92 protein-coding genes, 4 tRNA genes and 1 pseudogene are annotated in these 102380 nt (G+C 40.6%); 12 read left to right on the top strand and 85 right to left on the bottom strand.

The genetic code is table 11. The features are described 5' to 3' along the window. Nucleotides 1-8 precede the first annotated feature (8 nt). Nucleotides 9-188 (top strand): annotated as a pseudogene (locus BLR11_RS05365) (transposase); the annotation flags it as partial. Nucleotides 189-387: 199 nt separating this feature from the next. Here BLR11_RS05365 and BLR11_RS05360 read toward each other — a convergent pair. The 16 genes from BLR11_RS05360 to BLR11_RS05285 all read right to left on the bottom strand — a co-directional run bounded on the left by BLR11_RS05360 (nucleotide 388) and on the right by BLR11_RS05285 (nucleotide 19808). After that, nucleotides 388-2100, bottom strand: coding sequence for an adenine deaminase C-terminal domain-containing protein (locus BLR11_RS05360; protein WP_091649050.1), 1713 nt, complete (start codon nucleotides 2098-2100; stop codon nucleotides 388-390). An 18-nt stretch (nucleotides 2101-2118) separates the two neighbouring features. Next, on the bottom strand, nucleotides 2119-3447 hold the full coding sequence (locus BLR11_RS05355) for an NCS2 family permease (RefSeq protein WP_091649046.1): 1329 nt from the start codon (nucleotides 3445-3447) through the stop codon (nucleotides 2119-2121). Between the two features lie 151 nt (nucleotides 3448-3598). Beyond that, complete coding sequence (gene htpX, locus BLR11_RS05350) at nucleotides 3599-4453, bottom strand: zinc metalloprotease HtpX (protein ID WP_091649070.1); 855 nt, start codon at nucleotides 4451-4453, stop codon at nucleotides 3599-3601. Nucleotides 4454-4593: 140 nt separating this feature from the next. After that, nucleotides 4594-5148, bottom strand: a complete 555-nt coding sequence (locus BLR11_RS05345; RefSeq protein WP_143006403.1) for a hypothetical protein — start codon at nucleotides 5146-5148, stop codon at nucleotides 4594-4596. Between the two features lie 138 nt (nucleotides 5149-5286). Beyond that, a complete protein-coding gene (locus tag BLR11_RS05340) occupies nucleotides 5287-6999 on the bottom strand; it encodes a GGDEF domain-containing protein (protein WP_143006402.1) in 1713 nt (570 codons plus the stop codon). Nucleotides 7000-7385: 386 nt separating this feature from the next. Further along, nucleotides 7386-8018, bottom strand: coding sequence for a site-2 protease family protein (locus BLR11_RS05335; protein WP_091649029.1), 633 nt, complete (start codon nucleotides 8016-8018; stop codon nucleotides 7386-7388). 188 nt (nucleotides 8019-8206) lie between these two features. After that, on the bottom strand, nucleotides 8207-9022 hold the full coding sequence (locus BLR11_RS05330; RefSeq protein WP_091649028.1) for an amidohydrolase family protein: 816 nt from the start codon (nucleotides 9020-9022) through the stop codon (nucleotides 8207-8209). A gap of 68 nt (nucleotides 9023-9090) precedes the next feature. Further along, complete coding sequence (locus BLR11_RS05325; protein ID WP_091649025.1) at nucleotides 9091-9675, bottom strand: tetratricopeptide repeat protein; 585 nt, start codon at nucleotides 9673-9675, stop codon at nucleotides 9091-9093. 257 nt (nucleotides 9676-9932) lie between these two features. After that, on the bottom strand, nucleotides 9933-12248 hold the full coding sequence (locus BLR11_RS05320; RefSeq protein ID WP_091649022.1) for an autotransporter outer membrane beta-barrel domain-containing protein: 2316 nt from the start codon (nucleotides 12246-12248) through the stop codon (nucleotides 9933-9935). 536 nt (nucleotides 12249-12784) lie between these two features. Beyond that, complete coding sequence (locus BLR11_RS05315) at nucleotides 12785-13330, bottom strand: glutathione peroxidase (RefSeq protein ID WP_091649020.1); 546 nt, start codon at nucleotides 13328-13330, stop codon at nucleotides 12785-12787. Between the two features lie 30 nt (nucleotides 13331-13360). Next, nucleotides 13361-13873 (bottom strand): ferritin, encoded by a 513-nt coding sequence (locus tag BLR11_RS05310; protein ID WP_091649017.1) that lies wholly within the window; start codon nucleotides 13871-13873, stop codon nucleotides 13361-13363. Nucleotides 13874-13924: 51 nt separating this feature from the next. Beyond that, the gene (locus tag BLR11_RS05305) at nucleotides 13925-15406 is read right to left on the bottom strand and encodes an aldehyde dehydrogenase family protein (RefSeq protein WP_091649014.1); all 1482 of its coding nucleotides are present in this window, start codon (nucleotides 15404-15406) and stop codon (nucleotides 13925-13927) included. Nucleotides 15407-15615: 209 nt separating this feature from the next. Next, nucleotides 15616-16110, bottom strand: coding sequence for a pyridoxamine 5'-phosphate oxidase family protein (locus tag BLR11_RS05300; RefSeq protein WP_176762884.1), 495 nt, complete (start codon nucleotides 16108-16110; stop codon nucleotides 15616-15618). An 82-nt stretch (nucleotides 16111-16192) separates the two neighbouring features. Beyond that, complete coding sequence (locus BLR11_RS05295) at nucleotides 16193-16789, bottom strand: nitroreductase family protein (RefSeq protein WP_091649009.1); 597 nt, start codon at nucleotides 16787-16789, stop codon at nucleotides 16193-16195. Between the two features lie 259 nt (nucleotides 16790-17048). Further along, the gene (locus tag BLR11_RS05290) at nucleotides 17049-19511 is read right to left on the bottom strand and encodes an FAD-dependent oxidoreductase (RefSeq protein ID WP_091649007.1); all 2463 of its coding nucleotides are present in this window, start codon (nucleotides 19509-19511) and stop codon (nucleotides 17049-17051) included. 9 nt (nucleotides 19512-19520) lie between these two features. Continuing rightward, nucleotides 19521-19808 (bottom strand): ArsR/SmtB family transcription factor, encoded by a 288-nt coding sequence (locus BLR11_RS05285; RefSeq protein ID WP_091649004.1) that lies wholly within the window; start codon nucleotides 19806-19808, stop codon nucleotides 19521-19523. A 210-nt stretch (nucleotides 19809-20018) separates the two neighbouring features. On the opposite strand from BLR11_RS05285, the gene nfsB reads away from it, so the two are divergent. From nfsB to BLR11_RS05260, 5 genes are all read left to right on the top strand, one after another. Continuing rightward, nucleotides 20019-20678 (top strand): oxygen-insensitive NAD(P)H nitroreductase, encoded by a 660-nt coding sequence (nfsB, locus tag BLR11_RS05280; RefSeq protein ID WP_091649001.1) that lies wholly within the window; start codon nucleotides 20019-20021, stop codon nucleotides 20676-20678. A gap of 149 nt (nucleotides 20679-20827) precedes the next feature. Next, entirely contained in the window at nucleotides 20828-21247 is a 420-nt protein-coding gene (locus tag BLR11_RS05275) for an RrF2 family transcriptional regulator (protein ID WP_091648998.1), read from the top strand. 95 nt (nucleotides 21248-21342) lie between these two features. Then, nucleotides 21343-23247, top strand: a complete 1905-nt coding sequence (locus BLR11_RS14725) for an acyl-CoA dehydrogenase family protein (protein WP_091648995.1) — start codon at nucleotides 21343-21345, stop codon at nucleotides 23245-23247. Between the two features lie 83 nt (nucleotides 23248-23330). Next, complete coding sequence (locus tag BLR11_RS05265) at nucleotides 23331-24533, top strand: FprA family A-type flavoprotein (protein WP_091648993.1); 1203 nt, start codon at nucleotides 23331-23333, stop codon at nucleotides 24531-24533. 255 nt (nucleotides 24534-24788) lie between these two features. Further along, nucleotides 24789-25232 carry a desulfoferrodoxin family protein gene (locus BLR11_RS05260; RefSeq protein ID WP_091648989.1) on the top strand — a complete coding sequence of 148 codons (444 nt, stop codon included), beginning with the start codon at nucleotides 24789-24791 and terminating at the stop codon, nucleotides 25230-25232. 291 nt (nucleotides 25233-25523) lie between these two features. Here the strand turns inward: BLR11_RS05260 and BLR11_RS05255 are convergent, their stop codons facing one another. The 37 genes from BLR11_RS05255 to mfd form a co-directional block, all read right to left on the bottom strand. Continuing rightward, complete coding sequence (locus tag BLR11_RS05255) at nucleotides 25524-26243, bottom strand: GGDEF domain-containing protein (RefSeq protein WP_091648986.1); 720 nt, start codon at nucleotides 26241-26243, stop codon at nucleotides 25524-25526. Nucleotides 26244-26255: 12 nt separating this feature from the next. Beyond that, nucleotides 26256-26633, bottom strand: coding sequence for a DUF1987 domain-containing protein (locus BLR11_RS05250; protein ID WP_091648984.1), 378 nt, complete (start codon nucleotides 26631-26633; stop codon nucleotides 26256-26258). 3 nt (nucleotides 26634-26636) lie between these two features. Next, nucleotides 26637-27194 carry a SiaB family protein kinase gene (locus BLR11_RS05245; protein ID WP_091648982.1) on the bottom strand — a complete coding sequence of 186 codons (558 nt, stop codon included), beginning with the start codon at nucleotides 27192-27194 and terminating at the stop codon, nucleotides 26637-26639. 25 nt (nucleotides 27195-27219) lie between these two features. Beyond that, complete coding sequence (locus BLR11_RS05240; protein WP_176762883.1) at nucleotides 27220-29073, bottom strand: SpoIIE family protein phosphatase; 1854 nt, start codon at nucleotides 29071-29073, stop codon at nucleotides 27220-27222. A gap of 127 nt (nucleotides 29074-29200) precedes the next feature. Continuing rightward, on the bottom strand, nucleotides 29201-31450 hold the full coding sequence (locus BLR11_RS05235; RefSeq protein WP_091648977.1) for a bifunctional diguanylate cyclase/phosphodiesterase: 2250 nt from the start codon (nucleotides 31448-31450) through the stop codon (nucleotides 29201-29203). 380 nt (nucleotides 31451-31830) lie between these two features. After that, nucleotides 31831-33066 (bottom strand): multidrug efflux MFS transporter, encoded by a 1236-nt coding sequence (locus BLR11_RS05230; protein ID WP_091648975.1) that lies wholly within the window; start codon nucleotides 33064-33066, stop codon nucleotides 31831-31833. After that, nucleotides 33066-33656, bottom strand: coding sequence for a TetR-like C-terminal domain-containing protein (locus tag BLR11_RS05225; RefSeq protein WP_091648972.1), 591 nt, complete (start codon nucleotides 33654-33656; stop codon nucleotides 33066-33068). Before BLR11_RS05225 ends, BLR11_RS05230 begins: the two co-directional genes overlap by 1 nt. Before the next feature lie 215 nt (nucleotides 33657-33871). Continuing rightward, the gene (gene pepT, locus BLR11_RS05220; protein ID WP_091648969.1) at nucleotides 33872-35131 is read right to left on the bottom strand and encodes a peptidase T; all 1260 of its coding nucleotides are present in this window, start codon (nucleotides 35129-35131) and stop codon (nucleotides 33872-33874) included. Between the two features lie 493 nt (nucleotides 35132-35624). Next, a complete protein-coding gene (gene citF, locus BLR11_RS05215; protein WP_091648967.1) occupies nucleotides 35625-37184 on the bottom strand; it encodes a citrate lyase subunit alpha in 1560 nt (519 codons plus the stop codon). 1 nt (nucleotide 37185) lies between these two features. Next, nucleotides 37186-38097 (bottom strand): aldolase/citrate lyase family protein, encoded by a 912-nt coding sequence (locus BLR11_RS05210; RefSeq protein WP_091648965.1) that lies wholly within the window; start codon nucleotides 38095-38097, stop codon nucleotides 37186-37188. Then, nucleotides 38087-38371, bottom strand: a complete 285-nt coding sequence (gene citD, locus BLR11_RS05205; RefSeq protein ID WP_091648962.1) for a citrate lyase acyl carrier protein — start codon at nucleotides 38369-38371, stop codon at nucleotides 38087-38089. Before citD ends, BLR11_RS05210 begins: the two co-directional genes overlap by 11 nt. Nucleotides 38372-38386: 15 nt before the next feature. After that, nucleotides 38387-40024, bottom strand: coding sequence for a phosphoenolpyruvate carboxykinase (ATP) (gene pckA / locus BLR11_RS05200; RefSeq protein ID WP_091648959.1), 1638 nt, complete (start codon nucleotides 40022-40024; stop codon nucleotides 38387-38389). 206 nt (nucleotides 40025-40230) lie between these two features. Further along, the gene (locus BLR11_RS05195) at nucleotides 40231-41091 is read right to left on the bottom strand and encodes a LysR family transcriptional regulator (RefSeq protein ID WP_091648957.1); all 861 of its coding nucleotides are present in this window, start codon (nucleotides 41089-41091) and stop codon (nucleotides 40231-40233) included. Between the two features lie 305 nt (nucleotides 41092-41396). Beyond that, nucleotides 41397-42743, bottom strand: coding sequence for a 2-hydroxycarboxylate transporter family protein (locus BLR11_RS05190; RefSeq protein ID WP_091648954.1), 1347 nt, complete (start codon nucleotides 42741-42743; stop codon nucleotides 41397-41399). Between the two features lie 361 nt (nucleotides 42744-43104). Continuing rightward, nucleotides 43105-44469, bottom strand: a complete 1365-nt coding sequence (locus BLR11_RS05185) for a PTS galactitol transporter subunit IIC (protein ID WP_091648951.1) — start codon at nucleotides 44467-44469, stop codon at nucleotides 43105-43107. Nucleotides 44470-44701: 232 nt separating this feature from the next. After that, on the bottom strand, nucleotides 44702-45985 hold the full coding sequence (gene larA, locus BLR11_RS05180; protein WP_091648949.1) for a nickel-dependent lactate racemase: 1284 nt from the start codon (nucleotides 45983-45985) through the stop codon (nucleotides 44702-44704). 112 nt (nucleotides 45986-46097) lie between these two features. Further along, nucleotides 46098-47843, bottom strand: a complete 1746-nt coding sequence (locus tag BLR11_RS05175; RefSeq protein WP_091648946.1) for an L-lactate permease — start codon at nucleotides 47841-47843, stop codon at nucleotides 46098-46100. A gap of 511 nt (nucleotides 47844-48354) precedes the next feature. Further along, a tRNA-Arg gene (locus BLR11_RS05170) sits at nucleotides 48355-48431 on the bottom strand. A gap of 10 nt (nucleotides 48432-48441) precedes the next feature. Beyond that, nucleotides 48442-48515: transfer RNA gene (locus BLR11_RS05165), tRNA-Gly, on the bottom strand. A 6-nt stretch (nucleotides 48516-48521) separates the two neighbouring features. After that, nucleotides 48522-48598: transfer RNA gene (locus tag BLR11_RS05160), tRNA-Pro, on the bottom strand. Nucleotides 48599-48653: 55 nt separating this feature from the next. Continuing rightward, the gene (gene speD / locus BLR11_RS05155; protein WP_091648943.1) at nucleotides 48654-49433 is read right to left on the bottom strand and encodes an adenosylmethionine decarboxylase; all 780 of its coding nucleotides are present in this window, start codon (nucleotides 49431-49433) and stop codon (nucleotides 48654-48656) included. A 59-nt stretch (nucleotides 49434-49492) separates the two neighbouring features. Further along, on the bottom strand, nucleotides 49493-49978 hold the full coding sequence (locus BLR11_RS05150) for a metallophosphoesterase family protein (RefSeq protein ID WP_091648940.1): 486 nt from the start codon (nucleotides 49976-49978) through the stop codon (nucleotides 49493-49495). Then, entirely contained in the window at nucleotides 49975-50565 is a 591-nt protein-coding gene (locus tag BLR11_RS05145) for an XTP/dITP diphosphatase (protein ID WP_091648936.1), read from the bottom strand. The genes BLR11_RS05150 and BLR11_RS05145 overlap by 4 nt, the downstream gene beginning before the upstream one ends. Before the next feature lie 12 nt (nucleotides 50566-50577). Beyond that, the gene (locus tag BLR11_RS05140; RefSeq protein ID WP_091648933.1) at nucleotides 50578-51279 is read right to left on the bottom strand and encodes a coenzyme F420-0:L-glutamate ligase; all 702 of its coding nucleotides are present in this window, start codon (nucleotides 51277-51279) and stop codon (nucleotides 50578-50580) included. A 15-nt stretch (nucleotides 51280-51294) separates the two neighbouring features. Beyond that, nucleotides 51295-51837: a hypothetical protein gene (locus tag BLR11_RS05135; RefSeq protein ID WP_091648931.1), complete on the bottom strand. Its 543-nt coding sequence runs from the start codon at nucleotides 51835-51837 to the stop codon at nucleotides 51295-51297. 31 nt (nucleotides 51838-51868) lie between these two features. After that, on the bottom strand, nucleotides 51869-52672 hold the full coding sequence (gene murI / locus BLR11_RS05130; protein ID WP_091648928.1) for a glutamate racemase: 804 nt from the start codon (nucleotides 52670-52672) through the stop codon (nucleotides 51869-51871). Nucleotides 52673-52685: 13 nt separating this feature from the next. After that, nucleotides 52686-53111 (bottom strand): acyl-CoA thioesterase, encoded by a 426-nt coding sequence (locus BLR11_RS05125; protein ID WP_091648926.1) that lies wholly within the window; start codon nucleotides 53109-53111, stop codon nucleotides 52686-52688. 128 nt (nucleotides 53112-53239) lie between these two features. Next, on the bottom strand, nucleotides 53240-53584 hold the full coding sequence (locus tag BLR11_RS05120) for a YkvA family protein (protein ID WP_091648923.1): 345 nt from the start codon (nucleotides 53582-53584) through the stop codon (nucleotides 53240-53242). 14 nt (nucleotides 53585-53598) lie between these two features. Beyond that, nucleotides 53599-54459 (bottom strand): hypothetical protein, encoded by an 861-nt coding sequence (locus BLR11_RS05115; protein WP_342707182.1) that lies wholly within the window; start codon nucleotides 54457-54459, stop codon nucleotides 53599-53601. Between the two features lie 111 nt (nucleotides 54460-54570). Further along, entirely contained in the window at nucleotides 54571-55317 is a 747-nt protein-coding gene (locus tag BLR11_RS05110; RefSeq protein WP_091648917.1) for an SDR family NAD(P)-dependent oxidoreductase, read from the bottom strand. 13 nt (nucleotides 55318-55330) lie between these two features. Next, complete coding sequence (locus BLR11_RS05105) at nucleotides 55331-56113, bottom strand: TSUP family transporter (RefSeq protein WP_245675090.1); 783 nt, start codon at nucleotides 56111-56113, stop codon at nucleotides 55331-55333. Nucleotides 56114-56125: 12 nt separating this feature from the next. Further along, the gene (locus tag BLR11_RS05100) at nucleotides 56126-57478 is read right to left on the bottom strand and encodes a divergent polysaccharide deacetylase family protein (protein WP_091648914.1); all 1353 of its coding nucleotides are present in this window, start codon (nucleotides 57476-57478) and stop codon (nucleotides 56126-56128) included. 76 nt (nucleotides 57479-57554) lie between these two features. Continuing rightward, complete coding sequence (locus tag BLR11_RS05095) at nucleotides 57555-58718, bottom strand: MGDG synthase family glycosyltransferase (RefSeq protein ID WP_091648911.1); 1164 nt, start codon at nucleotides 58716-58718, stop codon at nucleotides 57555-57557. A 117-nt stretch (nucleotides 58719-58835) separates the two neighbouring features. Next, complete coding sequence (locus BLR11_RS05090; RefSeq protein ID WP_091648908.1) at nucleotides 58836-59114, bottom strand: HU family DNA-binding protein; 279 nt, start codon at nucleotides 59112-59114, stop codon at nucleotides 58836-58838. A 58-nt stretch (nucleotides 59115-59172) separates the two neighbouring features. After that, entirely contained in the window at nucleotides 59173-60009 is an 837-nt protein-coding gene (gene mazG / locus BLR11_RS05085) for a nucleoside triphosphate pyrophosphohydrolase (RefSeq protein WP_245675092.1), read from the bottom strand. A gap of 349 nt (nucleotides 60010-60358) precedes the next feature. Further along, on the bottom strand, nucleotides 60359-61942 hold the full coding sequence (locus tag BLR11_RS05080) for a putative polysaccharide biosynthesis protein (protein WP_091648906.1): 1584 nt from the start codon (nucleotides 61940-61942) through the stop codon (nucleotides 60359-60361). Beyond that, complete coding sequence (mfd, locus tag BLR11_RS05075; RefSeq protein ID WP_245675089.1) at nucleotides 61935-65234, bottom strand: transcription-repair coupling factor; 3300 nt, start codon at nucleotides 65232-65234, stop codon at nucleotides 61935-61937. Before mfd ends, BLR11_RS05080 begins: the two co-directional genes overlap by 8 nt. 206 nt (nucleotides 65235-65440) lie before the next feature. On the opposite strand from mfd, the gene BLR11_RS05070 reads away from it, so the two are divergent. Then, nucleotides 65441-67048, top strand: coding sequence for a peptide chain release factor 3 (locus tag BLR11_RS05070; RefSeq protein ID WP_091648903.1), 1608 nt, complete (start codon nucleotides 65441-65443; stop codon nucleotides 67046-67048). Nucleotides 67049-67104: 56 nt separating this feature from the next. Here the strand turns inward: BLR11_RS05070 and BLR11_RS05065 are convergent, their stop codons facing one another. The 24 genes from BLR11_RS05065 to BLR11_RS04950 form a co-directional block, all read right to left on the bottom strand. After that, nucleotides 67105-67854: a TVP38/TMEM64 family protein gene (locus BLR11_RS05065; RefSeq protein ID WP_091648900.1), complete on the bottom strand. Its 750-nt coding sequence runs from the start codon at nucleotides 67852-67854 to the stop codon at nucleotides 67105-67107. A 30-nt stretch (nucleotides 67855-67884) separates the two neighbouring features. Then, nucleotides 67885-68760 (bottom strand): DMT family transporter, encoded by an 876-nt coding sequence (locus BLR11_RS05060; RefSeq protein ID WP_091648898.1) that lies wholly within the window; start codon nucleotides 68758-68760, stop codon nucleotides 67885-67887. 29 nt (nucleotides 68761-68789) lie between these two features. After that, on the bottom strand, nucleotides 68790-70292 hold the full coding sequence (thrC, locus tag BLR11_RS05055) for a threonine synthase (protein ID WP_091648895.1): 1503 nt from the start codon (nucleotides 70290-70292) through the stop codon (nucleotides 68790-68792). 215 nt (nucleotides 70293-70507) lie between these two features. Then, nucleotides 70508-71866 carry an APC family permease gene (locus BLR11_RS05050; RefSeq protein WP_091648893.1) on the bottom strand — a complete coding sequence of 453 codons (1359 nt, stop codon included), beginning with the start codon at nucleotides 71864-71866 and terminating at the stop codon, nucleotides 70508-70510. A gap of 185 nt (nucleotides 71867-72051) precedes the next feature. After that, the gene (locus BLR11_RS05045; RefSeq protein WP_091648891.1) at nucleotides 72052-73275 is read right to left on the bottom strand and encodes a class I SAM-dependent rRNA methyltransferase; all 1224 of its coding nucleotides are present in this window, start codon (nucleotides 73273-73275) and stop codon (nucleotides 72052-72054) included. A gap of 38 nt (nucleotides 73276-73313) precedes the next feature. Beyond that, entirely contained in the window at nucleotides 73314-74729 is a 1416-nt protein-coding gene (hslU, locus tag BLR11_RS05040; RefSeq protein ID WP_091648890.1) for an ATP-dependent protease ATPase subunit HslU, read from the bottom strand. Nucleotides 74730-74746: 17 nt separating this feature from the next. Continuing rightward, complete coding sequence (hslV, locus tag BLR11_RS05035) at nucleotides 74747-75286, bottom strand: ATP-dependent protease subunit HslV (RefSeq protein WP_091648886.1); 540 nt, start codon at nucleotides 75284-75286, stop codon at nucleotides 74747-74749. Beyond that, complete coding sequence (gene trmFO, locus BLR11_RS05030) at nucleotides 75287-76600, bottom strand: methylenetetrahydrofolate--tRNA-(uracil(54)-C(5))-methyltransferase (FADH(2)-oxidizing) TrmFO (RefSeq protein ID WP_091648884.1); 1314 nt, start codon at nucleotides 76598-76600, stop codon at nucleotides 75287-75289. Beyond that, the gene (gene topA / locus BLR11_RS05025; protein ID WP_091648881.1) at nucleotides 76590-78878 is read right to left on the bottom strand and encodes a type I DNA topoisomerase; all 2289 of its coding nucleotides are present in this window, start codon (nucleotides 78876-78878) and stop codon (nucleotides 76590-76592) included. Before topA ends, trmFO begins: the two co-directional genes overlap by 11 nt. Before the next feature lie 159 nt (nucleotides 78879-79037). Then, nucleotides 79038-79466 (bottom strand): F0F1 ATP synthase subunit epsilon, encoded by a 429-nt coding sequence (locus BLR11_RS05020; protein ID WP_091648878.1) that lies wholly within the window; start codon nucleotides 79464-79466, stop codon nucleotides 79038-79040. 4 nt (nucleotides 79467-79470) lie between these two features. Next, nucleotides 79471-80889 (bottom strand): F0F1 ATP synthase subunit beta, encoded by a 1419-nt coding sequence (atpD, locus tag BLR11_RS05015; RefSeq protein WP_091648874.1) that lies wholly within the window; start codon nucleotides 80887-80889, stop codon nucleotides 79471-79473. A gap of 36 nt (nucleotides 80890-80925) precedes the next feature. Then, nucleotides 80926-81786, bottom strand: a complete 861-nt coding sequence (atpG, locus tag BLR11_RS05010) for an ATP synthase F1 subunit gamma (protein WP_091648870.1) — start codon at nucleotides 81784-81786, stop codon at nucleotides 80926-80928. A 3-nt stretch (nucleotides 81787-81789) separates the two neighbouring features. Continuing rightward, nucleotides 81790-83325: a F0F1 ATP synthase subunit alpha gene (atpA, locus tag BLR11_RS05005; protein WP_091648867.1), complete on the bottom strand. Its 1536-nt coding sequence runs from the start codon at nucleotides 83323-83325 to the stop codon at nucleotides 81790-81792. Next, nucleotides 83322-83891 (bottom strand): F0F1 ATP synthase subunit delta, encoded by a 570-nt coding sequence (locus BLR11_RS05000; RefSeq protein ID WP_091648864.1) that lies wholly within the window; start codon nucleotides 83889-83891, stop codon nucleotides 83322-83324. The genes atpA and BLR11_RS05000 overlap by 4 nt, the downstream gene beginning before the upstream one ends. A gap of 2 nt (nucleotides 83892-83893) precedes the next feature. Continuing rightward, nucleotides 83894-84391 (bottom strand): F0F1 ATP synthase subunit B, encoded by a 498-nt coding sequence (gene atpF / locus BLR11_RS04995; protein WP_091648862.1) that lies wholly within the window; start codon nucleotides 84389-84391, stop codon nucleotides 83894-83896. A gap of 49 nt (nucleotides 84392-84440) precedes the next feature. Further along, nucleotides 84441-84698, bottom strand: coding sequence for a F0F1 ATP synthase subunit C (gene atpE, locus BLR11_RS04990; RefSeq protein WP_091648860.1), 258 nt, complete (start codon nucleotides 84696-84698; stop codon nucleotides 84441-84443). Nucleotides 84699-84750: 52 nt separating this feature from the next. Beyond that, nucleotides 84751-85422 (bottom strand): F0F1 ATP synthase subunit A, encoded by a 672-nt coding sequence (gene atpB / locus BLR11_RS04985; protein WP_091648857.1) that lies wholly within the window; start codon nucleotides 85420-85422, stop codon nucleotides 84751-84753. 4 nt (nucleotides 85423-85426) lie between these two features. After that, complete coding sequence (locus BLR11_RS04980) at nucleotides 85427-85810, bottom strand: ATP synthase subunit I (protein ID WP_091648854.1); 384 nt, start codon at nucleotides 85808-85810, stop codon at nucleotides 85427-85429. Further along, nucleotides 85807-86106 (bottom strand): AtpZ/AtpI family protein, encoded by a 300-nt coding sequence (locus tag BLR11_RS04975; protein WP_091648851.1) that lies wholly within the window; start codon nucleotides 86104-86106, stop codon nucleotides 85807-85809. Before BLR11_RS04975 ends, BLR11_RS04980 begins: the two co-directional genes overlap by 4 nt. A gap of 273 nt (nucleotides 86107-86379) precedes the next feature. Then, nucleotides 86380-87525 (bottom strand): non-hydrolyzing UDP-N-acetylglucosamine 2-epimerase, encoded by a 1146-nt coding sequence (wecB, locus tag BLR11_RS04970; RefSeq protein WP_091648849.1) that lies wholly within the window; start codon nucleotides 87523-87525, stop codon nucleotides 86380-86382. A gap of 34 nt (nucleotides 87526-87559) precedes the next feature. Then, nucleotides 87560-88594, bottom strand: coding sequence for a glycosyltransferase family 4 protein (locus BLR11_RS04965; RefSeq protein WP_091648847.1), 1035 nt, complete (start codon nucleotides 88592-88594; stop codon nucleotides 87560-87562). Between the two features lie 47 nt (nucleotides 88595-88641). Then, complete coding sequence (locus tag BLR11_RS04960; protein WP_091648844.1) at nucleotides 88642-90000, bottom strand: PFL family protein; 1359 nt, start codon at nucleotides 89998-90000, stop codon at nucleotides 88642-88644. Nucleotides 90001-90012: 12 nt separating this feature from the next. Further along, the gene (locus BLR11_RS04955) at nucleotides 90013-90285 is read right to left on the bottom strand and encodes an ACT domain-containing protein (RefSeq protein WP_091648842.1); all 273 of its coding nucleotides are present in this window, start codon (nucleotides 90283-90285) and stop codon (nucleotides 90013-90015) included. A 116-nt stretch (nucleotides 90286-90401) separates the two neighbouring features. Then, nucleotides 90402-92087: a phosphoglucomutase gene (locus tag BLR11_RS04950; RefSeq protein WP_245675088.1), complete on the bottom strand. Its 1686-nt coding sequence runs from the start codon at nucleotides 92085-92087 to the stop codon at nucleotides 90402-90404. Nucleotides 92088-92224: 137 nt separating this feature from the next. On the opposite strand from BLR11_RS04950, the gene BLR11_RS04945 reads away from it, so the two are divergent. Together BLR11_RS04945 and BLR11_RS04940 are read left to right on the top strand one after the other, a co-directional pair. Further along, nucleotides 92225-92977 carry an exodeoxyribonuclease III gene (locus BLR11_RS04945; RefSeq protein WP_091648839.1) on the top strand — a complete coding sequence of 251 codons (753 nt, stop codon included), beginning with the start codon at nucleotides 92225-92227 and terminating at the stop codon, nucleotides 92975-92977. A gap of 49 nt (nucleotides 92978-93026) precedes the next feature. Further along, nucleotides 93027-93111 (top strand) — tRNA-Leu (locus BLR11_RS04940). 398 nt (nucleotides 93112-93509) lie between these two features. Here the strand turns inward: BLR11_RS04940 and BLR11_RS04930 are convergent. Next, nucleotides 93510-94163 carry a class I SAM-dependent methyltransferase gene (locus BLR11_RS04930; protein ID WP_218118730.1) on the bottom strand — a complete coding sequence of 218 codons (654 nt, stop codon included), beginning with the start codon at nucleotides 94161-94163 and terminating at the stop codon, nucleotides 93510-93512. A gap of 313 nt (nucleotides 94164-94476) precedes the next feature. Beyond that, nucleotides 94477-94848, bottom strand: coding sequence for a hypothetical protein (locus tag BLR11_RS04925; RefSeq protein ID WP_245675087.1), 372 nt, complete (start codon nucleotides 94846-94848; stop codon nucleotides 94477-94479). A 493-nt stretch (nucleotides 94849-95341) separates the two neighbouring features. On the opposite strand from BLR11_RS04925, the gene BLR11_RS04915 reads away from it, so the two are divergent. From BLR11_RS04915 to BLR11_RS04905, 3 genes are all read left to right on the top strand, one after another. Continuing rightward, nucleotides 95342-95674: a hypothetical protein gene (locus BLR11_RS04915; protein WP_143006401.1), complete on the top strand. Its 333-nt coding sequence runs from the start codon at nucleotides 95342-95344 to the stop codon at nucleotides 95672-95674. Nucleotides 95675-95775: 101 nt separating this feature from the next. After that, entirely contained in the window at nucleotides 95776-96141 is a 366-nt protein-coding gene (locus BLR11_RS04910) for a potassium channel family protein (protein WP_176762882.1), read from the top strand. 82 nt (nucleotides 96142-96223) lie between these two features. Then, the gene (locus tag BLR11_RS04905) at nucleotides 96224-96421 is read left to right on the top strand and encodes a hypothetical protein (RefSeq protein WP_091648827.1); all 198 of its coding nucleotides are present in this window, start codon (nucleotides 96224-96226) and stop codon (nucleotides 96419-96421) included. A 238-nt stretch (nucleotides 96422-96659) separates the two neighbouring features. Here BLR11_RS04905 and tnpA read toward each other — a convergent pair whose 3' ends face one another. From tnpA to BLR11_RS04875, 6 genes are all read right to left on the bottom strand, one after another. Continuing rightward, nucleotides 96660-97118: an IS200/IS605 family transposase gene (gene tnpA / locus BLR11_RS04900; RefSeq protein WP_143006400.1), complete on the bottom strand. Its 459-nt coding sequence runs from the start codon at nucleotides 97116-97118 to the stop codon at nucleotides 96660-96662. 211 nt (nucleotides 97119-97329) lie between these two features. Continuing rightward, on the bottom strand, nucleotides 97330-97806 hold the full coding sequence (locus BLR11_RS04895) for a hypothetical protein (RefSeq protein ID WP_091648823.1): 477 nt from the start codon (nucleotides 97804-97806) through the stop codon (nucleotides 97330-97332). A gap of 178 nt (nucleotides 97807-97984) precedes the next feature. Continuing rightward, on the bottom strand, nucleotides 97985-100138 hold the full coding sequence (locus BLR11_RS04890) for a putative bifunctional diguanylate cyclase/phosphodiesterase (RefSeq protein WP_176762881.1): 2154 nt from the start codon (nucleotides 100136-100138) through the stop codon (nucleotides 97985-97987). A gap of 110 nt (nucleotides 100139-100248) precedes the next feature. Next, complete coding sequence (locus BLR11_RS04885) at nucleotides 100249-100677, bottom strand: pyridoxamine 5'-phosphate oxidase family protein (protein WP_176762880.1); 429 nt, start codon at nucleotides 100675-100677, stop codon at nucleotides 100249-100251. Between the two features lie 199 nt (nucleotides 100678-100876). After that, complete coding sequence (locus tag BLR11_RS04880) at nucleotides 100877-101770, bottom strand: IS3 family transposase (RefSeq protein ID WP_245675091.1); 894 nt, start codon at nucleotides 101768-101770, stop codon at nucleotides 100877-100879. Nucleotides 101771-101781: 11 nt separating this feature from the next. Continuing rightward, nucleotides 101782-102120: a transposase gene (locus tag BLR11_RS04875; RefSeq protein ID WP_245675085.1), complete on the bottom strand. Its 339-nt coding sequence runs from the start codon at nucleotides 102118-102120 to the stop codon at nucleotides 101782-101784. Nucleotides 102121-102380 lie beyond the last annotated feature (260 nt).

Raw genomic sequence — 102380 nt, 5'->3', positions numbered from 1 at the left:
ATGGGTAATTAAAATATCGATACGGAAACAGAAAATTTTGGTGTAAAGGATACTACGTTGATACAGTGGGAAGAAATCAGAAGGTAATAGCACAATATATCCGAGAACAGTTACAGGAAGATATGGTGTGTGACCAAATGACACTGAAAGAACTGGTAGATCCATTCACGGGGAACCCCTATAAATAAGAAGCGCCCCTCGGAGAGGGGCAGCAGGTAAGTGTAGTGCGGTTGGTGGATTTTCCATAGGCCCTTGCGGCCTAGGCAGGTAATAAGGCTTCTAGCCGCAGAGCAAACTACCTGTTATACAGGTAGTTTTGATTGTGTTTTCTGCATATAAGGGACATACTATATACATACTTACCGGAGTACTTCATCCCCTTGTCATTCAGTCTAGGATCATGGGAAGAATTTTTTGCTTACTTACATCTATAATACCTTTATCCGTTACTTTTATATCTGGACTGACAGGCAAAGATAATGTACTCAAGGACATAATAATATTAGGATGATCATAGCCCCATTCCTGCAACGACTGCGTCACGCCTTGTATTTGTTTCCCTAATACATCTAACGGCTGATCTGATAAGATTCCTGCAATAGGAAGTGCTGCAAACGCCGTCACCGTGTTATTAATAGCAGCTGCATATCCTCCTTGATTTTCAATAACTGTATTAGCTGCCAGCATCATGTCCGCTTTAGTTTGCCCTATAACAAGCAAATTATGATGATCATGAGCATACGTAGTGGCAGCAGCCCCTTTTTTCATAGCAGCACCCCCGACCAATGCATACCCGCAACCGCCATTTTTCCCATGACGTTCAAAAACAACAGCCAAATTATATGGACTATCTTCCCAGCAGATTTCATGATTTTTCACAGGAAGTACGGCTGTTTCTTCCTGAACAAATGTAGTTTTATTACTAACACACAAAATTCGGCAGCATACACTTCCCGTTTCTTGTTCAACGTGAAGTGTAAAATTATCTTCCGTGCGTGGAGTCACATGAACACTGTGATAAAAATGCGAAGGAAATGAAGTATCCCGTTCTTCCGGTTCCTGAACAGCATTCCTCCGGTAAACTTCTCGGCCGCTGCAATACGTAGCAAGAACATGAAACTGTCTTGGATCATCCAAAACAACAAAATCAGCAATTTTCCCTGGGGCAATACTGCCCTTATCAGACAATCCCATTCGTCTGGCCGGAGTATATGTAGCCGCATATATTGCCTGTTCGGGTGTAAGACCTGCTTTCATGGCTTTTTTTACAAGATAATTCAAATGGCCTCGTTTCATAAAAGAATCCGGCATAGTATCATCTGTTACAATCGCAAAGTGTTCAAACAGATTATGTTCTACAAGATACTGAATGAATTCCGGTTTAATCGTTTTTTCCTGAAGTTGCAGAAAACAACCACCGGCAATTCGCTGGCGAATCGTTTCCAATGTCTGGTCCGTATGATCAGAGTTTACTCCGTTATACAAAATTTGTGCCAGATCCCAATCAAGAAATCGTGGTAAATGGCCTTCCAGTGGAAATTTCGGAGCATTTTCTTTTACCTGTCGAACAAGACGGCTGGTTTTAGTGTCCGGGCCAGCAATGATATCGTGTCCGTTCATCACTTCTCCTAAACAAATCACCTTATCCATATGCAGCATAGCTGCAACACTGTCACTTCCTATTTCCGCACCTGTTGTTTCTAAGCAGGCATTCGTAGATGGTACAGAACTGGGAATTGCAATATAAATATCTGCCGGTCCGTCCTTCATAGATTGCGCCATAGCTGTAATACCTTCGAGTCCAAAAACATTTGCAATCTCATGTGGTTCCGCAATCAATGTCGTAACACCGTTCTTAACAACCCAATTGGAAAATGTACGCGGTGCACACATCGTACTTTCAATATGCATGTGGCAATCTACAAGCCCGGGAATTATATATCTTCCTGACAAATCAATAACCTTTTTAGGTATGACAGGAGGTTTTTTTATTCCAATATAAAGAAATTTATCTCCGGAAATTGCAATATTGCCTACTATAAATTTTTTAAAATACACATTAAAAACATATGCATTTTTTAACAATAAATCGATTTGCATGTAAAAGTTCCTCTCTGGTTATTTTACACCGGCCATGGAATAAAAATAATATAGCAGCAATAATGCCAGCAAATAATGCCCCCAAGTCATTTCCCTATACCGGCGAGATGCTAGTTTAATAATAACATAAGCCAGAAATGCTAAAGAAATACCATTGGCAATATTAAAAGTAAATGCAGTAAAAGCAATGCACAAAAATGCCGGAACATATTCTGCCATATCCGAATAATCCAAATTACGCATACCCGCCATCATGCTTACACCTACATATAACAGCACAGGCGCGGTCGCCGCTGCCGGTATCATCAATGCTGCCGGAGTAATTGCCAATACAAGAAGAAACATTACTGCCGTTGTCACCGCCGTAAGACCTGTGCGTCCGCCGGCTTCAACCCCAGCTCCCGATTCCAGATACGTAATCAATACGGGAATCGTAAAAAAAGATCCCAGCGTAGCAGCAATCGAATCTACTTGGAAAATTTTATTCAAATCCGGCAAATCGCCATTTTTGTCAAGAAATCCAGCTTTTCCGCCAATGCCAATAGCCGTTCCGAAACTGGAAAAAAAATCAGGCAGAAAAAAAACAAATAAATAAGGTATATATCGAACGTCAAGAGCTCCCATTAGATCAAAATTAAAAAAAACTTCATTAATCCCTGAAGGAACGGCAAAAATTGCAGCCGGAATTTTTGTAACACCCAAAGGAATGCCTATAATCGTTGCAATAACTATACTAATTAAAGCGGCTCCCCGTACCTTACGTGCTTCCAAGGCTAAAAGAACAAACAGTCCCATAGCCGCTAAAACAACAACAGGTTGAGAAATATCGCCTAATGAAAGTGCTACTTTACTCGCGTTTGCCGCCAATACCTTCGCATTGCGCAATCCAATAACAGCAAGAAACATTCCCACACCCGCACTGATGGAAATTTTAATTCCTTTGGGAATCACCATTACAATGGCTTCACGTATTCCCAACACCGTCACAATAAGAAACAGGCATCCGCTTAAAAACACGATAGCACTGGCAATGCCTACAGAGACATGCTGCAACTGTACAAGCGTAATCGAAAAAATAGCTACTCCGCCCATGCCGGGTGCCAAAGCAAACGGTCTATTCGTATACAACCCCATTGCCAATGTAGTAAAAAAAATCATCATGACCATAGCCGTTAAAATCTCTCCGGCAGGCAATCCTGCTTCTCCCATCATTTTTGGCACTACCGCTAATACATACGCCATCGTTGCAAACGTTGTCATCCCAGCGATAATTTCCGTACTTACGGATGTTCCCCATGCTTTAAGTTGAAACTGCTGTTCACAAATACGTTGAATATATGAATACATCAACGTTCCCCCTTCCATATTCTAATACTGTGTTGCTTTAAACTATTATAGTACTATTACCGACTGTATACCATAAATTAATTCAAAAAAAATCCCCACACCATAGGTGCAGGGATACCATATTATAATCAAAAAATTAAAGACACATCGTCTAATGGTGAAGTTTACGATCCAGCTCCTGCAATCTTTGAATCCGTTTTTCTGTAGGAGGATGTGTACTGAACAAATTAACTAATCCACCGGAAACACCACTGAAAGGATTTATAATACACATATGAGCGGTAGCGTTTGTAGCTCCCGGCATAACACGATAATGCGCATAATTATCAATTTTACCCAATGCTCTGGCTAAAGACAGGGGATCATCAATCATACGGCCACCTTCTTCATCAGCCATATATTCACGAGTTCGAGAAATAGCCATTTGAATAAGAGCTGCTGCAATAGGAGCGATAATAATAGTTGCTATCAGGGCAATCGGATTGCTGCCTTCTTCATCATCACTGCCCCGGCCAAATATTGCTGCCCATTGAGCAATATTTGCTATCATAGAAATAGCACTGGCAAAGCAAGCCACGATTGTACTGATAAGAATATCTCTATGCAGTACATGAGACATTTCATGTGCCAAAACGCCACGTATCTCTTCATTATCCAGCATTTCTAAAATACCGGTCGTCGCCGCAACCGCTGCATGAGAGGGATTCCGTCCCGTCGCAAAAGCATTGGGAACTTCCGTCGATATAATATAAACCTTTGGCATAGGGAGATCCGCACGCTGTGCCAAATTCTCCACAATTTGATATAAACGATGCGATGAATCGACTTCTTCCGCATGATACATACGCAGCACGATAGAATCACTGAACCAATAGGAAAAGAAATTCATTCCCATAGCAATCAAGAACATGATATACACACCTTGTCGGCCACCAAAGGTTCCCCCAATTGCCATCATGATAACGGCCAGCAACGTCATCAAGAAAACTGTTTTCAAACTGTTCATCATTATAGGTCTCCTCTATTCTTAAAACGCTACTGCGGTAAAAATATACCGTAAGAGTATTATATATGAGGTTAAATTTCCTGTCAATATATAGGCTGTGTACTATAATCCCACACCCTCATTGTATGGCAGTTATATATCTATTGATTCAGTATCCGATTATTAAACCGCCGGATGGTAATAACATATTGATTTTCATCTTTTTCATACCGATATGATACCACAATGGATATATCCTTCTGCTTCCAAAAAACAAAATCCGATGCTTGGGCAACCGGCATATCCTCCATGCCGGACCAAACAGTTGAAACTGCTCTGTCATATATTTCCTTTGCTATTTTTTTATTGTCTGTTTTAAAATAACAATCAAATGCAATAACTTTAGCCGATCCAGCCGGAATAGCAGTTGTTATTTTTATCCCTTCCAGAAGTGTTGTACCCTCAATTTTAGTTTCGCGTTCTGCCTTTTCGGTTAACCCTGTTTCATTTTTATAAAAATTCCAATCGGGCAGCATTGAAAAATCAAGATCAAAATCCGATTTAGACATGCCAAGATATACGGTATTATAAGATGTCAATGGATCTGCAGCTATTTCATCAACAGCCTTATTATAGTCAAATGCAGCGCAGAAAAAAAAGGCATTCAGCGTAAAGACAGTGCTGCAAAAAATAATACAAGCTTTTTTATTCATCACCTTACCGCCTCCTGTCGCTTTTCATATGCTGATTTCTTCATATATAATTCAAAAAGATACAATCAATAGATTACTGCTTATTTTTATTATACCACAGGATATGCCCTTGCAAAACAAATTTATCTGATCGAAAAAAAATCAGTGGATATGGATCGCATCGAGTCTGTTGTTATATTCATCTTCAGGCATAGGAGCATAATAATAGAATCCTTGTATCATAACATATGACTGTTGCTTTAAAAAAATAACGGCGTCTTCCGTTTCAACTCCTTCCGCAACTACACCAAGCTGCAAATGGTCGGCAATAGTCAGCACATCACTTAATAATAACCGTACCCGTTCATCCGTATCAAAATCATCAAAAAATAATTTATCTATTTTAATTTCATCGACAGGAATATTTTTCAAAAAATTCAGAGAAGAATAGGATGAACCAAAATCATCCATGCTGACCCTGAATCCCGCTTTCCGAAGACATTGAATCATCTTTATCATATTTTCCATCCGCTCAAAAAATACACGTTCCGTAATCTCTATAATAATCCATTGCGGATCAACATTATATTCCTGCAGTATAGATACCATCTGCGGCACAGTGGTTGTATCCAGCATGTGTACTCTTGAAAAATTAACAGATACAGGTACTATATATTGGTGATGATTTAAGCGAGACCGTATGTGCTGGCATACCTTACGCAACACGTAAAAATCCAATAAAACGATTAAACTATTTTTCTCTAATAAATCAATAAAGTGATTCGGACGCATTACCTCTCCATTAGGCAAGGTCCATCGCACCAATGCTTCACTGCCGGCAATAACATCGAGCCGTGAATCTATCTTAGGCTGATAATATACTCTGATTTCATTATTTTTCAATGCATGGCTAAAGAGAGGCAAAATAGAATTTTCCAAGGCATACCGTTTAGCGAGCATTCCGTCAAAGACGGCAAATCCATCGGCATTACTGCATGCATTCACGCCTGCAAACATAGCATATGCACGCATTTTCCTCAAATTTTCATGAATATCCCGTACTTCATATATTCCATAGTGAAATAAACGAGACCGGAACGTAATGTAGTTATGTATCTTTTGCTCATTCTCATGAAGACGCATCATAATTTCATGAATTGACTCGCCACGCAGGAGACATAAAAAATTATCAGCATTCACACGGGCACAAATTTCTCTATTTTCACAAATATCTTTCAGGAAATTGGCCACTTTAACTAAAAACCAGTCGGCTTTTTCTGGCCCGTATAGCATAATAAATCTCCTGAAATCATTGATATTTATGCTGATTAAAAAATATTTATTATCTGCCGGCCAATTTTCTAATAACACTTTGCAATGCTCATCAAATCCTTCTACATTTAAAAGATTGGTCAATCGATCATGATACGACAAATACGCTAAATTAACCAAATGTTCCAACATAGCATTAAACGAGCTGGATAAATCATTGGAAAATCGAAGACGCTGCTCATAATCACCTGCCGTAATGCGATCCATCAGCCATATCAAATGCTGCAGCATTCTATAAACGGACTTAATCGGATCACATATTGTATTTTCCGGTGAAGGCGTTCTCACTCGTTGAATATTTCCGGAAGATAATTCATTAGCAAAGGTTCGCTCTTCCAAAATAAATTTCAATAACACATCCATCGTATCTGCCAGGCGATTTTCAGATTCTTGCAGTCCACCTCGATCCAACATTGCCGTTTCCGGACTGTAAATAATGTTATTCAAATAATCCAGTAATCTATAATCTATACTCTGAACCGTCATCTTACAACTCCCACATCTGCCGCCAGACGGCTTTAAAGCAGCAGGTTGTGTAATCACACATGCCTGCCAGCAGGTTCTCCGGACAGCATATTTTCTCTTTTAATACATTTCAAAACACTGATAGTGGTTTTTCATCATCACGGTATCACCCCATAAAACAGGCTGCAAGCGATCCTTTCATGCCTACAGCAGCACTTTTATTCCCAATTATAATTTTTATTACACTGTTAAATCAATTTTCCATCAAAAACCCGTATATCAATGTGTTTCCACTATAATGCTTATCGTCTATACGTTATATCATTTATATATAACTTAAGAGAATAGTTTTATTGACTTTATTATAATAAACCAGCCTATATTATGCAAGTTTATTATAATAAGCAACAAAACCGCATGCATTGCTGAAAGAGCAATACATGCGGTTTTGTCCTAAAGGACAGCTACAGTGTAATAAAAATCGAAATAATTGCCGTAAAAACATTCAATATCAGACGCTGCAAGGGTATTAATATACTACCCAATATAGGAGTCATCATCAATCCAATTAATATCAAAAAACTATAGCGTTCAATACTTATAAGTTTATAAGACCATTCCGTAGGAAGAAATGTCATCAATACTTTTGATCCATCTAACGGCGGCAATGGAATCATATTAAAAATCGCAAAATTAATATTGTACAGCACAATCAAATAAAAAACCAAGTGTAACCCATAAGACATAGGAAATCCTAATTTCACAAAAATCACCATAAGCAACAAGGCAATGAAAGCCGTAAGCAAATTGGCAGCCGGTCCAGCCAATGACACAAAAAGTTCTCCTTTTCGCCAATCACGAAAATTACTAGGTGTAATCATCACCGGTTTTGCCCATCCAAACTGTACAATCAACAACATCAGCAATCCAATAGGATCTAAATGAGCCAATGGATTTAAAGTCAGCCTGCCTGTTAACCGAGGAGTATTATCTCCCATTACATCGGCCATGCGGGCATGGGCATATTCATGAATGACCATTGCAATAATCAAACCGGGAACACCGGCAATAATACCTATTATATTAAATCCAAACATGGAATTCCTCCTAAAAAAAAGAATATACAACGTACATTATATATGAAAAAACATATAATAACAATATATGTTCGGTAACCCTTCCATGTATTTTCAAATATAATAAACAGCGTGGAACTCTTTGTTGTTTTACAAGTCGGAATATACGAATACGTCTGTAAAAAATCAATTTTTTACAAATCGGTTCTTCATTTACATCCTAGCTTATATATAGTATTAGCATTTTTAAAAAACACATTATCCCAGTATTCTTTGGGAATAATATTTTTAGTAAAGATAATATAATCTCCTAAATTAGCCAACGGCCAATCTGTTCCGAACATAATTCTATCATAACAATCCAAATATGCCAGCCAGTTATCCAGCATTTGCAGATATCCATGTTTTTTTTGAAAAAAAGCCGAAAAATCGTGAATTTTCCCCTCTAAAAGCCCTGATAAGTCAGCAGCTACATTGCTGTTTTTTTCTAAAACGGTAACCGCGTCCTGCAGAAAAGGATTCCCCATATGACACATGACAAACTGCACATCAGGATACTTAACCGCAGCTTCATCAAGCGTAAGGGGATGACTATATTTAAGCAGTGCATCAGAAGTTGCAGTCAGCCCGGTATGAACAGCAACCGGCTTACTATATTTTCTTGCCAACTCATAAAAGGGATGGAGGAAATCTTCATACACATAAAAATGATTATACCCCGGATACAGTTTAATCCCCACACAAGTTTTTCGTTTTAAATGTTCTTCCACCAACGCGACCTGATATGCAATGTCTTTTGTATTAAAAATCGTGCTGTCGAGACCTATACAATAACTCATAAAATTGGGATATATATGGTCGCTAAGAGACAACGTCTTATTTCCCATAACAATACCATGAACAATACCATTATCCGCATATGCCTGGCGTAAATGTTTTTCAGAATTTATGTGCCCCGCCGCAACAGCAATCTCATTGAATTTTTCCCAATCACAAAAATGGAAATGCGCGTCAATAATTTTCATATGTATATGCGTAACCCTCCGTAATTTTCATCCAACTCTCCGGTGTATCCATATCTATACCCGGGTAGTTAATTCACTTGACTAGCAATTTTATTATGTTCTTCTAAAACTTGCCGCATCATAAAGTCAAAAAGTTGATTCCCCATTTTCATCGTAAGACGGATATATTTCTGCAATTCCTCATCACTAGGCTGGCCCATCAAGTTATATCGTTTCTTATATTCTCTGATTTTATCATTTTCTTCCCCTACAAGAGATATCATATATTTACAAATAGACTCCCGAAATTTTTCTGCAATATCCTGATTATGAATCATAGCTGCATTTCCCATATGCTTAATATAGTTACTGACTTTACTGTAAAATTGTTGAATCTGTTCGGTATCCGGATTATTTACAATTTCCAAATAATTTTTCAGCATTTCTGGATTCAAAGAAACATTACACTTAATCAAAAAATTATAAGCTTCAATACTTTCATAGGATTTTCCAAGAAGATATAATGTTTTGCCTAGCGCATAATAAATTTCTGCCTTCTCTTCTAATGATTCCGCATCCTTTATACATTGGCGATATATCGTTTCCGCATGTTCATAATTTCCTTTTTTAATACATTGCACTGCTTGTTCCGCTGCATGTGCTTCTTCTGCCATAATGATTCCTCTTTTCTTCTCTAATTAGTTGCCATTTACGGACATTATGAGTTTATTATATTATTTTTATCTCTCAATGTCTAATGTATATCAAATTACAACCTGTGTTTTCGATGTTTAAAATCAACAGAGAGTACTTGTCATAGTAAAAAAATTAAACAATTAAAAAAAACGGAATATCCAATTCCCATGGATATTCCGTTTAAAATAAACAAATTTACATTATTTCAGTTGAGATATACTCACGTAACCCATTCTTAGAAAACATACTTATACCCGGCATTTATACCCCATGTTCTGGTAATAGAACCACCGCTGATACGTTCAATATCTGCATATATCGTCGATTTTTTATTCAATTTATAATTCGTTCCTATGCCATATTCAAATCCAGTTCCGGAAATATCATCACTAAAATAATTTGTTCTGCCATCAGCATAAATATGAGTATCTACACTTCCTCCAAAATGATGCAAAACAGCAAATTTAGCATATACATTAGAATCATTTCCTAAATTTTTTCCTATCAAAACTCCTCCACGCAACTGGAATGTATTAAACCCATCATTCGAAACAGACATCGTATTGTCTCGTGTAACAACGCTGTAATCATCACCACCCAGATGTACATAGCTGGCACGAATCATCGGTTCGATAAAGGTATCATTTTTTAATTGCTTACGATATCCATATTGAGCACTCACACCTATCGCAGTACTGCTGAAATCACCGGTTAGAGATTGGGGAATAGTTCCTCCATAGGAAGTACTATCACTGCTGACCTTACCTATTTTAGCTAATAAATCAAGATAATGTCCTTTCCCATTCTGCCACGTTCCATATACACCACCTGCAGTTGCTTTCACAGTACCGTCTCCGTTAGCAAGATCTGTATCCCCTTTTGCATAGCTCCCCATGAAGCCTATCTGCCATTCTCCGACTTTATGATCATATCCAACTGCTAAGCCGTTATATTTAAAAGATGCATCATCAAAGGCTACTTTGCCGCCAGTATATTGTGCCCAAACGCCTTCCTCTTTTTTACCCGAACGGATATCCCGCAAGTGATCGGTTACGGTTTCATCCGAACCAAATAAGGTAATTGCCGCTGCTGCTGCTGCTTTATTAGCATCACGAGCAGTATATTGAGCATTCGATGCCTTAACAGTATTTGCAGAAACACTTACAAGCTGCGTTACACCTCCTGTTGTTTGTGTAGTTACATCATACGTGTAGTTCCAAACAGCATTATCGTATTGTGTCTGCGTAGTCCCAGTAGTAGTTTGACTTCCTTCTGTACTGGTAATTAAATCGACCGTATTAACAACCTCTGCATTGGTTTGAAGGAAATTACCATTATAGGATATATTGTTATACCCATTACGCATTCCTTCATCAAACACATGAATATCATAGGTACCAGATGCTGTTCCATTTACCTGGATCACATCACCGGTCTGTGCTGTACCACCATATGCACCCATAGCATTCGTCCGCATATAAAGAGTATTCGCATTATTTACATTGTCACCCTCTGTCAAATTTCCTCCTGCCAGGATCGTTCGATAGCCAGTGGTCGTATCATATGTATCTACGACATTATTTTTATCGTAAAAATACAAGGTACTGCCACTCAATGTTACATCGCCGGTTATCGCTAATGTTTGCAGATTATTCGTTAAATTAACAGTTGTTCCTGCTAAATTCAAAGAACCGTCGTTATTATTATCATTATCTTGTACGTTAGTATTGGATTTTAAGTTCAGTGTACTGTCAAGAATAACAGAATTCCCTATAAAGTTAGTAGAATTCGTTCCACTGTCAAAACTTAATGTACTGTTTTCTGCTAATACAGAAAAATTCGTACTGTTTGATGTTCCATTGGTCATAATAGTAATAGCACCATCAGCACTCTTCATATCAAGCGTCGCATTTTCTGTATAAATACCATACGCTTGATTCAGCATAATATTATTAGTCTCAGGTACACTCGCGGTTGTCGCGGCAATATTGATGTTGCCAGCAGCACTCATTGATAAATTTCCATTAACAAGTTCAATCCCACATGCTGCATTATAGATAGAAGCATTAGCTGCCTGCGCCTCAATCGTTAATGTATCGTTAGAAGTGGAAACAACAGTGCCGCCAAATTGCTGATACGCAATCGCTAATGCACTAGCCCCATTGGTTCCATTAACAGATCCAGAACCAGCACTGCCAGCTCTGGCATAGGCACTGATATTATCAACATTCAGCAATACATTACTGTTGACAAATAGTATACCGACTGCCTGCGCCTCTCCGCCATTACCGCCGGCTCCCTGAATTCCGGCAGTATCGGCAGCACCCGCAACTCCATCGTCACCTTTTGCTGCCTGTTGCTGCTGATGAGAATATTGAACATTATCGTGATATTTTTCATTAAGTTCCCCTATAGCATAGATATAGTGTGCTGTAAAATTTGCAGTTTCCGAATTGCCAAGGCCGCCGGCACCGCCAATGCCACCAGTACCACCGGCACCCCCGACACCACCGGCGCCGCCGTTACCACCGTCACCAGCTTGTGCTACCACATTAACATTCCCTAAAGTTCCCGGATTTATCAGTGCAAATTTATCAGTATATTATGTCTCCTCTCCTTCAAAATTTAAATAAATCTAGCAACAATAAACCGCGGTCACAATGTACATTTGAACAAACGTAAAAAAAATATTCCCAATATTATAATTATATAATTTATTATTAATAATAAATTACTATTTTTTTTAATTATTGTTTAATTTTATCCATAAACAATAATTAAGTCAATATTTTATTAATAAATTATATATTTTTATAATAAAAAATTAAAATTTTCATTAAATTATAATAAAAATTTTAATTTTTGCCGATTTGCATTATAAATATTTATATATATATATTTTTTTATACGCTATAGCCTTATATCATCGTATTCAATGTTACGTAAAAAATAGTTTCAAAACAGTTTTCCCGTCTATTCCATCCACAAAAAAAGACGGAATATCCAATTACTATGGATATTCCGTCTAAAACAAAGTTCATATTGTATACCTGCTATGCCCACAATACAGACTTTCCATACACACAATCATATCATTTTTTCTATAATAGGATCCAGTTCCTCTGGCGTAACAGTAGGTTCATACCTTCCTAATACAGTGCCATCACGGCCAATTAAAAATTTAGTAAAGTTCCATTTTACTTCATTACCTTCCAAGTTATCTGGATAATGTTCCTTCAAAACACTTTGAATTACCTTACCGCCTTCTTTATCAAGTTCAAATCCTTGAAAAGGAGCTTGTTCCGTAAGATACTTAAAAAGAGGATGTGCCTGTTCTCCACGTACATCAATTTTTGAAAACATAGGGAATGTTACTCCATAATTCAATTTGCAAAAAGATGCAATCGTATCATTATTTTCAGGTTCTTGCGCTAAAAATTGATTAGATGGAAACCCCAAAATAACAAACCCTTCCTTTTGATACTTCTGATATAACTTTTCTAAGCCTTCATACTGCGGTGTAAAACCGCATTTACTTGCTGTATTGACAATTAATACAAGTTTGTTTGCATACTGAGATAAAGATACTTCCTGCCCTGCAATATTCTGAACTTTATAATCATACACAGTCATTAAAATTCCCCCTTTATACATGTAAAGTAGTTATACCGTCAACGTAGGCGGAGCATATACACGAGAAGCTAGTTCCGAATCCAGAAGATATAACCCTTTGGGATCCTTGCCAAAAAGGTCATACCGTTTTACGACATCTTCCGTATTTTTTTCTTCTTCCCCTTGTTCTTTAACAAACCAATCTAAAAACTGCATGGTACGAAAATCCTTCTGTTCATATGCAGCCGCATATATAGTATTAATTGATTTTGTTATAGCTCTTTCATGCTGCAATGCAGCATTTGCCGGTTCACGAAAATCAGTAAAAATAATTTTTGGAGCTTTTACATCTTGTAAAACAAAACGTTCATTATTATTCAGCAAATACTGTGTAAACAACATAGCATGATCTCTTTCTTCCTGCGTTTGAACATAAAACCAGTTACCAAACCCATTCAGATTCTGATCCATGTAATATCCATATATATCTAAATAAAAATATGCTGAAAACCATTCAAGGTTAATTTGATTATTAAGCAATGCTGCTATTTTTTTATCTATCATTTTTATCTCTCCCCTTACTGTTTAAAACCGACTCCTCTCGCCATGACTATATCAGCTTTCATAAAACCCACTTGGCGTTTCTGACAAATTAATAAAAATATTTTTAGTTTGCGTATAATGCTGCAAAATCATCTTATCTGTTTCACGGCCAATACCTGACATTTTATATCCACCAAACGGAGCTCCTGCCGGAATCGCGTTATATGTATTAATCCACATACGTCCTGTTTCAATTCCCCGGGACACGCGTATAGCACGATTAATATCCCGTGTCCAAACCGCTCCTCCTAATCCGTATTCACTGTCATTCGCCATAGCAATAACGTCTTCTTCATGCTTAAACTTCAAGATACATACAACAGGTCCAAATATTTCTTCTTGTGCAATCCGCATATCATTTGTTACATCGGCAAAAATAGTCGGTCTGACAAAGTTCCCCTTATCCAACCCATCATCCATAATTTTTTCGCCGCCGCATATAAGTTTAGCCCCTTCGGACTGTCCTATTTTTACGTATTCTAAAATCTGATCCACCTGTTGTTTATAAATCTGCGATCCCATTTGCGTATCTTCATTCCAAGGTAAGCCCACTTTTACCCGATTAAAGCGTTCGGCTAAATCGTGAATGAATTTGTCATAAATACTTTCTTGAACAAAAATACGTGAGCCGGCACAGCAAACTTGCCCTTGGTTGAATAAAATTCCCAGCTGTGCTCCATCCATCGCCATATCCCACTTGCAGTCTTCAAAAAAGATATTCGCAGATTTTCCGCCTAATTCCAATGTTGCCGGAATCATTTTTTCCATAGCCGCCTTATACACACCTCGGCCAACTTCTGTAGAACCAGTAAATGCCAGTTTCTGCAAACCAGGATGATCTAATAAATATTGTCCTGACTTGGATCCGCTGCCAGTAATCACATTAATGACTCCATCCGGAAGAATTCCTTCAATTAAACGCATCAATTCCAATATACTCAACGAAGTATGACTAGATGGTTTCAGTACGGTCGTACATCCTGCTGCCAATACTGGTGCCAATTTCCAAGCAGCCATAAGGAACGGGAAGTTCCAAGGAATAACTTGTCCGACAACACCAATGGGTTCCCGCAGAACAATACTCAATGTTTTTTCATCCAGCATAACCGCCCGACCTTCTTCGGTCCTGATGGCTCCTGCGAAATATCTGAAGTGATCGGCAGCCATAGGTATATCGACATTTCGGGTTTCCCTGATAGGTTTCCCATTATCTAATGTTTCGACCATTGCCAAATGATCTGCATTAGCATCTATCACATCTGCAATTTTCAATAAATATTCTTGCCGTTGAATCGGAGAAACTTTTTTCCATGTTTTCAATGCTTCTCTTGCTGCTTTGACAGCCGTATCCACATCTTCCTTGGTTGCCTGCGCACACGTAGACAACACCTCTCCATTCGAAGGATTGTAAGCCTTAAACATAGCTCCATCACTAGCAGGAACCCATTTTCCATTAATATACAATTGATATGAATCTTGTAAATACTGTTTCATAAGCACCATTCCTCCTTTAAACGCACAAATCATTAGGTATACTTAAAAAGCAATTTAATATTAACTTTTAATTATATGATACCAAATATTTCAATTTAATCAATCAATAATTTTATTAAAACTCTGTAATCTACTTAAATGTATAGCAGACAAGATACTATATATTTAACGAATACTATATAGCAGCTTGTCTGCACATTATTTATATATTATTTGTCCTTATCCGTTAAGCAAAACCCACCCTTGCAAAAGGTTACCTCTACTTCCGGATTGTACGTCATCGGCAAGTTAATATTAGAAACAACAGTTCTGTCAGGCCGCATATAATTTATTTCATGAACAATAACTTGATATAAAACGATACTATCTTCTTCATTTTCAGAAAAATAATGTTTCATTTCCGGAACATGGTTAAGCATCATATCCCGCACTAAACGAAATTGAGGAGTTCCCGGCTTCGTTGCATCTTTAACCTGTCCAAAAACAGTTACCACACTGGAATCTTCTCCCATAAATCCCAATTCAACACGAGGATTTACACTCAAATCGCTCACTTTTTTAGAATCAAATCGACTGAAGAGCCATAAATGACCTGTTTCATCAACAAAAACCTTCATAGGCCGAATCCGCGGCCGCTGGCCATCTACAGACGCCATAAATGCCGGTTCTTTTTTTATAATACCGAGTACCTGATCTTCATACATAAAACATTCCTCCTTTTCATCGTATACACATAGCATAGGATATCCATAATTTTTATTCTTTATATTCTCTATTTATCCGTCATTATTTAAAAATCAAAACACGTTCATCGACTGACTTTTTCTGTATAGGATCTGGTTGATTTACAGCTTCACCGAAAGGCATCTGCGCTATTAATTTCCAAGATTCGGGAACCTGGAATGCTTTTTTTATTTCCTCATCAATAAGCGGGTTATAATGCTGTAAATTTACACCTAATCCTAATTCTGATAATGCTGACCATAAGGCAAACTGCATCATCCCATTCGCCTGCTGCCCCCATACTGGGAAATTGTCAGCATATAGTGCATATTGTTCCTGCATTTGCTTTATGATCTGCGTATCATCAAAATACAAAATAGTTCCATACGCTGCCGCAAAAGAATCGATTTTACTTTCTGTTGTTGAAAAATTTTCCGGAGGAACTATTCCTTTTAATATATTTTTGGTGATATCCCAAATCTTTTGATGGTTTTCACCAAAAGCTACAATAATATTTCCGGATTGCATATTAAAAGCTGACGGTACCTCTGGAACGACGCTCCGTATGGTTTTAATAATTTGATCCTGAGAAACGGGAATGTGTTTCCCTAATGCATAATTGGTACGACGTTTTTCAATAACTTCCTGAAAACTTAACATATGAATCACCTCCGCAATTATTTTTGCCTTTTTTAATTTATCAATATTCTTATTTAATTATCATTATTTGTTATAAGCCAATTATATATCTTTACTTGAAATAAATCAATACTTTTTTATACAAATTTAAAAATAAATGTACTTCTTTTCAAATATATAAACAGCTCCTTTATCTATCTGCTTGTATTTAATAAGCAGATAGATAAAGGAGCTGTGAAAATTTTATAATAGTATATATAATATACACTATTATTATTTTTTATATGAATAAACTCATGTTTCCATTTTCGGCAGCACCTAAAAAGGTTGCTACACCGCCAACATCTACACCATCCAGCAATTCTTCCTGGCGAATTCCCATAACATCCATCGACATTTGACAAGCAATCATATGCACGCCTCCTGCTTGAGCACTTTGAATAAGGCTTTCCAGTGATTGAATATTTTTATCCCGCATAATTTGCCTCATAAATTGAGTTCCCAATCCCATCATATTCATATGAGACAGCGTTAAACGGCGGCTTCCTCTAGGCATCATCCAGCCAAACATTTTCTCTATCAAACTTTTTTTAACCGATACTTTTTCTGGTCGGCGCAGTGCATTTAATCCCCAAAAGGTAAAAAACATAGTAACTTTTTTACCCATAGCCAACGCACCGTTTGCAATAACAAAGGCAGCCAAAACTTTATCCAAGTCTCCACTAAATACGATAATTGTCTTATCATCGGGTACTTTTACCGCCGCAGAGGCCCGAGGAGCCACTGAAATAAGCGATCCTTTTTTCTGTATCCATACCGATACCAGTCCTTTTTGGCGTTCACGCTGAAGCAATACATGTCCTGTCCGTTCACACCACGCTTGACTATCATTATAAAATCCGGGATCAGAAGCCGTAAATTTAGCAATAGTACCTATCGGTACCGTTTCCATATTTTCCCGTAATTTCATCAAAGGACCGGGACAGCTTAATCCTGTGACATCAAAAGTTAATACTTTTTTATCCATTGCGTATTTTTCTGGTTTTTCTTCCGTATTGCCGCAAGCATGGCAAGTATCATCTAGTATTTCTTCTTGAATAGAAAACTGCTGATCTTTTGCCGCCATATACCCTCCCAGCAAATTTTTAACTGTATACCCATGCTGCCGCAGCAATCGTTCAGCAAAATATCCTCGCTGCCCTATTTGACAGTATGTAACAATAGGAACAGATATATCTAATTCTTCAAGATGATCACGCAACACTTCCAAGGGAATATTTAAAGAGTGAGGTAAATTGCCGGCAGCACATTCATCAGGTGTCCGCACATCTAGAAGAATTGCGCCCTTGGCAATCATGTCCATCATTTCATCATAAGAAACGGGTTCCGTTAATCCATCTAATATATTTTCTGCCATATATCCTGCCATGTTAACCGGATCTTTAGCTGACGAATATGGCGGCGCATATGCTAATTCAAGTTCAGCTAAGTCATGAACCGTATGTCCATGACGAATCATGCTTGCCAAGACATCGATTCGTTTATCTACTCCTTCGTACCCAGCTATTTGAGCTCCCAAAACTCGTCCCTGATTGTCAAAAATAATTTTTAAAGCCATTTTCACCGCTCCGGGATAATATCCCGCATGAGAATCAGGATATACTTTCGCTACATGATAAGCTGCGCCGCGTTGTTTCAATGTGCGTTCATTTTCTCCGGTCGCCGCAGCAGTCAAATCAAATACTTTCATAATTGAGGTTCCCAAAACACCCTCATACCTTTCTGAATGCCCTGCTATATTATTTGCTGCAATACGACCTTGGTGATTAGCCGGCCCCGCCAATGCAATCGCTGTTTTTTCTCCATTGATACTATGTGTAATTTGCACTGCATCGCCAACTGCATATACATCTGGTATACTTGTTTGCATCTTCTCATTCACCATAATATATCCGCGTTCCGTCAAGGCAATGCCGCTTTGTTTCAAAAAAGCCGTATCCGGTCGAACTCCGATAGACAAAACAACAAAATCAGCATCTATTTTTGCACCGTTTGCTAAATGCACTCGAACTTGCGAAGGCAAAGGTTCAAACGACTGTACCCCATTTCCCAATATAAGCTGAACCTTATGCTGAACAATTTCTCGTTCCGCAATGTTCACCATATCGGTATCAAACGGCGCCAAAATGTAGGGTGCTCCTTCAATCAGCGTAACGTTTATACCTCGCTGCTGTAAATTTTCAGCCATTTCTACTCCGATAAATCCACCGCCGATTACAGCCGCATGACCTTTCCCTGCGTATTGATCCGTCCATTTTCTCAATACATCGGCATCGGGGACGTTGCGCAGCGTCCGAATACGTTCGTTATCAATTCCCGGAATAGGAGGCCGTACCGGCTGAGCTCCCGGCGACAAAAGCAATGCATCATAGCTTTCTTCATATACCTGATTCTCTGATCGTACTGTAACTACCTTATTCGTTGTATCAACAGAAATAACTTCACTTTCTGTTCGTACATCAATACGAAATCGACGATGAAATTTTTCTTTTGTCTGCACAAGCAATCGCTCTCTATCTTGAATAACATTTCCTATGTAATAAGGCAGCCCGCAATTTGCAAAAGATATATAAGAACCGCGCTCTATTAAAATTATTTCTGCATTTTCATCTAATCTTCTCAATCGTGCTGCAGCAGTAGCACCACCTGCTACGCCGCCAATAATAATGTATTTTTTCATCATATTTTCACCTCATTGTTCAGGAAATAAAAAAGGCAATAGGTTCCCTATCATATCCATGTTTAATTCATAATATATTTTTGTTCCTTCTCGTGTTGCTAAGACAATTCCTGCCGTCTTCAATTTTTGCAAATGCTGAGAAAGTGTCGATTGCGGTGTTTCCAGACAAGATTGCATGTGCGAAACATTGCAGCCTCCATTTTCCCATAATCCCCGTATAATACAAAGACGTACAGGATGCGCCAATACCTTCAGTATTTCTGCTTTTTCATTTAATTCATTAAAATCGGCGATTGCCATTTTTTATATCCTCCTTTGTATTTCTCTATATTTATATATTAAGATATTTGGATATATAAGTCAAGTGTATTTTCTTAAATTATATTTGATACAACGGTACAACATCCTGCATCGCAAAATAAATATTTCTTGTATTAATGACAAAAAACAATTACAATTCAAATAAGAAACATATACTTTTTAATATTATAAAAAGGAAGGGATACAATTATGGATATAACAACTATCGCCTCACAACGCTATGCTGCAAAAGCATTCGATTCATCAAAACGCATTCCACCCGAAATATTTGTACAAATAGAAAATTTGCTGCAATTGAGTCCTTCCAGTGTAAACATACAACCTTGGCACTTTATCATCGCTTCTACAGAAAAAGGGCGCAGCCGTATTGCAAAAGCTATGGCACCAGAACAATATGAATATAATGTACCTAAAGTATTGCAGGCTTCTCATGTCATCGTATTTTGCGCTAAGTCCGATATAGAAGACGAATATATCCAACATATTACCGATACAGAAGAACAGAGCGGTCGATATACTACTGCGCAATCAAAAGAAAAAGGATTGCAGGGTCGTACATATTTTGTTAATACACATCGTTTTGACCGGCATGACAGTACCAGTTGGTTAAGTAAACAAGTCTATTTAAATTTAGGCACTATTTTACTTGGTGCTGCATTGCTCGGGTTAGATGCAACTCCTATGGAAGGATTTGACGAAACTATAATGGACACAGAATTTCAGCTTCGTGAACAAGGATATACAGCACTTGTAGTCGTTGCTTTAGGGTATCATTCTGAAAATGACTTTAATAAATCGCTTCCTAAATCCCGATTAGAAAAAAAGGAAATTTTCACTCCATTAGATTGAACCACTCTTTACAATATGTATTATAAAAAACTATTGATAGTGTAGTGTTACATTATCAATAGTTTTTTTTATAATATTTCTTGACTTGTTTTATCCAGAATACTATAATAGAGACAAATCAAACACTTATGCCTCAAAAGGAGAAAAAATTGCTAATTACAAAGGAAACAGATTATGCTTTGCGTATACTTCGCTCATTAGCCGATGCCGGTAATACAAAAACACCCATTAAGGAAATTTGTGATAAAGAGCTGCTGCCTCAACAATTTGTCTACAAAATAGCAAAAAAACTGGCAAAAGCAGGTATTATCGAATTAAGTCGGGGAGTTGGCGGTGGCTGCCGTTTAATCTGCGATCTCCATGATATTTCATTGCTCACGCTTATTGCTATTATGGATGCTGATAGACCCATCAGCGCTTGTATGCAGACAAATTATCATTGTCCCTGGCGTGAAAAGTATCGGCAAGTATGTTTGGTCCATACCCATTTAAGTCACTTACAAAAAGAAATTAACGAAAAACTGCATTCTTATTCATTGTATACTATATTATTTGATACCCATATTTAGAAAATAATATGTAAAAGTGCAGAAACCAATCACTAGTTACGCTCCTATTCTGGAGTATTTTTATCAACAATGTTTTTTTTAAGGAGGCACTAATTATGAATTTTAAGACGACAGATGAACAAGAGATGCTTCGTGCAAAAGTTCGCGACTTTGCGGAAAAGGAAGTGAAACCGATTGCCTTTTTATTGGATAAGGAAAATCGTTTCCCCGATGAAATCGTCAAGAAAATGGGAAAACTCGATCTCATGGGTCTTCCCTATCCCAAAGAATACGGCGGTGCCGGTCTGGACGTCGTCAGCTATGCTATTGCTGTCGAAGAATTATCCCGCGTAGATGGCGGAACAGGTGTCATCCTGTCTGCTCACGTGTCATTAGGTTCATGGCCTATTTTTGCCTATGGCACGGAAGAGCAAAAGCAAAAATATTTAGTTCCGTTGGCACAAGGAAAAAAACTGGGTGCTTTCGGTCTAACAGAACCGGAAGCTGGCAGTGACGCTGGCGGCACAGAAACAACCGCTGTATTGGATGGAGATCATTATATTTTAAACGGCAATAAAATTTTTATCACAAATGCGGACAAAGCTGATATTTATGTTGTTTTTGCAGTAACTACTCCCGATACGGGAACACATGGCATCAGCGCCTTTATTATTGAAAAAGGAATGGAAGGGTTTACCTTTGGCGATCATTACGATAAAATGGGCATTCGCTCCTCTTCTACAGCAGAACTTATTTTCAATGATGTTAAGGTTCCAAAAGAAAATCTCTTGGGTAAAGAAGGAGAAGGCTTTAAGATTGCCATGTCTACGCTGGATGGCGGCCGGATTGGAATCGCTTCTCAGGCATTGGGTATTGCCCAGGGCGCTTACGAAAATGCCTTGGAATATTCCAAAGAACGTATTCAATTCGGAAAACCCATTTGTCAACAGCAAGGTATTTCTTTTAAATTAGCTGATATGGCTACCATGCTCCGTGCTTCTCGTTTTCTGGTATATAGTGCAGCCGAATTAAAAGAAAATCATGAACCGTATGGCATGGAATCGGCAATGGCTAAACAATATGCTTCCGATAGCTGTTTAACAATTGTTAATGACGCACTGCAGATTTTTGGCGGAACCGGTTACTTAAAAGGTATGGAAGTAGAACGCGCATACCGTGATGCTAAAATCTGTACCATTTATGAAGGTACAAATGAAATTCAGCGTGTAGTCATTGCTTCACACATTACAGATAAGGTATCTAACGAGCACACCCCTGCTGTGGGCAAAAAACATGGCCCGATTACGGGGAACCGAAAAAAAATGATACTCAATGAAGGTTCTGCCAAAGAACGAACCGATGCCTTGGTAACCGCTTTAAAGAACGATGGTTTTGATTTTACTGTCGGTATTGCTTTGGACACTCCTATTGCGCAGGCAGAACGAGTTGTCAGTGCCGGTAAGGGAATCGGTGAAAAAAAGAATATGAAATTAATCGAAAATCTAGCTGTCCAGGCAGGAGCTGCTATTGGTTCTTCCCGTCCTGTAGCTGAAACACTACAATACGTACCGTTAGACCGCTATGTAGGTATGTCTGGACAAAAATTCAAGGGGAACTTATATATTGCTTGCGGCATTTCCGGTGCCGGTCAGCACTTAAAGGGTATAAAGGATGCTGCAACCATCGTAGCAATTAATAAAGATCCGCATGCTCCTATTTTCAAAAATTGTGACTACGGTATTGTCGGCGATGTAATGGAAATATTACCGTTGCTTACGAAAGCACTGGATAACGGTAAAGCCAAAAAGCCGGCACCTCCTATGGTTAAAATGAAACGACCTACTCCTAAAAAAGAAATACCGCAAAACCTTTATGTTTGCAACGGTTGTGGATATGAATATAATCCTGCCATAGGAGATCCTGAAAATGATATTCGTCCCGGCACCTCTTTTGAAAAGCTTCCGGATGAATGGATTTGCCCGGAATGCGGTGAAGATAAAACAGGATTTATCAAAGCCTGATTTCCAATATACCCTTGCCTATATTTCGAAAATATAGTATTAACATATCATATTGTAGTATTTAGATAAAAGGAGGATTTATTATGCATTGTGTTAGAAAAGTAACAGAAGATTTGTACTGGGTAGGTGCAAATGATCATCGTCTCACCTTATTTGAAAATATTCATCCCATTCCTCGCGGAGTTTCGTATAATGCGTATGTATTGCTCGATGAAAAAACAGTTCTCTTCGATACGGCTGATTGGTCTGTCTGCCGTCAGTTTTTAGAAAACGTAGAAGCCGTGTTATCCGGCCGTCCCCTAAACTATTTAGTCATCAATCATGTAGAACCTGATCATGCTGCTTCCATAACTGAAATTTTGCTTCGTCATCCGGAAACCATTGTCATAAGTAATGAAAAAGCATTTATGCTGATGCGTCAATTTGGCTTTTCTATTGATGGTCGATATGAAGAAGTTAAAGAAGGTGACATTAAATCCTTCGGCAAACATACCGTAACATTTGTAGCCGCTCCTATGGTACATTGGCCGGAAGCTATGGTCACTTTTGATACTACGAATGGTGTCCTTTTCTCTGCAGATGCTTTTGGTACATTTGGTGCTATTGACGGAAAATTATTTAATGATGAAGTAAATTTTGATCGTAATTGGATTGATGACGCTCGTCGTTATTATACAAATATAGTAGGAAAATATGGGCCTCATGTCCAATATTTACTAAAAAAAGCTGCGGGTATTGATATAAAAATGATTTGCCCTCTTCATGGCTTGGTATGGCGTAACAATCTGGGATATTTTATGGATAAATATATAAAATGGAGCTCCTATGAGCCGGAAGAAAAAGGAGTTTTGCTAGTATATGCTTCCATGTACGGCAATACAGAAAGTGCTGCCTCCCTGCTAGCTACTAAGTTGGTAGAAAAAGGCATGACAAATGTATATATGTATGACGTATCCAATACAGATATATCCTACCTTATTTCAGAAACATTCCGTCTCAGCCATATTGTATTTGCTTCCGTAACCTACAATCTAGGCATTTATCCTAAGATGCACAATTATTTAATGGATATGAAAGCCTTAAATATTCAAAACCGTACTGCAGCGATTATAGAAAACGGCTCTTGGGCATGTACGGCAGGTTCATTGATACGTAATTTCTTAAATGACGAACTAAAAGGAATTACCGTACTGGATGATACCGTTACATTAAATTCATCCATGACCTCCGCGCAAGAACCCTCTATGGATGATATGGTAACTAGTATTATTGATTCCATGAAGTAATATGTGAGGTATATTTAAATACATATTTATCATTTTTATACATTGCGTATGTTCTTGTATGTTATTGCGGATTTGTGTTCAATTCGCAGTACTACCGCAATAACATGCAGGAATATTCTTTATTTTACCATTGTAATTTATTGACTTATATTAAAAAGTATTATATAATTATGTAAATAATAATTATTAATTAACGATTGGAATTATATAAAATTATTTTTATTTATATATGTTATTTTATTTGGAGGTGTTATTATGAATGAAGTAGATTTTTATTATTGTGAACATTGCGGTAATTTAGTTGCCGTTATACAAGGCAGCAACAGCCAACTCTCTTGCTGTGGCCAGCCGATGAAAAAATTAGTTGCCGGTGCAGTAGAAGCAGCTAAAGAAAAACACATTCCTGAAGTCATCAGCAAAGATGGTGATCTTATTGTAACGGTTGGTTCCGTTGAACACCCAATGGTTGATGAACATTTTATCCAATGGATTACCTTGGTCAGCGGGAACAGAATAGAAACGCATAAACTATTTGCCGGACAGGCTCCCAAAACAATTTTCAAGGGTGCGGATTCGGGAACAGTATATGCCTATTGCAATCTTCATGGTTTATGGAAGAAAGAATTTGGAACAAAAACGGTTGAAACGGTTCTTGGCGGCTGCTCCCCTGAATTTGGCGGATGCAAGTTAGAAGGCTAATTGTCTCTGCTGTCTAACCAATACAATTGATCGCTGTTACAACAAGAATAACAGTACCGGCTCCTGCCATACGGCAGGAGCCGGTTTTCTTTTCGTGTACTTTCCGTATATGGTTTGAACTTTCCTCAAAATAAACAGCTTCACTCATACTTTCATATACATAATCTTCTATATTCATTTATAAATAATAAAACGATGTAGCTCCTTTTAATTTATATAAGTCGACTGCGTTAGCATATAAAAAATTAAAAGAACATACTTTTATCATTCTATGTTTTAAAAGAAAAAGTCTCAAGGACGTTCATATAACCTGAAACAATTTCGTCCAGCTTCTTTTGCTCTGTATAATTCCTGATCAGCTTTATCTACTAACAGCGTAATGGGATCTTCCTGCTGCGGATATAAAGAAGCAATTCCAACAGAAATAGTCATCTGGCTTTTTAGTTGTACCGGACTATATTTAGAATATAAACTGTTAACATTTCGGAATAATCGTTTTGCAACATGAATCGCCGCTTCTTTTCCCGATTGCGGCAGCAATACAACAAACTCTTCCCCACCAAACCGCACTACCATATCTTGCGGCCGCCGCACAGAACGTTGAAATTCTACTGCCATCGCCTTTAAGCATTCATCACCTTGTAAATGTCCGTACGCATCATTATACTTTTTAAAATAATCGATATCAATCATTAATAATGATACCACGAAGTTATGCTCAATGGACTGTTCCCATACTTTTGAAAAAGTTTCCCAAAAATACCTGCGATTATATAATCCCGTTAAACTATCTATTCGAGATACTTCACTGAATTTTTCAAATAAAATTTTAAGTTCCTGCTCCGTTAAATCGGCAATTTTCACCAATGTTTTTACCTGTTTAAAAAGCTTCTTATATTCTTCGTATAGTTCGCGATATTCCTCAACAGAACAGTATTGTTTACTCATCAGTAAATTTTCTGATTTTTCCAAAACCATTTCTTCGGCCATATACAAACTTCTGATCGTCATAAATTCCCCCGTTTAACAGATTTCAACCGTAAATAAAAATTTATTTATTTCTTCTTGGAATTCTTCACCACATTCAATAGCTACATCATTATCTTTATCACAAATCCATTTTACCGTGATATTGCATCCTGTCGATGCTTTTTGTTCCAGTAAATCAAAAATAGTCAGAAATACTTTAGATGTACTGCTATTAAAATAAATAATTTTAAATTCCAGTACCATGTCTTTTACATTCGTCATAAAGTAATCATGCAGCCATTCTAAAACCGGAGTATAAAACTTTATCACATTTTCCGGATATGATTCTCCTTCAATTCGAAGTTTTCCCGTCGCTGCACAAAAAAAGATATACGGTGTCGATTTTGTTTGTTCAATAATCAAATTTTCCATACTTTATCTCCTCACAGTTACTTTAATACTGAAAAAAAACCAATCGGTTCCTGCCGGTTCAAACGAATACTCCATCGGACCTTCTGACTTTCTTGCCATTTCAATCAAGCCAAGGCCTGCACCTTTTCCATTTAAGGGAAGTACATTACGGCGCTGTTTTTTATATAAATCCTTTAAATCTTCTCTGCTTAATTTATTAAGCATCTCTAATTTTTCCTTTATTACCGGCATATCTTCTTTCAATACCTTATTCCCACAGCAAACAAAAAATTTTCCGGCCGGATTTCGTCCCACAATCGCCATTCCGAACCGAAGTTCATGTTCATCATCTTCCCGGACAGTTAATTTTTCAGCAGAATAATTCAAAATATTTTGAACCTGCTCAATAAAAATAGAAAACACCGTCAAAGCCGTCGAAGTTTCCGCTTCTTCGGCCGCTAAATTTTTCCGTATTGCATTGCCAATTCCTTCAATACTTTCTTGTGCAAAGGCACCGCAATAGGTCATCAAAATGTCATTTGCCTTCAAATTTTGATACAATTTATACATCGTTATATCCATACCTTTGTCGCTCCTATCGCTCTTTTTATATTTTAAAACCAAATACAGTTATATCGTCACGCCGGCGTTCATTTCCCATATATTCATGAAACGTGTCCATGATTTGTTTTCTCTGCAAGTCCACCGGCATTTTGACCAATTCACCCAACAATGCAAGCAATCTTTGCTTTCCATAAGGAAGATGTTGTTTACCACCCGGTTGTTCGTGATATCCATCTGTAATAATATAAAATGCATTCCCCGGACAACACGTAATAACCTGATTACTAAAAAGTTTTTTCGTTTTGATTGGTTTGCAGTCAACCGCCATTTTATCGCCCTTTATTTCCGACACCTGTGTTCCATTATAATAATAAAGCGGCATATCAGCTCCTGCAAATAAAACATGCTGTTTTTTTGTTAAAAATAATATTGCAATTTCAAACCCTGTTGAAACAAATTTATCGTTGTCGCTGCTAAAGGATTGACGAAAAGCGCGTGCTAATTCATTCAAAATGATTGCCGGATCATCATGACAAATATTTTCGGTAATATGATTGAACATAGCATTTACAGCCGTTGCCATAAGCGCTCCTGAGACCCCATGACCAGTACAATCTCCAACAGCTAACAAAATACCGTCGTCATAATTTCTCAGCCAATAAAAATCACCGCCAACACTTTCCTTCGGCTCAAAAATTACAAAAAAGTCTTTTAAATATCGTGCTATTTCACTGCTGGAAGGCAAAACAGCTTGTTGAATCAATTGGGCATATTCCATGCCATCTTGAAGTTTAATATTTTTTTCCTGCAATTTTTGAGTTCTGTCAGTAATTACATTTTCCAGCCTTCGATTCAACTGCATTGCCCTTTTGCGTGGATTGACAATTTGATGGGTAATAAGATAAAAAAGCAGAGAAGTACAAAGGAAAATAAATACATAGGATATAGTAATGATCCGCTTAATATTCATCAAAGGTTCTATACTTGTTGATCGCGGTACACGGACAACAAGTTTCCAATTCGTATTCTTTACTGGTTTATATGCAATATCATATATTTGAGACTCTGCTTCATTATTGTATTTACTGATTTCAAAATCTTTTTTGCCTGTATCTTGTTCAATATCAGTTACAACACTTTCAGGAAGATACTGCTGTAATGAATGATTTAAATATTCTGTGCTTGTTGAAAAACAGATATCGCCCTTGTTATTGATAAGCCAAACATCACATGTTTTATTCGCATCTGCATCTATGAGCTTTTGCATAATTTGTGCTGCGCTTATTTTTACACCGGTTACCCCTAAGATGGTATTATTTTCCTTAATAGCAGCGTTAATCTGAATAACTGCTGTTTTATTGTTATTTTCTATATTGACTGCATAGTCGCGATTTTGCTGCAGAAAAGAAAAAATCTGCCGGTCTACTGGATGGTTCGCTATATCTATACGCTGTGCTCTAAATGTTCCATCATGATAATCCCAAGAACGCAGGGTCTGCGCACTAATCAAAAAAACATCATCATACTTCATATACTTGGTCACGTGATCCATCCGCTGTGAAATGTAAGAATCCGCAAAATCATCGTGTTCCCCGGTAGTTAACCAATGGATGATAAGCGGATCATGTGCCATCATTAAGGATACATCAGCAGCCTCATCAATGTTTTTTTCAACAATACTACCGGTATTTTTTGCTTGATCCGGAAACTTATACCGTTTTGATTCATAAAAAGTTGTTTCATTTATAATCATAGCGCTGGTTATATATGCAATCAGTAAGGCTACCGCCAGCAAAACACAGCCAATAATAATTACCGTGTTTGAATGATGATCAAATACTAATAATTTATCTTTCTCTTTATTCTCTTTATTTTCTTTATCTGTACGAAAAAACATCACTAAAAGCCTCATCCATTATAAATTGCATACTCCAGAAAAATACCATTTGTTTTATTATAATACTCTTTTATTACATTATATGCAATTCCCCTTTTGTTGCTTTTTATAATTGCATATAATGTATTTATCTATACCTGTGTTTACACGCATCAGTTCCTGTCAATAGCAATCCAAAAGCCTCCTCCTTGGATAATGGTTTGCTGAAAAGATACCCTTGAATATAATCACAGCCGCAATGCTGCAGGTGTTCCAATTGCTTCTCTGTTTCTACCCCTTCCGCAACAACTTTCTTGTCAAGCGTATGAATCATATGAATAATAGATCCAATAAAATTCTCTCTATGCGCATCTGTTTCTATCTTATCTATAAAAGATTTATCCAATTTTATAGTATGAAACGGCAACTCATCCAAAAGTGTCAGCGAAGAATAGCCGGTACCAAAGTCATCCATGGATATATGTATCCCTAATGCAGTTAATTGGCTAAGTTTATCAACTGCTTCCTCCAAAGGAATAATGCCTGCTATGCACAAACTTTCCGTAATTTCAAACCCAATATGTTGAAAAGATATACCTGCTTTCTGGATAACCGCACATGTATTTTCAACAAAGTTAACTGCCGCCAATTGTTTCGGCGACACATTGATATCGATACGTCCATTCCACCCTTGATCCAGCAATTGCCGCATAAAACAACAGGCATGCTGTAATACCCACTCTCCCACAACATGAATGAATCCGGATTGTTCTGCCAGCGGAATAAATTTTGCCGGCGGAATACAACCTTGCGTATGGCTGTTCCACCTGAGAAGGGCTTCAAAACTGATTATAGCAGCATTGCGGATGTCAATTTGCGGTTGATATACAAGGAATAACTCATTTTTCTGCAATGCCTCATGTAAGCAGCCAATCAGATAAATCCGTTCCAAGGCCCAATCCTGCATCTCCCGCGTATAAAACTTATACTGATCCTTACCCGCTTCTTTAGCCGTACACATTGCATTATCAGCATTTTTAAGAATATCTGTCGTCGTATTCCCATCTTTTGGATATACGGCAATTCCCATACTCACAGTCATATGAAAATGCAAACCCGACATTTTCTGTTTTCGGCAAACAGCATCACATATTTTTATTGCTATCATATGCATCTCTGAATAGGTATATATTCCTCGTAATACCATGACAAACTCATCACCGCCAACTCTCGAAATAAAGGAAGGAGTTTTGATTACTTCCCTCAAACGCATGGCTGTCGTTACAATGATTGCATCTCCGCAGGCATGACCATAGGCATCATTTATCATTTTTAAATTATCTAAATCGATAAAAAAAATGACTCCGGAATTTTTCCCTTTGCGTACCCATTTCATTTCTTGATTTAGCCATCTATGCAAATATTGACGATTCGGTAACTGGGTCAGCGAATCATAATAGGCCATCTGCCGGATACGCTGCTGCTGTTGTTGCCGTTCTTCTTCCATATATACATAGTTAGTAATATCCTTAGTATATCCATATATATTAACGACATTCCGGTCATTTTTTTCTTCCAAAAAGCGTTGGGTTAACACATAGCGTACGGTTCCATCTTTACACACAATCCGATACTGAAGCTTTTTAGAATCAAATTTCTGTCCTTCCAATACCTTTTTTCTCAATTGCCTCAATTTCCAGCGATCATCAGGATACACGAAAGTATTCAAATATGCGTCAAAAGTCATCGACGGCTCTTGATCCACCATAGTCGCATGATGCAGAGAAAAAAGGCCTTCTTCTACATTATACATATCTGTTTCCGTATTATATTTCCATATTCCCGCTGCATCCTTTTGAACAAAACAATTCAATTTATATTGACTTAATTGAAGCTGTTTTTTCTGTATCTTTTGTATCCTTCTTACGCGTCGGTACAAAAAAAAGTTTCGAAAAGAATCTCCTATCAGTATTGCATACAAGTCTAAATTTTTCTGCAGCAGCTGCAATTCGTTATCTGTTAGATGCGGCATTGTTTCCAGGAAAGCAATACCTGCTGCCCCAATCCACTGTCCCCGATATCGCAATGGGAGTACGGCTATATACTGCAGGCGGTCAAATATATACTCGGGAATGCGTTTTGTCTCTGCACTATATGGACAAATTACCACGCGTTTTCCGGTAATATGGACTTCTTGTATAATAGGTTCTATAAGTCTGTCCGCTGCTTCACTTTGAAATATACTCTGCCGCAATTGAACCCGATGAACCAGTTTCCCATTTCTGAATACTCGTATAAAACAATGTTCCGTTTTACAAAACCAGGCCATTTGAGACAGTATATGTTCCATCACATATTCTATGCGTGCCTTACCCGTTGTAGTCAAACACAAAGTCATCGTATCTTTTCCCCCAAAGGCACGGTTTTATTACGTATATAGGATCCTCTGCATCACCATCCGTGTCTGTCCGCCTTCGTTTTATATGAAACACCATCATAAATTCATGCTTGAAATAGAAAAACCAGGAAGTACCGCTGTCACCTTATCCCCCTCATTTTTACAGTTCAATAGTTACATTGTACTTAATATTTTAAATTTATGCAATTATACAATTCATTTAACACATATGATTCTCCTATATTTTTCTTTTGACAGTAAAAAAGAACACCCAAACAGCAAAATTGGATGTTCCTTCCACCATACCTAAGTGTATACTTGACAGGTATACAAATTCAAACCATGTTCTTAATCCATGATATATTACGATAATATATTTGTTATCTGCTGTGTACCTGATATACCGGTTGATGGTTTGCTTCTTCATCCTGCAAATCAATTTTACGAAGTACATTAAAGTATACATCCACAGCATTAAGAAATAATAAGAAGCTCGTAATAAAAAACACATTGCGTATCCCCCAATGAGCAGCAATCTGTCCACCTAAAATCGATCCCATAAATACGCCAAGAAATTGCGCTGATTGATTAATGCTGAAAATCCGCCCAGCTACTTCAGAAGGTGTATTCTGTTTAAGCATCGTGTTAATGGACGGCAGCATAGCACCTGTTGCTATGCCCACTCCAAACCGGAGTCCCATAAGCTGCCATTCATTTTGAACAAAGGCTTGCGGAATAAAAAGAAGCGCACCGATAAGTAATGCCGCAAAAATAACTTTATGTGCGCCGATGCGATCAGACACTTTTCCCAACCATGGAGCAAAAAGCATAGTAGAAACACCGGAAGAAGCAAATACCAGTCCCGAAATAAATGCTAAATGATCGGTACGTACGGAAAGCATCCTAACGTAAATAGTAATAACAGGTTCAATAGAAAAAAGTGCCAATTGAATAAAAAAGGTTGTAACAAACATAGAAAAAAACAAAGAATGATTGGGCAATGAATGCCAAATTTCTGAAAATTTCTGCATATGACGGGTTTTAGGAGAAAAATCTTCATGAATAAAAAACAAAGAAAGAAGAAATGCAATAAAAAGCAATCCTGCCATAATGACAAAGCTATAGCGAATGCCAATGATTTCCACCAAATATCCACCCAGCATAGGTCCTAACAATGTACCGCTGACAGATCCAGTGGATAACGTCCCCAATGCCCATCCTGCCTTTTCCCGCGGTGTCTGAGTCGCAATCAATGTGATGGCACCGGAGTTAAACCCTGATATAGTTCCCAGCAACATACGCATAGCCACAAGTTGTGGAACAGAGGTAACAAAGGCAGTGAATATCAAAATAATCGTCATTCCAAAACTAGCTCGCAGCAACATAGGTTTTCGACCATATTTATCGGCCAGTTTTCCCCACACAGGAGAAACAATAGCCATAATAAACGTTGTTGCTCCATAAGCAAACCCCGACCAAATAGCAATATCCCCTATATTAACCATGCCAAGTTCATGTATATACAACGGCAGTATCGGAGCAACTTGACTCAATGCTGCCGAAGTAGCAAAGCTGCCAAGCCAACAAATCCAGAGATTTCTTTTCCACGTATCCATTACTTTTCCTCCTGCATTTTTTTTCTCTCCCATGTTTCTATGCCATAGATATACGCTCTGATTAGTTGATGATAACTTTCAGATTTATCCGTCGGATTTTGAAACCAACCGGAAGCTTCCAGCGAAACAAAACCATGCATTACACTGCGCAAGCCGCGGGCAGCGTGAGTTAAATCTACATCTTCCAGGTTATATTGGGATAACACCTTACGTATTATGTCCATAAAAGAATGAATGGACTCCTTCATTTTTTCATTTGCTTTATATTTCCAAGCATCTGACATTATCACTTGATATTGACCGGGATGTTCATGAGCAAATCTGCGATATGCCTCTGATACAGCAAAAACAGCTTGTTCTCTGGATTGTCCAATAGCCGCCTCCGCCAATATAATACGAAGTTGTGTACACGCAAATACAACCATGTCACATTTAATTTGTGCTAAATTTTCTACATGGTTATATAATGATTGCTTTTTGACATCCAATTTCTCGGCAATAGATGTCAAGTTCACTTTATCAAGTCCTTCAATATCCGCGATTTCAATTGCTGTTTCAATAATAATCGCCGTTGTTATACTTCGCCGCATAAAAGAATCTTCCCTTCTGATTAATCTATTTTTACGAACTATATATAATATAAAACTAACGATGTTCGTAGTCAATATAATAGTAGTATTTATTTATGGATATTTTGTAATATATTGTTAATTTTGTAATACAGCACAAACAGGGGATGGTTTTCAAATAGAAACCATCCCCTGTCTGTGCTGTATTACATCAAGTATTTTATAGAGAATACTAGTTACCCCTCATAAATCAAAGCAATAATTGCCATCGTCATATCATATGACTTTTCAAACGACTGCACCGGCAAAAATTCAAAGCGAGAATGAAAATTAAGTCCTCCCGTAAAATAATTAGGTGTCAAAATTCCTCTTGTCGAAACAAAAGATCCATCTGTCCCACCACGCATAGCAATCGTATGCGGTTTGATGTTCAAGCGCTGCATCGCCGTATAAATATAGTCAATGGCCTTCCGGTTATCAGGTGTTACGGCGTCCGCAATATTACCATATATATCCTCTATCGTATACGTTATATGCGCACGCGGATTAGCAGCACGTAATTTTTCTATATTTTCTACAATACATCTTTTCCGTTTTCTATATATCTCCTTGTCATGATCACGAATATTCAAGTTCACAGTTGCCTGCGACTGATTGGAACAAATCGATTGACACCAAATATACCCTTCTTTTCCTTCTGTATGTTCCGGTGTATCTCTGCGGTCAAACATATTAACAAAATCCACTGCCGCCAAGGTCGGATTTACCAACACCCCTTTAGCATTCATAGGATGGGCACTGACTCCTTCAATAGTAACCGCCGCATGGCCAGCATTAAAGGTTTCATATATAACTTCGCCCTCTTCACAGCTGTCAATGGTATAGGCAAAATCAACAGGAAATTTAGAAAAGTCCATACTTTTAGATCCGTATAATCCACATTCTTCATCTGGAACAAATGCAACATAAATATCGCCATGATACAACGATTCATCAGCAGCTAATACAGATAAGGCGGTCATAATATTGGCAATAGCCGCTTTATTGTCAGCCCCCAATACACTGGTACCATCTGTTACGATCAAATCGTTTCCCCTATACTTCTGTAATTCCGGATGTTCGACTGCCGCCATAACAATATGGGGAGCTGAATTCAAAAGAATATCCCCGCCATCATATTCAGTTACCACCTGTGGATGAATTTCCGGTGAAAGGCAAACATCAACAGTATCTAAGTGCGCAATAAAACCAACGGAAGGAATCTGTCGATCACATTCCTGCGGCAATCTAGCCGGTAGTTTTCCAGTGAGTACACACGTAGGACTTAACGCTACATCAACAAGTCCCAGCATAGTACATTCTTTTTGAAGCAATCGTGCCATATCCCACTGTCCCTCCGTACTTGGCACTTGAATTCCACCATTGGAACAGCTTTGAGATGGAATACTCACATATCGGAAAAATCGTTCTGTTAATTGACATTGTATCGTGTTCATTTATATATCCCCCTCTGAGTTAACCAACACATAATGGCCCCCCTGCACAGTAACATACAGATATTCTCGTATCGCAATACAGCTGTATATCGCACATACCATTTATATATGTTTAAATTATACTTCATTATTTTATTCTATCCAATACTTTTTCGTATAATAAAAATGAAGGCTGCCAAAAATCTCCTCCACTGTTTCTATATTTTAATAGTTTTTGAATCTAAACAAATTCCTTTTATTATATGCATAAAAACACGTCAACATACATATACTTATATATACTCGTTGATTTTACTTACCTGCTGTTATATAAAATATATAGATTCCCTCTGTTCTCCATCATATACACCTGCATATACGTGTCGTAAAATACGCAGATAGTCTCACACCACACTATTTTCAACAACACTGCGTGCTATGTATGATCAATATATAAAAAGAACACTGTACTCAATAACACGTACAGTGTTCTTATAATAGCTGCGGTAATCTATTAATCAAAAATAGGCTTGCGAATGACATCTATAATACTACCGTCACGATATTCAACAACAGCAACGATATCCGCTGGATCTTGCGACAGTTTTACTTCTTCAGGTCTTCCGACAAGACTATACGCAATATGCTGCAGTTCCTGAATTGTTTTAACGGGCAAATGAGCCGCTGTCAACTTTTCTAATAAATCCTGACGCTTAGGATTTACCGCAATACCACGGTCTGTTACGATAACATCAATACTATCCCCCGGCGTAACCACAGTCTGAACATGATCGCGTATCATAGGAAGGCGTCCCCGAATGATAGGACACATAATCACAGACATTTTAGCTCCTGCCGCAGTATCGCTATGTCCTCCCGAAGCGCCCATGCAAATATCATTTGAGTCAGTAATAACATTGATATTAAAGTCAACATCTACTTCTGTTGCCGACAAGAATACTACATCCAAATCATTGACAATAGGACTGGAATTCCATGGGTTGGCATACGTAGATGCAGAAATTTCAATATGGTTAGGATTAGAGGCTATAGATTCAATTGCTGGAATATCAAAAGTCTGTGCATCATATACCGCATCAAATAACCCATCATGAAGCATATCAACAAAAATACCCGTCATTCCGCCAACACCAAAACTGCCTTTAATATCTTTTTCTTTCATCTTTTCGCGCAAATACATTCCGACTGCCAAAGAAGCACCGCCGCTCCCCATCTGCATAGAAAATCCATTTTTTAAATAACCGCTTTTTTCCATAACTTCTGCTGCATAGCGAGCCATTACCAGTTGTGTTGGATTTTTCGTAATACGAATCGCTCCAGACGCAATTCCCTCTGGATCACCAATAGCATCAACAACAACAATATAATCAATCTCTGATTGCGGGATACTGCATGGAAAAACAGGTGTATCTTGTAGATTATCGGTAATGGCAACAACCTGATCGGCATATTCCGCATCAATGATAGCGTACCCCATAGACCCGAAAGCAGACTTGCCGGTACGGCCTGTACAATTGCCGCGGCGATCACAAGTCGGTACCCCCATAAAAGCCACATCGATATGAAGTTCTCCCGCTTCGATAGCCCGTGCACGGCCGCCATGAGAACGAATAATCACAGGCTTTTTTAAAATAGACGGATTGGCGCAGATAAACTTACCCAATGAACCTCGCAGTCCGCTGGATTCCAACGCAGTAATCGTACCCTCTTTTATATAATCAATAAGAAAATCGTGGCAAGGAGATAAGGAACTGGATGCTATTGTAATATCTTTGATACCTTTCTTTGCAATGGCACGTACGACCAATTGCATCAAATAATCACCATTCCGCAGATGATGATGGAAAGAAATCGTCATTCCATCCTTCAACCCAGTTTTTTCAATCGCTTCCTCTATGGAGGATAAAATTTTATTCGTATGCGGCAAGCTGATACGTATAGTCCGTGCCGTACCGGTATGCTTCGGCAAGTCCGTAAATTCACCGCCATACAAACGAAACTTTTTTATACCTCTAATTGTTTCAGGAATCTCGCGTCCAATTGCATTCTTCATCTCAAGCCCTCTTTTCTTCAATATTCACACCGGCAGCAACAGCTTGATCAATCACACGCTGCGCGCGTACAACAATCGGTTTATCAATCATTTTTCCATCAACATTTAACACCCCTTTATTATCTGTCAAAGACGCGGTAAATGCATCCAGAACCTTTACTGCTTTTGCAATCTGTTTATCTGTCGGCGTATATATGCTATGTACTACAGATACTTGTTTCGGATGAATGCAGGATTTGCCGTCAAATCCCATATCTCTGCTTTTTGTAACTTCATCTTTAAACGTATCCATATCCTTAATATCTGAAAATACAGTATCCAATGCCTGGATTTCTGCATCTCTGGCCGCCATGAGAATTTGTTCCCGACAATAATAAAGTTCAATACCATATTTGGTGCGGTTGGTCTTAATATTAGCAATAAAATCTTCCGCCCCCAAAGCAATCGCCACCATTCTTGGGTGCTTACACATTTCTCTTACATTATATAATCCTTTAACACTTTCAATAGCTCCAATAATATTGATGGTTCCTTCCGGCCAATTATATTTTTTTTCTGCTTTTTCGATTTCATCAGCTACTAATTCAATTTCACTTATATCTTCGATTTTAGGCATACGAATTAAATTAGGTTTAGCCGGCAAAATAACCTTCAAGTCCTCCATGCCAAAAGGAGTTTGTGTCGGATGATTAATACGTACTACGGTTTCTGACTGAAATTTCATAAATTTCAATGCATGGGCAACAAGATTTCGTGCCGTATCTTTTTCAGTTACAGCAATCGAATCTTCCACATCAAACATCAGACTGTCTGCACCGTAAATATCCGCAGCATTAATCATTTTCGGACTGTTCCCCGGTACAAACATCATAGTTCTGCGAAGTTTATTTTTTGCCTGTTCATTATTCAGCATGATTCATCCCCCGTTCCAGTGCACTTTCCACACGAGCTGCCAGGGTATAATCCCATGCTCCATTATCTTTAACATCCAAAACGACATCTTCAAATCCTGCATTTGCAACCGTATTTTTAATAAGTTCCTTTATATGCGTTCCGTATTGCCGCATCACCTTTGATTGCAGATGGATACTGATTCCAGAACCAGGTTCACCTGCTGTTGCTGTTACTAATACATCTTGTTTTTCATCAAAACCGGCAGAAGCCGATGTCACAAGTACATTTGCCATATAAAAACTCCTCCTTCACATTGCCCTCGCACAATTCTCATTAAAATATGTATCTTCCTTTACCGTCAATTCGCCGCCGGGACCGGCATTAATTATTTCCTTTGGCATAGTAGGATATTTTTCCATAAAATTTTCATAAAACATCTTTGCTAATTTTTTGGCGGTTCTGTCATAAGCATTTTTATCTTTCCATGTATCTCTGGGATTCATGATACGCTCAGGCACATGGGAACAATGCTGCGGTACATCTAAATTAAACACTGCGTCGTGCTTGTATGCAGCAGTATCCAATTCACCATTGAGTGCAGCGGTTATCATAGCGCGTGTATAAGAAAGCTTCATACGGTTTCCCGTTCCATAGGAGCCACCGGTCCATCCGGTATTTACCAAATATACTTTCGTATTGTATTTTTCAATTTTCTCTCCCAGCATATGGGCATATACATCGGGATGCAGCGGCATAAAAGGCTCCCCAAAAAGTGTAGAAAAAGTTGGCACCGGTTCTGTAATTCCCTGCTCCGTACCGGCTACCTTGGAGGTAAAGCCCGTCACAAAATGGTACATTGCCGCATTTTTATCAAGCCGGGAAATAGGAGGCAGAACACCAAAACTATCTGCAGCCAAAAAAATAATAACTTTGGGAATACCCCCGATCCCAGGAATCGCTACATTAGGGATAAATTCTATCGGATATCCCACACGTGTATTTTCGGATAAGCTGTTATCATCATAATCCGGCTTACGCGTAATCGGATCAATAACAACATTTTCCACAAGACTGCCAAAACGGATCGCATGATAAATTTCCGGTTCATTTTCAGGATTCAAATGAATGCACTTTGCATAACACCCGCCTTCAAAATTAAACACGCCTGTATCAGACCAGCCATGTTCATCATCCCCAATCAATATACGTTCAGGATCTGCAGAAAGTGTAGTCTTACCTGTACCGGAAAGACCGAAAAAGATAGCCGTTTCTTTTGTTTTGGGATCCATATTGGCAGAGCAATGCATCGGCAGGATATCTTCCTGCGGCATAAGATAATTCATAATAGCGAAGACAGCTTTTTTTATTTCTCCAGAATACTGTGTTCCGGCAATAAGCACCATTTTAGCTTCATAATCAATAATAATAGCTGCTTCTGAATGAACCCCATCTGTCAAGGGATCACACATAAAGCTGGGGGCGGCAATAATAGTAAAATCCGGCTCTCCGAACTTCTCTAATTGCGATTCTGTAGGGCGTATCAACAGATCATGCATAAATAAATTTTGACTTGCATACTCATTTACAATACGAAACTTTTTTGTGCTTGCCGGATCGGCACCGGCAAATCCATCAAATATAAATATATCTGTATTTTGCAGATAAGCAGTCAATTTTTCCTTTAACACATCAAATTTTTGTTTACTAATAGGCCTGTTAACATTGCCCCAGCAAATTTTGTCATGAACAGCAGGTGTATCGACAATAAATTTATCCTTTGAAGCTCGGCCTGTAAATTTACCGGTATTGACAAATAATGCACCTGTTTCGCTTATAATTCCCTCCCCCCTTTTAACAGCTTCTTCTGTCAAAACCGCAGGGGGTAAATTACGGTGTACAGATTTCAGATTATGCATTCCCAGTTTTTCTAAACCAAATGTCTCCATCGCTGTTCCTCCTTCATAACTGATTTTCCTATAATCTACAGTTATACATCAATTGAGTTATTATTCTTCCTATCTGTAGGATATCGCATGCTGTCGATACTGTAAAATACTGGGTTTCGATACTTATCCATAAAAAAATTTGATAGCTGTTTTAGAAAAACAAAAAGACCTGATGGACACTAAATCCTTCAGATCTTTTCTTTCTATTAAAATTCAAAGTTTTTAACAAAATCAATAAATACTTTTGCAATTCGCAAATTCACAACTTCCGGATGATATAGCAGCCATGTCTTTCGAATAAGATCCTGTCCCTGTTCATCTTGAAGTTTATACGTATATATATCATCCAGCCCCCGAATAATCCGTGAGGGAACAATGCCATACCCTAATCCCGCTTTGATCATTTCCCGGCAAGTTGCCAGCCGGTCTACTTTCATATTGATTAAAGGCGGATTATTAAAATGCTGCCGCCACCATTTATCAATACGCAATTTTATCATACCGTCGGTATCATAATCAATACGTGGCAGAAAAGGGATATCTTCTAATTGAAATGCCTGGCTAGATGCGATGCATATCGGTTCTTCATATAGCACTTCCCGTGTAGAACATGCCCCGTAATCGGCACTAACAAATCCAATATGAATTTGCTGATTGTCTAATAATTTGCTAACATCCTGACTCCAGGTCGTAGTAACATTAAAATCAATATTAGGATATAGTTCTTTAAATTTCTTTAATACTTTGGGCATAGTAAACATAGTAAAATAACTGGATGCCCCGATAAATAATACCCCGCGCATACTGGTATCCAAATTTGACACTTCTTCACGAATATGGCGCATTTGCTGCATCATACTCTCTGCAACACGTGCCAGATACTCTCCTTCTGTTGTAAACGTAACTCCCTTATGTCCTCGATTCACTACCGTCACATTGAAACATTGTTCAATATGCTTTAGCCGTGCTGTCAAAGCGGGCTGAGAAATATACAAAAGCTGCGCTGTTTTCGTAATATTCTTTTCTTTATAAAGAATATATAATATCTGCCAATCTCGATCATCCAATAGATATCCCTCCTTTTCTGTTTTGTATGCTTTAATAATACTATTAAACGATACAACTGTAAATTAAATACATCGTATTCACAAAAAAACTGCTACACCCCATTCGTACAAAGGTTCGTGTAGCAGTTAGAACTATGTCTGCCGTATCGTATGTATCGTCTTAAAGGTAATCAGGGTGACTGTCCATAAAAACATCCATTTCCTTAATACACATAGCCGGATTTATACTAACACGTTGTTTCACACACAAGAAAACAGTAAGAATTGATAATTTCAGTCTCAATTCTTACTGTTTTCCCAACAGATTAATTTCCTGCCAAAATACGCATTAGCGCAATTGCCATCGTCACGTTGGCAACACCGCCAAGGCGTGTAGATACTTGAGCAAACGGCATCAATTCCAATCGTTTACCGGCAGTTAGAATCGCAACATCACCCGTTCCGCCCTGTCCGCTGTGACAAGCGACTACCATAGCTGCTTCCACTGGATTCATATTCAATTTCTGACTGATAAACCATGCAGTTGCAATAAGAGAGGCCACTGTTATGAAAATAATAACAAGATATGCAGGATTGGTAAATACAGCGACAACATTTTTCCAAGGTGTCATAGCAACGCCTACACCCAGCAATAACGGGGGAGTGAAAAGAACTATAAAGCGAAACAAAGCATGTGCGCCTTGATCCACATAATCGGGTACAAGTCCGGCAGCCTTCAAGCAAACTGCGGTCACCAGCATAACAATAGGCGCTGGTAAACCAATGACAGAATCCACCCAAGTCCCGCCAATAAACAAGGAAAACGCAAATAAAGCAACGTTAAGCATTTTCGTATTATCAATAGGTATTTTCTTTTTTTCTTCTTCAGCAATCGCTGCTGCTTTTAATACTTCATCATCGCCAGTTTTTAATAAGTTTCCATTTCCCGTATACTCAGGATGCTTTTGTCCTAACATGTTTAATCCACCGGAAATAATAATAGCCAGAAGACTCCCCAACATAACACAAGGAAGAACAGAGGCAAAAATGGCATCTTGTTCCGTTCCCATGATAGAAGAATACCCCATTGAAAGCGGAAGGGCACCTTCTCCCACGCCGCCGGCAAGTATAGGGATGACAATAAAGAAAAATGTATGATACCAGCCAATACCAAGAAGCACACCTGCTAAAGTACCTACTGCCATAGCCACAATAGTACCGATAACTAAAGGTACAAACATCTTAAGAAATGCTTTTACTAATACATATCGATTCATGCTGCAGATACTGCCTACTACTAAACAAGCAATATATACATATAAGAAATTAGTAGTCTTCATAAAGGTTACAATAGATGTTACAGCCAGTTTCGGAATCAAATCGACATATACCAAATAGGAAGGAAGAAAAGTAGCCATAATAACCGTGCCGCCAACATATTTTAAAAGCGGGATGCGTCCGCCCAATTCCGCGCAAGCATATCCATAAAGTGCCAGCAACGTCATGCCTCCGATAAGTCCCGACGGCATAAGACCTCTGTTTACTGCTAAAAACATACAAACAAGCATAAATAAATAGATGCCCAAGGGAACGATATTGATTTTAATTCCAAAAAGCTTCGATTGAAATGTCGACCGCTCCAATGCCCCATTCTGTGTCTCTAAATTTAACATAATCCAGCCTCCTAATAAATGAATTCTTCCCTGCTAATTAATATTTACTTTTATCCATAGCTTTAGACGATATGCTTTATGAGTTTATAGTACTGTATTATGACTATTTTGTAAAATATGGAATGTTGATACCCGTCCATAAAAATTTATAATAACTATTATGCTAATTTGTTATACAGATATGTTTATTTATGATAAAATTACATCTTCGCATAGAGATTATTATGAATATACCTATCTCATTATTGCACCATCAAAAAATGCAGATACATATAAGAAAATATATTTCTCCCATGTATCTGCATACGGATACTGTATCCAAGTCAAAATGATTAAGATAACTACATAGTATCCCTCATTTTTATTTTTGATACGCTTTAATAATCTTTAATTTTGGTAAAACTTTTTTATCGATCACAAACCAACCAATCACAAACGATATCAAAAGCAGTGGTAATGTAATCCAAAGATTACCAATGCATGCTTTGTATATTAAAAACGTAAGAGGCATCGTCGTACCTGTAAATGAACTAATCAGCATTCCACTCGGGATACTGCTCCCTAATCCTACTGCTTTAGCAGTATTTGTAACCATGGCAGCGGTCCATGTAGCACAATAAAAATAGGGAATAAATGCGATTGTACAAAAAAATATACTGCGAAAAATATTTCCATTTGTCACAGCAACGCACATGGCTACTTTATAAGGCAATGCCCCTAAATCCGCAAAAGGAAGAAAATTATTGCCCGGTAAAATAATAGTCATAATAATAAGAATAGGCACCATCAGTAACGCTGTAGTAATAACTGCCGGATCCCCAAATAAAATGGCAGGATCTAACCCAATAAAAATAGATCGTCCTTTTAATTTGGCATCCGTAATTTCTTTTGCCCGTGCAGAAATCGGTTTCAATCCAGTAACAAACAATCCCGTCATTTTAGGTAAAAGCAACATGACTGCTGCCATGTTTACTCCTAAACCAAATGCTTTATAAATATCATACCCAGCACACACCCCGATACCCAATCCTAAAATCAATCCTATGACAAGCGGTTGTCCAAATGGCCCCATATATTTGCGCAATGTATCCATATTAATATTCACATCTTTTACGCCGGGGATATGGTCAAATAAAAGATTAAGCGGCATAACAATAGGTAAATTCATTAACGCATGCAAAGCAGGAATAGTAACTCCCGGAATTTTATAATAATTGCTAATTAAAGGAGATGCCCAATCAGACATTTTAAACATCACTAACGCAGTAAAAGCGGCTGCTGTTACTGCGATAAAAATATTGTTTGTAGTAAAATATACAAACGCACCCATTGACAGAGAATGGTGATAATTCCAAATATCAACACTGAGTGTATTGGTCTTATTTAAAACAAGTAATACCATATTCATTACCATAATAAGGAGTACAATTATGGGAACAATCGGAGTACTCCAGCCAATTGCTGCCACTGTCCCAAATCCCATATCTATGACATTAAGGTTTACTCCCATATGAGCAACCATGGCCTTAGTCGCAGGCCCCAGATCATTCGCCATAAACTGAATAATAACTTTCAAGCCAATAAAACCCGCCCCCACTGTTAATGCACTATGTAAAGCCTTATCCAAGGATACACGAAATACTACGGCAAGAAAGAAAATAATAATTGGCAATAAAACCGTAGGGCCTGCTTGGATAATACCTTTAAAAATAGAAAAAAAATCCATAAAAACACCTTCTTACTGTAAGTATTTTATCTTTTTGACAGATTATAAATTAACTATTCGACATTCCCGCTATACAAAAAAACACGGACAAATCTAAGAAGAAATACTTCATACACTTATCCGTGTCCTTATATTGTACAGCCAAATATTTTAAAAATTAACTACAAATATATTAAAAATCTTCATGCACCGATGAGAAACACTTCACCTTGGAAGCCTTCCCAGTTTCTATCTACTTGACAATAACAGATACTCCATCCGGAATAATCGTAATTTTAGGATTTTGTATTCCCTTATGCCACAATATATCATCCGCTTGCTGCAAAGCATCTTCAAAGGTTTCTGCATATCTTAAATGCATATCTTCCACAAGCTGTTTGGGAGCCCGCGTTACCATAATAATCGTAAAATGAAGCAGCAGCCGCAATAGGATTTGTGATTCCCACTGATCAAATACAGTTTCATTTCGACTGCGACTTATTATGATATTCATCGCTTGCTGAATATCCGATGACTCTTTTAAGGTATTGTAAAAATCAATTCCGCCATGTCCGTCACTGCAAGCAGAGCACATAATAATAACGCCTCCCTCTTTGCAAGTTGCTTCTGCTGCCGTCATCCCTTTTACTGACTGATACAAATTTTGATCTAAGGGATATCCGCCATTGGTAGATACTACAATGTCGGCAGGCACCGGCCGAACACCCGCAAGAGCCATTTCAAACTCAACCCCTTGATAATGTGCTTTCTCACAGTCTCCGGCAAATGCAGCAATAATTTTTTTATCAGCATTGATGACAACATTACAGATAAACGCCAATTTAGCAGCTTTCGCTGCATACAACATATCCTCATGAATCGGATTTCCCTTAAGAATTCCTGTACGTGCATTGGGATTATCAATGAATTCAGAACAATGATTCGCTAGGACGGTCACCTGACTGGCAATTCCCGGAAGAACAGACTTTCTTCCGCCCGACATGCCTGCAAAGAAATGAGGTTCTATAAATCCTTCAGATATAAGTAAATCTGCATTGGCAGCCGCTTTATTAATGCGGCAGTCTCCACCAGAAGGCAATGTTCCCACACTGACCATATCGTCATCATTTCGACTCACATGAATAATAAATGATTCCTTATTTGCTATTTCAGCCCCATATTTTTGAATTAATTCATCTTTTGTCGGTGGACGGTGCATACCTGTAGCCACCAATATACTGATAACAATATCCGGATTAGCCGCGCGTAATTCCTTTAATAACTGCGGCATAATAATATGGCTGGGAACCGGACGCGTATGATCACTGGAAATGATAACACACGTTGACTTTCCTTTAGCCAGTTCACTTAATCTCGGACTGCCAATTGGATTAGCTAAGGCTTCCGAAACAAGTTCTGTTTCCGTTTTAGCCGCTTTATATTCGTGTGCATGAGAAACTAATATGCCTGCCACTCTTTCATCAGGCAGGGAAATCTCTAGTGTCTCCTGTCCAAACGGTAAGGTAATTTTTTTCATAATTAAATGAATTCTCCTTTTAGATATACATTTATTTTTTAATCTGCTGTTTCATATTTTCTTTGTATTTCTATGACCCGGAAAACTATTTCACCAACGTAACAGTAACATATCAAATTTTATTTTTAATAGGTTTAAATACAACAGCAAATATGGCAAATAGTACAACGGTACCAGCAAGGAACATCGCACCCGCTTGATACAACAAAGACGGGTCAACAGCACTTGCAGCTAAAGCCTCTCCTTTAACAACGGGGATCAAGAAATTCAGTGGTCCGGCTATCATATAAATATATATACTGACGATCGTCAGCAAAATAATAGAATGCTTCATGGAAAATTTATATAATTCGCCTTCTTCCCCTACAATATTGGTAACAGCAGCCGCGATAGCAATAGATTGCGGAGAAATCATTTTCCCCAATCCTCCGCCGGCTAAATTAGCGCCTACTCCCAAAAAACCAGATGAGCCGATTGCTTCAAACGCCGTCGTTTGCAGTTTGGCAAACAATGCATTCGCAGATGTATCAGAACCGGTTACAAAAGTACCAATCCAACCAATGATTGATGCAAATAAAGGAAATAAAGCGCCGCTGCCTGCTACAAAATATCCCATAGTAGTAATCATTCCCGAATTATTGCCCACGTATGCATATCCAAGAACAGAGCCAATCACCACAAATGTCCACCTCAATTGTTTACATGAACTAATAAAAATTTTTATGGCTCGAATCGGAGAAACCCGAAGCACAATACACGATACTAAAGCGGCTAATACAATTGCCGTACCGGCAGCAGACAACCAATTTAAACTAAATATCATGGGCAGCGCTTTATGCGTAGTTCCACTGATAATAGCATTATTTATTATTGGCACCGGGAACGCGATCGTTACTGTATTCAACAAGGCTAACACCGATTTAATACCCCAGTCGGCAATCATAATAATCAGGATAATAAACGGGCTCCATGCACGAATAACATCTTTCATGTGAAGTTTTTCTTTATTTTCCTCAATAGGCACATCATTTTCAAACCTGAAAATAGTAGCCGGTTTCCAAATTTTCAAGAACAGCGTCATACAAACCAAACACGCAATGGATGCCGTAATATCGGGCAAAACGGGTCCTAAAAAATAAGAAGTCAAACCTAATACGATCGCAAACGAACCGGAACAAACCACGATAGCAGGAAACAACTCCCATACCCCTTTGATTCCGGACATAACAATAACAATATAAAAAGGAATAATAATACCGATTAAAGGTAAAATCCAAGCTAATAGGCGCGAAATATTAGCACTATCCAGCCCTGTTACTTGTGCCGCAACCAAAACAGGAATCCCTAGTCCGCCAAAGGCTACAGGAGCTGTATTAGCTAATAACGCCAGACAAGCGGCATATCTCGCTCTAAACCCAAGACCGACAAGCATTGCTGCGGTAATCGCAACGGGAGTACCAAAACCGGCAGCCCCTTCAAGAAAAGCGCCAAAACAAAAACAAATTAATAATACTTGCAGACGACGATCATCGGTAATAGAAGATATCGATTTTTTTATAATTTCAAACTGTCCGGTCTCCACAGTTAAATTATATAAAAACGTCGCTGCAAGTACAATCCAGCCAATAGGAAAAAAACCATAGACGAAGCCGTGAACTGCTGACACAACAGCTAAGTTCAGCGGCATTTGGAAAAACAGCACTGCCAAGGCAATTGCCAAGCCGGCGGTCATTAAACCCGCCCAATAGCCCTTTACTTTGAGAATCACTAGCACTAAAAAGAAAAAAACGATCGGAATAAATGCAATTAACGCGGATAACGCCATGTTACCCATTGGATCAAACACTTGCGTATACATAAAACATCCACCTCCTTATAATACTTTCCACTTTTTATTATAAATAAACTATAGCATGTATAAAAATGTTTTTCAATTTCTATTTTTTACATAAATAATATAGAAGCTCACTTCATCAACCCCCATCAATACTAATTGCAAATGATAAATTTTTCGTGATGTTCCTATCAAATAAAAAAACATCTATTTTATTTTTATACATTTATGCTTTCCATATATCTTACAAAATAATATCAAATAAAAAAGGTTCTATAATGAATGTTGGGGTAAGGCAGACAATGGATTGTCAGTCTTACCCCAACATTCATTATAAAACCATAAAAATCCCATGTCATATGACATGGGAAAAAAAGTATATTTTCAATTTATCATTAATTTTATGATTTGTTCCGTGTATGCCCCGATGCAAGACATAATATATAAAAAATCATTTTAAGCACAAATTAAGCCGACTAAGGCCTCAAAATGCCAAAAAACGGATTCCCAAAAAATGAGAGCCCGCATATCTACTTGGTGACCCAGTAGGGATTCGAACCCTAGACCCACAGCTTAGAAGGCTGTTGCTCTATCCAGCTGAGCTACTGAGTCAGATAAAAAATGGAGCGGGTGATGGGAATCGAACCCACATAACCAGCTTGGAAGGCTGGCGCTCTACCACTGAGCTACACCCGCATTGTTTGGTCGGAGCAGCAGGACTTGAACCTGCGACCCCCTGGTCCCAAGCCAGGTGCGCTACCAAACTGCGCTATGCCCCGCGAACAAATAATATTATATCAGTTCGATGAATCTTTGTCAATCATTTATCTGCAATTATTCGCGAATTGTTGGCATATTTCTTCCATTAAATACTTCTAACATTTCCTGGCGCACCAATTGTCTGATTCGTTTCTTTTCTTTCGGATTTAATTTGTCCTCTGTAACATTAAACAAATAATTATCAAGATCAAATTCTTTAAGAAGCATCTTCGTATGAAAAATGTTTTCCTGATATACATTTACATCAACCATATCATATAACATCCGCGTCCGGGGGGCAATATAATTTTGGATAGAATTAATACGATGATCAATAAAAAGTTTTTTACCGTTAATATCTCTTGTGAAACCGCGGACACGATAATCTAATGTTACAATGTCAGAATCAAAACTATCCAACAAATAATTCAGTGCATTCAACGGTGAAATTTTCCCGCACGTTGATACATCAATATCGGCACGGAAAGTACTGATTCCACGATATGGATGACTTTCAGGATATGTATGCACCGTCAAATGACTCTTATCAAGATGACAAACCACATCAGCATCTTTGCCTTCAATAGGTTCCTCAGAAATAAGAATAGTAACACTGGCCCCTTGGGGATCATAATCTTGACTGGCAACATTTAAAATATTGGCACCAATAATAGATGCAACCTTTTTCAGTATCTCTGTCAATCTATCTGCATTATACGCATCATCGATATATTCGATATACTGGCGTTGCGCTTCTTCCGTATTTGCGTAACAAATATCGTAAATATTAAAGCTCAACGTTTTTGTCAAATTATTGAATCCATATAATTTAAGTTTATTTTTCTTAACAGTCATAATGTATTTATACCTCGTCAATAGATTTTAGCAGAGACCTGCATCGTTACCTTGTGTAATTATAACTTACATAATTGTACACCTGCAAGAGTACTATTATCAATAGTACCAACAGCATATGTTCCTGTTTTGCCATCACGCGGCAGAGAAAGACTCCCCGGATTAACAATTATTATTTTTCCTTTTTTTTCCAACAACTGGCAATGTGTATGTCCAAATACAACCAAAGAAGCTTGATGTTTTTTCCCTAATTCAGCTAGTTTTTCCATTCGGTTATCATACCATTGATGCCCATGTATGACGGTAATAATAACCCCGTCAACAACAACATCCCGGCAATCCGGTTCCTGATACGTATACAAATCATTATTTCCTCGTACCGCGTAAACCGGAACTCCTGCATACGCCGCTAATACCTCTGCGTCCTCACAATAATCTCCGGCATGTATCCAGCAAACAACTTCCGGGGCCTGCTTTACCATACGTTCAATAGTATCTATACGGCCATGACTGTCACTGACAATTCCTATCTGCCGCTGACTCATCGTAAATACTCCACGAGTTTTCGCAGCGCTTTGCCGCGGTGACTTATTGTATTCTTTTCCTCTCCCGTCAATTCTGCCATGCTTTTTCCCTTTTCAGGAAGATAAAAAAGCGGGTCATAGCCAAACCCACCGGTACCACTGTAAAAATCACGCAAAACTCCTTCACAAGTTCCCTTAGCGGTAATATAATGACCATCAGGCCAAACAAGCACCAATACGCAAACATAGCGGCCTGTACGTTTTTCAGCAGGAAATCGAGCCAGTTCACGAATTAATTTTTGATTATTTTTTTCATCGTCACAATCATCTCCGGCATATCGTGCCGAAAAAATACCCGGACGATTCTGCAATGCATCTGCAATAATGCCAGAGTCATCTGCCAAACAAGGCTGTCCCGTCTGTTTCATATAATAAACCGCTTTTAGATAGGCGTTTTCTTCAAAAGAGTGTCCTGTTTCTTTCGGCTCTGCAATATCGGGAATCACTTCATAGACAGACTGTACCGCATAGCCCAGAGGTATCAGCATTTCGCGAAATTCGCGAATTTTACCTTTATTATGTGTCGCAAGTATAATTGTTTTAGTCATTTCATTCTTACCTTACTCTGCATCAGCCGGAACTTCTGTCTTTTTTGCTTTCATCCGTTCTTTATTTTCTTTAACTACTTGTGCGTAATTTTTAATAATTACAATCGGTGTTTTTTGCGATGCATTTCCAAAAGGATTGTCAATTAATATTTTAGCTATTTCTTTCGGATTCAGTCCCCGTGAATGTCCAAGAACGGCGGAACGTTTCAAATCATTAACATCTGCGATGCAGGCGCCATAGCAATTCATCCGTTTTTTTATTTTTTCAGCCACCCCATCCGGATCTTCCGGGCCGTAAACAATACACTTATCGAAAGGCGGCATCGTACCTGTCACATCATCTGTTAAGGAAGCTTGCCGGCACAATTTATAAAATACACCATTCTTGCCAATAAGTTTAGCAAAAAAGCCAAGGATAAAACAAAATAACGTTTTCCATTCACCCTCCAGCTCCATCGCAGCCTGCATGCCATACAAGCTAGCCATACTTCCCTCAGCCGGTACAAAACGCCGCATAATACGAGCCTGCCACGAAGGCGTAAGTTCCTCCGGGCGCGTATAACGCCGCTGTGTAATGGCCACTACACTTTCAGCTGAACAAATAATATCATCGGGACCCACAAGTTCAGATGCATATTCAGCAATGATATCTACAATATCATCCTTATCCGTAAGGATTCTTGTTTTAACCGGAACTAGTTCTAATTCTGCCATAATCTATTTTTCCTCCTATATGCTTTTTAACGCATGTTGAACTTCTGAAGCCTTCAAGGTAATACGAGCTTTATGAATATACCATTCACTGCGCGCTACTACCTGATAGACTAAGTCAATAGACATATCGGGGAAGGTTTGTAAATCTTGTTTTATATTTCCATTTTTGCTGACAAGTTCTACTGTCACACGAATATGCCCCCCCTTACCAGGAAGGATAATGACTGATTCCCAATAACCGTCGTCACGTTCGGCTGCTATATTAGCCAGCTGAGAATGAACAATGCACTTATCATATTGTTCATAGGGCAAAAGATGGCGCGGATAGAAATCCATAATAGTTCCCCCCTGCTTGCCAGTATTTCTGAAAGGAACTTCTGTTTCAAATACGGCCGCATCCGTCGAAATTTCCTTAAGAACAAACGGTTTACGCTTCCGTGATTCAATAACAAAATGAGCATCTCCTTGTCTCCAGGCAAACAACCTGAAGAGCAAATAGAAAACTGCGCAGATACCGATAAGTGCAACGATAATGTTAATCAATACATAAAATAACACAATACAGGACTCCTTTTAATTATATTTTATATTAGGTTAGAGAAACTTTTTCCACCGTAAATTCATGTGCCGGGATAAGATGCTGCGCAAGAGCCGCTCCCCGTTCTTCCTCTGCAGTAAAACATAAACGCAGATACCCTTGTTCCGGACTTTCATTAAGAAGATGTGCTTTTTTTAAAACATCTAATGTCTCTAATGCCATCTCATGAGCAGGATCAACAAACACCATATGTTCACCGCACAGTTGCTCGAACAGCGGCTGCACAAAAGGATAATGCGTACAGCCGAGAATAGCCGTATCGACGCCGGAAGCAATAATCGGTTCAGTATACTGACGCAGCGGTTTCATTACTTCTTCACCGAAGAGGACGCCACGTTCTACCAAATTAGCTAATGCCGGGCAAGCCTGTTCAACAATCTCTATTTCCGGATCTATTTGCGCTGCCATTTTTTTATGACTGTGATTAGCAATCGTCAGCGGAGTTGCAAAAACAGCTATTTTTTTCTTGTTGCTGGTTGCCATCGCCGTATGCAGTCCGCGGCTCATGCCAATCACCGGATAATTCACTTCATGCTTTACCGTATCATAGGAAGTCGCTGTAATTGTACCACAGCCAATAGCAACCAATTTCACATTGACCTGTGTCATAAAGCCCAATAAATCTCTCGTAAATTGAAAAATTTCTGCTTTCGTTCGTTCTCCATACGGATTGCGCTTAGTATCACCGAGATAAACGATATTTTCATGCGGCAATAACATACGCAATTTATTGACGACCGTCAAACCACCTACGCCGGAATCAAACACGCCGATAGGTAATGTAGTCTTATCCATTACTTTTCCTCCATTATTGGGCTCTTTTTTTATCTTCTTCAAATAAAGCCTGTAATCCCGCCAGCCGTTTCATGTCAAGGCGGGCAACTTTACCGGTGTCTTTATAGGCAAACACATTCTGCGATGTCCCTACCGCTAAAAGTTCTCCATCTTTTTCGCGGCGAATACGATACGAATATACCATCTGCGCCCGAGATAATTTGATGAGACTTGTTTCAATAGCAATAACATCATCAAAATAAATGGGACTGATGTATTCACAAGAAACATTTTTAATAGGATAGGATATCCCTTCTTCCAATAACTCTAATAAGTCAATGCCTGCTTTACGCATATATTCGACTCGTCCGCACTCAAACCAGCGGATGTGATTAGAATGATGTGCAATTCCCATCATATCGGTTTCATAATAACGTACTTTTTCCAAAACTGTAACCATGATCTTAGACTCCTATTTACAAAAATCCACACTATCTTTATTGTACGATGTGGTACGAAGTTTGTCAAAAAAAACGCACAAAAAAGAAGGACATTTCCAACAGCCCAGCTGTTGGAAATGTCTCGTTTTCATGAACTTCTCCTGCAGAAAGGCAGAATACGATTTGTTTTTTCCCAATGTTCAGGCTTAATATATGCACCGGCAAAATGCATAGCAGCAGCCAAAACAGCTGCATCATCGAGCCAGCCGACTCCAGCAATTACATCCGGAACAAAATCGAAAGGAAGAATAACATATCCGATAGCACCCATAAGAATCAGCTTCATGAATTTTGGTGTATCCTGATCCTGCATACAATAAAAAATAGTAAGCAGTTTAGGCAGGAAATGCACCTTCTTACCGGTTGTTTTTAAAAATAAGATAAACTTTCCCGGCGTATAAAAACGAGCGAAAAAAGACAATAATTTAATCATGGGCATTCGCCTTCTCAGTGTCCATTAATAATCGGCGTTTTTGCTTTTTCAACAGCTTCCTTCACTTGCTCTTCTGTTGTTTTCGGAGCTTCTGCCGCTTCTTGGGCTGCATCATTTTTAACAGCCGCCACCTTCGATTCCTGTTCTTCCACTATTTCATCGACAAGAGTACTGCGATGGCATACATTATTCAATGCTTCTTGCCCTTTTTCCTTCATATCCATAAAAATATCTTTTGCTGTGTTTCCCCATTTTTTCATGAAGTCTACAGTTTCATCCCCAAGTGGAATGTTTTGCAAGGGATTATCTCGAAGCTTATCCACTTGATCCTTAGCTTTTTCTTTCCAGTCCCCCATCATGGCAATATACGGTCCCATATCACTTGGCATCCCGTCTTTAAGCCAACGCTGCGTTACACGTCCCAAACTGTATGTGATCCCGACCGCAATGGGAATTTGAATAGCACTGATAGGAATAAGCGTTGTCAAGAAATTTCCGGCCATCCGACTGCAAGTTGCCCCAATAAAAGCGATAACAGCACGTTCTGATAACTTAATCCCGTATACCCGGGCAATTCTGCTTACAAGATATACTTCATTAGCCATAAGAGCAGCAGTTCCCAAAAGCGGGGCTACTACGATAACACCTGCACGGGCTGCTGCCCAGCGACATAGGGTTTCCACCTTTAAGTCGTCATCACTTGTTGTTTCGTCCATGGTGCGAATGACTTCAAGTGAATCTGCCGGCATCGTTTCATCACTCAATACATTTTCCTGTTTTTCAGCCGACAGTTTCATCTGCGCCAATTCTTCGCGAAGCTTATCTATCTCCTTCTGCATCTGTTCCATTTTCGCAATGGCTTCTTCTGTCATCATTACCACCTCATTCGGTTAATTGTATATAACATAATAATAAAAACTAACTATATAAATATATTCTCCCAAAAAGGATAAATATCCTCTTTTTTCTTCAATTTTTCTTATGTATTACCAACTCGTCAATCCCCCGTCGACGGGAAGAGCAACAGCAGTGATAAACGAAGCATTCTCTCCCAGCAAAAACACAGCAGCTTTGGCAATTTCCTCCGGTTCCGCAATACGATACAACGGATATAGCGCTTTCATCGATGCGATCGATAATTCTGGATTTTTCTGCAATTGTCGATCCAGCATCGGCGTTGCCACATCTCCGGGACATACACAATTAACCCGCACTCCATGCGGTGCAGCTTCCAGTGCCAAGGATTTTGTAAACGCCACGACAGCTCCTTTGGTAGCGCAATAAACTGCGCATCCTACATTTCCCTGCAAACCTGCATCAGAACCCAACGTAACAATACTTCCTTTATTTTTTTTTAAATGCGGCAATGCATACCTGCACAACGAAATCGTACCAAATACATTAGTCGTAAATAAACGAAGCACATCCTCCGGCACTGTTTCCTCCAGCAGCTGTTCTTCATAAACGCCTGCCGAAGTAATCAATCCGTCCATACGGCCAAAGCAAGCGATGGTTTTATCTACCATAGCACAGCATTCCTCATCATGCATAACATCGCCTTGTATATATACCGCCCGGCTTGGCAGCACTGACAGTATATGCAGAGCTTTTTCCCCTTGTGTCTTACTGCGTCCGTTTATTGCTACACGCCAGCCGCACTTAAGCAGCTCTGCTGCACACGCCAGACCAATACCTGATGTACCGCCACTAATAAGAGCGACCTTTTCCTCCATATGAGCCTCCTTATTACATAACTTCTAAATAATTCAAAGCTAATTTGCCAATAAGTACACTTGTAACAACCAGCATAACTACACGGATAAAAGACGATCCTTTAGTAATTGCCAGCCGTGCTCCGAAATAGGCACCCAAAAACAAGGAAACCGCCATGGCAATACCGTACCCATACAATACTTTATCCCAAAAAACGAAAAGTACAAATGAAGTAACATTGCTCATCATGTTGAGCATCTTTGCATTTCCCGCTGCAACGACAAAATCAAAACCTGTCATAACAAAGCCAACAATAAGAAACGTGCCGGTTCCCGGACCGATAAACCCATCATAAATACCAATAGCAAATGCGATCAGACACCACCGCAAGATTTTTTTTCTTGTCTCTCCCTGATAGGTACTTATACTCCCCCAATCACGTTTAGTCATAACAAATATAGCCGTGGCAACAAGCGCACAAATGATGATTGGCTTAAGAATTTCCGCTGATAAATGAAGCATACATACCGATCCGATACCCGCACCAATAAAAGTAAACGGAAGTAATTTTTTAACAAAATGCATATCCACTTTACCAGCCCGCCAAAACTGATACGAGCTCATTAAAATACCAAACGTCGCAGAAAATTTATTTGTCCCCAGTGCATAATGAGGCGGCAATCCTGCGGTTAAAAGAACCGGCAGGGAGATAAGGCCGCCACCACCGGCAATGGAATCTATAAATCCTGACAAAAATCCTCCGCACATAACAAATACCAGCGTACCCAAAGAAAAATCTCCACCAAATACTTCCACAAAACATCCCCCTTATTGCATTAATTCTGAAGCGAAGACGATATCTACCCCTTCGCCATGTAATTCATCAATCATTTCCGCTATCGCCTCTGCCGTATTCGGCCGACAATGTCCGATAACAATACAACTGCCATTATTCACAGCAATATGTCCGGCCTGACGAATGCGTTTTTTTACAGATTCCACATCGGCATCATTATCAAGGAATAAAGAATTGCGTCCAGTCGCTACTCCCATCGACGCTGCCGTCTGCGCCCCTATGGAAGCACTGTTTGTACGACTGTCAAGGTATATGAGTCCTCGTTGCTTCATAACCCCCATTACATCCTTCATAACGCGGCTGTCTGCCGTCGCTCCTGATCCCTGATGGTTATTCATGCCGATTGCATGAGGCACCTGATCCAAAAGTTCATTTACTGTCGTTTTAATTTTAGTGTCGCTCATATTGGTACCGATATATACAGTTTCTGAAGAAGGAACATTCAATGGCTGCATCGGCATATGGACAAAAATCTGCCTTCCCGCCGCATATCCCAGATTCGCACTCAGTGTAGTATATGGCTTATACGGCATCACGGCATAGGTAAGAGGAATGGAAAGAGCATTCAATGTATGTATAACATCGGTTCGTGAACCGCAATCATCAATAACAATAGCCAATCGGCCTTTAATGTTATTCGGATGCGTCTGCGGACTGTTGCCGTTATCCGTTTTATCCTCTGAATTTTTTTTCACAATTTCTGACTTCGATCCGGCAATAACTGCTTTAATTTTATCTATAATCCCTGCTGAGGTCCCCGGCGCCGTTACATATAATTTTTCAACAACAAGATATAATTGTTCCTTATCCAGCATATCGAAAAGAGCAATATCATATTCCGTAACTTCTGTGCCGTTGAGGGTTGTTTTCCCCACATTATATAAAACAGCCTTATCACCGCTCATAGCTAATTCTTTTTCTAAAGAACTGCGGGAAAATGTTTCTTTCGGTATTACCTGCACGCGGTTTGTCGTCCAAAAAATTTTACCATGTGTCGCCCGGCGCTCCTCTTCACGCTTAGCCGTATCCACAACGGTAATAGCAGCTCCCTGTGACTTCAGCCATGTATCTACTGCCTCTTGGAGGTCTTTGGACGCATCCGTATAATCCATATTTTTCCCAGAAGCCTTGCCTCCTTCGATCTGTGTCATCTTTTCATCAGCCACCTGTTTCGAAGAACTGGTATCGTTTATATTCCAATATGCGCCCACACACAATGCTATCATAAGAAACAAGATAGACAATGGTTTTATGAGAGTTCCTTTTCTGCGCACAACGTTTGAAGAAATACGCTTTTTGGGTTGACGTCTGGATTTTCGTTCCATAAGTTACTCCTTTATAACAAAACCGGAGTTACGAATAACTGCCTGCTATTCAGTACTCCGGTCGTAAACTCATATATTATGCCCGGGTATCGGAACATTCCGCAAAGCCCATATTGGCAATATCCGCTGCTTCTTCAAGCTGCAGCATCTGTAAAATTTGTTTCCCGACAATTTGCGCCCCATAGCGATGACAAGCTACACTAGCTTGAGACATATGCCGCAGTTCCTCTGGATTCGTCATAAGTTCAGATACGGTTGAAACCAATTCTTCCGAATGTTTCACCCAGCGGGCACATCCTTTTTTCTGCATATACGTAGCATTCGCCTCTTCCTGACCCGGAATCGGGCTGTATAAGACCATCGGAACCTGAACAGTCGCCGCTTCAGTACAAGTAAGTGCACCCGGTTTAGTAACAAGCAGCGTTGCATGAACCATCAATGAAGAAATCCGGTTTGTGTAGCCATATACATATACAGTATGCCGTAATTCGCTGCGCATTTGGGACACTTGATCGTACAAGTCCGCATTATATCCGGCAACGACAGTAAAGCTATCTACGTTGTCAAGCTGATCAAGAAGCGCCAGCGATTGTTTAATGGATCCCATGCCGAGGCCGCCGCCCATGATCAGTATATTGCGTTCCCGCCTACAACCTGTTTCCAATTGCCACCGTTCCTGCTGAAACGTATTACGAATTGGGATTCCTGATACGATAATTTTCTGCCAGTCAATATGCTGGCGAATAAGCAAATCTTTAATCTGTGATGCCGCCACACAATATAAGTCCATCTGCTGATATATCCAAAACTGATGGATAGCAAAATCTGTAATGACCGCTACAAGCGGAATAGCAATACGATGCTGCCGTTTTAAAAGAGCCGCAGCAGCAGCCGGAAACGGATGCGTAAATACAATAATGTCCGGTTTTCTTTCAGTGATAACACGCATCATACGTCGTTTCAAGCCCCATGCTACCATGGTCTTTACCATCATTCCCTTTTTGTATCCTTGCGAAGAGTAATACATCAAATCGTACAACATAGGAAATACATCCAAGATTTTTATGTACGTTTCCTTGACTAAATTATCAATGGAAAGAAAATCATTGGATAAAAAGTCCACATGTTCTACTTCACATTGTCCGGGAACCTGTCTCAAATATTCTTCTATAGCTCGTGCTGCCTGCGTATGTCCCGTACCAATCGATGCCGACAGAATAAGCACCTTTTTCTTTTTCATCCTGTTTCCCTCTTTTGACAATACTTATGAAACAATTGGATATATTACTATGTTACGACAAAATCCAAGAAAAGAAAAGGGCCGTATTAAGATGCGGCCCTTAGTACATTACAAAACTTATTTTTTATTAACCATATCTTTCAACTGTTTACCAGCTTTAAATGCCGGAGTCTTGGAAGCTTTGATTTTGATTGGTTTGTTGTTCTGGGGATTGCGACCTTCACGAGCTTTACGCTGGCGTACTTCGAAAGTACCAAAGCCGATAATTTGTACTTTGTCACCTTTGTTCAAAGTTTCGCTGATGGAAGCAAATACAGCCTTTACAGCTTTTTCAGCGTCTTTCTTTGTCAAATCGGACTTTTGTGCAACACTAGCAATCAATTCTGTTTTGTTCATAACAAATCCTCCTTTTTTCTGTTACATCTATAAATTCGCTGCTAAATGAATTCCGTCCCTATACGGTGGAACTACGCCCTTCGATTTCCTTCGCTTCTTTCCAGAAATCACTCAATTCCTGCAGGGTAACCATCTGCCAGGATTTACCGCTTTCCTTAACTTTATCTTCCACGTAAGAAAATCTACGACGGAATTTGCTGTTAGCACGATGTAACGCACATTCCGGCTCTATACTATACCACCGAAATAAATTGACCAACACAAACAAGACATCGCCTGCTTCTTCTTCGATATGGACCGGATTCTTCTCCTGCAGAGCCTCTTTCAGCTCCTGCCATTCTTCTTGTACTTTATCCCAAACCTGGTCAGTTACTTCCCACTCAAAACCTACCTTGGCAGATTTCTCTTGAAGTTTATATGTTTCAAGTAAAGAAGGCATTCCTTTTACCACACCGTCAAGAAGATATTGATGCTGCTGTCGTTGTTCTCCTTGCTTTAATCTATCCCAGTTTACCATACTCTTACCCATGTTTTCAAGCTTTTTCTTATTGAAAACATGCGGATGTCGCCTAATCATCTTATCGGTAACATCTTTCACAACATCCTGCGCATTAAAAAGGCCTTTTTCTTCGGCTAATCGGCAATGAAACGCGATCTGATACAGTATATCGCCCATTTCTTCCCGAATCCCCGCCATATCGTCCATATCCACCGCATCCAGCATTTCGTACACTTCCTCCAGCAAGTAGCGACGCAGCGTACGATGTGTTTGTGCTCTGTCCCACGGACAGCCATGATCATCACTCCGCAGTTCCGCCATAACATCGAGCAGGGGCTGCAAATCAAACGGTAAACCTGCTTCAATCGGAGCTCCTGTTTCGATAGATATAGCCATCCCCGGCTTCATCTGCCAAACCTGTTCATCCAGTTGTTTTGCTACAGGATCGGCCGCCGCATCGACAGTAATATATAACACCTCTTGCTGCTGTGCCCACTGCAGCAACAAGGAAACAGCTTCCTTACAGGTAGTTTCCTGTCCGGCAATCGCCCTCCCACATGGTAATTTTTTATATGTAATATTTTCTTTTTCCAGAAAATCTACAATATGGCGATGATAGCTGCTCACAAATACGACCTCTGCATGCTGCATCTGCCGGTACACCGAAAGGCTAATGGACTCATCAGGTACCATCCCCACTGATATAAGTCGAATATTTCTCATTGTATCCTCCGAAAACGATCTGTTAATGATGCAGTTTCTTCATCATTTGATTCAATTTTTTTCCTGCAATTGGTATTTTCTGCACATCGTCTGGAGCCACTGCATGTAATAACAGCAAACCTGCAAAATATACGATAATTGCCATTAATATGGCTGCCGTAGTTGCCACTGTATTACCTAACAGGAACACCAGTGCATGATATACAACCCACGCCGTAACACCTGTCAATGCCGAGGCTGCAAGCAATTTTCCCATGTATTTCCATTGTATGACATAGTGAGCGTATCGATATGCAAAATAAAGGTTCAATACCGTCGCCATTGCCAAATCCGCATTAGTTGCCCATGCCGCCCCGACTTCGCCAAGCCAGGGAATCGCAGTCAAATGCCAGCTCAAAACAATTTTCAGCAACGCTGCTGCCACCATATTATATAGAGGAATCGCCGTATGTCCCATTCCCTGTAAAAGTCCGCTGGTAACTTGCTGTACCCCGACAAGCAGGACAGACAAGGATAATACACAAATCGCCGGCCCTGCCAGCGGCGTTGCATAGAGCATTTGAGAAATAGGTACAGCCAGCACCGCCATGCCAAACGTTGCCGGCATCGTAATAAGATTGGCAATACGCATCGCCGTATTCGTGCGCTGCAGTACGATATCCATACGCCTGCCGGCATATGCCGCTGATACGGCAGGAACAAGACTCGTTGCTAATGCCATCGTCAAAATAGCCGGAAGCTGCACAATGCCGTTAGCCATCCCCGTCAAATATCCAAAAAGTGCCGTTGCCTGATGCACAGTGTACCCGGCCGCCTCCAAGCGCTGCGGCACAATAAATAAATCAATACTGGCTACAGCAGGCAGCAGCATATTAGCTGCCGCAACCGGCACGGCAAGAACAATAAGACGTTTGATGACCGCTCCGGGAGAACTCTGCGTAAACTCTCCCGTATCACAAGGCTGCTGCTTTTTTGTATACCGATAATAAATCCAAGCGATAGCTGTCAAACCGGCTATCGCGCCTGGGACAGCGCCAAAAGCCGCTCCGGCTGCTGCTTTTTCAAGTCCGTAAGGCAGAAAGAAACTTGCCAGCGCCAGCATCGCACACACGCGCACAAACTGATCGAGCATTTGAGAAATAGCGGTCGGAGTCATGAGCTGCAAACCTTGAAAATAACCACGAAAACAACACGTTATAATAGACACCGTAAGCGCCGGCGCCAACACAAAAAGCGGCAAATAGGCCCGTTCATCCCGCACCAGGCCGCAGGTTATAAGGAATCCAGCGCCCAAGGCTAATCCCAAACCGCATAGGACCGCAATGATCAGCGTAAAAACCAAGGTAATATGAAACACCCGCTTGGTACCACTGTAATTTCCCCTTGCCGCCTGTTCGGCAATCATAATGGAAACAGCGATCGGAATCCCAGCTCCAGCAATACTAAGCAGCAATATGTATATAGGATACGCCATTTGGTAAAGACCTATCCCTTCCCCGCCCAAAAGTCGGGAAAGAAGGATACGATTGACGCCGCCTAATATTTTAACCACAATACCGGCAAAAGTCAGTATCATGGCTCCGCGTAAAAATGAGCTCTTAGTCAAGCGGATTCCCCTTTCTTAGTATAACAATCGACTGAAATAAATATTCGAGAAAAGACAATATTTCTGTGATTCCCTGCGTAGAAATACGCAAGGTAACGGATGAATCCGGAACTACCCGGAACCGTTTCCGCAATCCATCTTCTAATCGTGCCAACGGCGGCATTTCCGCAATACTCCGCCATTTTAACTCTAGCCAATCTTTTTTCTCTGCAATAAGTACAAGTCCGATTTCTTTTCCCGTTAATCGAATTTGTGTCGCCCGCAGTAATGTTTCCACTGGCAGAGTAGGTTTTCCATACCGGTCAATAATTTCCTGACGCAAATCAATAAATTCCTTCTGAGTCCGAAGCATCGCCATCCGCTGATACATTTCAACTTTCTGACCGCCGTTTTCAATGTAAGCATCATCGATAAAGGCATCCACATGAATATCCATAATTGTTTTAGGCTGCGGAATTTCTCCACTCTGTCCATTCTCGTTCTGGGTTTTGGCAATGGCCTCCTCCAACATATGACAGTACATGGCAAACCCTACGCTTGCTATATTTCCATGCTGTTCCCGTCCTAATAAATTTCCGGCCCCGCGGATTTCTAGATCCCGCATAGCTATTTTAAATCCGGATCCCAGTTCTGTAAACTCTTTGATAGCCTGCAATCGTTTTTCAGCCACTTCCGAAAGAATTTTATCCCTGCGGTACAAGAAATAGGAATAGGCCATGCGATGACTGCGTCCTACACGACCGCGCATCTGATATAACTGGGATAACCCGAAATGATCCGCATCATAAATAATAATGGTATTGGCATTCGCCACATCAAGACCATTTTCAACCAGACTGGAACACAACAGCACATCATACTTTCCTTCATAAAAATCAAACATAACTTGCTCAAGCATGGTACCGCTCATTTGCCCATGCGCAATTCCAATTGTAATATCCGGCAGCAATGCTTGAAGTTCATCCTTCATGCGTTCAATAGTCGCCACTCGATTATAGACAAAAAACACTTGTCCGCCTCGTCTTTTTTCTCTCATTACCGCATCATGAACAAGGCGGGCATCATATTCAACAACATAAGTTTGCACAGGAAAACGATCTGTCGGCGGTGTCTCAATAACACACATTTGGCGTACGCCGACCAAAGACATATGTAAGGTTCGCGGAATAGGCGTTGCGCTCAACGTCAATACATCAATATGAGCTGCCCATGATTTCCATTTTTCTTTTTGCGCCACACCAAATCGCTGCTCTTCATCGACAACAAGAAGCCCCAGATTTTTAAAACGGACCTTTTTGTTCAACAAACTATGTGTACCAATCAATACATCAATTTCCCCAGTCCACACATTCGCTAAAATATCCTTTTTTTCTTTAGCCGAACGGAATCGGTTTAACACTTCACAACGTGCCCCGAAATTACGAAATCGTTCTGTAAAAGTTTGAAAATGCTGCTGTGCCAATACTGTCGTAGGTACAAGCACCGCCACCTGCTTGCCGCCCATCACGGCTTTAAATACAGCCCGCATCGCCACTTCTGTTTTACCAAAGCCGACATCTCCACATACCAGGCAATCCATCGGATACGGTTGTTCCATGCTTTTTTTAATCTCTGCAACTGCTTTGAGCTGATCTTCGGTTTCCTCATACGGAAATGCCTCTTCAAATTCCTTTTGCCATGGTGAATCCGGCGGATATGCAAATCCCGCAACAATTTCCCGCTGTGCATAAATAGCTACCAGTTTTTCTGCTAAATCAGTAATTGATTTTTGAGCCTTACTGCGAGTCTTTTGCCAGTCATTGCCCCCCATCGTATGAAGCTTTGGGGCTTCCCCTTCATTGCCTATATACCGCTGCAATAAGTTGATTTGATCGGTCGGAACATATAGTGTATCTTTTCCAGCATAGTGAATTTCCAAATAATCTTTGTGAACATCATCAATTTCAATGGTTTTGATTCCCACATACTTACCAATGCCGTGTACTTCGTGCACGACATAATCTCCGACTTTGAGATCCGTAAAATAATTGATTTCTTCACCCTTTTGCACGTGATGGCGCAGCCGATGTTTCTGCATGCCGTATATATCGCGTTCGGAAAGCATAACCAATTTAGAATAAGGTAATTCAAATCCGTTGCGTATCTCACCATCGGCAATATAAACAGCTGCCGGGATCAACTCCTGCCCCCCCTCATAAAACACGGGTTCTATATCGTTCTGCCGGAGCCAGCTGGATAATGAATCACTGCGCTGTTTACTGCTGATCACAAAAATAACAGAATTCTTATTTTTTCGCCAATGATCTAATTCATCTTTTAATAAAACAAATTGTTTTTGAAAACTCGCCATTGTCTTTGCCGTAAAACTGGCCGACTCATCAATAAACATATCCGGCACAGACTGTGCTAAAAGAGACAAGATAACCTGTACGCAGTCTCTAGTCTCGCCAGCAAACTTTTTCCAGGGGCAAAGCCATTTTTTGTAATCATCCGATTCCTTTACGACTTTTTTCAATGTTTCGCGGGTCCGATTCGGTTCATCCCATATAATAATGCCATTATCCATATAATCCAGAATCGTCGATTTAAATATACCCGCTTCCGTTCCCAACGATACCGGCAATATTCGGATTTCTGCAACCTGACGGACGGATTTCTGCGTATTGGCATCAAAAAAACGAAGACTATCAATCTCGTCTCCAAAAAATTCGATACGTACAGCTGATTTTTGATTTATAGCATAAATGTCCAAAATATCCCCACGGACCGAAAAATGACCGCGGCGATCCACCATATCCACTCGCTCGTAACCACCGTTTACAAGATGTTGAAGTAATTCATCGCGGTTGCATTCCGTTTGTACCCGCAGTTCAATGGCTGCATCATCAATGACCTGCGGAGTTACAACATACTGCGCTGCTTCTTCTGCTGTAGCAACCACAACATCCGGATGCTGCTGGCGCAAGCCGCTCAGTACCTCCATCTGCCTGGCAGCCCGTTCCATACTTTTAGCCGTCGTTGAAAAAACAGCTCTATCCACAAGTGGAAAATCAAGGGTTTTCAAAGCGGGTGCAAAAAACTGCAAATCAGAAATCCAGGAAGCCTGCTGTTCTTTCGTCGGCACAACAATAACGGCCTTTTTTCCGGACATAGCCAATGTCATGCCGGTAAAAGCGACCTTTGCAGAACCTCCGAGACCATATATGCTATGGCACCCGGTAATAGTAAAAAGTTTACGCGAAGAAGTCAGATTTGTATCCTCACACATTCTTCGATATAACATATCATTCATATTCAAATTACCTCACAGCAAAGGGGGCTTTAGATACGCTAAAGCCCTCCACTGCCGGTCAGCCGGCAGTCATTTTTTATTTGTTGTATCATTATAACACACATCACACGGTAACGCTAATAGAAAGATATTTTCCAAAATGAATTGCATATAATAGAAAAAACTTTTATAATTAATAATGTTTGATAAACTGAGTGAGGTGTATTATGTCCTTAATAGAAGAAATTAATAAACGTCGCACCTTTGCTATCATCTCTCACCCAGATGCCGGCAAAACGACTTTAACTGAAAAACTGCTGCTCTACGGCGGTGCCATTCATCTGGCCGGTTCCGTCAAAGCAAGAAAAACAACAAAACACGCCGTATCTGACTGGATGGAAATCGAAAAGCAACGTGGAATCTCGGTTACCAGCTCAGTCTTGCAATTTGATTATGAAGGGCATCATATCAATATTTTAGATACCCCGGGTCATCAGGACTTCAGCGAAGATACCTACCGCACGCTGATGGCCGCCGATAGCGCCGTCATGCTTATTGACGTGGCAAAAGGCGTAGAAGCACAAACAAAAAAACTGTTTCGTGTTTGTAAAGAACGGGGCATTCCTATTTTTACTTTTGTCAATAAAATCGACCACTTTGGCCGCAATCCGTTTGACCTGATGGATGAGATAGAAAATCTGCTTGGCATTCACGCCTACCCCATGAATTGGCCAATCGGACTCAATGGCAGTTATCAAGGAATTTACGACCGCGAAACAGCCACTATCGAATTATTTGAAAAAGATACCTCCCACGGACAGCACAAATTAGCCTCCACAAAGGGCTCTGCTGACGATCCTGTTTTCCGTGAACTCCTTGAAGAAGACGTCCACCAATCGCTGATCGATGATATATCTCTTCTCGACGAAGCCGGCGATACGTTTGATTTCGAAAAAGTAAAAAACGGGCAGCTTACCCCTATGTTCTTCGGTTCCGCCATGACTAACTTCGGAGTCAAGCCATTTTTGGAAAAGTTTTTAAAAATGGCCCCGCAGCCGCAGCCGCGTAAAACATTAGAAACTATAATTGATCCTGCTTCTGAAGAATTCACATCATTTGTTTTCAAAATCCAGGCCAACATGAATCCGCAGCATCATGATCGTATCGTATTCATGCGCATCTGTTCAGGAAAATTTGAAAAGGGCATGACTGTTAATCATCGTCAAAGTGGAAAAACCATACGTCTTATGCAGCCTCAGCAATTTTTAGCCACAGAACGCACCATTATAGATGATGCCTATCCGGGTGATATTATCGGAGTCTTCGACAATGGTACCATGGGTGTCGGGGATACGTTGTACACCGGAAAAAAGAAAGTTACTTTTGCCGACTTTCCCGTATTCCCACCGGAATTATTTGCCCGCATTCGTGCGAAAGATACAATGAAGCGCAAACAATTCTTGAAAGGGATGACACAGCTGGCCCAAGAAGGTGCTGTGCAGATTTTTGAAAATTTAGGTTCTATGGAAAGTTACATTGTCGGCGCTGTCGGCGAGCTGCAGTTTGAAGTACTGGAATATCGGCTCAAACATGAATATGGCGTAGATTTGGAAATGAATCGTCTTCCTTTCTCTATTGCCCGCTGGATTCAAGACAACGGCCACGATTACAAAGAAATGAAAAACATTGACAGTGCTATGATTGTTAAAGATAATAAGCAGCGTCTGGTTCTCCTCATTTCCAATGAATGGCAGACGAACTGGATCATTGAACGAAACCCCGGATTTACCTTCTGTACCACCCCTGATAATTTAAAACGTGAAGCCGAAGAATAATCGTCTTCTTTATACACAATTCCCCTTTTCCTGCCAATCAGGAAAAGGGGAATTGTTTATACATCATGATTTTTACGATTTTGATTCATTCTAGACTCTACAGCCTTTGCCAATGCGGTTGTCTTACGACGGCGATTCCAATACCATAGCCCGCCGTACACAATGACTACAGCAACTGTCACTATCGTAAGCCGCATAGCATGTTCTTCATAATTAACAACATCATGTCCCAAAATAACTTCTATTGCCACAGAAGGCAGTTTCCCGATCAAGCAGCCGATAGCATAATCCCGATAGCTAATACTGCTCAGTGCCCCTAATGCCGTTACCAGACCGTTAGGAGCATACGGTACCGCCCGGGCAGCGATCATCGCCTTTAAGGTACTGTAATGATCAAGTTTACTGAGCATTTTACTCTTTTTGATAAGTGTTTCCGCGCTTTTACGAAACAGAGTCCGCATAAAGAAAAAGCTGATAATAACACCAATCGTTTCTCCCAGCCAAGACACCAGCGTACCAACATAAATGCCAAACAACACGCCATTTGCTGTCGAAATAAAAATAGAAGGCAAAAATCCTACAATGTTAATCACAATATCAATGATCATGCTGACCAGTATCGCCCACATGCCAAAAGATCGAAGATACTCTATGGTCCCATGCATATTGCCACTGACAGACAATTCCCATACGGTACTGTAAAAATCGGGAATCGCTGCATATATACCGGCAAACACCAGCAATAACCCTATAAAGAAAATTGCTTTGATATGGTTTTCGTTGAGCTTCCTTTTATGAGTTGACATGACATATCTCACTTTCATGAGTCATATATGCTATCGTACTTTAGTTTCCCGCATATCCATCACGCGATCGCGTTTAATCTTAGATAAATACATAGATCCGCTAATAATACACACACCACCGGCTACAGATAAAATCGTCATGATTTCACCAAAAACAAAAAATCCCCATACAGCATTGAAAAATACACCGGTATACTGAATAAAGCTTACCACAATCGGATCTGTCCAGGCATAGGCATTCGTCATCCAAATTTGAGCCAATACAGATATGACTCCCATGGCCAAAATATACAGCCATTCGATGCCCTGGGGACCTATATAATCATTTCCCATCAGGATCGCACCGGAAATAGTGGCACAAATCAAAAAATAAAAGACAACTTCATATTGATGATGACCGCCGCCATTCGTCAATTTGCTGATTGTCGTATACACCGCTGCCGACAATACGGCCTGTGCCAATGCAAAAAGCGCGTATGAATTAAACGTACTGTAATTCCAGGGATGCAGGATCAGGCTGGCACCCATAACAATCATAGCCATCGGAATCATCGCTTTTTTAGGTAAAATATCTTTCAGAAAAACAGCGGCAAAAATAACGACAAAAAACGCAGACAGCTGCGACAAAATGGATACATCCCCCAGCGACATTCCCGACAACGCATAAAACAGGCAAATCATGCCCATCCCACCTAAAACACCGCGCATAATAAGCGTCGGTACATCCCGGTGTGATAAATGTACATGCTGATAACGCATTAATCCCACAATAATAATAGAACTGATCAATCCACGAAAAAAAGCTATTTCTCCAATAGGCAGCGTAAAACTCAATTCCTTGACGAAAACGTTTAAAATACTGAAGGCCAACGCCGATATAAGCGCCATAATGACCCCTTTATTCATATAATCCCCTCTTTATTTTTATACCTGCTCTACATGTGTTCGGCATGTATGGCATCTACAAAAGACAACACAGCCTGTTTCATTTCTTCCTTTTCCATCGTATTGGCAAAACGAACAGGCTTCATTTCTAATTCAGCCAGTGCCTTGGGCAGATATATGCCGGTACACGACGCAATAGTTTCCAACATATCAAAAGGATTGTCCTTCTGTCCCAACGCCAGTGCATCACAAATGACCGGTGGAAATTTATACGGATGAGCTGTCGCCATAATAACCGTATGCCGCTGTGCCAAGCCTTGTTTCCGACGATTCAGGTAAACACCGTAAGCAACTGCCGTATGCGGATCAAGGAGATACCCAAAATCATTATAGACATGGTTGATTACCGCCCGGGTTTCATCATCATCGATCCAGCCGCCGGAAAATTCTTCACGTAAAGACTTTAATTCTTCGGCACTGACAGCCATCTTACCAGTTTCCTGCAAATCTTTTTCCCAAGCCGCCACCTTAGCGCTATCCGCACCGGCAACATAAAAAAGGAAACGTTCAAAATTACTGGAAAGCAAAATATCCATAGACGGACTGGCCGTTGTAAAAAATTCGCGCTTCATATCATACACACCGGTTTCAAAGAAATCGGCCAGCACTTTATTTTCATTGGATGCACAAATAAACTGCGCAATAGGTATTCCCATCTTTTTAGCAAAATATCCTGCCAGAATATTACCAAAATTTCCCGTTGGCACAACAACATCAAACGCTTCTCCTTCTTCAATGCAGCCAGAATCAACCAACGACACATAAGTTGACACATAATAAACAATCTGCGGCAGAAGACGTCCCACATTAATAGAATTAGCACTAGAGAAAAGAATTCCCTTTTTATTAGCATATGCATTGACTTCTTCATTAGTAAACACACGTTTCAGAAAACTTTGTGCGTCATCAAAATTACCATGAATAGCCGATACGTTTACATTGTTTCCTTCCTGTTTCTGCATTTGCTGTTTCTGCATCGGACTCACACCCATGCTGGGATAAAAGACCATGATATTGGTTCCTTCAACATCTTTGAATCCTTCCAGCGCTGCTTTTCCGGTATCCCCACTGGTTGCTGTAAGTATTAAGATTTCCCGATCTTCTTTTTCTTGTTTTTTAGCCGCTGTAAGTAAATAAGGAAATAGCGATAATGCCATATCTTTAAATGCCAGCGTCCGACCATGGAACAATTCGGTAATACTTAATGCTGTATCTATAGAATGGAGCGGTACGATGCGGCTATCTGCAAAATTCACATCATTATAAGCATTCTCTATCATCGTCTTACGTTCTTCATCGGTAAAATTAGTAAAGAAATAAGATAACACGACTTCAGCAATTTCTTGATACTTCTTATTCTTCAAATCGGTATACGACAAGACTCCTTCGGGAAATACTGACGGTACATATAACCCGCCATCCTGTGCCAAGCCGTGTAATAATGCGTACGACGGAGAAACCTTTTCAGATGAACGTGTGCTCCTAAAATCCATAGTAATAAAATCCTCCTTTGTTTACACATAGTTTAGAATACGTGTACATTTTATTATAACAAATACAGGAGAAATGGCAACATACTTATCACTATAAATTCCTATTATCTTCATCATAAATATAGCTGTATATCAAAATAATCTCTGCTGCACAAAAAAGGCAGATTCCGAAGAATCTGCCAATATAACTCTATCTTGCCGCCATCTTGTAAATACTAATGTTTGCCAGCTCTGTTAAAAACTACACCGCAAATCATAATCACTGCAAAGATAATTAAATATCCAGCCATGGATTTGCTGTGAGCATAAAAAGCCGCAACGACCATAAACAGACAACAGCAAATAGCGAAAAACGGCATAACGTAACGGCGTATACTGCCTAAATCCGTTTCTTTGCGCATCATCTGAACAAAGATAGGAATATACATCGCATAAATAGTGACAATCGGAAGTTCACTGCTATCAAAACTGAACCAGCCGAACCAGGGAACTTTCACTAAATTGGCTCCGTAAAAATATAAAAGCCATAACGCTGCCAGTCCTAATCCCATAACACAAGCATTTACCGGCATATCGGTACGAGTATCGACTTGCTTGAACGTCGCCGGGTTAGGCCCCATATTCCGCGCTGCCAATGCATACAGACCGCGAACACATCCCATCATAAGCCCATTCAAGGTACCCAGACAGGAAATAACGACAAAAACAAACAAAACAGTGCCACCGATATTGGAAAAAACGGACATAAAAGCGATTTTCGCCCCTTGTTCCCCATTTTTCATCATAACGGCATTTTCCACAGTTCCTGCAAGACCTATATAATACAATACATACGTTAATACGATAAATAAGGTGCCGAAGGTCAGTGCCTTAGGCAGATTTTTCTTGGCATCTTTCAATTCAGAATTGATGCTGGTTGCAATAATCCATCCTTCATATGCAAAAGAGGTAGCCACAACAGCCGTAAATAAAGGATGCTGCGAACTAGTCGTCGTCACTGCAGCCTGTGAAAAATTTTCCACAAGAACACCGCTGTGAATACCCGCAATCGTTCCCAGTACAGCCATCAAAAACAGCGGGATAAGCTTGATCACTGTCGTCGAAACTTGAAATTTACCAGCAATCTTAGGAGATAACGTGTTCATGCAGAATACAGCAATCAGGAAAAACGCCGCCAGTGTCATCGTTTCTCCGCCAACAATATCCCATCCCATGAGAACACCAAAATACCGTGCCGATACCCACGCCAATACAGAAGTTAAGGTAGGAAAATAAATAACTGCGAAAAACCAACCGATAAAATACCCATACTTCGTACCGACCATATCTTCGGCATAATCAACTACACCATTTACTTTTTCATGACGCGTCGCCAAGGTCGCAAACACATAGGCACAGACAACCATAATAATACCGCCGATAATCCAAGAAAGAATCCCTTGTCCTAGATCCCCGCCCGTCGCCTGCAGGATTTTTTCTGCCTTAAAAAACACACCGCTGCCTATAACAATACCGATAACCATCGCAACAGCTGTAGCCAGACCGTATTTTTTCTGCAGCCCCTTCTCTTCCATAAAAACCACCTCCGTATAATTAATTATTTGCATATCCTATCGAAGAAGCTTGTAATGCTCCATATTATAGCATATTTATTTATTAAAATCATTACGTTTAACAAAATTTATGAAATTAATTTTTAAAATGTAAAAATGCAAAAAAAAAAGAACGTTACCTATAATTCAGTAACGTTCTTTTCGTATTAAATCACTTGAAATAAATAGAATTTCAGATAATTTGTTTCCGGTACATTCCAAAGAATGGGATGATCGGGAGATTGCTGCCGCGCTTCGATCTGCCGCAGTGATACCCCGGCATCGGCAGCGGCTTCATGCAGCATGCGCCGAAATAAATCTTCTCTCATAAAATGAGAACAAGAACACGTGGCCAAATATCCGCCTCTCGGCAGCAAGCGCATCGCTTTTAAATTGATTTCTTTATAACCGCGCATCGCATTATGCACGGTATGTCCCGATTTTGTAAACGCCGGTGGATCCAGGATAATAAAATCGTAAAGATGATTCTTTTCTTCTACCAGCTTTGTCAAAAGATCAAAGACATTTGCCTGCTGTACCGTAACAACAGTTTCCATACCATTTCTTCGGACATTTTCTTCCGTCATGCGAACCGCGTCTTCTGATACATCAACAGCAGTAACAGAGGCTGCACCTCCGCGGGCTGCATTTAAAGCAAAGGCACCCGTATGGGTAAAACAATCCAGTACATGACGACCGGCAGCAAGTTTTCCAACAGCCTTGCGATTATATTTCTGATCAAGAAAAAATCCTGTCTTCTGACCATTTTCCACATCCACTTCATACAAAATTCCGTTTTCATTGATTGTCGTAATCGGCATTCCTGATGCAGATATCGAGGGGAACACATACCAGCCTTTATACTGTTCCATCCCATCCAGTTCCCGAACCTTTAGATCGTTCCGTTCGTAAATTCCCCGTATGGTTTCTCCCATTGCTGCCAGACCTTCCAGCAAGGCTTTGAATATAACGGGTTTTATCTGATCCATGCCATAACATAACGTCTGTACGACTAATATATCATTATACCGATCTACCGTCAGTCCCGGCATTTGATCGGCATCCCCGAAAATAAGACGGCAGCAGGAAAAATCAGTTGTACCCATGACAGCCTGCCGATACTCCAGTGCATATTGCACGCGCCGCTGCCAAAATGCTTCATCAAAGCGGTCATTGGCATTTGTCGACAGAATCCGTACACGAATTTTAGAAATATCATTAGCAAACCCCGTCCCCAGATAACGATCTTTTTCACTGAAAACATCAACAATATCTCCTGTTTTGTACGCCCCTTCCACATGGGTAACTTCTTCCCCATAAACCCAAGGGTGGCCGCCTCTTGCAGCCTTTTCTCCTTTACGGGTCAAATACAATTTTGCATAACTTCTCATAATTCTCCCTTAACCGGCCTGGAGACCGGATATATGCCTTACAAAATGTAATGACTCAAATCAACATTTTGTACTACATCATTCAATTTATTTGTAACAAAAGCACTATTGACTACGATATGTGTATCATCGACATCAGGAGCTTCATATGCTACATCCTCCAAAATTTTTTCTAAAATCGTATGAAGACGGCGGGCTCCGATATTCTCTGTTTCCAAATTAACCTTATAGGCAAATTCGGCAATTGTATCGATACCATCCTCCGTAAATTCCAACTCAATTCCTTCTGTCGAAAGCAATGCGATATACTGTTTTACCAACGATTGATCCGGTTCCGTAAGAATTTTCCGAAAATCTTCTATAGTAAGTGACTGCAGTTCAACCCGGATAGGGAACCGTCCTTGTAATTCCGGAATCAAATCAGATGGTTTCGACACATGAAATGCACCGGCTGCTATAAACAGGATGTGATCGGTCTTAACCGGACCATATTTGGTATTGACCGTTGCGCCTTCCACGATCGGCAGGATATCTCTCTGCACCCCTTCTCGAGATACATCGGGTCCGTTGCTGCGTCCTTTTTCGGCAATTTTATCAAATTCATCAATAAAAACAATCCCTGCCTGCTCCGTAGCTTCAATCGCCTTATCAACAATGACATCCATATCCAAGCACTTTTCCAACTCTTCTTCCCTGAAAATTTCACGTGCTTTGCTGACTGTCATTTTCTTTTTCTTTTTCTTCTTAGGCATAATACTGCCAAGCATTTCCTGAAAATTATTCGTCAGTTCTTCCGTGGAATTTCCTGTCAAAATGCCTTGAATTGCTTTATCTTGTTCTGCGACTTCTATTTCAATTTCCCGGTCATCCATTTTATGCGCACAAATTTCTTCATACATTTTCTGCCGACGATCAGGCGATACACTTTCTAGCTGTTTGGGTGCTTCTTCACTTTTCTTTTCTTCGTTCTTTTTTTCTTCCTCATTTCCAAAAATAATGTCCATGGGATTGCGCAGTTTTTCTTCTGTTGTTTTTTTCGGCCAAAACACCTGCAGAATCCGTTTATTCGCTTCTGCCTCTGCCTTCGCTTTATATGTCTGGCTTTCTTGTTCTTCCACCATGCGGATAGCATTGGCCACCAAGTCACGAATAATCTGCTCCACATCACGTCCCACATAGCCTACTTCTGTATACTTCGTTGCTTCCACCTTAATAAACGGAGCCCCTACAAGACGTGCCAGCCGTCTGGCGATTTCTGTCTTGCCTACGCCAGTCGGCCCGATGAGAAGAATATTTTTAGGAATAATTTCCTCCTGCATATTTTCGCTCAAATGCTTGCGGCGCCAGCGATTACGCAATGCAATCGCTACAGATTTTTTTGCTTCCCCTTGACCAACAATATATTTATCGAGTTCCGCAACAATTTGTTTTGGTGTTAATTCCATGTCGTACATATACTGTTCCTCTTTTCTTAAATTTCTTCTACAATAACATGATGATTCGTATATACACAGATATCCGCTGCAATATGCAATGATTTTTCAGCAATTTCCCGCGCTGCTAAATCGGTATTCTGCATGAGGGCCCGCGCTGAAGCCAATGCATAATTGCCGCCGGAACCAATAGCCAGAATCCCATCATCCGGTTCGATAACTTCTCCATTGCCGGATATAAGCAAAATACGCTGGTTATCTGCTACCAGCAATAATGCCTCCAGCTTATGCAGAATTTTGTCTGAACGCCAATCTTTAGCCAGTTCCACAGCACTGCGTACAAGATTTCCATTATGTTCATTCAGTTTTTCTTCAAAATGATCAAATAATGTAAACGCATCAGCAACAGAACCAGCAAACCCGCTGACGATTTTACCATGATAGAGACGCCGTACCTTCTGTGCCGTCTGCTTCATAATAACCGAATTTCCCATGGTAACCTGTCCATCGCCGGCAATCGCGGTCTTACCGTCCTTCTGTACTGCTACGATAGTCGTAGCATGAAATTCTGTATCCATCTATATCTTCTCCTTTACAGCATCTATTTCTTCCAGTGCCCGTTGTGCCAAAAGCGCATTTTTTTCTTTTTTCTTCATACGCTTTTTTATACCTAGGGGTTCCATAATTCCAAAGTTGATATTCATCGGTTGAAAATGGTCATTAGGGCCGGTAGAAATATATTGGCTTAATCCGCCAATAGCCGTACGCTTTGAAAAAACAATGTTCTCTTTATCTGCCAAAAAACGCGCGGCGTTGATCCCTGCCAGCAATCCCATCGCCGCCGATTCCAGATATCCTTCCACTCCCGTTAACTGTCCTGCAAAAAAAAGTTTTGGATTATGGCGGTACTGCAGCGTTGCATGCAATAATTCAGGTGAATTGATATAGGAATTGCGGTGCATAACGCCATAACGGATGAATTCAGCATGTTCCAGCCCCGGTATCATGGAAAATACTCTTTTTTGTTCTCCCCATTTCAGATGCGTCTGAAACCCGACCATGTTATATAAGGTAGCACTGCCGTTATCCTGTCGAAGCTGTACCACCGCATAGGGAATGGTATCCGTACCGGGGAGTTCGAGTCCTACGGGTTTCATAGGTCCAAAACGCAGCGTATCAATACCGCGGGAAGCCATGATTTCTACCGGCATACACCCTTCAAATACGGCATCGTTTTTTTCGAATTCTTTAAGTTCCGTGCATTCGGCAGTAGTCAGAGCCTGCCAAAATTCTTTATATTCTTCTTCCGTAAACGGACAGTTGAGGTAATCAGCTCCGCCTTTTCCATAGCGAGCTGCCCGGTATACCTTCGTCATATCCAAAGAATCAACCGAAACAATCGGAGCCGCCGCATCATGAAAATGAAAATAATCGGCACCCGTCATCGTACGGATCGTTTCAGCCATCCTCTCGCTAGTAAGCGGTCCTGTCGCAATGATACACACCTGATCCTCGGGAATTTTGGTTATCTCCTCATGCCGTACGGTAACCAGCGGATGATTTTTCAGCCGTTCCGTAACCATCTGGCTGAAAGGAACACGGTCCACTGCCAGTGCGCCTCCCGCCGGAACACGAGTGGCATCAGCCGCCTCCATAATAAGGGAGCCGAGGCGCCGCATCTCTTCTTTTAAAAGTCCTACGGCGTTTTCAACATTCGCTGCCCGCAGTGAATTACTGCACACTAATTCAGCAAAAAATTCCGTATGATGAGCCGGCGATGACTTGACAGGGCGCATTTCTACCAATTCCACGGGAATACCGCGGCATACAAGCTGCCAAGCGGCTTCCGATCCGGCAAGACCGGCTCCGATAACTAAGACATTATTCTTCATTGACTGTTTCACCCTTTTTATAATTTTCACACGCTGCATTACTGCAGAAAATTTTATCAGGACCGGTCTTATAATGCTTAACGATCATAATACTGCCACACACCGGACACTTTTTATCTACAGGCTGATTCCAAAGCACAAAATCACAATTTGGATATTCACTGCAGCCATAAAACACACGGCCGCGTTTTGATTTACGTTTGATCATGCTGCCCTTGCCGCATTTAGGACAGGTAATACCGAGATCTTCTACAATAGCTTTTGTATTATGACATTCAGGAAAATTGGAACAGGCCAGGAACTTGCCGAAACGGCCAAATTTATAAACCATAGGAGATCCGCAAAGTTCACACATCTCTCCAGATTCCTGTCCGGCAACCGTCACCTTTTCCATCTTACTTTCTGCATTTTCCATTTCGGGTTCAAATACCTTGTAAAAATCGCTCAATACATGCGTATATGTATTCTTCCCCTGTTCAATGCCATCCAGCTCTTCTTCTAGTTCCGCTGTAAAACTGACATTGATAATACGTTCGAAATATTTTTTCAATAAATCGACAATCACTACACCCAATTCAGTCGGTATGAACTGTTTTTCTTTCTTTTCCACATAATTCCGCTTTTGGATCGTATCCATAATAGGAGCATAGGTACTAGGCCGTCCAATACCTTTTTCTTCCAATGTCTTAATAAGGCTGGCTTCCGTGTATCGGGCCGGCGGCTGTGTAAAATGCTGCAAAGCCTCTGTTCCTTCATTATGAACAATCGTATCGGCTGCAATATCCGGCAACTCTGCCACATTTTTATCTTTTTTTGCATCCTCATATAACTCTGTAAACCCTTTGAAAACAACTTTATATCCGGAAGCTTTTAACTCATACATGCCGCTTACGACAGTCACCGCTAAATGTTCTGTTTCAACCGCCGTCATCTGACTTGCCACAAAACGGTTCCAAATCAGTGTATATAACCGCAGCTGGTCACGAGATACATAATTGGCAACTATCGCCGGCGTTAATTCCAGCGATGTCGGCCGAATCGCTTCATGGGCATCCTGACTGGTCTGTTTTGTTTTATAGACATGCGCTTTGGCAGGAACATAGGCAGATCCATATGTATCTGCAATAAACGTACGTACATCTTGAATCATATCTTCATTAATACGGACCGAGTCAGTTCTCATATAGGTAATCAACCCTACATGTCCCTGTTCCCCGATATCCAGACCTTCATATAACTGCTGTGCCAGCATCATTGTCTTTTTGGCACCAAAATTCAATTTGCTGACACATTCCTGCTGCATCGTCGAAGTAGTAAACGGCGGCTGCGGCTGCCGTTTACGCTTACGCCGTTCCACCTTAGTAACCATATCCGGCTGATGTCCTGCCGTTGCAGCGCTTCCCTGCTGTTCCCACTGCAATTCTGCTGCGATGCGGTTGGCCGTCCCGCCATCTTCAATCTCTGCTTTTTTGCCCTCTATTTTAGTCAATTCCGTCTGCAGTACGATTCCATCTTCGGTCTTATAGACGCCATTGACAGTCCAATATTCCTGTGGCACAAAAGCCTTTATTTCTTCCTCACGTTCGCAAATAAGGCGTACCGCAACAGATTGTACACGTCCGGCACTCAATCCCTTGCAAACCTTTTTCCAAAGCAGAGGGCTGAGCTTGTACCCCACGATTCTATCCAAAACACGGCGTGCCTGCTGTGCATCTACTTTTTGCAAATCTATGCACTGCGGATGTTCCATGCCCTCTATAATTCCCTTTTTCGTAATTTCGTGAAACATTACGCGGCACGTTTCATGAGTATCCATATCCAGCAAATGTGCTAAATGCCAGGATATAGCTTCTCCTTCACGGTCAGGGTCAGTTGCCAGGTACACTTTCTTAGACCGGACAAACTCATTTTGAAGCTCTTCAATCAATTTTTTCTTATCAAACATATTAGTATATGTCGGTGTGAAATTATCTTCAATATTGACTCCGAATTGATTGCGAGGCAAATCACGCAAATGACCGCGGCTGGCCAATACCTTATAGGAATTGCCTAAAAATCGTTCAATCGTTTTAGCCTTAGCCGGTGATTCCACAATAACCAGATTTTTAGCATTCTTCGGCAAAGGATCCATTTTAGTAAGCTTCACCTTTTCCGGCACATGCACAGTACCTTTAATAATGGTAGCTTTTCCCTTCTTGGCATCCTTGGCTGCCGTTTTTTTGCCTTTTTTCTTTTTCGTATCGTCAATAATAATAGTCCGCTTAATTGGAAATTCCATGAAACCCATCCTTTATCTCAAGACTAACAATAAAACATGCGATGCAAGTAAAAACAAACATGCAAATACATCTTACACTATTATGTCAATCCGTTCAACTCTATAATACTATAATATAGAAAAACAAGGCAGTTCATTTGAACTGCCCTGCCAAATTAATTATTTAATTTTTTTCCCATATTGCGTAACTGTCACAATACGGCCGATAGCCCTGTGCAAAGCTAATTGAGCTCTTTCCACATCAATATCCTGCGTTTTAGCATTCAAACGCTTTTCTGCACGTCTTTTTGCTTCCTCTGCCCGTTTACGATCAATACTGCCGGATAATTCTGCATTCGGAGTAATAACAGTCACTGTATTATTTTTTACTTCCAGAAAACCGCCTACCACAAAAATACCATTCCGGTCGTGATCCTTTTCATACATCAACGGCCAAATTTGCAAAGAAGCTAACAGCGGAGCATGACTGGGCATAATGCCCAAGTCCCCGTCCAAGGCACGAACCAGAACAAAGTCAACTTCGCCTTTGAACACAGATGCGTCCGGCGTAATGATTTCCAGCTGGATCGTCTTCTTTGTATCTGCCATCGCCTTATTCTCCTTTCAGAGTCTTGGCTTTTTCGTATGCTTCCTCGATATTACCAACCATATAGAAAGCCTGTTCCGGCATATCATCACACTTACCGGCCAGGATTTCCTTAAAGCCGGCAATCGTTTCCTTCAGCGGTACATACCGTCCCGGCTGTCCTGTAAACTGTTCGGCTACTGCAAACGGCTGACTCAAGAAACGCTGTATCTTACGTGCTCTAGCTACCGTCAATTTGTCATCTTCCGACAATTCATCGATACCGAGTATTGCGATAATATCCTGCAGTTCATTGTATTTCTGCAATACTTCCTGCACCGCACGCGCCGTATTATAATGGTCTTCTCCCAGAATATGCGGATCCAAAATACGCGACGTAGAATCAAGCGGGTCCACTGCCGGATAGATACCTAGTTCGGCTATCTGACGAGACAATACCGTCGTAGCATCCAAATGGGCAAAGGTTGCCGCCGGAGCCGGGTCTGTCAAATCATCAGCCGGTACATATACAGCCTGTACGGATGTAATAGATCCGTTTCTTGTAGAAGTAATCCGTTCCTGCAGAGCGCCTACGTCCGTCCCTAACGTCGGCTGATAACCAACAGCTGACGGAATACGCCCCAGCAATGCCGATACTTCTGAACCGGCCTGGATAAAACGGAAAATATTATCAATAAACAACAGTACATCCTGATGTTCTTTATCACGGAAATATTCTGCCATGGTAAGACCCGTCAGGCCTACACGCATACGCGCTCCCGGCGGTTCATTCATCTGGCCGTATACCAGCGCCGTTTTGCTGATAACTCCCGATTCCTTCATTTCATTCCACAAGTCATTTCCTTCACGCGTCCGTTCTCCTACACCGGTAAAAACAGAATAGCCGCCATGTTCGGTTGCTACGTTGTGGATCAATTCCATGATCAATACGGTCTTTCCTACTCCTGCACCACCGAATAATCCGATCTTACCGCCTTTAGCATACGGTGCAATCAAGTCAACGACTTTGATCCCTGTTTCCAAGATTTCCGTTTCCGTCGACTGTTCTTCAAACTTCGGCACCGGACGATGGATCGGCCAATATTCATCCGCCTGCACGGGAGTATCATCTTTATCCACCGTTTTGCCGAGAACATTGAAAATACGTCCTAATACGCCTTTGCCAACCGGTACGGCGATAGGACCTCCTGTATCTTCGGCTTTCGTACCGCGGACCAATCCGTCTGTGGAACTCATTGCTACGCACCGGACGACATCATCACCCAAATGCTGCATTACTTCTGCTACCAGGTCGATCTGTTGATCGCCTTCGCCACCCGTTACGTGGATGGCGTTATAGATGTTCGGCAGATCTTCTTCCGAAGAGAAGCGAACATCGATAACCGCGCCGATGACCTGGATTACTTTACCTACTTTATTGCTCATGAAGAGGTTCTCCTCTCTATTATTATGTAGTCACCGTTACTGCAACGCGTTCGCGCCGCTTACGATTTCCGTCAATTCATTGGTTATGCCGGCCTGCCGTACTTTATTATAATGTACAGTCAGTTTATCGATCAATTCTCCAGCATTATCCGTTGCCGACGTCATTGCCGTCATGCGGGCCCCCAGCTCACTGGCTGCCGATTGAAGCAGTCCGTTGTAGACCACCATGTTGAGGTACTGCGGTAATAAGGTCGACAATACCTGCTGCGCATCCGGCGCAAACAGATATTCTTCCTCTGGTCCCTTCTTCTCTGCTACCGCTTCCTGTGAAATCGGAAGCAGCTTGGTCATTTGGACCTCTTGAGATAAAGCGGACTTAAACTGTGTATAAATAAGATACACTTCATCAAAATCTCCGTCAAGGAACTGCTTGGTCACTTGCGCTGCCAATTTTTGTGCGTGGCTGAATTGCGGTTTATCAGAAAATCCTGTCCATTTGAATTCCGGCGTAACGCGCAGATGCTTCAAATATTCTACAGGTTTTCGTCCCGTTACCATCAGATATATCCCGTCACGGCGCCTGTCTTTAAGAACAGACACAAGCGCTTTATTTACATTGGAGCTATAGGCTCCGGCCAGCCCTTTATCTGCTCCAATAACGATATAACAGGTACGATGGACCTCTCTTTTCTTAAAGAAAGGACTGTCGTCACCTGGCAAGGCCGCCGACAAACGCCGCAGCATGCCTTCTATCTTTTCTGTAAATGGCGCGGTTGCCAAAGCGCGTTCCTGTGCACGGCGCAGACGTACGGAGGATACCATTTTCATGGCCTTGGTAATCTGCTGGGTGTTCGTCACGGACTTAATCCGTCGGTTTATCTCACGTGCACTCGGCATACGCTATTCCTCCTCTTTGATCAGTTGATGGGATGCACCGTATTCCTTGGTGAATTCTTCTACAGCCTTAATAAGAGCTGCCTCCGTTTCAGATGTCATTTCCTTCTTGGCTTTGATATCCTGCCCGATCTGTGGATAATTGGTATGCATGAATTTAATAAATTCCGTTTCAAACACGGTAACTTCATGGACTTCTACCGGCATCAAATAGCCTTTGACCGCCAGATATATTTCCATGACCTGGTCTTCAACCGCCATAGGTTCATACTGCGGCTGAATCAGCATCTGCATCGTCCGTTCTCCGCGATCGATCTGTGCCTTCGTATTCTTATCCAAATCCGATCCGAATTGAGCAAACGCCGCCAATTCACGGTACTGAGCCAAATCCAGACGCAGTGTACCGGCAATTTTCTTCATTGCCTTGATCTGTGCGGAACCGCCGACACGGGATACGGATAACCCGACATTGATAGCCGGCCGTACACCGGAATTGAATAATTCTGTTTCCAGGAATATCTGTCCATCTGTAATAGAAATAACATTTGTCGGAATATATGCCGACAAATCTCCGGCCAGCGTTTCAATAATCGGCAGCGCAGTAATGGAACCGCCCCCCAAATCATCTGACAGCTTGGCCGCACGTTCCAATAAACGGGAATGTAAATAAAAAACATCCCCAGGGTACGCTTCACGTCCTGGCGGACGGCGGAGCAGCAAACTCATTGCCCGATATGCCTGGGCATGCTTGGAAAGATCATCATAGATACAGAGAACATCTTTTCCCTGATACATGAAATATTCACCCATTGCTACCCCGGCATACGGTGCCAGATATTGCAACGGTGCTCCGTCAGAGGCCGTAGCCGCTACAACGATGGTATATGCCATCGCACCATGGGCTTCCAATGTACGTACGACACGAGCAACGGTAGATGCTTTCTGACCGATAGCAACATAAATACAGATAACACCGCTGTCCTTTTGATTAATAATCGTATCGATGGCAATTGCCGTTTTTCCGGTTCCACGGTCACCGATGATCAGCTCACGCTGTCCACGTCCGATAGGAACCATCGAATCGATAGCTTTTAAGCCTGTCTGCAACGGTTTCTTTACCGGCTGGCGGTCGGCAATGCCCGGTGCCGGAAATTCGATCAGCCGTGTTTCCGCGGTTTCAATTTTTCCTTTGCCGTCGATTGCTACTCCCAGCGGACTAACAACGCGGCCAATCATGCTGTCGCCTACCGGTACACGTATAACACGGCCAGTACGGCGGACAGTATCGCCTTCCCTGATAAGCGAATCATTCCCGAGCAAAACAGCACCTACATTATCTTCTTCCAGATTCAACGCCATCCCATATACGTCATGAGGCAATTCCAAGAGTTCCCCGGACATAGCCTTATCCAAACCGTATATATGGGCAATTCCGTCCCCAACTTCCAGGACAGTGCCTACGTCGTCGACATTCATCTCTACGTCGTAGTTTTCGATTTGTTTTTTAATTATAGCCGTGATTTCTTCTGGCTTCATATTCATTTCGCGTCCGTCACCTCATTCGTCACATCAGCCTGCAGCAGGGCATGTTCCATGTCCTGGAGCTGCCTGAGCAAGCTTCCGTCTATTAGTCTGTCACCGATTCGGATGACGACACCGCCTATAATAGACGGGTCGACATAATACAAGGGGTCAATTTTCTTCCCCGTCATTTTTTCCAGTCCGGCAACGAGCTCTGCTTCTTCTTTTGCTGATAATGGCTTAATTACATGAATCCTTGCCACTTCTATGTTTTGCGCCGCACGGGACAACTCGATAAACCCGTCTATAGCAGCTGTCAATACCGCTTCCCGGCGCCGATCAACCATAACATACATAAATTGCAGCACGATTGGTGACACATCATCGGCAAAAATTTGTCGGATCGTATCTTTTTTAGAACGATCCGGTACCAAAGGGTGCAGCAAAAAACTCCATAAGTCCGGATTCATTTGCAATGTATCCCGAATGGTTTTCAATTCATTACCATATTCTTCAATTTTATGTTGTTCATTGGCAATATCAAACATTGCCTGGCTGTATTTGCTGTATACAATTTCAGGTACCATACTTATCTACCTGCTGCCTTTTGGGCATCTATTTTTTCGATACAGTCGGCAATTAATTTCGCATTCATATCTGTATCCATATTCTTCTTCAGTAGCTTTTCTGCCACAGCCATGGACAGCGTCACTACCTCATTACGCATTTCACGAATAGCAGCTTCCCGTTCATTAATGATTTCCGCCTGGGCTACTTCTTTTTCACGCGTAATCTGCGCCCGGACAGAAGCCAACTGCGTCTGGGCTTCTTTATCCGCCTGCTTGACAGCCTTATCGATGATAACTTGGGCTTCCGCATGTGCATTTTTGATTTGTTCCTGATAATCGGCCTTCATTTTTTCGGCCGCATCCCGGGCTGCCTGTGCATTATTCAAATCAGATGCAATTTTATTTCTGCGGTCTTCCAACGTCTTTAAAATCGGCTTATAAGCAAACTTCGCTAAAATAGCGACAAGGACAAAGAAGTTGAGGAATTGGATAAGTAACGTTCCGTTAATATCTATCAATTCGATTCCCTCCTTTTACCTACATACGTAGTAATATGCATGCTGCATATTAAAGCATGCTGGTAAACGGATTGGCAAATACCAAAACGATAGCAATAACGGCAGCGATAATAGGCATAGATTCAATTAAGCCGATAGAAATAAGCATATTGACAAGAAGCTTGCCGCCCATTTCCGGCTGACGTGCCAACCCTTCGAGCATTTTACCGGCGGCATGACCATCACCGATAGCAGCGCCCAATGCTGCCAAACCAATACCAATACTTGCTCCCATACCACATAATGCTAATACGATTGCTTTTTCCATAATATAAACCTCCCAATAACTTTTTGATGATATGCAGTGTATCGTCGATCATTCAATCTTCCTTCAATGAATCTGCAAGATACGACGTCGTCAGTATCGTGAAAATAAAGGCTTGAATCAAACCTATGACCAGGCTGAAAATAAGCCATACAATCGGTACTCCGACAGGAACCAATAGATATAATACTTCCATCAGTATTTCACCAGCCAAAATATTGCCAAACAGTCGAAAAGCCAATGTCAGCGGCTTGGTGAATTCTTCCATCAGGTTAATCACAACAAAAGGGATAAACGGTTCAAAATAATGCTTGAAATGTTTTTTCACCCCTTGGTTCCGTAACGCAACAAAGTGTACCATAAACGATGAAACTAACGCCAATCCCAATGTAGTATTCAAATCATTGGTCGGCGATGTCAAAATATGCGGACTGGGCAAAAGACCAAGTTCATTGCCTACGAGAATAAACAAGAACATAGTCAGCAGCACCGATACCACCTGTCCCCATTTCGGCCCTAACGTTTCCTTAAACTGGGCGAGTAATGATTCGACAATGATTTCTACAACATTCTGTATTCCCGAGGGAACTAGAGACCGACTGCGAGTAGCCGCTATCGTAACAACAATTACAATGGCTGCTGTCAACCAGGTCATATAGAGGGTATCCATGTTAACGTTCATTCCAAAAAGCTGAGCAATTAAATGGTGTCCCGTATGCAGTTCCATACCTTCACCTCCTTTCTAATCGGGTATAGACAAATTTTGCCGTTACTTCAAGATACGTATATACTTTAAAAGACAATACGCCGGCAACTGCCGCCCCAAAATGTATAACAGGAAAATGTAATACCACTATAAGGGAAAGAATAATAGTAATCAGCCGAAGAAAAGCTCCGCCCTTGATAAAAGCCACAGCTTGAACAGGATGCATTTTCATCGCCCGCGAAGACCGGCTGCTGAGCATGAGAAAGTATACGATGTTCAAAGAACAGCCGATAAGCCATCCCAAGATCAGGTTCGTATACCCGCACAAAGCCAGCAGTGCCGTTATCGTACAGGTAAATACTATTAATTTTTTTAAAGTTCCCTTTATATAGTCAATGAAGTAGTTCAATCAGGTCCACCTGTATCCTTTTGATTCGTATGGGATCCATGCCGATTCTGGTTATCCTCTTTCATATAACGCAACGCCTTTTTATACAATGACCAAAAACCCGTCACTGCTCCCAAAAAGGAACAACAAATCAACCCCCATGGCGATGTTTCCATTATGCTGTCGATATACCTTCCAATATATACGCCGGCAATCAAGCATATCGCCAGCGTAAGACCGAGTGTCCCGGCCTCCGTCACAATGGCCAAAAGGGAAAATGAGTTCTTTTCTTTAGAGGGTCCTGTTTTATGAACCATATGGCGCTCCCCCAGACGACAAAAATCCCTTCCATTCACAGCACGCGAAAATAGCATATAATCCCCTATAAGGATAAAACAACTAGTATAATCGCAAGGCTGCAAGTGGAAGGGTGTTAGCGCATCAATACCTGCAAAGCATATGAAAATGTGACAACCATTTGACCGTCTTGAGATTATTCTAGCATGTCAAAGAGGCAAAATCAACAAATAAATTTAGCTAAACTAAAAAATTTTGTTTATAATTAATAACGAAAAATGTATCAATCCAGCTTATTGAAAAGCTTCCGGTATATCAATATCACTTCCCATACGATGGAGAATATATGCCACGATTCGTGCCGCTGCCTTACCGTCACCATACGGATTCACAGCATTGCTCATACGGCTGTATTCATCAAAGTCCTCTAAAAGACGCTTAGTCTCATCATACACAATCTGTTTATCTGTCCCGATCAATTTAACGGTTCCTGCTTGTACCGCTTCCGGCCGCTCCGTGGTATTACGCAATACCAGAACCGGTTTTCCTAAAGAAGGAGCTTCTTCCTGAATACCGCCGGAATCCGTCAGCACAATGGCCGAACGTCCCATGACGTTCGCAAAAGGTTCATATTCCAGCGGGTCGATCAGATGGATACGTTCGACTCCATCCAGCTCTTCTTCTACGACCTTGCGCACCAGTGGATTGCGATGGACGGGGAATACAATTTCTGTATCGGGAAACTCTTCAATAATACGGCGCAGTGCTTTATATATATGCCGCATTGGTTCGCCCAAATTTTCGCGGCGATGCGTCGTAAGCAAAATAACACGATGATTCGTAAAGTCAATACGCTGTAATGCCGGGTCGTCAAACTCATAATTATCACGCACTGTATTCATCAATGCATCAATTACCGTATTTCCCGTGACATAGATAGAATGCACATCGACATTTTCCTTCAAAAGATTCTGCCGGGCCGTCGATGTCGGTGCAAAGTGCATGGCTGCAATAGCCCCGGTAAGTTTACGGTTCATTTCTTCCGGAAACGGCGAATAAATATCCCCTGTACGAAGACCGGCTTCCACATGTCCTACAGGAATTTGCTGATAATACGCGGCCAAAGCGCCGGCAAACGTTGTTGTCGTATCCCCATGAACGAGAACTATATCCGGTTTTTCCTTTTCTAAAACCTGTCGGAGTCCATTCAGCGATTTCGTCGTAATATCGTAGAGGGTCTGCCCCCGTGACATAATATCTAAATCATAATCCGGCTGTATATCAAACAAACGCAATACCTGATCAAGCATCTGACGATGTTGTGCCGTTACGGCCACAATAGTCTGAATTTGATCGGCATGTTTTTTGAGTTCTAACACAACGGGTGCCATTTTGATTGCCTCCGGTCTTGTACCAAAGACAGTCATCACCTTGAGCATATAAAAAGCCTCCTTAAAGTCACAAATTCTACCCTTAGCCTTTGCGGGTAGAATTTGTTGTCTTATGCAATATACCAATCCGCTTTGCTGAATAGATTATAACCGCCAGTACAATAACCACGGTCAACAAACCGATTTTATAATTGACATTGGCCACAAAAAGGGCCACAAAGCCAAGCACAATACTGACACAATACATCGTAAGGACTGCCTGCTTTTGTGACAACCCCAGTGCCAAAAGACGATGATGCAGATGCCCCTTATCTGGCTGAAAAATAGGAACCCCACTCATCTTACGGCGAACAATGGCAAACAACGTATCCAGAATAGGCAGCCCCAACGCAATAATGGGAACCACCAATGCTACGGTAGCTGCCGTCTTTACCAATCCAAGAATAGCGACTACCGCCATCGTATACCCTAAAAGCATACTTCCCGTATCCCCCATAAAAATTTTAGCCGGGTTAAAATTATACTGCAAAAATCCCAATGCCGCTCCTGCCATAGCGACAATAATGATAGCCGGCAAATGCTGATGCATGCTGACAGCAATCAAAAACATAGATACCGACGCAATCACAGAAACTCCGGCAGCTAACCCATCTAAGCCATCAATAAGATTAACCGTATTCGTAAAGCCTATAATCCAAAAAATGGTAACAGGAACAGCAACGATTTCCGGCAGGACAATCAAATCGCCAAACGGGTTCGTAAGCCATTCAATCTGAATACCGAAAAATACGGGAATAAAAGCACAGATAATCTGCCCGACCAATTTTACCTTAGCCGGAATCTGACACACATCATCCCAAATACCAAGCAATACAATCGCCGTACAACCGCTAAGCAAGCCTATCACTTCATAAGATAAACTCACACGGGCAATCACCGCGGCCATAAAGCCAATGTAAATAGCCAGTCCACCCAATCGAGGAATTATGCGGGTGTGTACCTTTCTCGCATTCGGTCGATCGATAGCTCCGATTTTAATCGCAAGCCTTTTGACGCTTGGCGTCAAAGCATATGTTACGATCAATGCAATAAAAAACGGTACAAAATATTCGAGCACGACACACGCCTACTTTCTAAAAATGTTTAGCCCTGCGGCCATACTGATTAGTTTGTCAAACTGCGCATCGGTGCCGGAATACGGCCGCCGCGGGCAATAAATGCATCAGATTTATATTTATTAACATTAATGATAGGGCAATATCCCAATAAACCGCCAAATTCAACGGTATCCCCTACTCCTTTGCCGGGAACAGGGATCACACGTACCGCAGTAGTCTTGTTGTTGATCATGCCGATAGCTGCTTCATCGGCAATAATAGCTGCTATCGTTGCAGCAGATGTATCACCGGGGATCGCGATCATATCAAGGCCAACGGAACAAACACAAGTCATCGCTTCCAATTTTTCCAAAGAAAGGCTGCCTCTTCCTACCGCTTCCAGCATACCTTTGTCTTCACTGACGGGGATAAAGGCCCCGGACAAGCCGCCGACACGGGAAGAAGCCATGAGACCGCCTTTTTTCACTGCATCATTCAAAAGCGCCAATGCCGCGGTTGTACCACAGGCACCACAGCTTTCCAGGCCCATTTCTTCCAAAATTGCAGCAACGCTGTCGCCCACTGCCGGTGTCGGTGCCAAAGACAAATCAATGATACCGAAAGGCACTTGAAGGCGTTTAGCTGCTTCCATCGCTACCAGCTGCCCTACGCGGGTAATCTTGAACGCTGTTTTTTTGATTGTTTCCGCAACCACATCAAACGGCTCGCCTTTTACGTTTTCCAGTGCACGTTTTACAACACCCGGTCCGCTGACACCCACACTCACGCAGGCATCTCCCTGCGTCACACCGTGAAAAGCACCGGCCATGAACGGATTATCTTCAACAGGATTGGAGAATACGACCAACTTGGCACATCCCAGCGCATCCTGTTCTTTTGTCAATTCTCCCAGCGTTTTGAAAACGCGGCCCATTTCGGCAACAGCATCCATGTTGATGCCGGCTTTCGTAGAACCAATGCCGACAGAACTGCAGACCAGTTCCGTCGTAGCCAGCGCTTCCGGAATCGAAGCAATAAGCCGGCGGTCGCCTTCCGTATATCCGCGTTCCACCAATGCCGAAAATCCACCGATAAAATCAATACCTATCGTTTCGCGAGCTTTATCCAACGCCCGGGCAACTGCAACATAATCCTTAAGATCGCTGCAACCTGCCACCATCGCAATCGGGGTAACCGCAACGCGTTTGTTTATAATAGGAACTCCGTATTCAGCCGAGATGTCTTCTCCGGTTTTTACGAGATGTTCTCCGTATTTTGTAACTTTATCATAAATATTTTTACACAACGTCTTGCCGTCGGCAGAACAACAATCCAGCAAGCTAATGCCCATTGTTATCGTCCGGACATCCAGATTGTTCTTCTGAATCATTTGGTTCGTTTCTAATACATCTTGAATCGTCAGCATTCTATATTCTCCTTATCCCACACGATGCATTGCATAGAAGATGTCTGCATGCTGGGCTCTGATTTCGACGCCGAGGACATCGCCCTTTTCCTTTAATACATTCTGCAACTCCTCTAAATCTATAGCAGCTTTTTCCATATCAACAATCATAACCATATTAAATAACCCATCTAAAATTACCTGATTAATTGTTTCAATGTTAATACCATATTCTGCCATTACATTGCTTACTGTAGCAATGATACCTGTGCGGTCTAAACCCACTACGGTGATTACAACTTTCATGGACATGCCAACTCCTTTGTATTAAGATTCCACGCTTTTCTATTATAGCATATCTAGTATACAAATGTACACGAATAAATCAACACGGAAATTTTTAAACCAAGACAACGGCGGCTTTATTTCTGCAGTGCTTTTGTTATTAATTCTTTTCCTTCATCAAGAAACAGATTTGCTTGATCGGAGGAAACAAAACTTTCACTGTATAATTTATACATATCCTCCGTACCTGACGGACGAGCGGCTACCCAGCCGTCCTTGGTACAAATCTTAACCCCGCCAATAGGCATGTTGCCATAAGGTGATTGAGAAAAAACAGCTGTAATAGAACTGCCGCATAACCGAGTATCCGTGACATCGGCCTCCGTCAAATTCCCGATTTTTTCCTTTTCCTCCAGACTGGCCGGAGCATCACTGCGCATGGCATAGGGAGTACCCAGTCGATCGCAAATAGCTGCATAATACTGCATCGGTGATTTTCCGGTTACCGCCTTCATCTCGGCTGCCAGTAAACACATGATAATGCCGTCTTTATCCGTCGTCCAGACGCTCCCGTCTTTTGCGATAAAGGATCCTCCGGCACTTTCTTCCCCGGCAAAGGCAACCTGCTGGGACGTAAACAGCGGTCCAAAATATTTGAATCCCACAGGAACTTCATATATAGGCACCTGCAGTTCTCCCGCGATCCGTGCCAAGAGCTGCGTCGTTACTACCGTTTCGGCTATACCGCGGCCTTCAAAATTACGATGCGTCAGCAGATAATGCGCCGCCGCCGATAAATACGCATTGGCACCAATCATTCCCAGTATGCCGCAAATAATACCGAAACGGTCATAATCAGGATCATTGGCAAAGATCAAATTATAAGATGCCCCATTCGCCGCTGCCGAACTCATCACATATTTAGAAGAACAATCCATGCGCACCATGCCGTCGTGATCATAATTCATAAAGGAAAACAGCGGATCATACGTATCATTGACAAAATCCATGGGAATATCGTACATTTCCGAAATCGCATGCCAATACTGCATTCCTGAACCACCCAGGGCATTCACCATGATACGCAGCTTTGCATTCCGAATCGCATCCATGTCGATGACCGAATCCAGTTCTGCCACATACAATCCTTTATAATCATATGGAATAACCAGACGGCTGGTTTGCACAACGGCATCCTCTGCCCGTTTCACTTCACGGCAATGCCCGGCTAATATGCGGTTAGCCTCTTTTTCAATTGCTTTTGTAATATCTGATTCTGCCGGACCGCCAGTAACAGGATTATATTTAATTCCGCCATGTTCCGGCGGATTGTGAGAAGGCGTAATAATAATGCCATCCGCTTGCTTTTCTGAACGGCACCCATTATACCGCAAAATAGCACGGGATATCGACGGCGTAGGGACAAAATCATGTTCACTATCCACATAGACCGTAACCCCGTTAGCGACAAGTACGGCGAGAACCGTATGGAACGCCAGTTCAGAAAGATAATGCGTATCCTGCCCGACAAACAAAGGCCCCACCGCCCCAAATCGGCTGCGCAGCGTGCAGATTGCCTGGGTCACCGCCGCTACATGGTCTTCTGTAAAACTTCCATTACCGGCCTGTCCGCGATGTCCCGATGTGCCAAATCGGACCTGCTGATGCGGGTTGCTGGAATCCGGATGAATAGTAATATAATCATTTTTTATGGCCTGCAAATCAATATAATCTTCCTTGCGAACCTTCGTTCCCGCTAAATAGTGGACCCCCATACTGATCACCTGTCTTTCTGAGTTTTGACAAACATATAATTTTTTCATACAATGAAGATGCCTTCAAAAAACAAACAGAAGGCATATCGCTATATATTATTCATAAACAGTAGTATTGATGTAATTTATTATAACAAAATTTGTATCATTTATACAGTCTATGTATTATTTTAAAGGAGAAAAGAATGAAATTTATTTCTTGGAATGTCAATGGTCTCAGAGCCGCTGTAAATAAAGGTTTTATGGATATTTTTCACAACTTGGATGCCGATATCTTCTGCCTCCAGGAAACCAAGCTTCAACAAGGACAAATCGAGCTGAATCTGCCCGGATACGAACAATATTGGAACTATGCCGAAAAAAAAGGATATAGCGGTACCGCTGTTTTTACAAAAAAAACGCCTCTTTCCGTCACCTATGGAATCGGCATAGAGGGCCATGACCACGAAGGCCGCGTCATTACCTTAGAATACGAAAACTTTTATTGTATCACCTGCTATACCCCCAACAGCCAAAATGAATTAGTCCGTCTCCCTTACCGTATGCAATGGGAAGATGATTTCCGCAAATATATCCAGCTGCTCGACAAGAAAAAACCAATTATTCTCTGCGGCGACCTCAACGTAGCCCACGAGGAAATTGATCTGAAAAACCCAAAAACAAACCGTAAAAATGCTGGTTTTTCCGATGAAGAACGAGCCAAAATGACAGAACTGCTGCAAGCAGGCTTTACCGATACTTTCCGCTACCTGTATCCGGATACGACCGGTATCTATTCCTGGTGGAGCTATCGTTTCAAAGCCCGCGAAAAAAATGCGGGATGGCGCATTGATTATTTTATTACTTCAAAAGCACTCAACGACACGATCGAAGACGCCCTCATCTACACTGACATCACCGGCAGTGACCATTGCCCGGTAGGACTGCTGCTGAAATAACATTGACGCAGCGCCCTTCGTATGTTACAATACCTTTGCAGTAATTTAAGCGAGTGTGGCGGAATTGGCAGACGCACCAGACTTAGGATCTGGCGGTTTACACCATGGGGGTTCAAGTCCCTTCACTCGCACCAGACTAGGCACCGTCTACATTTGTAGGCGGTTTTATTTTTCTGTGATTACAATATCTGACGGTCTTTACCCCCATCTCATAATTGCATGTTAAAAAAGCTCCTCGATGTTGAGGAGCTTTTCTGGGTATACACATCCATTTATTAAAAATCCCATTTTTTATTGCAACAGCCAATCTCTGCTGAACCGTTTCAATATGTATATCCTTAGCGCGAACTATCTCACTTAACTTCCCGTAAACTAAGGGAAACAACCTGTTCTCCGGAGCAATCTACGAAAGACAGTGTCCCCATTTCAACGTGGGTGAATACACCTATTGCCATGTTTTTTCGGAACTTGCACTAAACAATATACCACACCGCCCCATACAGTCCGGTTGCCTGTACTGTCTTGATTCTCGTTACCTATACGCCTTTAAACTAGCCGTACATTGCCACGTATGTAAAAGTTCAACATTAGAAAAACCGCCTGCAGTTAAGGCCGCCTTTTCATGTTCCAGAGTTAACGGCGTATCATAATGATAAAATGCCTGGTTAGTTATTCCTGCTTCTTCTTTTAATTTAGCAAAGTCTGCAAAATTTCTGCATTCTATTTCATCATTGTCTGCCATATAATCCGTCAAAATAAAATACCCATCTTTTTTTAACGATTGATGCAGCTTTTTATATAGCGGTACTTTCTGTTCCCTCGTAAAATGATGCAGGGATTCTACCGAAACAGCGGCATCATATATATTTTTACCAAAGGGCACATCAAAATAAGAACCGTTGATCAGTGTCACTTGATTGCCAAATGCCTTATTTTGCAGAACATGCAGCATTCCCTCGGCCAAATCAATGCCCGTCACGATGGCATGCGGATTGATATGAAAGTATTCATTTAATTCCAACCCTGTCCCACAGCCTAAATCCAATACTACAGCTCCTGCCGCAGAGGGTAATTGTAATGCTGTAACTGTATAAAATTCTTTTGCAGAATCAATACAGTTAAGCTGATGTTCTTCATATCCATACAACCGATTATCAAAAAATTCATCCATTTTTTCAAGTTTCATTGTAACTCATATCCTTACTATTACTTTTTACTATATATTTTATTATCCAATTAGGAATCTAGTATACCATATTCTTACAAAAAATATAGCAGTGCCTCCTACAGGATACCTTATTCCATGTAAATCCAATATCAACCTATTAATCAGTTTTTGCATATAAAAAAAAGCAGAGAGTCCTTTGTTTTTAGCAAGACTCTCTGCATTGGTGTTACGGTATATCTCTCATTTAATGCAAAACCAAAACTTCAATATAAAAAGCACTTGATAATGGCATCGTTGTAAATGTATTTCTTATTAACGCTATCCTTATCGCTCAAGAAATGTCTTTATGAATATTTTCTGTGCTGCAAGAAAATCCTGTACCCGGCGTTACAGAAACGCCCTGAGCTCCATCCATTTCCAGCCATTTGCTGATAAGAACAGACTTAATATAAATACGAATAGAGTCAAACCCTTGTTTAATGATAAGTTTACTGGGATACCAAACGGTGATGCCGTCAATTGTTTCTTGTAGATATTGACTTTTGTCCATCGCCTTTCCCAGCGCAATTTCAGGAATATAACTTCCCCAAATTAAATCGCCCCTGCAAGGGCACCCGCAAGATGGTTCAAATTTCATAGTAATCAATATATGATTTCCATGTTTTTTTACATATTGAACTGCTTCCGATGTCAATGTAAACATACTTTTCTCCTTTTCCGGCTACGCAGGAAACCGCTGAACAACAACCACATTATCTGTTGTTATAGTATTAAGATGTATGTTAAGTATAGTGAATAATAACTGAATTTGTCAATATAAAATTTAGCAGCATATATAGTAAATACATTGCCCATGGTACTGCCGCGTAGTGTCTATATTGCTTTATACCGTGACCACAGCATAGATACGTGATGTATAGGGTACTCCTTATTCATATTTTTTCGAAATATATATATTTTATTCTTTTTTTTAATATTTGTATTGTATATCCATTTCAGATACTTTAATATACATAGTAGAAGTACTACCAGATGAACAGGTGTCTTTGTCATATGATACCTGGATTTTTGCACGTAAACTTCAAAAACACACGGGTAGAACAGAATTTTTTCTGCAAGGATCATCGTTCCCTTTTATGGAATTGAAAAATGAACATCTTTTGAAATATGTATTTTATTGAAGAAAACGAGGTAAAATGATGAAAAAACTTTTATTGGCAAGTCATTCCGTTTTATTTTTATTCTTTTTTATGTCACTGGCAAATATTCAATACAATCAGGATATCTATATATTTCTGACTGCCGTAGTAGTAAGTGCCTATATAGTAACAACACCGCCAAGCATTTTCAAAACATGGTTTTACTATACCCTGAACAGTTCGTTGTTCCTTTTATTCTATACCTATCGCAAATATGATCACCATTTTCTTTCTATTCTGTTAGGCATGAACATTGTATTACGCCTAATGGATACCTTCCAAAATTGGATACGTTTTAGAAAACAAGAAATAAAAGAATTGGGATTATAAAGAAATATGTAAAAACAAAATTACAGACACTGTATTTCTCTCCCCGCGTGCTTCGTTACCGCGCTGGAAAGTTTGTTAAATTCAATGATTTTTAATATATATTGTGGTTCACGTTTTCAACCATATTTATAGGCGCCATCGCCATTTCATATGTTGATGATATGAATATAGGAGATGCCTTGTGGTGGTCCTTTTTGACAACGACCACCGTAGGATACGGAGATATTGCACCTTCCTCAATCGGCGGCCGTATCGTTGCCGTCTGTTTAATGCTGATCGGCATCGGTTTTTTAAGCACGTTGACCGGCAATATTTCCTCCTACTTTATTTTTCAGGGACACCTTAAAAAAGAAACCTATGAAGAAACAATCATTCACGATATCCAGCATAAATTAGATCACTTTGATGAGGTGACTGCCGATGATATCTTAAGTATGAATGCTATTTTACTTGCACTGAAAAATTAAAAACGCAATCCATAATTCATGATATAAAGTAACGTAACTGCCTCCATTTTGTGTTATAATTATTAATAGAGGAGGTGATCATATGAATAAACTTACATCACTAGAGTTATCTATTGTCCGGGAAGCTTTAAATAATTATAATCAGCACTTAAATGAGCTATTCCAAGAAGGAAAACATTATAATTTACGATTGACTGCAAAGCTCCAGATAACAGAAGCATTACTAGAAAAAATCAAAACTGTTTATGTATCCCATCATGACTGCATCAAAGAAGTATAAACGGTACTCCGTTCCACTATATTTTGTTTCCCGTCAATCTTCAAATGAATCCTAAAGAACACTGTGATCAACTATTACAGTGTTCTTTTTTAATACATGTCTATCTTCTTGATATGCGGATAAATTCCCCACACAAATAATGATCCACCAGCTTAGCTGGTGGTTTTTCTTATGCGGCCTATAAGGCCTAGTCTACCAGCGGCGCTTTACAGCGCATGTTCGGTCCGTTACTTGCATATTACTTCCGGTTACCCGTAAACGGGTCTTCTAAATCTAATGTAAGCTGTTCGGACATTTCATCTTCTTTAAGTTGTTCTCGAATATAGGTGGTTATCTTTTTCTCGTTTTTTCCTACGGTATCTACGTAGTATCCACGACACCAAAATTGTCGATTCCGGTACTTATATTTCATATTTCCCCATTTTTCATAAATCATCAGACTATTTTTTCCTTTGAGAAATCCCATGAAACTCGATATACTCATCTTGGGGGGAATTTCCAACAGCAGCTGTATATGATCCGGGCATGCTTCTGCTTCTAGTAAAGTCACTCCTTTCCACTGGCATAATTCTCGTAGTATTTGCCCTATTTCATATCGCTTTTGCCCATAAAATACTTGCCGCCGATACTTCGGCGCAAATACTACATGATATTTACAATTCCATTTACTGTGTGATAGACTGTGTGTGTCATTCATTGAATGACCTCCTTTAATGTGGATAGGTTTGCAGTTGACGGACCGCATTCTTATCTTACATTAAAGGTGTTTTGTTTTAAACCTTTATAGACTCATCGCTAAAGCTTTTTGGAACCCCTGGTCTAACCAGGGGTTTTCTAACTACAAAAAAAACTGGACCCGGATATCACCCGATCCAGTTTTGCTGCGCTTTATGCAGCGTATCCAAACCCTATTTCATAATCTGATTGATCAAATAATTATAATTCACAAGATTATTTTCAATAAATGTCTGTTCCGCACTATCCTTTTGGAACTTATCGCGAAAATAGGGCTGTACCAGATCATAATACGCTCCACTTTGCAATACGATATGGACTCTTTCATTCTTGAATCCCATGACGTTTCCATCGGATTTAGAAGTTTCTCTGCAGGAAATGATTTTGTCTAATGCAATTTTGGTAATCGTGAGTTCATCATAAATTTTGGTAATTGTCACTTCATCTGTTATGGCGGCATATTCCAAAACCATCAAACAATCCTTTTTCAGCAGCACATATTTACGGATACCGTTTCTTCCGCCGACAGCCTCCGTATATGCAGCCTCCACATCACTAAAATCGTCTTCAAAAGGCCATGTGTGCTTCTTGCTTTTAAGCACGTCGTCAATGAAATATTTGTCAATAGTAATCCTGTCTAAATTTTCCATCCAACACATCTCCTTTACGGTTTCAACAAATAACACAAGTATAGTATATAAATATAAATTTCTACTAAACTAATATATTTCCTGCAAAATATTTATATTTTTTTAATGTTTTTTACAAGGCCCCCTAATGATAGGTAATGGCAATAAACAATCCGGCGACGACTCTATGCGAGATGCTTTATTCCTGCCTTGCTTCTAAAAACGCCATTGCTTCTTGCTCTGTCAGCGGTTTGCTGTACACATATCCCTGAATATAATCACATCGCTTTCGTTTGAGACACAATAACTGCCGCTCTGTTTCTACCCCTTCGGCTATTACTTTTTTATTCAGCGAATGTATCATCTGAATAATGGAAGCAATAAGCCTGTCTTCATTAATATGAGTGCCTATCTGATCAACAAACGATTTATCTATTTTTATCGTGTCAAACGGCAATCGATCCAACAGCGTCAAGGAAGAATACCCGGTGCCAAAATCATCCATTGCTAAGTGAATTCCGGCTGCCGTCACTCGTTCCAGCCGATCCAGCACATGTTCCATAGACATAAAACTCGTCATGCATGCATCTTCTGTAATTTCAATCCCCATATGGCAACTAGGCACCTGCGTTTCCCGAATAATACGAAACAGCATATCGACAAAATCTTCCATCGCGAGCTGCATCGGAGAAATATTGACATGTACGCAACCGTTCCATCCGTGATCTAAAAGTCGGCGGGAAAATTGACAGGCACTCTTAAATACCCATTCCCCCACAACACGGGTAAGTCCCGCTTGCTCTACTAACGGCATAAACCGTGAAGGAGAAATCAAACCATGAACCGCACTATTCCACCGCAGAAGCGCCTCAAATCCGACCACGTCTGCATGTATTACGGCAACCTGCGGTTGGTACACTAAGGAAAACTCATGATTATCCAGCGCATCATATAAGCTTTCAATCAAACGGATTTTTTCAAACGCCGAATGCTGCATTTCCGGTGTATAAAATCGATAGTGTCCTTTCCCCTCGGCTTTGGCCGCATACATGGCATTATCTACATTTTTAATAATTTCTTCGGCCGTAGTTCCATCTTTAGGATATTCTGCAATGCCGATACTAGCAGTCAAGCGAAAGGAAATACCAAATATTTTATGTTTTTCCTGCAATGAAACATTCAATTGTTCTACAATATTTCGTATTTGATCCTGCGTATACGTCCCGCGCAAAACAACAAAAAATTCATCGCCGCTCATATGTGCAACAAAAGCATGGGATTCCAGGGTATTCACAATGCACATCCCCGTCAACACGATCAATTTATCCCCGTATTGATGTCCATACGTATCATTGACCATTTTCAAATTATCTGTATCAATAAAAAATACTACACCGGCAGACTTACCGTCCCGAGCCAGCCTTAATTCCTTATGCAGCCATTCTGACAAATATCTCCGATTGGGAAGTTTTGTCAGCGGATCATAATACGCCATATGCTGGATACGCTGTTCATGCTGTTTTTTCTCCTCTTCGATCCGGACTTGCTCTGTAATATCACGAGAAAAACCATATATCTCCTTATGCCCTTCCACTATGTTGATGGAAATGCCCTGCGTCAATATATATCGTACCTGTCCATCCCCCCGAACAATACGATACCGGACCTCTTTCAGTTTATCCGCTTCATCCGACAATAATTGCCTGCTGATCTGTCGGACCCAGTCTTGATCTTCGGGATAAACAAATTTCTGTACATATGCCTCAAAGGAAATCTCTTTTTCAAACTCGCTGGTAAGGCCATACATATCACACAGCTCCGGCCCCATAACGATCGTACTCGTTTCTATATCACAAATCCATACGCCTGTTTCCGGAATAGAAAAGGTAATTTCCCTGCATTCTAAAATAAGCTGCGCGTATATATTGATTACTTCCTGTATCAACTTGACTTCACGCAACGTTAAACACATCGTTTCCGAAAAAAAAGCAATCCCTATATTTCCCGCCAATTTCCCGCCATACTGGACAGGGAACACTGCCATATACTGTATCTGATCAAAATCCGGATCAGATACACGACACTCCCATAAGGCATAGGGAAAAATAACAACAGGTTTTCTTGTTTCATAGACTTGTTGAAAAACAGGCTGGAATACCTGTTCCATTGCTCCCTGTTCAAAAATACTACCTGATGATTGAGTGCGGCAGACAATATCCTCCTCAATACGTATATGCACAAAATACTGTGCTGTTTTACACGATTCAACAAGTTCCGGAATATGCTGTTCCAATAAATCCCTGACACTCTTGCTAACTGCAGAGTTAATATAATGAATAGTCGTACATTTCATACACTCATCGCCCCCGGTTACCACTATGAAACAATACATTCATATGCTGAACACATCTCAGCACATTATATGGACGTATAGGACATGGAAATGATACCAGCGGATACGTTTTACTTCTTAAAATGAAGTTCCTCTTTCAATACTGTATCTAAGCTGCGAAAGATAACATGCTCCATGACTAATTGATATACCACCATATCCGGATCCATAGGAGTTTTAAAAAACTCTTTTATCCCCGACACCCCTTCAAACAGCTGCTGACGTACTCGCTGCATCTCTTCTATCGACATATCTGATCGCTGTAATAATTTTCCCTGTAAGCGAAGCACATTGGTATTCTCATCGACGGTACAAAGCTCAACGGAATTATTCAGCTCTATCTCTTTCGTTTTATCCGTTCCTCTATGACTAACAAGCCAAACATTTTCTTCCTCATCAACAAATAACTTCATCGGCCGGACATGTACCACCTGATCCACCGCAGTACCTAAGAAAAAAATCTGTTCTTTGCAAATCTTCACAATTTTAGAATCCAACATAATATTCTCCCTCCTTTTGAATATACACATTTAATTATCTATAAGTTATATTTATATTCCATATTATCAATCGTTAAAAATTAACGCTAGTTAATAAAAAAGGTTTTATAATTAATACATATATTAAATACATACTCACATTTACAAAAATTGATATTGTCAATATTGGTTGACACTTATTACGCAAGGACAACAATGTCTATACAGCGACACCCAGAGATTCATAGTATCGCTGGCGCTTCACCCAGGGCGGGAGACCCTCGTTAGCGGAACAGATTCTCCGGTTATTCCAATAGCTGATGAAGTATCTCCAGACGAGGGTTTTGAGTTCTTCGATGGAAAGACGGTTTGTATGATATCGTTGATAAAGGAGTTCGCTTTTCATCCTCGCCCACATACTTTCACACCGGGCATTATCGTGGCAACGCCCTCCGGCGCTGTTCATACTCTGACGGATGCCGTATTGGGAAATGGCTTTGCGATACGTTGCACTTGTATACTCTGTTCCCCGATCAGAATGGAGAATCGCTCCCCGCATAGCCGGATATTCCATCATGGCATTGGTTAGCGTTCGTTCGCACAGAGATGCTTTCCTGTCGGTACCCATTGCCAATCCGAGTACCCCAGAATCGAAGCAGTCAAAGATTGCTGAAATATATAATTTGCCGTCCTTTGCTTTGATCTCCGTTATATCCGTAACGCACTTTTTTAACGGCTCCTCCGATGTGAAATCCCGGTTCAACAAATCATCGGATTTTCTTGCCTCACGATCTGCTTGGGTAATTCCGTTCGGGTTGTGTTTGGGAGGATGGTTGATCCCGATTTTCTCCATGACACGGTAAACCGTACGTTCCCCAGGGACAGAAATGCCCTCCGGTTGTTTCAAAAGTAGTGCCTGATACATGCGGATACGCCCATAGGTATCATTGCATTCATCTTCATCCAGAATGTCCCGCATGGCATCCGCTAACCCCTGATATTTCCATGGGCGGTTTTTGTGGGCCAAGTATTTATAGAACCCCTGACGGCTTACGTCCAACATCCGGCAATAAAAAGAAAGTTTCCCGCTACTGTTGCCGTCCTCTGTCTTTATGTCTATGAACCTTATTCTCTGGTTCTTGCAGACTTCCGACGGCTGGCGGCGAAAAAAGCGCTGGCTTCTTCCAAAAACTCATTTTCTTCTTTCAAGCGCCGAATTTCCTTATCCTGCTCTTTCACCTGGTTACGCAGATTTGTCAGTTCCTCGGCAAGGCTTAGGGCTGTTTGCGGAGTGTGTGCCCCCTGACCGATATCCAGCCGTCCTTCCCGAACAGCTCTCTGCCAGCCATACAGAGTATTTACCGGGATCCCTAATTCAGCAGTCGCCTTGACGGATCCGACTTCTTTAGCTAGTTTTATGGCCTGAATCTTATATTCAACGTCATACTTTTGTTGTTTAGCCATTCTATCTTCCCTCTTTCTCCTTCTCTTTTTCTTTGATTATACATCATTCCTTGAGATTGAAGTGTCAACTAAAATTGTACTACATCAAATATTTGATTTTAGTAAATGAAAAAAACATAAAGTACGGTAATGCTCTCAATAAAGATCCAATGCATCTGATACTGGTTTTGTATTGCCTTTTGTATTGCCTTTTGTATTGCCTTTTGTATTGCCTTTTGTATTGCCTTTTGTATTGCCTTTTGTATTGCCTTTTGTATTGC

It is taken from the genome of Megasphaera paucivorans (assembly GCF_900103535.1).
GTDB classification, from domain to species: domain Bacteria; phylum Bacillota; class Negativicutes; order Veillonellales; family Megasphaeraceae; genus Megasphaera_A; species Megasphaera_A paucivorans.
This window is presented reverse-complemented; position numbering and strand designations above follow the sequence as displayed.

Excerpts from the sequence above, each read along its gene's own strand:
- BLR11_RS05360 (WP_091649050.1), bottom strand. The coding sequence starts at position 2,100 with ATGCAAATCGATTTATTGTTAAAAAATGCATATGTTTTTAATGTGTAT.
- BLR11_RS05355 (WP_091649046.1), bottom strand. The coding sequence starts at position 3,447 with ATGTATTCATATATTCAACGTATTTGTGAACAGCAGTTTCAACTTAAA.
- htpX (WP_091649070.1), bottom strand. The coding sequence starts at position 4,453 with ATGAACAGTTTGAAAACAGTTTTCTTGATGACGTTGCTGGCCGTTATC.
- BLR11_RS05335 (WP_091649029.1), bottom strand. The coding sequence starts at position 8,018 with ATGTTTGGATTTAATATAATAGGTATTATTGCCGGTGTTCCCGGTTTG.
- BLR11_RS05330 (WP_091649028.1), bottom strand. The coding sequence starts at position 9,022 with ATGAAAATTATTGACGCGCATTTCCATTTTTGTGATTGGGAAAAATTC.
- BLR11_RS05325 (WP_091649025.1), bottom strand. The coding sequence starts at position 9,675 with ATGGCAGAAGAAGCACATGCAGCGGAACAAGCAGTGCAATGTATTAAA.
- BLR11_RS05315 (WP_091649020.1), bottom strand. The coding sequence starts at position 13,330 with ATGACTGTGTATGATTATAAAGTTCAGAATATTGCAGGGCAGGAAGTA.
- BLR11_RS05310 (WP_091649017.1), bottom strand. The coding sequence starts at position 13,873 with ATGATAGATAAAAAAATAGCAGCATTGCTTAATAATCAAATTAACCTT.
- BLR11_RS05305 (WP_091649014.1), bottom strand. The coding sequence starts at position 15,406 with ATGAAACAGTATTTACAAGATTCATATCAATTGTATATTAATGGAAAA.
- BLR11_RS05300 (WP_176762884.1), bottom strand. The coding sequence starts at position 16,110 with ATGTATGAAGATCAGGTACTCGGTATTATAAAAAAAGAACCGGCATTT.
- BLR11_RS05295 (WP_091649009.1), bottom strand. The coding sequence starts at position 16,789 with ATGTTAAGTTTTCAGGAAGTTATTGAAAAACGTCGTACCAATTATGCA.
- BLR11_RS05290 (WP_091649007.1), bottom strand. The coding sequence starts at position 19,511 with ATGATGAAAAAATACATTATTATTGGCGGCGTAGCAGGTGGTGCTACT.
- BLR11_RS05285 (WP_091649004.1), bottom strand. The coding sequence starts at position 19,808 with ATGGCAATCGCCGATTTTAATGAATTAAATGAAAAAGCAGAAATACTG.
- nfsB (WP_091649001.1), top strand. The coding sequence starts at position 20,019 with ATGGATATAACAACTATCGCCTCACAACGCTATGCTGCAAAAGCATTC.
- BLR11_RS14725 (WP_091648995.1), top strand. The coding sequence starts at position 21,343 with ATGAATTTTAAGACGACAGATGAACAAGAGATGCTTCGTGCAAAAGTT.
- BLR11_RS05265 (WP_091648993.1), top strand. The coding sequence starts at position 23,331 with ATGCATTGTGTTAGAAAAGTAACAGAAGATTTGTACTGGGTAGGTGCA.
- BLR11_RS05260 (WP_091648989.1), top strand. The coding sequence starts at position 24,789 with ATGAATGAAGTAGATTTTTATTATTGTGAACATTGCGGTAATTTAGTT.
- BLR11_RS05255 (WP_091648986.1), bottom strand. The coding sequence starts at position 26,243 with ATGACGATCAGAAGTTTGTATATGGCCGAAGAAATGGTTTTGGAAAAA.
- BLR11_RS05250 (WP_091648984.1), bottom strand. The coding sequence starts at position 26,633 with ATGGAAAATTTGATTATTGAACAAACAAAATCGACACCGTATATCTTT.
- BLR11_RS05245 (WP_091648982.1), bottom strand. The coding sequence starts at position 27,194 with ATGGATATAACGATGTATAAATTGTATCAAAATTTGAAGGCAAATGAC.
- BLR11_RS05240 (WP_176762883.1), bottom strand. The coding sequence starts at position 29,073 with ATGTTTTTTCGTACAGATAAAGAAAATAAAGAGAATAAAGAGAAAGAT.
- BLR11_RS05235 (WP_091648977.1), bottom strand. The coding sequence starts at position 31,450 with ATGACTTTGTGTTTGACTACAACGGGTAAGGCACGCATAGAATATGTG.
- BLR11_RS05230 (WP_091648975.1), bottom strand. The coding sequence starts at position 33,066 with ATGGATACGTGGAAAAGAAATCTCTGGATTTGTTGGCTTGGCAGCTTT.
- BLR11_RS05225 (WP_091648972.1), bottom strand. The coding sequence starts at position 33,656 with ATGCGGCGAAGTATAACAACGGCGATTATTATTGAAACAGCAATTGAA.
- pepT (WP_091648969.1), bottom strand. The coding sequence starts at position 35,131 with ATGAACACGATACAATGTCAATTAACAGAACGATTTTTCCGATATGTG.
- citF (WP_091648967.1), bottom strand. The coding sequence starts at position 37,184 with ATGAAGAATGCAATTGGACGCGAGATTCCTGAAACAATTAGAGGTATA.
- BLR11_RS05210 (WP_091648965.1), bottom strand. The coding sequence starts at position 38,097 with ATGCTGAATAATGAACAGGCAAAAAATAAACTTCGCAGAACTATGATG.
- citD (WP_091648962.1), bottom strand. The coding sequence starts at position 38,371 with ATGGCAAATGTACTTGTGACATCGGCTTCTGCCGGTTTTGATGAAAAA.
- pckA (WP_091648959.1), bottom strand. The coding sequence starts at position 40,024 with ATGGAGACATTTGGTTTAGAAAAACTGGGAATGCATAATCTGAAATCT.
- BLR11_RS05190 (WP_091648954.1), bottom strand. The coding sequence starts at position 42,743 with ATGTTAAATTTAGAGACACAGAATGGGGCATTGGAGCGGTCGACATTT.
- BLR11_RS05185 (WP_091648951.1), bottom strand. The coding sequence starts at position 44,469 with ATGGATTTTTTTTCTATTTTTAAAGGTATTATCCAAGCAGGCCCTACG.
- larA (WP_091648949.1), bottom strand. The coding sequence starts at position 45,985 with ATGAAAAAAATTACCTTACCGTTTGGACAGGAGACACTAGAGATTTCC.
- BLR11_RS05175 (WP_091648946.1), bottom strand. The coding sequence starts at position 47,843 with ATGTATACGCAAGTGTTTGATCCAATGGGTAACATGGCGTTATCCGCG.
- speD (WP_091648943.1), bottom strand. The coding sequence starts at position 49,433 with ATGACTGTTAAGAAAAATAAACTTAAATTATATGGATTCAATAATTTG.
- BLR11_RS05150 (WP_091648940.1), bottom strand. The coding sequence starts at position 49,978 with ATGAGTCAGCGGCAGATAGGAATTGTCAGTGACAGTCATGGCCGTATA.
- BLR11_RS05145 (WP_091648936.1), bottom strand. The coding sequence starts at position 50,565 with ATGACTAAAACAATTATACTTGCGACACATAATAAAGGTAAAATTCGC.
- BLR11_RS05140 (WP_091648933.1), bottom strand. The coding sequence starts at position 51,279 with ATGGCAGAATTAGAACTAGTTCCGGTTAAAACAAGAATCCTTACGGAT.
- murI (WP_091648928.1), bottom strand. The coding sequence starts at position 52,672 with ATGGATAAGACTACATTACCTATCGGCGTGTTTGATTCCGGCGTAGGT.
- BLR11_RS05125 (WP_091648926.1), bottom strand. The coding sequence starts at position 53,111 with ATGGTTACAGTTTTGGAAAAAGTACGTTATTATGAAACCGATATGATG.
- BLR11_RS05120 (WP_091648923.1), bottom strand. The coding sequence starts at position 53,584 with ATGATTAAATTATTGTCTTTTTTCGCTCGTTTTTATACGCCGGGAAAG.
- BLR11_RS05115 (WP_342707182.1), bottom strand. The coding sequence starts at position 54,459 with ATGATGACAGAAGAAGCCATTGCGAAAATGGAACAGATGCAGAAGGAG.
- BLR11_RS05110 (WP_091648917.1), bottom strand. The coding sequence starts at position 55,317 with ATGGAGGAAAAGGTCGCTCTTATTAGTGGCGGTACATCAGGTATTGGT.
- BLR11_RS05100 (WP_091648914.1), bottom strand. The coding sequence starts at position 57,478 with ATGGAACGAAAATCCAGACGTCAACCCAAAAAGCGTATTTCTTCAAAC.
- BLR11_RS05095 (WP_091648911.1), bottom strand. The coding sequence starts at position 58,718 with ATGAAAAAGAAAAAGGTGCTTATTCTGTCGGCATCGATTGGTACGGGA.
- BLR11_RS05090 (WP_091648908.1), bottom strand. The coding sequence starts at position 59,114 with ATGAACAAAACAGAATTGATTGCTAGTGTTGCACAAAAGTCCGATTTG.
- mazG (WP_245675092.1), bottom strand. The coding sequence starts at position 60,009 with ATGGCTATATCTATCGAAACAGGAGCTCCGATTGAAGCAGGTTTACCG.
- mfd (WP_245675089.1), bottom strand. The coding sequence starts at position 65,234 with ATGAATGATATGTTATATCGAAGAATGTGTGAGGATACAAATCTGACT.
- BLR11_RS05070 (WP_091648903.1), top strand. The coding sequence starts at position 65,441 with ATGTCCTTAATAGAAGAAATTAATAAACGTCGCACCTTTGCTATCATC.
- BLR11_RS05065 (WP_091648900.1), bottom strand. The coding sequence starts at position 67,854 with ATGTCAACTCATAAAAGGAAGCTCAACGAAAACCATATCAAAGCAATT.
- BLR11_RS05060 (WP_091648898.1), bottom strand. The coding sequence starts at position 68,760 with ATGAATAAAGGGGTCATTATGGCGCTTATATCGGCGTTGGCCTTCAGT.
- thrC (WP_091648895.1), bottom strand. The coding sequence starts at position 70,292 with ATGGATTTTAGGAGCACACGTTCATCTGAAAAGGTTTCTCCGTCGTAC.
- BLR11_RS05050 (WP_091648893.1), bottom strand. The coding sequence starts at position 71,866 with ATGGAAGAGAAGGGGCTGCAGAAAAAATACGGTCTGGCTACAGCTGTT.
- BLR11_RS05045 (WP_091648891.1), bottom strand. The coding sequence starts at position 73,275 with ATGAGAAGTTATGCAAAATTGTATTTGACCCGTAAAGGAGAAAAGGCT.
- hslU (WP_091648890.1), bottom strand. The coding sequence starts at position 74,729 with ATGTACGACATGGAATTAACACCAAAACAAATTGTTGCGGAACTCGAT.
- hslV (WP_091648886.1), bottom strand. The coding sequence starts at position 75,286 with ATGGATACAGAATTTCATGCTACGACTATCGTAGCAGTACAGAAGGAC.
- trmFO (WP_091648884.1), bottom strand. The coding sequence starts at position 76,600 with ATGAAGAATAATGTCTTAGTTATCGGAGCCGGTCTTGCCGGATCGGAA.
- topA (WP_091648881.1), bottom strand. The coding sequence starts at position 78,878 with ATGGAATTTCCAATTAAGCGGACTATTATTATTGACGATACGAAAAAG.
- BLR11_RS05020 (WP_091648878.1), bottom strand. The coding sequence starts at position 79,466 with ATGGCAGATACAAAGAAGACGATCCAGCTGGAAATCATTACGCCGGAC.
- atpD (WP_091648874.1), bottom strand. The coding sequence starts at position 80,889 with ATGAGCAATAAAGTAGGTAAAGTAATCCAGGTCATCGGCGCGGTTATC.
- atpG (WP_091648870.1), bottom strand. The coding sequence starts at position 81,786 with ATGCCGAGTGCACGTGAGATAAACCGACGGATTAAGTCCGTGACGAAC.
- atpA (WP_091648867.1), bottom strand. The coding sequence starts at position 83,325 with ATGAATATGAAGCCAGAAGAAATCACGGCTATAATTAAAAAACAAATC.
- BLR11_RS05000 (WP_091648864.1), bottom strand. The coding sequence starts at position 83,891 with ATGGTACCTGAAATTGTATACAGCAAATACAGCCAGGCAATGTTTGAT.
- atpE (WP_091648860.1), bottom strand. The coding sequence starts at position 84,698 with ATGGAAAAAGCAATCGTATTAGCATTATGTGGTATGGGAGCAAGTATT.
- atpB (WP_091648857.1), bottom strand. The coding sequence starts at position 85,422 with ATGGAACTGCATACGGGACACCATTTAATTGCTCAGCTTTTTGGAATG.
- BLR11_RS04975 (WP_091648851.1), bottom strand. The coding sequence starts at position 86,106 with ATGGTTCATAAAACAGGACCCTCTAAAGAAAAGAACTCATTTTCCCTT.
- wecB (WP_091648849.1), bottom strand. The coding sequence starts at position 87,525 with ATGCTCAAGGTGATGACTGTCTTTGGTACAAGACCGGAGGCAATCAAA.
- BLR11_RS04960 (WP_091648844.1), bottom strand. The coding sequence starts at position 90,000 with ATGCTGACGATTCAAGATGTATTAGAAACGAACCAAATGATTCAGAAG.
- BLR11_RS04955 (WP_091648842.1), bottom strand. The coding sequence starts at position 90,285 with ATGAAAGTTGTAATCACCGTAGTGGGTTTAGACCGCACAGGTATCATT.
- BLR11_RS04950 (WP_245675088.1), bottom strand. The coding sequence starts at position 92,087 with ATGAAAAAATTATATGTTTGTCAAAACTCAGAAAGACAGGTGATCAGT.
- BLR11_RS04945 (WP_091648839.1), top strand. The coding sequence starts at position 92,225 with ATGAAATTTATTTCTTGGAATGTCAATGGTCTCAGAGCCGCTGTAAAT.
- BLR11_RS04930 (WP_218118730.1), bottom strand. The coding sequence starts at position 94,163 with ATGAAACTTGAAAAAATGGATGAATTTTTTGATAATCGGTTGTATGGA.
- BLR11_RS04925 (WP_245675087.1), bottom strand. The coding sequence starts at position 94,848 with ATGTTTACATTGACATCGGAAGCAGTTCAATATGTAAAAAAACATGGA.
- BLR11_RS04915 (WP_143006401.1), top strand. The coding sequence starts at position 95,342 with ATGATGAAAAAACTTTTATTGGCAAGTCATTCCGTTTTATTTTTATTC.
- BLR11_RS04905 (WP_091648827.1), top strand. The coding sequence starts at position 96,224 with ATGAATAAACTTACATCACTAGAGTTATCTATTGTCCGGGAAGCTTTA.
- tnpA (WP_143006400.1), bottom strand. The coding sequence starts at position 97,118 with ATGAATGACACACACAGTCTATCACACAGTAAATGGAATTGTAAATAT.
- BLR11_RS04895 (WP_091648823.1), bottom strand. The coding sequence starts at position 97,806 with ATGGAAAATTTAGACAGGATTACTATTGACAAATATTTCATTGACGAC.
- BLR11_RS04890 (WP_176762881.1), bottom strand. The coding sequence starts at position 100,138 with ATGAAATGTACGACTATTCATTATATTAACTCTGCAGTTAGCAAGAGT.
- BLR11_RS04885 (WP_176762880.1), bottom strand. The coding sequence starts at position 100,677 with ATGTTGGATTCTAAAATTGTGAAGATTTGCAAAGAACAGATTTTTTTC.
- BLR11_RS04875 (WP_245675085.1), bottom strand. The coding sequence starts at position 102,120 with ATGGCTAAACAACAAAAGTATGACGTTGAATATAAGATTCAGGCCATA.